At 62.8% G+C, this 110,010-nt stretch carries 111 protein-coding genes, 1 other RNA gene, 3 pseudogenes and 1 riboswitch (1 of these 116 running past the window's edge); of the genes and pseudogenes, 75 read left to right on the top strand and 40 right to left on the bottom strand.

The window, feature by feature from the left end:
• On the top strand, positions 1–57 hold the final stretch of the coding sequence (locus ACWUKX_RS11280; protein WP_065011195.1) for a GNAT family N-acetyltransferase. Its footprint begins 531 nt before the window's first position; only the last 57 of its 588 coding nucleotides appear in the window; its start codon lies off the left edge, out of view; it ends in the stop codon at positions 55–57.
• A gap of 10 nt (positions 58–67) precedes the next feature.
• Here ACWUKX_RS11280 and ACWUKX_RS11275 read toward each other — a convergent pair whose 3' ends face one another.
• A complete protein-coding gene (locus ACWUKX_RS11275; RefSeq protein ID WP_456006681.1) occupies positions 68–937 on the bottom strand; it encodes an endonuclease/exonuclease/phosphatase family protein in 870 nt (289 codons plus the stop codon).
• Positions 938–1,052: 115 nt separating this feature from the next.
• Between ACWUKX_RS11275 and obgE the strand changes: the two genes are divergently transcribed.
• From obgE to ACWUKX_RS11250, 5 genes are all read left to right on the top strand, one after another.
• A complete protein-coding gene (obgE, locus tag ACWUKX_RS11270) occupies positions 1,053–2,084 on the top strand; it encodes a GTPase ObgE (RefSeq protein WP_456006678.1) in 1,032 nt (343 codons plus the stop codon).
• Positions 2,085–2,086: 2 nt separating this feature from the next.
• Entirely contained in the window at positions 2,087–3,250 is a 1,164-nt protein-coding gene (proB, locus tag ACWUKX_RS11265) for a glutamate 5-kinase (protein WP_455850314.1), read from the top strand.
• Between the two features lie 3 nt (positions 3,251–3,253).
• Entirely contained in the window at positions 3,254–4,540 is a 1,287-nt protein-coding gene (locus tag ACWUKX_RS11260; protein ID WP_456006675.1) for a glutamate-5-semialdehyde dehydrogenase, read from the top strand.
• A gap of 163 nt (positions 4,541–4,703) precedes the next feature.
• Entirely contained in the window at positions 4,704–5,291 is a 588-nt protein-coding gene (locus ACWUKX_RS11255; RefSeq protein ID WP_456006672.1) for a nicotinate-nucleotide adenylyltransferase, read from the top strand.
• Between the two features lie 103 nt (positions 5,292–5,394).
• A complete protein-coding gene (locus ACWUKX_RS11250; RefSeq protein ID WP_456006670.1) occupies positions 5,395–6,690 on the top strand; it encodes an MFS transporter in 1,296 nt (431 codons plus the stop codon).
• A gap of 23 nt (positions 6,691–6,713) precedes the next feature.
• On the opposite strand, the gene ACWUKX_RS11245 is transcribed toward ACWUKX_RS11250, so the two are convergent.
• Complete coding sequence (locus ACWUKX_RS11245) at positions 6,714–7,568, bottom strand: mechanosensitive ion channel family protein (RefSeq protein WP_287113893.1); 855 nt, start codon at positions 7,566–7,568, stop codon at positions 6,714–6,716.
• Between the two features lie 240 nt (positions 7,569–7,808).
• Between ACWUKX_RS11245 and rsfS the strand changes: the two genes are divergently transcribed.
• The 8 genes from rsfS to ACWUKX_RS11205 all read left to right on the top strand — a co-directional run bounded on the left by rsfS (position 7,809) and on the right by ACWUKX_RS11205 (position 16,138).
• Positions 7,809–8,186 carry a ribosome silencing factor gene (rsfS, locus tag ACWUKX_RS11240; protein ID WP_023800052.1) on the top strand — a complete coding sequence of 126 codons (378 nt, stop codon included), beginning with the start codon at positions 7,809–7,811 and terminating at the stop codon, positions 8,184–8,186.
• Positions 8,187–8,267: 81 nt separating this feature from the next.
• On the top strand, positions 8,268–8,750 hold the full coding sequence (rlmH, locus tag ACWUKX_RS11235) for a 23S rRNA (pseudouridine(1915)-N(3))-methyltransferase RlmH (RefSeq protein ID WP_127210509.1): 483 nt from the start codon (positions 8,268–8,270) through the stop codon (positions 8,748–8,750).
• 164 nt (positions 8,751–8,914) lie between these two features.
• Entirely contained in the window at positions 8,915–10,276 is a 1,362-nt protein-coding gene (locus ACWUKX_RS11230) for a murein hydrolase activator EnvC family protein (protein WP_456006668.1), read from the top strand.
• A 1-nt stretch (position 10,277) separates the two neighbouring features.
• Positions 10,278–11,603: a S41 family peptidase gene (locus tag ACWUKX_RS11225; protein ID WP_029348996.1), complete on the top strand. Its 1,326-nt coding sequence runs from the start codon at positions 10,278–10,280 to the stop codon at positions 11,601–11,603.
• Between the two features lie 153 nt (positions 11,604–11,756).
• Positions 11,757–12,956 (top strand): divergent polysaccharide deacetylase family protein, encoded by a 1,200-nt coding sequence (locus tag ACWUKX_RS11220; RefSeq protein ID WP_456006665.1) that lies wholly within the window; start codon positions 11,757–11,759, stop codon positions 12,954–12,956.
• Between the two features lie 2 nt (positions 12,957–12,958).
• On the top strand, positions 12,959–13,480 hold the full coding sequence (locus ACWUKX_RS11215; RefSeq protein ID WP_456006663.1) for an RNA pyrophosphohydrolase: 522 nt from the start codon (positions 12,959–12,961) through the stop codon (positions 13,478–13,480).
• Positions 13,481–13,569: 89 nt separating this feature from the next.
• Entirely contained in the window at positions 13,570–14,721 is a 1,152-nt protein-coding gene (gene alr, locus ACWUKX_RS11210) for an alanine racemase (RefSeq protein ID WP_456006660.1), read from the top strand.
• A 160-nt stretch (positions 14,722–14,881) separates the two neighbouring features.
• The gene (locus tag ACWUKX_RS11205; RefSeq protein WP_135934320.1) at positions 14,882–16,138 is read left to right on the top strand and encodes a D-amino acid dehydrogenase; all 1,257 of its coding nucleotides are present in this window, start codon (positions 14,882–14,884) and stop codon (positions 16,136–16,138) included.
• 97 nt (positions 16,139–16,235) lie between these two features.
• Here ACWUKX_RS11205 and ACWUKX_RS11200 read toward each other — a convergent pair whose 3' ends face one another.
• Positions 16,236–17,117 (bottom strand): LysR family transcriptional regulator, encoded by an 882-nt coding sequence (locus tag ACWUKX_RS11200; RefSeq protein ID WP_456006658.1) that lies wholly within the window; start codon positions 17,115–17,117, stop codon positions 16,236–16,238.
• A gap of 375 nt (positions 17,118–17,492) precedes the next feature.
• Between ACWUKX_RS11200 and ACWUKX_RS11195 the strand changes: the two genes are divergently transcribed.
• The 3 genes from ACWUKX_RS11195 to ACWUKX_RS11185 all read left to right on the top strand — a co-directional run bounded on the left by ACWUKX_RS11195 (position 17,493) and on the right by ACWUKX_RS11185 (position 20,310).
• Positions 17,493–18,989, top strand: coding sequence for a CoA-acylating methylmalonate-semialdehyde dehydrogenase (locus tag ACWUKX_RS11195; RefSeq protein WP_456006656.1), 1,497 nt, complete (start codon positions 17,493–17,495; stop codon positions 18,987–18,989).
• Between the two features lie 422 nt (positions 18,990–19,411).
• Positions 19,412–19,711 carry a hypothetical protein gene (locus ACWUKX_RS11190; RefSeq protein WP_127212602.1) on the top strand — a complete coding sequence of 100 codons (300 nt, stop codon included), beginning with the start codon at positions 19,412–19,414 and terminating at the stop codon, positions 19,709–19,711.
• Between the two features lie 284 nt (positions 19,712–19,995).
• Positions 19,996–20,310 carry a hypothetical protein gene (locus ACWUKX_RS11185; RefSeq protein WP_135934325.1) on the top strand — a complete coding sequence of 105 codons (315 nt, stop codon included), beginning with the start codon at positions 19,996–19,998 and terminating at the stop codon, positions 20,308–20,310.
• 164 nt (positions 20,311–20,474) lie between these two features.
• Here ACWUKX_RS11185 and ACWUKX_RS11180 read toward each other — a convergent pair whose 3' ends face one another.
• Complete coding sequence (locus ACWUKX_RS11180) at positions 20,475–21,167, bottom strand: GntR family transcriptional regulator (RefSeq protein ID WP_456006654.1); 693 nt, start codon at positions 21,165–21,167, stop codon at positions 20,475–20,477.
• 69 nt (positions 21,168–21,236) lie between these two features.
• Here ACWUKX_RS11180 and ACWUKX_RS11175 point away from each other — a divergent pair, with 69 nt between their 5' ends.
• The 13 genes and pseudogenes from ACWUKX_RS11175 to ACWUKX_RS11115 all read left to right on the top strand — a co-directional run bounded on the left by ACWUKX_RS11175 (position 21,237) and on the right by ACWUKX_RS11115 (position 35,670).
• Positions 21,237–22,130, top strand: coding sequence for a dihydrodipicolinate synthase family protein (locus ACWUKX_RS11175; protein ID WP_456006652.1), 894 nt, complete (start codon positions 21,237–21,239; stop codon positions 22,128–22,130).
• A gap of 195 nt (positions 22,131–22,325) precedes the next feature.
• Positions 22,326–23,576, top strand: coding sequence for an NAD(P)/FAD-dependent oxidoreductase (locus ACWUKX_RS11170; RefSeq protein ID WP_456006650.1), 1,251 nt, complete (start codon positions 22,326–22,328; stop codon positions 23,574–23,576).
• A gap of 12 nt (positions 23,577–23,588) precedes the next feature.
• The gene (locus ACWUKX_RS11165; RefSeq protein WP_456006647.1) at positions 23,589–24,590 is read left to right on the top strand and encodes a 4-hydroxyproline epimerase; all 1,002 of its coding nucleotides are present in this window, start codon (positions 23,589–23,591) and stop codon (positions 24,588–24,590) included.
• A 336-nt stretch (positions 24,591–24,926) separates the two neighbouring features.
• Positions 24,927–25,829, top strand: a complete 903-nt coding sequence (locus tag ACWUKX_RS11160) for a branched-chain amino acid ABC transporter permease (RefSeq protein WP_065011217.1) — start codon at positions 24,927–24,929, stop codon at positions 25,827–25,829.
• 4 nt (positions 25,830–25,833) lie between these two features.
• Positions 25,834–26,112, top strand: a pseudogene (locus ACWUKX_RS11155) (DUF3382 domain-containing protein); the annotation flags it as partial.
• Between the two features lie 195 nt (positions 26,113–26,307).
• Positions 26,308–27,429: pseudogene (livM, locus tag ACWUKX_RS11150) on the top strand (high-affinity branched-chain amino acid ABC transporter permease LivM); the annotation flags it as partial.
• A complete protein-coding gene (locus tag ACWUKX_RS11145; protein WP_456006644.1) occupies positions 27,429–28,592 on the top strand; it encodes an ABC transporter ATP-binding protein in 1,164 nt (387 codons plus the stop codon). The pseudogene livM and the gene ACWUKX_RS11145, both read left to right, overlap by 1 nt.
• The gene (locus ACWUKX_RS11140; RefSeq protein WP_065011220.1) at positions 28,592–29,320 is read left to right on the top strand and encodes an ABC transporter ATP-binding protein; all 729 of its coding nucleotides are present in this window, start codon (positions 28,592–28,594) and stop codon (positions 29,318–29,320) included. The genes ACWUKX_RS11145 and ACWUKX_RS11140 overlap by 1 nt, the downstream gene beginning before the upstream one ends.
• A gap of 17 nt (positions 29,321–29,337) precedes the next feature.
• Positions 29,338–29,685 (top strand): DUF6867 family protein, encoded by a 348-nt coding sequence (locus tag ACWUKX_RS11135; RefSeq protein ID WP_065011221.1) that lies wholly within the window; start codon positions 29,338–29,340, stop codon positions 29,683–29,685.
• Between the two features lie 139 nt (positions 29,686–29,824).
• Complete coding sequence (locus ACWUKX_RS11130; RefSeq protein WP_029348955.1) at positions 29,825–30,955, top strand: branched-chain amino acid ABC transporter substrate-binding protein; 1,131 nt, start codon at positions 29,825–29,827, stop codon at positions 30,953–30,955.
• 242 nt (positions 30,956–31,197) lie between these two features.
• The gene (pyc, locus tag ACWUKX_RS11125; protein ID WP_456006641.1) at positions 31,198–34,656 is read left to right on the top strand and encodes a pyruvate carboxylase; all 3,459 of its coding nucleotides are present in this window, start codon (positions 31,198–31,200) and stop codon (positions 34,654–34,656) included.
• A gap of 246 nt (positions 34,657–34,902) precedes the next feature.
• Positions 34,903–35,163: a DUF2312 domain-containing protein gene (locus tag ACWUKX_RS11120; RefSeq protein WP_023800031.1), complete on the top strand. Its 261-nt coding sequence runs from the start codon at positions 34,903–34,905 to the stop codon at positions 35,161–35,163.
• 51 nt (positions 35,164–35,214) lie between these two features.
• Positions 35,215–35,670 (top strand): hypothetical protein, encoded by a 456-nt coding sequence (locus ACWUKX_RS11115; RefSeq protein ID WP_456006637.1) that lies wholly within the window; start codon positions 35,215–35,217, stop codon positions 35,668–35,670.
• A 129-nt stretch (positions 35,671–35,799) separates the two neighbouring features.
• On the opposite strand, the gene ACWUKX_RS11110 is transcribed toward ACWUKX_RS11115, so the two are convergent.
• Positions 35,800–36,309, bottom strand: coding sequence for an arsenate reductase ArsC (locus ACWUKX_RS11110; RefSeq protein WP_456006634.1), 510 nt, complete (start codon positions 36,307–36,309; stop codon positions 35,800–35,802).
• Positions 36,310–36,522: 213 nt separating this feature from the next.
• On the opposite strand from ACWUKX_RS11110, the gene ACWUKX_RS11105 reads away from it, so the two are divergent.
• On the top strand, positions 36,523–36,867 hold the full coding sequence (locus ACWUKX_RS11105; protein ID WP_456006632.1) for a hypothetical protein: 345 nt from the start codon (positions 36,523–36,525) through the stop codon (positions 36,865–36,867).
• 61 nt (positions 36,868–36,928) lie between these two features.
• Here ACWUKX_RS11105 and msrB read toward each other — a convergent pair whose 3' ends face one another.
• From msrB to ACWUKX_RS11080, 5 genes are all read right to left on the bottom strand, one after another.
• Positions 36,929–37,333 (bottom strand): peptide-methionine (R)-S-oxide reductase MsrB, encoded by a 405-nt coding sequence (msrB, locus tag ACWUKX_RS11100; RefSeq protein WP_027152870.1) that lies wholly within the window; start codon positions 37,331–37,333, stop codon positions 36,929–36,931.
• Positions 37,334–37,443: 110 nt separating this feature from the next.
• Positions 37,444–38,241 (bottom strand): MBL fold metallo-hydrolase, encoded by a 798-nt coding sequence (locus ACWUKX_RS11095; protein ID WP_456006629.1) that lies wholly within the window; start codon positions 38,239–38,241, stop codon positions 37,444–37,446.
• 32 nt (positions 38,242–38,273) lie between these two features.
• Entirely contained in the window at positions 38,274–39,464 is a 1,191-nt protein-coding gene (locus ACWUKX_RS11090; RefSeq protein WP_456006627.1) for a vWA domain-containing protein, read from the bottom strand.
• A gap of 8 nt (positions 39,465–39,472) precedes the next feature.
• On the bottom strand, positions 39,473–39,919 hold the full coding sequence (locus ACWUKX_RS11085; RefSeq protein ID WP_456006626.1) for an N-acetyltransferase family protein: 447 nt from the start codon (positions 39,917–39,919) through the stop codon (positions 39,473–39,475).
• A gap of 177 nt (positions 39,920–40,096) precedes the next feature.
• Positions 40,097–40,936 carry an AAA family ATPase gene (locus ACWUKX_RS11080; protein WP_127208552.1) on the bottom strand — a complete coding sequence of 280 codons (840 nt, stop codon included), beginning with the start codon at positions 40,934–40,936 and terminating at the stop codon, positions 40,097–40,099.
• 181 nt (positions 40,937–41,117) lie between these two features.
• Here ACWUKX_RS11080 and ssrS point away from each other — a divergent pair.
• The 4 genes from ssrS (at position 41,118) to ACWUKX_RS11060 (ending at position 43,795) form a co-directional block, all read left to right on the top strand.
• A non-coding RNA gene (gene ssrS / locus ACWUKX_RS11075) (6S RNA) lies at positions 41,118–41,273 on the top strand.
• A gap of 192 nt (positions 41,274–41,465) precedes the next feature.
• Entirely contained in the window at positions 41,466–42,053 is a 588-nt protein-coding gene (locus ACWUKX_RS11070) for a 5-formyltetrahydrofolate cyclo-ligase (RefSeq protein WP_456006625.1), read from the top strand.
• Between the two features lie 81 nt (positions 42,054–42,134).
• Positions 42,135–42,959: a TIGR00282 family metallophosphoesterase gene (locus ACWUKX_RS11065; protein ID WP_065011231.1), complete on the top strand. Its 825-nt coding sequence runs from the start codon at positions 42,135–42,137 to the stop codon at positions 42,957–42,959.
• 71 nt (positions 42,960–43,030) lie between these two features.
• Positions 43,031–43,795, top strand: coding sequence for a TerC family protein (locus tag ACWUKX_RS11060; protein ID WP_029348937.1), 765 nt, complete (start codon positions 43,031–43,033; stop codon positions 43,793–43,795).
• 34 nt (positions 43,796–43,829) lie between these two features.
• On the opposite strand, the gene ACWUKX_RS11055 is transcribed toward ACWUKX_RS11060, so the two are convergent.
• From ACWUKX_RS11055 to ACWUKX_RS11045, 3 genes are read right to left on the bottom strand one after another with little or no spacing between them, the layout of a single operon-like run.
• Positions 43,830–44,297 carry an SRPBCC family protein gene (locus ACWUKX_RS11055; RefSeq protein WP_065011232.1) on the bottom strand — a complete coding sequence of 156 codons (468 nt, stop codon included), beginning with the start codon at positions 44,295–44,297 and terminating at the stop codon, positions 43,830–43,832.
• Positions 44,298–44,346: 49 nt separating this feature from the next.
• Complete coding sequence (locus tag ACWUKX_RS11050) at positions 44,347–44,709, bottom strand: hypothetical protein (RefSeq protein ID WP_456006623.1); 363 nt, start codon at positions 44,707–44,709, stop codon at positions 44,347–44,349.
• 16 nt (positions 44,710–44,725) lie between these two features.
• Positions 44,726–45,208 (bottom strand): SRPBCC domain-containing protein, encoded by a 483-nt coding sequence (locus ACWUKX_RS11045; RefSeq protein WP_029348932.1) that lies wholly within the window; start codon positions 45,206–45,208, stop codon positions 44,726–44,728.
• 51 nt (positions 45,209–45,259) lie between these two features.
• Between ACWUKX_RS11045 and ACWUKX_RS11040 the strand changes: the two genes are divergently transcribed.
• The 3 genes from ACWUKX_RS11040 (at position 45,260) to ACWUKX_RS11030 (ending at position 47,005) form a co-directional block, all read left to right on the top strand.
• Positions 45,260–45,583, top strand: coding sequence for an ArsR/SmtB family transcription factor (locus tag ACWUKX_RS11040; RefSeq protein WP_456006621.1), 324 nt, complete (start codon positions 45,260–45,262; stop codon positions 45,581–45,583).
• 225 nt (positions 45,584–45,808) lie between these two features.
• Entirely contained in the window at positions 45,809–46,558 is a 750-nt protein-coding gene (locus ACWUKX_RS11035; RefSeq protein WP_456006618.1) for a YebC/PmpR family DNA-binding transcriptional regulator, read from the top strand.
• Positions 46,559–46,657: 99 nt separating this feature from the next.
• Positions 46,658–47,005, top strand: a complete 348-nt coding sequence (locus tag ACWUKX_RS11030; protein ID WP_456006615.1) for a SelT/SelW/SelH family protein — start codon at positions 46,658–46,660, stop codon at positions 47,003–47,005.
• 148 nt (positions 47,006–47,153) lie between these two features.
• On the opposite strand, the gene ACWUKX_RS11025 is transcribed toward ACWUKX_RS11030, so the two are convergent.
• From ACWUKX_RS11025 to ACWUKX_RS11015, 3 genes are all read right to left on the bottom strand, one after another.
• Entirely contained in the window at positions 47,154–47,939 is a 786-nt protein-coding gene (locus tag ACWUKX_RS11025; protein WP_456006612.1) for a hypothetical protein, read from the bottom strand.
• Positions 47,940–48,405: 466 nt separating this feature from the next.
• Complete coding sequence (locus ACWUKX_RS11020) at positions 48,406–48,885, bottom strand: anthrone oxygenase family protein (RefSeq protein ID WP_456006609.1); 480 nt, start codon at positions 48,883–48,885, stop codon at positions 48,406–48,408.
• Between the two features lies 1 nt (position 48,886).
• The gene (locus ACWUKX_RS11015; protein WP_456006606.1) at positions 48,887–49,720 is read right to left on the bottom strand and encodes an NmrA family transcriptional regulator; all 834 of its coding nucleotides are present in this window, start codon (positions 49,718–49,720) and stop codon (positions 48,887–48,889) included.
• A gap of 112 nt (positions 49,721–49,832) precedes the next feature.
• Here ACWUKX_RS11015 and ACWUKX_RS11010 point away from each other — a divergent pair, with 112 nt between their 5' ends.
• Positions 49,833–50,474 (top strand): TetR/AcrR family transcriptional regulator, encoded by a 642-nt coding sequence (locus tag ACWUKX_RS11010; RefSeq protein WP_456006604.1) that lies wholly within the window; start codon positions 49,833–49,835, stop codon positions 50,472–50,474.
• A gap of 9 nt (positions 50,475–50,483) precedes the next feature.
• On the opposite strand, the gene ACWUKX_RS11005 is transcribed toward ACWUKX_RS11010, so the two are convergent.
• Both ACWUKX_RS11005 and rpmE read right to left on the bottom strand, forming a co-directional pair.
• Positions 50,484–51,002, bottom strand: a complete 519-nt coding sequence (locus ACWUKX_RS11005) for a hypothetical protein (RefSeq protein ID WP_456006602.1) — start codon at positions 51,000–51,002, stop codon at positions 50,484–50,486.
• 86 nt (positions 51,003–51,088) lie between these two features.
• Entirely contained in the window at positions 51,089–51,310 is a 222-nt protein-coding gene (gene rpmE / locus ACWUKX_RS11000; RefSeq protein WP_006327661.1) for a 50S ribosomal protein L31, read from the bottom strand.
• On the opposite strand from rpmE, the gene ACWUKX_RS10995 reads away from it, so the two are divergent.
• Complete coding sequence (locus tag ACWUKX_RS10995) at positions 51,293–51,481, top strand: hypothetical protein (protein ID WP_456006600.1); 189 nt, start codon at positions 51,293–51,295, stop codon at positions 51,479–51,481. The two genes, rpmE and ACWUKX_RS10995, sit on opposite strands and share 18 nt — an antisense overlap.
• A 32-nt stretch (positions 51,482–51,513) precedes the next feature.
• Positions 51,514–53,316, top strand: coding sequence for an ABC transporter transmembrane domain-containing protein (locus ACWUKX_RS10990; protein WP_456006598.1), 1,803 nt, complete (start codon positions 51,514–51,516; stop codon positions 53,314–53,316).
• A 15-nt stretch (positions 53,317–53,331) separates the two neighbouring features.
• Here the strand turns inward: ACWUKX_RS10990 and ACWUKX_RS10985 are convergent, their stop codons facing one another.
• The 3 genes from ACWUKX_RS10985 to ACWUKX_RS10975 all read right to left on the bottom strand — a co-directional run bounded on the left by ACWUKX_RS10985 (position 53,332) and on the right by ACWUKX_RS10975 (position 56,986).
• Positions 53,332–54,729 (bottom strand): transglutaminase domain-containing protein, encoded by a 1,398-nt coding sequence (locus ACWUKX_RS10985; protein WP_456006596.1) that lies wholly within the window; start codon positions 54,727–54,729, stop codon positions 53,332–53,334.
• The gene (locus tag ACWUKX_RS10980; RefSeq protein ID WP_456006594.1) at positions 54,726–55,235 is read right to left on the bottom strand and encodes a DUF3857 domain-containing protein; all 510 of its coding nucleotides are present in this window, start codon (positions 55,233–55,235) and stop codon (positions 54,726–54,728) included. Before ACWUKX_RS10980 ends, ACWUKX_RS10985 begins: the two co-directional genes overlap by 4 nt.
• 266 nt (positions 55,236–55,501) lie before the next feature.
• Positions 55,502–56,986 (bottom strand): carboxypeptidase M32, encoded by a 1,485-nt coding sequence (locus ACWUKX_RS10975; protein ID WP_456006592.1) that lies wholly within the window; start codon positions 56,984–56,986, stop codon positions 55,502–55,504.
• 186 nt (positions 56,987–57,172) lie between these two features.
• Between ACWUKX_RS10975 and ACWUKX_RS10970 the strand changes: the two genes are divergently transcribed.
• A complete protein-coding gene (locus ACWUKX_RS10970; protein ID WP_456006589.1) occupies positions 57,173–57,526 on the top strand; it encodes a DUF1304 domain-containing protein in 354 nt (117 codons plus the stop codon).
• A 127-nt stretch (positions 57,527–57,653) separates the two neighbouring features.
• Here the strand turns inward: ACWUKX_RS10970 and ACWUKX_RS10965 are convergent, their stop codons facing one another.
• The 9 genes and pseudogenes from ACWUKX_RS10965 to ACWUKX_RS10925 all read right to left on the bottom strand — a co-directional run.
• On the bottom strand, positions 57,654–58,052 hold the full coding sequence (locus ACWUKX_RS10965; RefSeq protein ID WP_456006587.1) for a hypothetical protein: 399 nt from the start codon (positions 58,050–58,052) through the stop codon (positions 57,654–57,656).
• 231 nt (positions 58,053–58,283) lie between these two features.
• Positions 58,284–59,315: a peptidoglycan -binding protein gene (locus tag ACWUKX_RS10960; RefSeq protein WP_029348904.1), complete on the bottom strand. Its 1,032-nt coding sequence runs from the start codon at positions 59,313–59,315 to the stop codon at positions 58,284–58,286.
• Position 59,316: 1 nt separating this feature from the next.
• On the bottom strand, positions 59,317–60,342 hold the full coding sequence (locus ACWUKX_RS10955) for a MotA/TolQ/ExbB proton channel family protein (RefSeq protein WP_065011243.1): 1,026 nt from the start codon (positions 60,340–60,342) through the stop codon (positions 59,317–59,319).
• A 107-nt stretch (positions 60,343–60,449) separates the two neighbouring features.
• Positions 60,450–61,142 (bottom strand): PAQR family membrane homeostasis protein TrhA, encoded by a 693-nt coding sequence (gene trhA / locus ACWUKX_RS10950; protein WP_456006585.1) that lies wholly within the window; start codon positions 61,140–61,142, stop codon positions 60,450–60,452.
• 108 nt (positions 61,143–61,250) lie between these two features.
• Positions 61,251–62,051 carry an inositol monophosphatase family protein gene (locus ACWUKX_RS10945; protein WP_127314495.1) on the bottom strand — a complete coding sequence of 267 codons (801 nt, stop codon included), beginning with the start codon at positions 62,049–62,051 and terminating at the stop codon, positions 61,251–61,253.
• A 41-nt stretch (positions 62,052–62,092) separates the two neighbouring features.
• A complete protein-coding gene (efp, locus tag ACWUKX_RS10940) occupies positions 62,093–62,659 on the bottom strand; it encodes an elongation factor P (protein WP_456006582.1) in 567 nt (188 codons plus the stop codon).
• A 173-nt stretch (positions 62,660–62,832) separates the two neighbouring features.
• On the bottom strand, positions 62,833–63,864 hold the full coding sequence (locus tag ACWUKX_RS10935; RefSeq protein WP_245316132.1) for a tetratricopeptide repeat protein: 1,032 nt from the start codon (positions 63,862–63,864) through the stop codon (positions 62,833–62,835).
• 1 nt (position 63,865) lies between these two features.
• Complete coding sequence (locus ACWUKX_RS10930) at positions 63,866–64,513, bottom strand: thiamine phosphate synthase (protein WP_029348894.1); 648 nt, start codon at positions 64,511–64,513, stop codon at positions 63,866–63,868.
• Positions 64,514–64,647: 134 nt separating this feature from the next.
• Positions 64,648–64,977: pseudogene (locus tag ACWUKX_RS10925) on the bottom strand (EamA family transporter); the annotation flags it as partial.
• A gap of 12 nt (positions 64,978–64,989) precedes the next feature.
• On the opposite strand from ACWUKX_RS10925, the gene ACWUKX_RS10920 reads away from it, so the two are divergent.
• Both ACWUKX_RS10920 and ACWUKX_RS10915 read left to right on the top strand, forming a co-directional pair.
• Positions 64,990–65,448, top strand: coding sequence for an Lrp/AsnC family transcriptional regulator (locus ACWUKX_RS10920; RefSeq protein WP_135934361.1), 459 nt, complete (start codon positions 64,990–64,992; stop codon positions 65,446–65,448).
• Between the two features lie 112 nt (positions 65,449–65,560).
• Complete coding sequence (locus ACWUKX_RS10915; protein ID WP_456006580.1) at positions 65,561–66,331, top strand: sulfite exporter TauE/SafE family protein; 771 nt, start codon at positions 65,561–65,563, stop codon at positions 66,329–66,331.
• Positions 66,332–66,392: 61 nt separating this feature from the next.
• On the opposite strand, the gene ACWUKX_RS10910 is transcribed toward ACWUKX_RS10915, so the two are convergent.
• Positions 66,393–66,944, bottom strand: a complete 552-nt coding sequence (locus ACWUKX_RS10910; RefSeq protein WP_456006578.1) for a DUF2269 family protein — start codon at positions 66,942–66,944, stop codon at positions 66,393–66,395.
• Between the two features lie 344 nt (positions 66,945–67,288).
• On the opposite strand from ACWUKX_RS10910, the gene ACWUKX_RS10905 reads away from it, so the two are divergent.
• The 8 genes from ACWUKX_RS10905 (at position 67,289) to ACWUKX_RS10870 (ending at position 72,925) form a co-directional block, all read left to right on the top strand.
• Positions 67,289–67,693, top strand: coding sequence for a hypothetical protein (locus tag ACWUKX_RS10905; protein ID WP_456006576.1), 405 nt, complete (start codon positions 67,289–67,291; stop codon positions 67,691–67,693).
• A gap of 364 nt (positions 67,694–68,057) precedes the next feature.
• The gene (gene rcdA, locus ACWUKX_RS10900; RefSeq protein ID WP_456006574.1) at positions 68,058–68,588 is read left to right on the top strand and encodes a protease adaptor protein RcdA; all 531 of its coding nucleotides are present in this window, start codon (positions 68,058–68,060) and stop codon (positions 68,586–68,588) included.
• A 321-nt stretch (positions 68,589–68,909) separates the two neighbouring features.
• Entirely contained in the window at positions 68,910–69,419 is a 510-nt protein-coding gene (gene ruvC, locus ACWUKX_RS10895; protein WP_455838561.1) for a crossover junction endodeoxyribonuclease RuvC, read from the top strand.
• Between the two features lie 56 nt (positions 69,420–69,475).
• Positions 69,476–69,745, top strand: coding sequence for an AbrB/MazE/SpoVT family DNA-binding domain-containing protein (locus ACWUKX_RS10890; protein ID WP_095517992.1), 270 nt, complete (start codon positions 69,476–69,478; stop codon positions 69,743–69,745).
• Positions 69,723–70,142, top strand: coding sequence for a type II toxin-antitoxin system VapC family toxin (locus tag ACWUKX_RS10885; RefSeq protein WP_456006572.1), 420 nt, complete (start codon positions 69,723–69,725; stop codon positions 70,140–70,142). Before ACWUKX_RS10890 ends, ACWUKX_RS10885 begins: the two co-directional genes overlap by 23 nt.
• A 27-nt stretch (positions 70,143–70,169) precedes the next feature.
• A complete protein-coding gene (ruvA, locus tag ACWUKX_RS10880; RefSeq protein WP_456006570.1) occupies positions 70,170–70,790 on the top strand; it encodes a Holliday junction branch migration protein RuvA in 621 nt (206 codons plus the stop codon).
• A gap of 43 nt (positions 70,791–70,833) precedes the next feature.
• Complete coding sequence (gene ruvB, locus ACWUKX_RS10875) at positions 70,834–71,871, top strand: Holliday junction branch migration DNA helicase RuvB (protein ID WP_456006568.1); 1,038 nt, start codon at positions 70,834–70,836, stop codon at positions 71,869–71,871.
• A gap of 127 nt (positions 71,872–71,998) precedes the next feature.
• On the top strand, positions 71,999–72,925 hold the full coding sequence (locus ACWUKX_RS10870) for a metallophosphoesterase (RefSeq protein WP_456006566.1): 927 nt from the start codon (positions 71,999–72,001) through the stop codon (positions 72,923–72,925).
• Here the strand turns inward: ACWUKX_RS10870 and ACWUKX_RS10865 are convergent.
• The gene (locus tag ACWUKX_RS10865) at positions 72,914–74,164 is read right to left on the bottom strand and encodes a glycoside hydrolase family 5 protein (protein WP_456006564.1); all 1,251 of its coding nucleotides are present in this window, start codon (positions 74,162–74,164) and stop codon (positions 72,914–72,916) included. The two genes, ACWUKX_RS10870 and ACWUKX_RS10865, sit on opposite strands and share 12 nt — an antisense overlap.
• A 133-nt stretch (positions 74,165–74,297) precedes the next feature.
• Here ACWUKX_RS10865 and ybgC point away from each other — a divergent pair, with 133 nt between their 5' ends.
• From ybgC to ftsH, 9 genes are all read left to right on the top strand, one after another.
• A complete protein-coding gene (ybgC, locus tag ACWUKX_RS10860; protein WP_128344220.1) occupies positions 74,298–74,771 on the top strand; it encodes a tol-pal system-associated acyl-CoA thioesterase in 474 nt (157 codons plus the stop codon).
• Positions 74,772–75,063: 292 nt separating this feature from the next.
• Positions 75,064–75,774 carry a protein TolQ gene (tolQ, locus tag ACWUKX_RS10855; RefSeq protein ID WP_029348869.1) on the top strand — a complete coding sequence of 237 codons (711 nt, stop codon included), beginning with the start codon at positions 75,064–75,066 and terminating at the stop codon, positions 75,772–75,774.
• 9 nt (positions 75,775–75,783) lie between these two features.
• The gene (locus ACWUKX_RS10850) at positions 75,784–76,242 is read left to right on the top strand and encodes an ExbD/TolR family protein (protein WP_077375321.1); all 459 of its coding nucleotides are present in this window, start codon (positions 75,784–75,786) and stop codon (positions 76,240–76,242) included.
• An 8-nt stretch (positions 76,243–76,250) separates the two neighbouring features.
• Entirely contained in the window at positions 76,251–77,408 is a 1,158-nt protein-coding gene (locus ACWUKX_RS10845) for a TonB family protein (protein WP_456006562.1), read from the top strand.
• A gap of 67 nt (positions 77,409–77,475) precedes the next feature.
• Positions 77,476–78,759 carry a Tol-Pal system beta propeller repeat protein TolB gene (gene tolB / locus ACWUKX_RS10840; protein WP_240992820.1) on the top strand — a complete coding sequence of 428 codons (1,284 nt, stop codon included), beginning with the start codon at positions 77,476–77,478 and terminating at the stop codon, positions 78,757–78,759.
• Positions 78,760–79,021: 262 nt separating this feature from the next.
• Positions 79,022–79,528 carry a peptidoglycan-associated lipoprotein Pal gene (pal, locus tag ACWUKX_RS10835; protein ID WP_095517985.1) on the top strand — a complete coding sequence of 169 codons (507 nt, stop codon included), beginning with the start codon at positions 79,022–79,024 and terminating at the stop codon, positions 79,526–79,528.
• 202 nt (positions 79,529–79,730) lie between these two features.
• Complete coding sequence (gene ybgF, locus ACWUKX_RS10830) at positions 79,731–80,843, top strand: tol-pal system protein YbgF (RefSeq protein ID WP_456006559.1); 1,113 nt, start codon at positions 79,731–79,733, stop codon at positions 80,841–80,843.
• Positions 80,837–82,246, top strand: a complete 1,410-nt coding sequence (gene tilS / locus ACWUKX_RS10825; RefSeq protein WP_456006557.1) for a tRNA lysidine(34) synthetase TilS — start codon at positions 80,837–80,839, stop codon at positions 82,244–82,246. Before ybgF ends, tilS begins: the two co-directional genes overlap by 7 nt.
• A 123-nt stretch (positions 82,247–82,369) precedes the next feature.
• On the top strand, positions 82,370–84,298 hold the full coding sequence (ftsH, locus tag ACWUKX_RS10820; RefSeq protein WP_065011263.1) for an ATP-dependent zinc metalloprotease FtsH: 1,929 nt from the start codon (positions 82,370–82,372) through the stop codon (positions 84,296–84,298).
• Between the two features lie 329 nt (positions 84,299–84,627).
• Here ftsH and ACWUKX_RS10815 read toward each other — a convergent pair whose 3' ends face one another.
• A complete protein-coding gene (locus ACWUKX_RS10815) occupies positions 84,628–85,419 on the bottom strand; it encodes a hypothetical protein (protein WP_456006555.1) in 792 nt (263 codons plus the stop codon).
• A 523-nt stretch (positions 85,420–85,942) separates the two neighbouring features.
• On the opposite strand from ACWUKX_RS10815, the gene glmM reads away from it, so the two are divergent.
• From glmM to serA, 5 genes are all read left to right on the top strand, one after another.
• Positions 85,943–87,295 carry a phosphoglucosamine mutase gene (glmM, locus tag ACWUKX_RS10810; RefSeq protein ID WP_455850254.1) on the top strand — a complete coding sequence of 451 codons (1,353 nt, stop codon included), beginning with the start codon at positions 85,943–85,945 and terminating at the stop codon, positions 87,293–87,295.
• A 225-nt stretch (positions 87,296–87,520) separates the two neighbouring features.
• Positions 87,521–88,351 carry an outer membrane protein gene (locus tag ACWUKX_RS10805; protein WP_065011265.1) on the top strand — a complete coding sequence of 277 codons (831 nt, stop codon included), beginning with the start codon at positions 87,521–87,523 and terminating at the stop codon, positions 88,349–88,351.
• A 189-nt stretch (positions 88,352–88,540) separates the two neighbouring features.
• Entirely contained in the window at positions 88,541–89,290 is a 750-nt protein-coding gene (locus tag ACWUKX_RS10800) for an outer membrane protein (protein WP_456006553.1), read from the top strand.
• A gap of 200 nt (positions 89,291–89,490) precedes the next feature.
• The gene (locus ACWUKX_RS10795; protein ID WP_456006551.1) at positions 89,491–90,666 is read left to right on the top strand and encodes a phosphoserine transaminase; all 1,176 of its coding nucleotides are present in this window, start codon (positions 89,491–89,493) and stop codon (positions 90,664–90,666) included.
• Between the two features lie 68 nt (positions 90,667–90,734).
• Positions 90,735–92,333 (top strand): phosphoglycerate dehydrogenase, encoded by a 1,599-nt coding sequence (gene serA, locus ACWUKX_RS10790; protein WP_127209862.1) that lies wholly within the window; start codon positions 90,735–90,737, stop codon positions 92,331–92,333.
• A gap of 108 nt (positions 92,334–92,441) precedes the next feature.
• On the opposite strand, the gene ACWUKX_RS10785 is transcribed toward serA, so the two are convergent.
• Complete coding sequence (locus tag ACWUKX_RS10785) at positions 92,442–93,332, bottom strand: DMT family transporter (protein WP_065011268.1); 891 nt, start codon at positions 93,330–93,332, stop codon at positions 92,442–92,444.
• Between the two features lie 320 nt (positions 93,333–93,652).
• On the opposite strand from ACWUKX_RS10785, the gene ACWUKX_RS10780 reads away from it, so the two are divergent.
• The gene (locus ACWUKX_RS10780) at positions 93,653–94,951 is read left to right on the top strand and encodes an adenylosuccinate synthase (RefSeq protein ID WP_455850250.1); all 1,299 of its coding nucleotides are present in this window, start codon (positions 93,653–93,655) and stop codon (positions 94,949–94,951) included.
• Positions 94,952–95,025: 74 nt separating this feature from the next.
• Positions 95,026–96,681 carry a hypothetical protein gene (locus ACWUKX_RS10775; protein WP_456006548.1) on the top strand — a complete coding sequence of 552 codons (1,656 nt, stop codon included), beginning with the start codon at positions 95,026–95,028 and terminating at the stop codon, positions 96,679–96,681.
• A 161-nt stretch (positions 96,682–96,842) separates the two neighbouring features.
• Here ACWUKX_RS10775 and ACWUKX_RS10770 read toward each other — a convergent pair whose 3' ends face one another.
• From ACWUKX_RS10770 to ACWUKX_RS10755, 4 genes are read right to left on the bottom strand one after another with little or no spacing between them, the layout of a single operon-like run.
• Positions 96,843–97,013, bottom strand: coding sequence for a CcdB family protein (locus ACWUKX_RS10770; RefSeq protein ID WP_456006546.1), 171 nt, complete (start codon positions 97,011–97,013; stop codon positions 96,843–96,845).
• Positions 97,013–97,252: a type II toxin-antitoxin system CcdA family antitoxin gene (locus tag ACWUKX_RS10765; protein ID WP_456006544.1), complete on the bottom strand. Its 240-nt coding sequence runs from the start codon at positions 97,250–97,252 to the stop codon at positions 97,013–97,015. Before ACWUKX_RS10765 ends, ACWUKX_RS10770 begins: the two co-directional genes overlap by 1 nt.
• A gap of 56 nt (positions 97,253–97,308) precedes the next feature.
• Positions 97,309–99,132, bottom strand: coding sequence for an ABC-F family ATP-binding cassette domain-containing protein (locus ACWUKX_RS10760; RefSeq protein ID WP_456006542.1), 1,824 nt, complete (start codon positions 99,130–99,132; stop codon positions 97,309–97,311).
• Position 99,133: 1 nt separating this feature from the next.
• The gene (locus ACWUKX_RS10755) at positions 99,134–99,778 is read right to left on the bottom strand and encodes a thiamine diphosphokinase (RefSeq protein ID WP_456006540.1); all 645 of its coding nucleotides are present in this window, start codon (positions 99,776–99,778) and stop codon (positions 99,134–99,136) included.
• Between the two features lie 102 nt (positions 99,779–99,880).
• Positions 99,881–99,995: riboswitch (TPP riboswitch) on the top strand.
• A gap of 43 nt (positions 99,996–100,038) precedes the next feature.
• Between ACWUKX_RS10755 and thiB the strand changes: the two genes are divergently transcribed.
• The 4 genes from thiB to ACWUKX_RS10735 all read left to right on the top strand — a co-directional run bounded on the left by thiB (position 100,039) and on the right by ACWUKX_RS10735 (position 105,412).
• Positions 100,039–101,052, top strand: coding sequence for a thiamine ABC transporter substrate binding subunit (gene thiB, locus ACWUKX_RS10750; protein ID WP_455838578.1), 1,014 nt, complete (start codon positions 100,039–100,041; stop codon positions 101,050–101,052).
• Between the two features lie 247 nt (positions 101,053–101,299).
• On the top strand, positions 101,300–102,919 hold the full coding sequence (thiP, locus tag ACWUKX_RS10745; RefSeq protein ID WP_456006538.1) for a thiamine/thiamine pyrophosphate ABC transporter permease: 1,620 nt from the start codon (positions 101,300–101,302) through the stop codon (positions 102,917–102,919).
• The gene (thiQ, locus tag ACWUKX_RS10740) at positions 102,916–103,686 is read left to right on the top strand and encodes a thiamine ABC transporter ATP-binding protein (RefSeq protein ID WP_128340996.1); all 771 of its coding nucleotides are present in this window, start codon (positions 102,916–102,918) and stop codon (positions 103,684–103,686) included. The genes thiP and thiQ overlap by 4 nt, the downstream gene beginning before the upstream one ends.
• Before the next feature lie 298 nt (positions 103,687–103,984).
• Positions 103,985–105,412, top strand: coding sequence for a M48 family metalloprotease (locus ACWUKX_RS10735; protein ID WP_065011346.1), 1,428 nt, complete (start codon positions 103,985–103,987; stop codon positions 105,410–105,412).
• Positions 105,413–105,415: 3 nt separating this feature from the next.
• Here ACWUKX_RS10735 and ACWUKX_RS10730 read toward each other — a convergent pair whose 3' ends face one another.
• A complete protein-coding gene (locus ACWUKX_RS10730; RefSeq protein ID WP_065011276.1) occupies positions 105,416–106,279 on the bottom strand; it encodes an RNA polymerase factor sigma-32 in 864 nt (287 codons plus the stop codon).
• A 331-nt stretch (positions 106,280–106,610) separates the two neighbouring features.
• On the opposite strand from ACWUKX_RS10730, the gene ACWUKX_RS10725 reads away from it, so the two are divergent.
• The 3 genes from ACWUKX_RS10725 to ACWUKX_RS10715 all read left to right on the top strand — a co-directional run bounded on the left by ACWUKX_RS10725 (position 106,611) and on the right by ACWUKX_RS10715 (position 108,995).
• Complete coding sequence (locus ACWUKX_RS10725; RefSeq protein WP_029348818.1) at positions 106,611–107,384, top strand: amino acid ABC transporter substrate-binding protein; 774 nt, start codon at positions 106,611–106,613, stop codon at positions 107,382–107,384.
• 160 nt (positions 107,385–107,544) lie between these two features.
• Positions 107,545–108,225, top strand: coding sequence for an amino acid ABC transporter permease (locus ACWUKX_RS10720; RefSeq protein ID WP_456006535.1), 681 nt, complete (start codon positions 107,545–107,547; stop codon positions 108,223–108,225).
• Positions 108,222–108,995: an amino acid ABC transporter ATP-binding protein gene (locus ACWUKX_RS10715; RefSeq protein WP_095517969.1), complete on the top strand. Its 774-nt coding sequence runs from the start codon at positions 108,222–108,224 to the stop codon at positions 108,993–108,995. The genes ACWUKX_RS10720 and ACWUKX_RS10715 overlap by 4 nt, the downstream gene beginning before the upstream one ends.
• Before the next feature lie 103 nt (positions 108,996–109,098).
• Here the strand turns inward: ACWUKX_RS10715 and ACWUKX_RS10710 are convergent, their stop codons facing one another.
• Positions 109,099–109,680 carry a CarD family transcriptional regulator gene (locus tag ACWUKX_RS10710; RefSeq protein WP_027152934.1) on the bottom strand — a complete coding sequence of 194 codons (582 nt, stop codon included), beginning with the start codon at positions 109,678–109,680 and terminating at the stop codon, positions 109,099–109,101.
• Between the last annotated feature and the right edge of the window lie 330 nt (positions 109,681–110,010).

The following is a 110,010-nucleotide window of genomic DNA, read 5'->3' as shown; positions in this document are numbered from 1 at the left end:
CGCTACCGCCTCGATCGCAGGACCTGGACGAGCCTGCGAAACTGGGTGCATTTCTGATGGACGCCGGTCAGGCCATCTCGACCCAGACCGGCAGGTGGTCCGAGCCGACCGCTTGCCGGTCGACCCAAAGGCGCTTCAGCGATTTGGCGAGCGAGGCGCTGGTGAAGACATAGTCGATGCGCTTGTAGCGGCTGGCGTCGTCAGGTCGCTTGGGGTCGATCCAAGAGACGAGATCGGCGCCTGCGGCGGCAAGGCGCAGGGCCACATCGACGGCAAGGTCGGCGGTCATGGGTATGCCGAATTCGTGATCCAGGCGGCCGGCGAGTTCGACATATTCCGGCGATCCGGCCAGCATGTTGAAGTCGCCCATGACGACGAAGGCTTCGGGATAGGGCAGGTCCGGCAGGCCGACCTCGGCAAGCCCCGACAGCGCGCCCCCCTCGATCGCATAGTTCAACAGGCGCTGGCGCAGAAACCGGATCTGGCTGGCGCGTTCGACCGGGCTGCGATGGTCGAGATGGGTGGAATAGAAGCGGATGAAACCAAGCGGCGTCTCGATCAGCGCCTCCAGCGCGCCGCGCTGGAAATTCATCACTTCCAAACTGCGGCTGCGCGGCAAGAGGAGATTGCGCGACAGATGAACGGGCGTTTTCGACAGCACCATGTTGCCGAGCTGAAAGGTGGTGGTGATGGCACGGCCGTTTTCCAGGCGCGAGCCGACATTGGCCTCGAAATTGCTGCCATAGACGGCGAAGTATTCGGGCAGCGCCTCGCCGAGCTCGGCCACCATGTCGCGGCCGCCATTGTTGGGGTTATTGCGCGAGACCTCCTGCAGCGCGATCACGTCGGCGCCGCGCACGGCATCGGCGATGCGGCCGACATCGTAGCGGCCGTCGAGGCCGACGCCGTAGTGAATGTTGTAGGTTACGAGCTTCATTGCGACTCCGGCCAATGTTCATAAACAGCCTCGCCCTTCGCCCCGCCTTGGTTTAGAGCAGTGCCGAACGTTTAGAGCAATGCCGCAAGGCCACTAGCAGAAACTCAGCAATCCGATGAAATTTCTCGATCAAGCCAAGGTCTACATCCGCTCCGGCGACGGCGGCGCCGGCTCGGTGTCGTTCCGGCGCGAAAAATTCATCGAGTTCGGCGGTCCCGATGGCGGCGACGGCGGCCGCGGTGGCGATGTCTGGGTGGAGGCGGTCGATGGGCTGAACACGCTGATCGATTATCGCTATCAGCAGCATTTCAAGGCCAAGACCGGTACGCACGGGATGGGCCGTAACATGACCGGCGCCAAAGGTGCCGACGTCACGCTGAAAGTGCCGGCGGGAACGCAGATCTTTGCCGAGGACAACGAGACGCTGATTTGCGACCTGACCGTGGTCGGCCAACGCTTCCTGCTTGCCAAGGGCGGCAATGGCGGCTTCGGCAACCAGCATTTCAAGACCTCGACCAACCAGGCGCCGCGCCGCGCCAATCCCGGCCAGCCGGGCGAAGAGCTCAACATCTGGCTCAGGCTCAAGCTGATTGCCGACGCCGGCCTGGTTGGCCTTCCCAATGCCGGCAAGTCGACCTTCTTGGCCGCCGTCACCGCGGCTAAGCCGAAGATTGCCGATTATCCCTTCACTACGTTGCATCCTGGCCTCGGTGTGGCCCGCATCGATGGGCGCGAGTTCGTCATCGCCGACGTTCCCGGTCTGATCGAAGGTGCGCATGAGGGCGTCGGCATCGGCGACCGTTTCCTCGGACATGTCGAACGCACGCGCGTCCTTCTGCACCTCGTCTCCGCGCAGGAAGAAAATCCGGGGAAGGCCTACAACACCGTGCGCACCGAACTCGACGCCTATGGCCATGGGCTGGTCGAGAAGGTCGAGATTGTAGCACTTTGCCAGGTCGACACGCTCGATGCCGACGCACGCAAGAAGAAGGTTGCTTCGCTGAAACGCGCCGCCGGCCGTGCGCCGATGCTTTTGTCCGCGGTCACCGGCGAAGGCGTCGAAGCCGTTCTGCGCGCACTGATGGCGGTTGTGGCCGAGGCTCGCGAAGCTGTCGCGACGCCGGTCGAGACGCGCTGGAACAAATAGCGATGGCCGCGCAGTCGCTGAGAAAATACCGGCGTATTACCGTCAAGATCGGCTCGGCGCTGCTTGTCGACCGCACGACGGGCCTGAAGCGCGACTGGCTGGCCTCGCTTGCTGACGACATCGCCGTGCTGGCCAAAGGTGGCGCCGAGATCCTCGTCGTGTCGTCCGGCGCCATCGCGCTTGGCCGCACCATTTTAGGCCTCGGCAAGCGGGCACTGAAGCTCGAGGAGAGCCAGGCGGCGGCGGCCGTCGGGCAGATCGCGCTAGCCGGCGCCTGGTCGGATGCGCTCGGCAAGGGCGGCCTGAAATCGGGCCAGATCCTCCTGACGCTCGGCGACACTGAAGAGCGGCGCCGCTACCTCAACGCGCGGGCGACGATCTCGACGCTGCTGAAGATGAAGGCGGTGCCGGTCATCAACGAGAACGACACGGTGGCGACCTCCGAAATCCGCTATGGCGACAATGACCGGCTGGCGGCGCGCGTCGCCACCATGATGGGCGCCGATCTCTTGGTGCTGCTCTCCGACATTGACGGGCTCTACACCGCGCCGCCGGCGCGCGACCCGCAAGCCCGGTTCATTCCGGTCGTTGACCGCATCACCCCCGAGATCGAGGCAATGGCAGGTGCGGCCGCTTCTGAGCTTTCGCGCGGCGGCATGCGCACCAAGCTCGACGCCGGCAAGATTGCCACCGCCGCCGGCACCGCCATGATCATCACATCAGGTACGCGGTTGTCGTCGCTGCTGGCGATCGAGCGTGGCGAGCGGGCGACGTTCTTCCGGCCAAGCGCCAATCCGGTCAAAGGCTACAAGACGTGGATCGCCGGGCAGCTCGAACCGGCTGGCCGGCTGACCGTCGATGCCGGCGCCATCGGTGCGCTGCTGTCGGGCAAGTCGCTGTTGCCGGCCGGCGTCAAACTGGTCAGCGGCAATTTCTCGCGCGGCGACACGGTGGCGATCCTGTCGCCCGAAGGCCGCGAGATCGCGCGCGGACTGGTTGCCTACGATGCCGCCGATGCCGTAAGGATCGCAGGGTTGAAGACGGCCGAGATCGAAACGGTGCTCGGCTACGAGGCGCGATCGGCGATGATCCACCGCGACGATCTTGTGGTGAGCCATCCCGCAGACCAAGTATGGGCCGGTGACCAAGTAACCAGCGGAGGATGAGCCATGCTGAAGATGCATGAAAAATCCCGGGACGACACTGCCGCGCTGATGGGCGATATCGGCCGCCGCGCGCGGGCCGCCGCCCGACCGCTGGCCGTCGCCACAGCCGAGCGCAAGCACGCCGCTTTGATCGCCATGGCGCAGGCGATCCTTCTCCGCGAGCGCGACATTCTCGATGCCAATGCCATCGATATCAGGAATGGCGGGGAGTCCGGGCTGTCGGCGGCGTTGATGGACCGGCTGAAGCTCGATCCGGCTCGTATTCGCACCATGGCCGCCGGGATCCGCGAAATCGCCGAATTGCGCGATCCGGTCGGCGATGTCATTGCCGAATGGGACCGGCCGAACGGCCTGCATATCGAGCGCGTGCGCACGCCGCTCGGCGTGGTCGGCGTTATCTACGAGAGCCGGCCGAACGTGACGGCCGATGCCGGCGCGCTGTGCCTCAAGGCCGGCAATCCGGTGATCCTGCGCGGCGGCTCGGACTCGCTCAACTCCTCGGCCGCTATCCATGCCTGCCTGGTCGAAGGGCTGAAGGCGGCCAAGCTGCCGGAGGATGCCATCCAACTGGTGCCGACCGCTGACCGCGCCGCAGTCGGCGAGATGCTGAGGGGCCTTGGCGGTGCGCTCGACGTGATCATTCCGCGCGGCGGCCGCAGCCTGGTCGAGCGCGTGCAGAACGAGGCGCGGGTGCCGGTCTTTGCCCATCTCGAAGGCATCTGCCATCTCTATATCGACCGCTCGGCCAAGCTCGACATGGCGGTCAGGATCGCGGTCAACGCCAAGATGCGGCGCACCGGCGTCTGCGGCGCTGCCGAAACACTGCTGGTCGACCGCGCCGTCGCCTCCACCCATCTGGTGCCTATCCTCGACGCGTTGCGCGCGGCAGGGTGCGAAATCCATGCCGACGCCGAGGTGCTGAAAGTTTTTGCTGACGCCAAACCGGCGAGCGACGCCGACTGGGTGACCGAATATCTCGATGCTATCATCGCGGTAAAACTGGTCGACGGCGTTGTCGGCGCGATCGAGCATATCGAGACGTTCTCCTCGCATCATACCGAGGCGATCATCGCCGAGGATGCGAGCGCCGTCGAACGGTTCTTCAACGAGATCGATTCGGCGATCCTTCTACACAACGCCTCGACGCAATTCGCCGATGGCGGCGAATTCGGCATGGGCGCCGAGATCGGCATCGCCACCGGCAAGATGCACGCGCGCGGCCCGGTCGGTGTCGAGCAACTGACCTCGTTCAAATACCGCGTGCGCGGGACCGGACAGGTGAGGCCTTGAGCACTGATCTTACCCTCCCCGTTGTGGGGAGGGTGGCGAGCATTGCGAGCCGGGTGGGGGTACGACGCTGAACACTGCAACACCCCCACCCCGCTCCGCTTCGCGGATCGACCCTCCCCACACGGGGGAGGGTAAGGAGCTCGTTCCCTCCCACTATCTGAAGATGCCGCATGCCGAAAAGGGCCTGGCCGTCGGGCTGTTCGGCGGCTCGTTCAATCCTGCCCATGCCGGCCATGCACTGGTCGCCGAGATCGCGCTCAGACGTCTGGCGCTCGATCAGCTGTGGTGGATGGTGACGCCGGGCAATCCGCTCAAGAGCGCGCGGGAATTGGCGCCGCTGGCCGAGCGGCTGCGCCTGTCCGAGCAGATCGCCCGGAACCCGAAGGTCAAGGTCACCGCCTTCGAAGCGACCCATTATGTCCGCTTCACCGCCGACACGCTGGCCCTGGTCAAGGCGCGCAACCCGGGCGTCGACTTCGTCTGGATCATGGGCGCCGATTCGCTTCGCGATTTCCACCGCTGGCAGCGCTGGCGCCAGATCGTAATGACGTTTCCGATCGCGGTTGTCGACCGCCCTGGCGCGACGCTGTCGTTCCTGTCGTCGGTCATCGCCAAGACCTTCGATTACGCGCGTGTCGACGAGGGTGACGCGCCGCGGCTCGCCCGCATGAAGGCGCCGGCCTGGACCTTCATTCACGGCCCGCGCTCGTCGCTGTCGTCGACTGCGATCCGCAAAATGGGGCAGGACTGAGCCTGCACGCACTGCGTTCTCCCGCAAGAAGGAGAGAAGGCAAGTCCGGCCATGTCGCATTTGCGGCTGCTTTTCGCCGATCCGTAGGCGATCCTGCGCGGGCATGGCGATTCTCGAGCGAGACCAGACCAAACGCGACCCGGCGCAGGGCAGCCCCCCAGCCCCGGCGATCGCCATTGCCAGCGTCGTCCTGTCGATGGCGCTGGTTGCGGTCGGCAACGGACTGATGTTCGCCTATATTCCGGTCCGGCTCGGCGCCGAGGGCTTCGATCCGACCTGGGCCGGGCTGATCGTCACCGGCCTTTCGGCCGGCGGCCTGGCAGGCTGCATCTTGACCGGTCCGCTGGTGCGGCGCGTCGGCCATGCTCGCGCGTTCATGGTGCTGTCGGCGCTGATCGTGCTGTCGAACGCCGCCGTCGGGGCCGGGCCGCACCCGCTGTCGTGGATCGCGGCACGCGCGCTCTATGGCTTTGCCATATGCGGCCTGTTCATCGTCGCGCAAAGCTGGCTGAACGACGTCGTCGCCAACGCCATACGCGGCAGGGTCATGGCCTTCTTCTACGTCGCCTATGTCGCCGGGCTCGGCGTCGGCTATTCGACACTGGCGCTGATCGATATAAGGGCTGCGGACGCGCCCTTGATCGGCATCGCCTTCACCGCGCTGTCGATCCTCCCCGTTGGGCTGACGCGGCTCGCCCAGCCACCGCCGCCGCAGGCGGCGTCGGTCGCGCTTGGCCGGGCCTGGCGGATTTCGCCGGTGGGCGTCGCCGGCATGCTTGCCGTCGGCGGCCTGTCGATGACGATTTCGGGCTTCGCGCCGATCCATGCCACGGCCAAGGGCTACAGCCAGGCAGATGTGGCACTGCTTTTGTCGGCGATGCCTGTCGGCACATTGATCCTGCAGATCCCGCTCGGATGGGTTTCCGACCGCACCGACAGGCGATTTGTGCTGGTCGCCGCTTCGGCGCTTGCCATGGTGGCGGGCCTGTTCGCCCTCGGCTTCGATGGTGGTGCGCTGGCGGCGCTGGTCGTCATCTATGTCGTCTGGGCCGGCGCGTCGGAATCGATCTATTCGCTGGCCAGCGCACATGCCGCCGACCGCGCCGGCAAGGACGACCTGGTGGCGCTGTCCAGTTCGCTTCTTTTTGCGTGGTCGCTGTCCGGCTTCATCGTGCCCGGCATCGTGACCGGGCTTTCCGCCATCTATGGAACGCAGGCTTTCATCTATGTGGCCATCGTCATTGCCACTGGTTTTTGCTTGTTCGTGCTGTGGCGTGTGGTGGCGATGTCACCTGTCCCCGCCGCGGAAACCGGCAATTTCGCGCCGATGACGGCGCAGGCACCGCTGCCGGTAGACCTCGCTTTCCCATCCGAAGAACAGCGTCGCGCGGACAAGTAGACCTACGCCGGCAATTGATCATATCACTGTCTGGTGGTGGCTTCCTGCCGTGGCGCTTCCGGTGGTGGCGCGGGTATAGAAACGCCTTCGCTGTCGAAAGCCTGCTTGGCTCGTTTGGTGAGATCGATCTGGGTGGCGAAGAAATCCGCAGCCGAGGTCCAGTAACGCAAGGTGATGGCGACGTTGCTATCGCCGACGGTCGCTACAAAGGCAATCGGCGCCGGCTCCCGCCTGACGCGTCGGTCGGCGGCGGCGACGCCGAGCATGGTCTTTTGAGCGAAATCGATGTCGTTCCAGGAGCCGATGGTCAGCGTGATGTCGCCACGTCGGGCACCGTTGCGTGTATAGTTGCGGACAGGTTGGTTCCACAGCGTCGAATTGGGGGCGAGGATGTAGACGCCGTCGACCGTTCTCAACGTGGTGGCGAACAGGCCGATTTCCTCGATGGTCCCGGCGATGGCGCCGACCTCGACATATTCGCCGATGCGGAATGGCCGCAACGCCAGCAGCATTATGCCGGCGGCAATGTTCTGCAGCGTGCCCTGCAGCGCCAAGCCGATGGCCAAGCCGATGGCACCAATGGCGGCAATGATCGAGGTCGTCTGGACGCCGAACTGGCCGAGCACCATGACGACGACGAGGATCAGTATGGCGTAACGGACGATCCTCGAGAAGAAGTGGCGCAGCGTCGTGTCGAAGCCATGGATATGGCCGAGGCCGGCATAGATCGAGCGCTGGGCAAGACCGGCGACGGTATAGCCGAGGACCAGCAGGATGACGGCGCCGATGGCCGAGAAGGCGTACGAGACGATCAGCGCGCTGACCTGCGCAAGGCCGGACTGCACGGTGAGGAGAGCGTTCTGAGGGTCGATAGGCATGAGGGGGATCCGGTTGGTCAATGCGCCGATAACCCAGGCCAAGCGACAAGAGTTCCGTTTTTTCTTCAACTACGGAACCGGAAGAACGGTTCTTCGTTGGCTACAGCAGGGCTGCCGTCTTGAAACTGCAACGCAACTCTGCCTATCTAAGGGGTGTCACCTGCTTTGAAGGGTGATTTGGTTGTTCTTGCTGCGAAAGGAAATACACTGAGAACAGCACTGTGGAAGAAGGCCGACATCGTGCCTTCGCCGGCCGGGATCAGCGTAAACGACGCCGTGTCCCGCGCCATCAAGACAGTCCTTGCCAGTCTGGAAGACTCCAAGGCCGAAAACATCGTCTCAATCGACATTCAGGGAAAATCGAGCCTCGGTGACTATATGGTCATCGCGTCCGGCCGATCGCACCGTCATGTCTCGGCTGTCGCCGATCATCTCCTCAAGGCGCTCAAGGATGCCGGGCTCGGCACTGCGCGCGTCGAGGGACTGGCCGGCGCCGACTGGGTCCTGATCGATTCGGGCGACATCATCGTCCATGTCTTCCGTCCCGAAGTCCGCGACTTCTATAATCTCGAAAAGATGTGGCAAGCGCCGGACCTCGAGGAAGAGACCCTCCACTGAGCCGAATTTGATTGATGCATGTCGTTCCCAAAACCGGTGACCACTTTTGGTGACATGCATTAGCGGCTCTTCGAGGCAGGGATGAAAATCACCGTTCACGCCGTGGGCCGGATGAAAGCCGGCCCCGAGAAGCAGCTCGCCGACAGGTATTTCGAGCGCTTCGCCAAGAGCGGGCAGGCCGTGGGGCTCGAATTCTCAGGGGTTGTCGAGATTCCGGAGGGCCGCGCCCAGACCGCCAACGAGCGTCGCCGCGAAGAAGGCCAGAAGCTGCAGACGCAGCTGCAGCCCGGTACCGCGCTGATGCTGCTCGACGAGCGCGGCAAGAACTTTTCCTCCGAGGATTTCGCCGGGCGCATCGGCCTGTTGCGTGATGGCGGCCGCAAGGCACTCGTCATCGCCATCGGCGGTGCCGACGGTCACGACCAGTCGCTGCGCGATCAGGCCGATCTGATGGTGTCGTTCGGCGCGCTGACATGGCCGCACCAACTGGTCCGTGTCATGTTGGGCGAGCAGCTTTACCGGGCCGTCACTATTCTTTCGGGTCATCCCTATCATCGCTCGTGAGTCCTTGCCCGCAAATCCAGGGGCAGGTTGCAACCCAAAACCGGTGGATTGGCGTGAGCGCCCGGATTTTCGCCTCAATGCGTCACGAGGCTGTTTGTGGTCGGCAGGGCTCTCGAACATGGTTGATGGTTCGTTAACGAAGCCACGCATAGAGTCGGGCTTCAATGTCTGAAGATTGGAAATCGCGAACGGGCTTTTGGCGCGCACGCTGCGGCTTGGCAGCGGCGCTGCTTATGCTGTCGCTTTGTGCCGCGCGGGCTGAGAACAGGCTCGACGTGGCGCCTGATCCGGACCAGAGCCGTGCCGAATACGAACGGGTGTCGAAGGAGATCACGCTGTCGTCGGAGCGGTTGGCCAAGCTCGCTGCCGACATGGCGACGGTCAAGAAGGACCATGCCTCGATCACCGCGGCGCTGATCCAGTCGGCGATGACCGAGCAGAAGCTCGGCCAGGACATCGAGGACATCGGTGCCAAGCTGGAAGGGTTGAAGGGCGAGGAGCAGAAAATCCGCGCCTCGCTGGCCGCTAGACGCGACGTTCTGGCCGAGGTGCTGGCCGCGCTGCAGCGTATGGGGCTCAATCCGCCGCCGGCCATCCTGGTCAAGCCGGAGGACGCGCTGTCGTCGGTGCGCAGCGCCATCCTGCTCGGCGCCGTGGTGCCGGAACTGCGCCAGCAGACCGAGATATTGCTGGCGGACCTCAAGGAGCAGTCGCGGGTGACCGCCTCGATCGAGGCGGAGCGGGCGCGGCTGACGGCGGCAGTCGGCGAGCAGACGGCGGAAAAGAAGCGGCTCGGCATGCTGCTCGAAGCCAAGCAGAAGCTCGAGGCCGAGACGCAAACGGCACTGGCGGCGGAAAAGCAGCGATCCGCAGCACTGGCGGCCAAGGCCGGCAGCCTGAAGGAACTGATCGCCTCGCTCGAGGCCGACAAGGCCCGCAAGGCGGCGGACGCCGCGAAGGCAGCCGAGCAGAAGGCCGCGGACGCCGACAAGGCCCCGGCACAGACGGCTCCGGCACAGAAGGCCCCGGCACAGACGGAACTGGCGGCCCTGCCGGTCCCGGAAGCCAACCGGCTCACCGCCGCTGCACCGTTTTCGGCGCTTCAGGGGCAGATCGCGCTGCCCGTCACCGGGAAGATCAAGCGGCGGTTCGGGGCCAGCGACGGTAACGGCGCAGTGATGCTCGGTGACATGGTTGCGACACAATCGGGAGCCATCGTCACCGCGCCAGCGGACGGAAATGTGCTTTATGCGGGACCTTTTCGCTCCTATGGTCAACTCTTGATCCTGAACGCGGGTGACGGCTATCATGTCGTTCTCGCGGGGATGAGCAGAATCAGCGTCGCGTCTGGCCAGTCGGTGCTCGCAGGAGAGCCGGTCGGCGCGATGGGAGAGGCCCGGGTGGCGAGCACCTCGGCATCGAAGAATGGAAATGCCACGCCGGAGCTCTATGTTGAGTTCCGCAAGGATGGAAAACCCGTCGATCCGACCCCATGGTGGGCGGACCGTTTCTCTGGAAGGACGTGAGATGATGCGGAAACTTTCGCTTCTGTTTGCCGGTGCGCTGATGGGCGCATCCGCGATGAGCCTGGTCTATGGCGCCCCCGGCTCGACGGCGAACGCTGCGGGCTCCGAGACGTATAAGCAGCTGGCGATCTTCGGTGACATCTTCGAGCGGGTGCGGGCGCAGTACGTGACGCCGCCCGACGACAAGTCGCTGGTCGAAAACGCTATCAACGGCATGCTTACCTCGCTCGACCCGCACTCCTCGTATATGAACGCCGAAGAGGCGCAGGACATGCGCGTGCAGACCAAGGGCGAGTTCGGCGGCCTCGGCATCGAGGTCACCATGGAGAACGACCTGGTCAAGGTGATCACGCCGATCGATGATACGCCGGCCGCCAAAGCGGGCGTGCTTGCCGGCGACTATATTGCCAAGATCGACGGTGAGGAGGTTCGCGGCCTGAGCCTCAACGACGCGGTCGAGAAGATGCGCGGGCTGGTCAACACGCCGATCAAGCTCACTATCCTGCGCCAGGGCGCCGACAAGCCGATCGAGCTGACGGTGGTGCGCGACATCATCAAGGTCAAGGCGGTCAAGTTTCGGGTCGAGAACGACATCGGCTACATGAAGATCACCTCCTTCACCGAAAAGACCCATGACGACCTCGAGAACGCCATCGACACCATCAAGAAGCAGGTGCCGGACGAAAAGCTCAAGGGCTACGTGCTCGATCTGCGCCTCAATCCGGGCGGGTTGCTCGACCAGGCGGTGAGCGTGTCCGACGCCTTCCTCACCCGTGGCGAGATCGTCTCGACGCGCGGCCGCGATCCGAAGGATGTCACCCGCTTCGACGCGCGGCCGGGCGACGACATCGACGGCAAGCCGCTGGTCGTGCTCGTCAATGGCGGCTCGGCCAGTGCGTCCGAAATCGTCGCCGGTGCGCTGCAGGATCTGCGCCGCGCCACGGTGGTCGGCACGCAGTCCTTCGGCAAGGGTTCGGTGCAGACCATCGTCCCGCTCGGCGAGAACGGCGCGCTGCGCCTGACGACGGCGCTCTATTACACGCCGTCCGGCAAGTCGATCCAGGGCAAGGGCATCACGCCCGACATCAAGGTCGACCAGCCGTTGCCGCCGGACCTGCAGGGCAGGGATTTGACGCGCGGCGAGTCGGACCTCAAGGGCCACATCAAGGGCAGCGACGAGGGCGATACCGGTTCGGGCTCAGCAGCCTATGTGCCGCCGGAGCCGAAGGACGACCTGCAACTCATCTTTGCCGAGCAGTTGCTGCGCGGCGAGAAGACCGATCCGGCGTTCCCGCCGAATCCGGACAAGGCTGTGCTGAACCAGTAGGGGCCGTGCTGAACCAGTAGGGGGCCGTGCCGAACCAGTAAAGGTCGATCAGCCGGACAACAGGTCTGGCTGCCTGATCGAAGCGATGTAATGCTGCCGGGGCCGCAAGGCCTCGGCAGTTTGATTCGGGGGAACAGCGGCTGGGGATGCGGCTTGGCTGACATCGGCAACGACATCGAACGCCCACTCGGGCAGGCCGTCCGGCCGCCGCGCGCGCCCCGCAGGATCAGCGCGGGTGTGGTCGCGGCCACGCTCCTGGTGCTGGCCGTAATCGGCGTCTCCGGCGCGATTGCGCTGCGCGAAAGGCCGTTTCGAAAGCCGGAAGAAGTCGCCATTTCGACGCCGAAGACGACAGCAGTGGTCGAATCGGCAGCGCCGACCACTGAGCCGGCATTGACGGCGGAAGCAGCACCCAAGACGAGCGGATCCAAGATGGGCAGGCCCAAGACGGGCGGGCCGCAGATCATCCACATGCAGACCGAAGAGGGCAATGGTTCGACCAGGGCGGCCATTGTCATTCGCGACCCTTCGACGATCGGCCAAAACCTGAGGATCGCGCATATTCCCGACAGGACGCTGGTCGAGGCCGGCGAAACCGGGCCATTGCCGGTTCGTGCCGCCGACGGAAGGCGGCCGTTCGATGTCTATGCGCGGCCGTGGTCCGGTTCACGCGGTGCGCGCGTGGCGATTGTCATCGGCGGGCTTGCCGTGTCGCAGACCGGCACGCAGTCGGCCATCGCCAAGCTGCCGGCCGAAGTTACGCTGGGCTTTGCGCCACAGGGCAACAGCGTCGGCCGCTGGATGCAGGCGGCGCGGCAGAGCGGCCATGAGATCGTCATGCAGGTGCCGCTCGAACCGTTCGACTATCCGAACGTCAATCCCGGCCATAACACGCTGACGGTCGCTGCGACGGCGGACGAGAATTTGAAGAATTTGCGCTGGGCACTGTCGCGGACGACCAACTACACCGGCGTCATGAACTATATGGGCGCACGTTTTTCGGCCGATGCGGCGGCGATGGGGCCGCTGATGGCAGAGCTCGGCAGGCGCGGCCTGGCCTATTTCGACGACGGTTCGTCGGCGCGTAGCCTGGCACCCGACCTGGCGTTGAAAAACGGCGTGCCGTTCGTTGCCGGCGACACGTCGATCGACGCGGTGCGGGACCGCGGCGCCATTTTGAAGAAGCTGGACGAACTGGAAGCCACCGCGCGGGCGAAAGGGTTTGCCGTCGGCATCGGCTCGGCCTTCGACCTGACGGTCGACACCGTGTCGGCCTGGGTGGTCGAGGCCAAGAAGCGCGGCATCGAGATCGTTCCGATTTCGGCAGTGGCGGTGGATCCGGAAAAAGGTTGAGCATGGCGAAGAAAGAACTGGTCGATCCCGAGACGCTGCCTTATCGTCGCTGTGTCGGACTGATGATCCTCAACGGCGACGGGCTGGTCTGGGTCGGGCATCGCATTGCCGAGCCGGACAGCGAATTCGCCGGCACGACGCAGCTCTGGCAGATGCCGCAGGGCGGCATCGACAAGGGCGAAGAGCCGCTGCAGGCGGCACAGCGGGAACTCTACGAAGAAACCGGCATGCGCAGCGTTTCGTTGCTGGATGAGGCGCCGAACTGGATATATTACGACCTGCCGGCCCATCTGGTCGGCATCGCCTTCAAGGGGAAATATCGCGGCCAGACGCAAAAATGGTTCGCCTTCCGCTTTCACGGCGACGTGAGCGAGATTGAGATCAATCCGCCGCCGGGCGGCCACACCGCCGAGTTCGACAAATGGGATTGGTGGCCAATGGAGGAATTGCCCGACCTGATCGTGCCATTCAAGCGTCAGGTCTATGAGGATGTGGTTGCGGCGTTCCGGCATCTGGTTGCGTAGCTTGGCGCAAGCCGCGCTCGCCCCGACCACGGTTGCCGCGTCAGCGCGGTGGCCTTATTGATGGCCAATCCGCTGCAGACGGGGTTGGCATGAACGGCGCTTCCAAAAAATCTCTTTCTGAAAGGGTCGCCGTCAAAGCCGCGCCGATCAGCGAAGCGGCGGCCGGCGCCATATTGACCGTCGATCTCGGCGCCATCCGCGAAAATTATCGGCGGCTCAAGGCGCGTTTAGGCGATGTTGGCTGCGCGGGTGTCGTCAAGGCCGACGGCTACGGGCTCGGCGGGGCCCAGGTGGCGGCGGCGCTGGCGGCCGAGGGCTGCGCTACTTTTTTCGTCGCGCATCTGGCCGAAGGTGTCTTGCTGCGCCAGGCGCTCGGCGCACGGCCGGCGATCTATGTGCTGAACGGCATACAGCCGGGCGCTGAAAGCGAAGCCGTCGAAGCGGAGCTGGGCGTGGTCATCAACAGCGCCGGCCAACTCGCCGCCTGGCGCTCGGCGGCGCAGCGGGCCGGCCGCAAGCTCAAGGCTGGAATCCAGGTCGACAGCGGCATGTCGCGGCTCGGCATGGCGGCAGCCGAGGTGGAGGCCGTCACTGCCGATCCGCGGGCTTTCGACGGCATCAACGCCACCTTCGTCATGAGCCATCTCGCTCGCGCCGACGAGCCCGAGCATCCGGCCAACGAGCAGCAGCGGCTGGAATTCGAGCGGCTGCGCAGGATGCTGCCACCGGTGCCGGCCTCGCTGGCCAATTCCTCCGGCATCTTTCTTGGGCAGGCCTTTCACTACGACCTCGCCCGGCCCGGTGCGGCGCTCTACGGCATCAATCCGACGCCAGCCGAGGAAAATCCGATGCTGCCGGTGGTGCGGCTTCAGGCAAAGGTCATACAGACGCGCAGCCTCGATAGGGGAGCCGGCGTCGGCTATGGCCATATTTTTCACGTGACCGATTCGCTGGTCGCCGCAACGATCTCGCTTGGCTATGCCGATGGCTGGCATCGTCGCGCGGCTTCCGCCGCCTGGTTCGAAAATGTGCGTTTGCCGTTCCTGGGCCGTGTATCGATGGATTCGATCGTTCTCGACATTTCGGCCCTGCCGCCCGACAGGCTGAAGGCGGGTGACCTCGTCGATCTGATCGGACCGTCGCAGACGGCGGATCAGGCGGCCTGCCATGCCGGCACCATCGGCTATGAAATCCTGACCAGCCTCGGACACCGTTTTCACCGGCGCTATGTGAATGGATAGCGCGCGGGCTTTTTTACGCATCTCGTTGTCCCAAAACCGCTGCGTACTTTTGGGCGACATGCTTGGGCACTTGGCGGACGCCGTAAAATCCGGCAGACAGATGGCCACGATGCCCCGCCCCTAAAATTCCTGACAAGACGTCGTTCTGGAGAACTATGCGATGAAGATCTTCGTGCTGGGCGGCGGCGTCATCGGGGTCACCACCGCTTATTACCTGGCCGAGGCCGGCCATGAAGTGACGGTGATCGACCGCCAGAAGGGTCCGGCGCTGGAAACCAGCTTTGCCAATGCCGGCGAGATTTCGCCCGGCTACGCCTCTCCCTGGGCCGGTCCCGGCGTCCCGCTGAAGGCGATCAAATGGCTGTTGATGAAACATGGTCCGCTGGTGGTGCGGCCGACCCTCGATCCGCATATGTGGGTATGGCTGGTCAGGATGCTGCGCAACTGCACGGCTGAGCGCTATGCGGTGAACAAGGCGCGCATGGTTCCTTTGGCCGAATACAGCCGCGACACACTGAAAGCGCTGCGCGAGGCGACCGGCATCGCCTATGACGAGCGCGCCAAGGGAACGCTGCAGCTGTTTCGCACGCAACAGCAGCTCGACGGCACTGCCGGCGATGTCGAGGTGCTGAAGACATACGGCGTTCCCTACGAGATTCTCGATCCCGACGGCTGCATCGCGGCCGAGCCGGGGCTGGCAGGGGTGCGTGAAAAATTCGTCGGAGGCCTGCGACTGCCGGGCGACGAAACCGGTGACTGCAAGATGTTCACCGACCGTCTGGCCGAGCTCTGCGTGGCGCGTGGCGTCACCTTCGAATACGACACGGAGATACGGCGCGTCGTCAAGAAGCGCAACCGTATCGCCAACCTCAATACGAGCAATGGTTGGAAGGCTGCCGACGCCTATGTGATGGCGATGGGCAGCTATTCGGCCAAGTTCATGCGCACGCTGAAACGACCCGTCCCGGTCTATCCGGTCAAGGGCTATTCGATCACTGTGCCGATCAAGGATGCTGCCGCAGCACCGGTGTCGACGGTGATGGACGAGACCTACAAGGTGGCGATCACCAGGCTCGGCGACCGCATCCGGGTCGGTGGCACGGCGGAGATTTCCGGCTTCGACCTGACGCTGCATGAATCGCGGCGGCGCACGCTCGAGCATTCGCTTGGCGACCTTTTTCCGGGCAGCGGCGATATGAAGTCGGCGACCTTCTGGTGCGGGTTGCGGCCGATGACGCCGGACGGGCCGCCGCTGATCGGCCGCACCGAGTTCTCCAACCTCTATCTCAACACCGGCCATGGCACGCTCGGCTGGACTATGGCCTGCGGCTCGGCCAAGGTCCTGGCCGACATCATTTCAAGCCGGGTGCCGGACATCAATGTCCGCGACCTCGGGCCGGAGCGATACCAGCGGTAGGATCGGAAGTGTCCTTCACGCATTCGAGCGCGGTGAGCAACTTGCCCCGCGACTTGGATCAAGCTTCAACACACTTCGCCGCGTCAGATGAATATCATCAGACGAACAGGCTTCGCTCCCGTTCCACCGCCTTGGTGATGAAGCTCGCGACGACCTGGACGCGGCGCAGCGGCCTGACTGATTCGTGATAGACCAACCAGTAGGCGCGGCGAATGGGCGCGACAATGTCGACAGCCACCAGTTCCGGCATCGAACGGGCGACGAAGGTGTGCAGAATGCCGATGCCGGCGCCGGAGCGCACCGCTTCGGCCTGGCCGAGCGCCGAGGAGATGGCGAAGCTCGTGCGCCAGTCGGCGCTGAACTCGGCCGCATAGTCGAGCGAGGGGCTGACGATGAGGTCCGGCACATAGCCGATCAGCGTGTGCCGGCCGAGCTCGGCGGGCGTCTGGGGCAGGCCATGCGTTTCGGTATAGGCGCGGGACGCGAACAGGCCGAGCGTGTAGTCGACCAGCTTCCCCGCCACCAGCCTGCCTTCGGTCGGCCGCTCCACGGTGATGGCGATGTCGGCTTCGCGCCTGGACAGCGAGAAGGAACGCGGCACCGGCACCAGCTGGATGGTGAGTTCGCGGTGAAGCGCCGTCAGTGCGCCGAGGCGTTTGGCCAGGAAGGCGACGCCGAAACCATCAGGCGCGCCGATGCGCACCGTGCCCGAAACATCGTCGCCTTCGCCCGCCACGGTCGAGCGCGCGGCGATCATGTCGCCTTCCATGCGCTCGGCGATGTCGAGAAAGCGCTCGCCCGCCGGCGTCAGCTCGCTGCCGGTGGTCAGCCGACGAAAAAGTTTTGTGCGTAGCGCATCCTCGAGTGCGGCGACGCGGCGCGAGACGGTGGCGTGGTTGAGCTCCAGCCGCTTGGCCGCGCCGAGGATCTGGCCGGCACGCGCCACCGCAAGAAAGATGCGGACGTCATCCCAGTTCATAAGGATGATCCGTATGACGACGATTACGGCAGCGCTCCAAGGCGCCCCCCTCTGTCCTGCGGGACATCTCCCCTACTTGGGGAAGATCGGCCGGCCGCTCCGGCGGCGACTTCCTTGCAACGGGTTGGCGAAAGTCGGGATGACAGCCAATCTCCCCCCAAGAGGGGGAGATGTCCGGTAGGACAGAGGGGGGCGCGAAGGAACTCAATTTCTCAATCCTTGCCGCTAGGGGCCTGCATCCTTATCATTTGCGGCAATTGATGCACAGCCGCGCACCGCTATCTATTTACCGCACAACGGTTGCGTTTTCGCTCGCGTTGCCATCGGCCGCGCAAAGGCGGACAATGCTGCATCACAAATACAGGGAGAGAAACCATGATCGAATACGGTCATTTTATCGGCGGCAAGCGTGTCGCTGGGACCAGCGGCCGCAAGCAGGACGTCATGCAGCCGATGGACGGCACGGTGCGCGGCACGGTGGCGCTGGCTTCGCAGGCTGAACTGCGCGCGGCTGTGGAAAACGCCAAGGCGGCGCAGCCCGGCTGGGCGGCGACCAATCCGCAGCGGCGCGTGCGCGTCTTGATGAAGTTTCTCGAACTGGTCACCGGGGAGTATGATGCGCTGGCCGACATTCTGGCGCGCGAACACGGCAAGACCATCTCCGACGCCAAGGGCGACATCCAGCGCGGCCTGGAAGTGGTCGAGGTCTGCATCGGCGCGCCGCATATGATGAAGGGCGAGTTCACGGACGGCGCCGGCCCCGGCATCGACGTCTATTCGATGCGCCAGCCGCTCGGCGTCGTTGCCGGCATCACGCCGTTCAATTTTCCGGCGATGATCCCATTGTGGAAGATCGCGCCGGCTATCGCTTGCGGCAACGCCTTCATCCTGAAGCCTTCGGAGCGCGACCCCGGCGTGCCGATGCGCATCGCCGAGCTGTTCATCGAGGCCGGCCTGCCGGCGGGCATCCTCAACGTCGTCAACGGCGACAAGGACGTGGTCGACGCCATCCTCGACGATCCCGACATCAAGGCCATCGGCTTTGTCGGCTCGACGCCGATCGCCCAGTACATCTATTCGCGCGGCTGCGCGGCCGGCAAGCGCGTGCAGTGCTTCGGCGGTGCTAAGAACCACATGATCATCATGCCCGACGCCGACATGGACCAGACCGTCGACGCGCTGATCGGCGCCGGCTACGGCTCGGCCGGCGAGCGCTGCATGGCGATCTCGGTGGCTGTCCCGGTCGGCAACGATACCGCCAACCGGCTGATGGAAAAGCTGGTGCCGCGCGTCGAAAGCCTGAAGGTCGGCCCGTCGACGGATTCGTCCGCCGATTTCGGCCCGCTGGTGACGGCGCAGGCGCTGGAACGGGTCAAGGGCTATGTCGATACCGGCGTCAGGGAAGGCGCCAAGCTGGTTGTCGACGGCCGCGGCTTTTCCATGCAGGGCTACGAGAACGGCTACTATATGGGCGGCTGCCTGTTCGACAACGTGACCGCCGACATGCGCATCTACAAGGAAGAGATCTTTGGGCCGGTGCTCTCCGTAGTGCGCGCGCCGACTTACGAGAACGCGATCAAGCTCGCCAACGACCACGAAATGGGCAACGGCGTCGCCATCTTCACCCGCGACGGCGATGCCGCCCGCGACTTCGCCTCGCGAGTCCAGGTCGGCATGGTCGGTATCAACGTGCCGATCCCGGTGCCGATCGCGTATTATACGTTCGGCGGCTGGAAAGCGTCTTCCTTCGGCGACCTAAACCAGCACGGACCGGACGCATTCCGTTTCTACACCAAGACCAAGACGGTGACCTCGCGCTGGCCGTCCGGCGTCAAGGACGGCGCCGAATTCGTCATCCCGACAATGAACTAGCCGGACGATTGCTTGTTTGCGCGTCCTCGCCTTCGGCTGCGGGCGCGCGGGCAGGCATCAAGGACGGGCCGAATTCGTCATTCCGACAATGAACTAGCCGAACGGTTGCGTGTTTGCGCGTCCTCGCCTTCGGTTGCGGGCGCGCGGGCAGGCGTCAAGGACGGGGCCGAATTCGTCATTCCGACAATGAACTAGCCGGACGGTTCCGGGCCTAGATGTAAGATTGAACGAAAAGGCCTGGCCAGCGACCGGGCCTTTTTGTTGACCGGTCGCGGCCCGCATCTGCGTGAACGCTAATGTGATGGAACCAGGCGGGCGGCAGAAACCTTAATCTGCAATCCTGCCGCGAAGAAGGCGCGGCAGGTCAACCAACCGCGCTGACGGCAGCTGCGGGGGCATCGGCCGGCGCAAGGAGGTGTCAGATGACGCGTCTTATGGTGTCGATACTTTGCGCGGCGGCTGCCGCGTTTTCCGCCGTCTCGGCAACAGCGGCCGAACAATGCGCGCCACGAGCCGACATGATCAAGGCGCTCGGCGAGAAGTTCCGGGAAAATCCGACTGCGCTCGGCGTCGTCAATCCGAATGTGATTGTTGAAGTCTTCGTTTCCGATAAAGGCACCTGGACCATCCTCGCCAGCGACACACGCGGTCAAAGCTGCGTGGTTTCGGTGGGTGAAGGCTGGGAGAGCGCGGTGACGACAGCCGCACTGCCAGGCACCTGAGCCGCTTAGCGCGTGACAGCCGCCTCGGCATGGCCCCGCTGCCGCGATTCTCGGCGACGATCTTGAACGGATCCACAGGCGCCCCAGCGGGCGCCTGCTTGCGCTTTTTCGGTGCCGGTACCATATATCGAACATAGTGGGAACATCTGGAATCGTCCCCGCTGATGACAGACCGGAACACGGAAAGGAACGACGCAATGGTGATGACGTCGGAACCGGCCTGGATCGTTCCGGCAAAATGAGGCGTCTCCCTTTGCCGGACGTGATGGCAAAGGAGGTGCCCTATGGCACGCAAATCGCTGTTGGGTTGGGTGAAAGCCCTGGTTCTTGCTGGCGCATTGGCGGTCGGTACGAACGCCGCAAGCGCCCAGTATCAGTACTGCGTTGAACATGGCGATCTCGTCGCCCACCTGAGCGAGCAGTTCCAGGAAAGACAGTTTGCTTTCGGGCTGATCGGTCAAATGGCGATTATGGAGGTCTATGTCGCCGAGACCGGAAGCTGGACGATCATCGTCACCGATGTCGCCGGCAGAAGCTGCATCGTCGCGGCCGGCGAACATTGGGAAAACGTGGTGATCCCGCCCGACCAGGACGCATGACGGATTGGGCGATGCTCAACGCCTGGCCGGCGCTAGGCGCTTTGAGGACTTTTGCTCTCTCTTTTCGGCATCAGACCGTCGGTGCCGCCGTTGATGACGTATTCGGCGCCGTGGATTGCAGAAGCACGATTTGAAACAAGGAAGGCGGCTGGCTTTGCGATCTCTTAGCGCGTGGCAGCCGCCTCGGCATGGCCGCGCAGCAGCGCCATCAGGCGCTTGGCATCCTTGGCGGCGGCGTCTTCGTCGCCGTCGAGGATCGAGCGGATCAGCGCGACGTGGTGCTCAGCCGATTCGGCGAGCCCGGTATCGGCCTTGTAGCGGAACCAGAAGCGGCGGCTGTGGGTCTGCAAGGGAGCAGCCAGCCGCGCGGCGAACGGGTTGTCGGCCGCCAGTGCCAGCGCCTCGTCGAGCGCCTTGTCGGCCTGAATGAAGGCTAGCACATTGCCTGATATCACCGCCTTCTGCATGGCAAGCGCGGCATCGTGAAACAGGTCGGCGGCCTCACGGGTGACGAAGCGGGCGGCCGAACGGGCAAGAACCACCTCGACGCCACGCCGTGCATCGAGAACGCGCAACCAGTCGCCGGGATGGAGCGGGGCAATGGCGATGCCGGCACGGGGCCGGACATCCAGCAGTCCCTCCCACGCCAGTCGCTGGATCGCCTCGCGCACCGGCGTGCGGCCAAGTCCCAGCCTGTCGATCACGGCGCCCTCGGTGATGAAGCTAGAAGGCGCAAGTTCGAGCGTTACGATCATGTGCTCGAGCACCCGGTAGGCTTTCGCCGCCACTGGCTCGAACGCCGGGCTTGTTTCATTGAATATCAAAGGCGCACTCCTGATATATTTTTGATATATCATAGCGAAATCCGTGTTGACAGTCCGTTTCTTGATAAATATACGACTGATATATCAGATGGAGCGACCGCCATGTGGACTGGAGTTTTCCCCGCCGTCACGACCAAATTCACCGAGGACGACCGCCTCGACCACGCCGAGATGGAGCGCTGCTTTGCGCTGCAGATGGAGGCCGGCTGCGACGGCATCATCGTCTGCGGTTCGCTCGGCGAGGGGCCGATGCTCTCGCATGACGAGAAGATCGACGTGCTGAAGACCGCGCAGAAGATCGCTGGCAACAAGCCGGTTCTGCTGACGGTCAACGAGCCCGGCACGCGCGAGGCGGCCGCGATCGCGCGCCGGGCCGCCAAGGAGGGCGCCAGCGGGCTGATGGTGGTGCCGAGCCCGATCTACCACACCAATGCGGAGGAGACGGTCGCCGCGCTGCGCGCCGTTGCCGAGGCCGGCGACCTGCCGGTGATGATCTATTCCAACCGGCTTGCCTACCGCGTCGACGTCACCGTCGATCAGATGGAGGAACTGGCGAAGGACAAGCGTTTCGTCGCCATCAAGGAATCCTCCGACGACATCCGCCGCTCGACCGAAATCATCAACCGCTTCGGCGACCGTTACGACCTGTTCACCGGCGTCGACAATCTTGCGTTCGAGGCGCTGTCGGTCGGTGCCATCGGCTGGGTGGCGGGACTGGTCACCGCGTTCCCCCGCGAGACGGTCGCGATTTATCAGTTGATGAAGCAGGGCCGCCGCGAGGAGGCGCTAAAAATCTACCGCTGGTTCCGGCCGCTGCTCGACCTCGACGTGTCGACCTATCTGGTGCAGAACATCAAGCTCGCCGAAGTCCTGGCGATCAACACCAACGACCGCGTGCGCATGCCGCGCCAGCCGCTGTCGGGCGAGCGCCGAAAGACCGTCGAAAAGATCGTCAGGGATGCGCTGGCGGTGCGGCCCGTGCTCCCACAATTCTAGGGGTGGCGATGTCGCGGACCCCCTCATCCGGCCGCTTCGCGGCCACCTTCTCCCCGAGGGGAGAAGAGGTCGCAAACGCTGGCCTCAGCCTCTTCTCCCCGACGGGGAGAAGGCGGGCCGAAGGGCCGGATGAGGAGGCTGGCTCCAAGGTGCGGAGCGAGGCGGAGGCCGAGCCATGCAGCGCGGCGCGCAGCCATGAATAGCGATGCGACGCTCGACATCGCCATTATCGGCGGCGGCATCATCGGCATCTGTGTCGCCGCCTATCTGGCCGAGGCGGGGCGAAACGTCACGATCTTCGATCGAACGGGCATCTGCGAGGAAACGAGTTCCGGCAATGCTGCTGCCTTGGCCTTTTCCGATGTGTTGCCGCTGGCCCACAAGGGCATGATCAGGCATCTGCCGAAATGGCTTGCCGACCCGCTCGGCCCGCTCAGCATCCCGCCCGCCTACCTGCCGAAGCTGCTGCCCTGGCTTATCCGCTTCTGGCGCGCCGGACGAAACGACCGCTACGAGGCCAGCCTCCGTGCGCAGGCCGGGATGATGCGGCTCGCCGAGGCCGAATGGGCAGGGCTGATGGCGCGCTCGGGCACCGGAAACATGCTGCGCGAGGACGGCTCGCTCGAACTTTACGAGAGCGAGGCCGAGTTCAAGGCGACGCTGCCCGGCTGGGCGGCGAGGCAACGCTTCGGCATCGGCTTCAGCCATGTCGAGGGCGATGCTCTCGTCGCCTTGCAGCCCGGCCTGTCGCCGCGCTTCGTCAAAGGCACTTTCGTACCGGGATGGAAGACCGTTACGGATCCGAAATTATTGGGCAAGGCGATCTGGACCTTTGCTGAGAAGAACGGCGCGCGTTTCGAAAAGGCTCGGATCGACCATGTCGGAGCGGGGCAGGATGGCGCAACGTTGACGCTGGCCGACGGTAGGGTGCGGCAAGCAAAATGCCTCGTCATCGCCGCCGGCGCCTGGTCGCATCTCCTGGCGAAACATATCGGCGACCGCATCCCGCTCGAAACCGAGCGCGGCTACAACACGACCCTGCCGAAAACCGCCTTCGACGTGAAGCGGCAACTGATCTTCTCCGGCCACGGCTTCGTCATCACCCCGCTCGAAACCGGTGTGCGCGTCGGCGGCGCGGTCGAGTTCGGCGGGATCGAGCGGCCGCCCAACTACGCCCGCTCGAAAGCGCTGCTCGACAAGGCACAAAAATTCCTGCCGGGGCTTGACCCAGCCGGCGGCCGCGAATGGATGGGGTTTCGGCCGTCGCTGCCGGATTCGCTGCCGGTGGTCGGTGGCGCCAGGCATGCCGGCACGATAGTCTATGCCTTCGGCCACGGCCATCTCGGCCTGACCCAGGCAGCTGCCACCGGGCGCCTGGTCCGCGATCTCATTCTCGGCCAAAATCCGGTGTTTGATCTTTCTCCGTTTTCCCCGAACCGCTTCTGACGGGATCTAGACATGGCGCGCCACTCCTTCTTCTGCATCGACGGTCACACCTGCGGCAATCCGGTGCGGCTGGTCGCCGGCGGCGGACCACTGCTCCAGGGCGCGACGATGATGGAGCGGCGCGCGCATTTCCTGGCCGAATATGACTGGATCCGCACCGGGCTGATGTTCGAGCCGCGGGGCCATGACGTGATGTCCGGCTCGATCCTCTATGCGCCGACGCGGCCCGATTGTGACATCGCCATCCTGTTCATCGAAACTTCGGGGTGTCTGCCAATGTGCGGTCATGGCACCATCGGCACGGTGACGATGGCCATCGAGCACGGGCTGATCAAGCCGAAGACGCCGGGTTTGCTCAGGCTGGACACACCGGCCGGCCTGGTCACCGCCGAATACAAACAGGTCGGCGAATATGTCGAGGAGGTGCGAATCACCAACGTGCCGTCCTTCCTCCATGCCGAGGGACTGACGGTGGAATGTCCGCAGCTCGGCGAGATCATCGTCGACGTCGCCTATGGCGGCAATTTCTACGCCATCGTCGAGCCGCAGAAGAACTATCGCGACATGGCCGACCATTCCGCCGGCGACCTCATCGCCTGGAGCCCGGTGGTGCGGCAGCGGCTCAACGAGAAGTACGCCTTCGTGCATCCCGAGAATCCTGGCATCGACCGGCTTTCGCATATGCTGTGGACGGGTGCGCCGACCGACAGCCAGGCGGATGCGCGCAACGCCGTCTTCTACGGCGACAAGGCGATCGACCGCTCGCCTTGCGGCACCGGCACCTCGGCCCGGATGGCGCAGCTTCACGCCAAGGGCAAGCTTAGGACTGGCGACGATTTCGTCCACGAATCGATCATCGGCTCGCTGTTCAAAGGCAGGGTCGAGAAGGAAGTCACGGTGGCGGACAAGCCGGCGATCATTCCCTCGATCGGCGGCTGGGCGCGCATGACCGGATTGAACACGATCTTCATCGACGACCGCGATCCGTTCGCGCACGGATTCGTCGTCAAATAGAGAGCATCCTGACGCAGGGGAAATGAAAGGGAACGCAAAGATCGATTGCTCACGCGGCGCAACGATCCCGCTCATCAACTTATTTTGACGGCGATTCCTTCGAAACGGCGTGCATTTTGACGACGAATCGCCAAAGACATTGTGTTATGCCAATGATAGGGTCCGCGATAGTCCAGAGGCCGGGAAGGGAACAACGGGCAATCCGATTGCGTGCTTCAAAATCACGCATGCCGATTAAAAAATGACGTTGCAATCCGGGCTCGAAACTTTACGACTAGGGGAAATACGAAAAGGAATGCGTCTGCATGGGCGACATTCCAGGGGAGCCACGACAGCATGCAGTATTTTGTCCAGCAGCTTATCAATGGGCTGACGCTGGGATCGATCTATGGACTGATAGCGATCGGCTATACGATGGTGTACGGCATCATCGGCATGATCAATTTCGCCCATGGCGACATCTTCATGATCGGCGCTTTCGCCGCCCTCATCGTTTTCCTTATCCTCGGCGCGTTGTTCTATTCGGTACCGGTGGTGATCGCGCTCCTGGTCATGATGATCGTCGCAATGCTGTTGACCAGCATGTACAATTGGACGATCGAGAAGGTGGCCTACCGGCCTTTGCGCGGTTCGTTCCGGCTGGCGCCGCTGATCACCGCGATCGGCATGTCGATCGCGCTGTCCAATTTCGTCCAGGTGACGCAAGGGCCGCGCAACAAGCCGGTCCCGCCGATGGTGTCCAAGGTCTACAACATCGAAGGCATCAGCGTGTCGCTGAAGCAGATCATCATCGTCCTGGTCACCATAGTCCTGCTGGCGCTGTTCTGGTACCTGGTCAACAAGACCTCGCTGGGTCGAGCCCAAAGGGCGTGCGAGCAGGACCGCAAGATGGCCGCACTGCTCGGCATCGACGTCGATCGCACCATCTCGATCACCTTCATCATGGGCGCCGCCCTTGCCGCCGTCGCCGGCACGTTGTTCCTGATGTATTACGGTGTGGTGGTGTTTTCCGATGGCTTTACGCCCGGTGTGAAGGCATTTACTGCCGCGGTGCTCGGCGGCATCGGCTCGTTGCCCGGCGCCGTGCTCGGCGGGCTGATGATCGGCTTCATCGAAAGCATGTGGTCGGCTTATTTCTCGATCGATTACAAGGACGTCGCTGCCTTCTCCATCCTGGCGATCGTGCTGATCTTCCTGCCTTCCGGCATTCTCGGCCGGCCAGAAGTCGAAAAGGTCTGAGACAATGGCGGTCACCGCATCTCCGGAGCGCGACATCGTCGCCACCCCCATGCAGCGCGCCACCCGCGAAGCGCTCTATGCCGGCGCCATCGCGCTCGGCCTGTTCGTGCTGTTCATCGGCCTGAGGACCGATCAGAACATCTCCAACGAACTGATCCTTGTGCAGCGCTGGTTGCTTCTTGCCGTCGTGGTTGTGCTGACCATGGCCGGGCGTTTTCTCTACGTCGCCTACGGACAGCCCTTCCTGGCAAATCAGCAGATCGTCGACGTCGCCACCGGCCTGCTGCCGGAGAGCATGGCGACGCGGTTCTTCCGCCTGCCCTATTTCATCGCTGCCATCGCCACAGTGGCCGTGCTGGTTTTCCTTGCCGGCTCCCTTGACGGATTGCTGGGACCCGGTCTGGCCGGTTATGCACGGTTCCTGAGGGCGCTGGCGATCATCTACGCCCTCGCCTCTGTGCTGTTTTATTTCCGAACCTTCATCCATGCCCATTTTTCGGCGCTGGGCATAACGGCACTGGCGCTCTACCCGGTCATTGTCGTGCTGGTGCTTGCTTTGTACGGAGGATCGGTGGCCGCCGGGTTCCAGGGTTCTCTGAAATGGGTCGACAATTTCGGCATCCAGATCCTGATCTACGTGATGCTGGCCTGGGGGTTGAACATCGTCGTTGGCCTCGCCGGCCTGCTCGATCTTGGTTATGTCGCCTTCTACGCCGTCGGTGCCTATGCCTATGCGCTGCTCGGCACGCAATACGGCCTGTCGTTCTGGATCCTGCTGCCTGCCGCCGGCGCCATGGCTGCCTTCTGGGGCGTGCTGCTGGGTTTTCCGGTGCTACGCCTGCGTGGCGACTATCTGGCGATCGTGACGCTGGCCTTCGGCGAGATCATTCGTCTCGTGCTGATCAATTGGCGTGAGGTTACCAACGGCTCGGCCGGTATCTCCGGCATCCCCAAGGTCACCTTTTTCGGCCTGATGACGTTCAATGTCTCGGATCCGAACTATATCGCCAAGGTTTTCGACATCGCCACGTCGAGCGCCTACTACAAGATCTTCCTCTACTACCTGATCCTGGGACTCTGCCTGCTCACCGCCTTCGTCACCATAAGGCTTAGGCGCATGCCCGTCGGTCGCGCCTGGGAAGCGCTGCGCGAGGACGAGATCGCCTGCCGCTCGCTCGGGATCAACACCACCACCACCAAGCTCACCGCCTTTGCCACCGGCGCCATGTTCGGCGGCTTCGCCGGCTCGTTCTTCGCCGCGCGGCAAGGTTTCGTCAGCCCCGAATCCTTCATCTTCCTGGAATCGGCCATCATCCTCGCCATCGTCGTGCTCGGCGGCATGGGTTCGCTGGTCGGCATTGCCGTCGCTGCCATGGTGATGATCGGCGGCACCGAGGTGCTGCGCGAGCTCGATTTCCTGAAGCAGGTTTTCGGTCCCGACTTCACGCCGGAGCTTTATCGCATGCTGTTGTTCGGCATGGCCATGGTCATCGTCATGCTGTGGAAGCCGCGCGGCTTCGTCGGCAGTCGTGAACCGACAGCCTTTCTCAAAGAGAGCAGGGCCGTATCCGGCTCCTTCACCAAGGAGGGCCACGGCTGATGAGCGATGCGAGCCCATCCATGAACGATGCCATCCTGCAGGTCGAGCATCTGTCGATGAAGTTTGGCGGTCTGGTCGCCATCGGCGACCTGTCCTTCCAGGCCAGGCGCGGCGAGATCACCGCGCTGATCGGGCCGAACGGTGCCGGCAAGACCACGGTGTTCAACTGCATCACCGGCTTCTATAAGCCGTCGGAAGGCATGATCACGCTCAGCCGGCGCGACGGCTCGAGCTTCTTGCTCGAACGCCTGCCGAACCACGAGATTCCGGCGCGCGCCAAGGTGGCGCGCACCTTCCAGAACATTCGTCTGTTCTCGGGCATGACGCTGCTCGAGAACCTGCTGGTGGCGCAGCACAACAAGCTGATGAAGGCTTCCGGCTACACCGTCCTCGGCCTGTTCGGCTTCAGCGGCTACCGGACGGCGTCGGCCGAGTCGATCGACCTCGCCGGGCACTGGCTGGAAAAGGCCGACCTCGTCGATCGAGCCGACGATCCGGCCGGCGACCTGCCCTACGGCGCGCAACGGCGCCTGGAGATCGCGCGGGCGATGTGCACGGGTCCGGAGCTGCTCTGCCTCGACGAACCGGCGGCCGGACTCAATCCGAAGGAATCGATGGCGCTCAACGCGCTTCTGATGGATATCAAGGACAACACCGGCACCTCGATCCTGCTGATCGAGCACGACATGGCGGTGGTCATGCAGATTTCCGACCATGTCGTGGTGCTCGAATACGGGCGCAAGATCTCGGATGGCAGTCCGCATGCGGTACGCACCGACCCGCGTGTCATTGCCGCCTATCTCGGGGTCGAAGACGAGGACGTCGAGACGGTGCTGACCGAGGTCGGCGACGAAGACGTCATCGAGCAACTGGATACGGGCCCGGATTCGGCGCACGGCCCGGGCACATCATCTTCGTTTCTCGCCGGACCGGTGACTGACACTGTCGGCCACAGCGAGGGCGAACGGGTCACGGTGTCGAAGGGCGCCTCGAAAGCCGGGCAGGTCGACGCAAAGTCGAGCGCCACGGCAAGCAAGGCAGCCTCCACGGCGGCAGCCAAGCAACCCTCTGCGGCCAAATCCTCAGCGGCAAAGCCGGCCACCAAGGCTCAGGTAAAGCCGAATACACCAGGCGTCTCCAAACGGCGCGGAGGGCGTAAATAATGGCCGGCACGACGCTGCTCGATATCAAGGGCGTCCAGACCTACTACGGCAACATCAGGGCGCTGAACGGCGTCGATGTCACCGTCAAGCAGGGCGAGATCGTGGCGCTGATCGGCGCTAACGGCGCCGGCAAGTCGACGCTGATGATGACCATTTTTGGTGCTCCACGGGCGCGGGCGGGCACCATCACCTTCGCCGGCATCGACATCACCCAATTGCCGACCCATGAGATCGCGCGCATGCGAATCGCCCAGTCGCCGGAGGGACGGCGCATCTTCCCGCGCATGACGGTGATGGAAAACCTGCAGATGGGCGCCAGCCTCGACAACCTCCAGCATTACGACGAGGATGTCGAGAAGGTGTTCACGCTGTTTCCGCGCCTGAAGGAACGCATTGCCCAACGCGGCGGCACGCTGTCGGGCGGCGAGCAGCAGATGCTGTCGATCGGACGTGCGCTGATGGCGCGGCCGAAGCTGCTCCTGCTCGACGAGCCGTCGCTGGGCCTGGCGCCGCTGGTCGTCAAGCAGATATTCGACGCCATCCGCGAGTTGAACCGCACGCAGGGGCTGACCGTGTTCCTGGTCGAGCAGAACGCCTTCGGCGCGCTGAAACTCGCCACGCGCGGCTATGTCATGGTCAACGGCAATGTGACGATGAGCGGCACCGGCAAGGAGTTGCTCGCCGATCCGGACGTGCGCGCCGCCTATCTCGAAGGCGGCCATCACTGAGTTCAGGAGTCTTCATCATGCAGGGCATTCTCTATGAGGAACCCTCGGTCTGGCAGTTCTTCTTTGTCACCTGCCTGCTTGGCGGCTGGGCGGCATGGATGACAGGCAAGGCCTGCGCCCAAACATGGCGCAGCTTCGTCCAATTGTTCGCTTACATGCTCGGCCTCGGCATCGCCGTAAGGTTCATCCATCACGCACTGTTCGACGGCACGATGTTCTCGCTGCAGTACTACATCGTCGACACCATTGTCCTGATGATATTGGGCTTCATCGGCTATCAATACACGCGTACCAACCAGATGGTGACACAGTATAACTGGCTCTACGAAAGAGCATCGCTTTTGAGCTGGAAACCAAAAGGTTGACGTTCACCATTAACGCCGTTCCGGGGATGAATCGGCGTGACAAGTGCCTGAAAATCGGCAAAGTACGTTTTCTGCGAGTAAAAGTGGGCATCGCATGAAAGCATCATCCACGCCCACTCTGTAAATGGGAGCGTTTTACATGAGAAAATCACTTTTGTCCGCCGTCGCCCTGACCGCGCTTGTCGCGTTCAGCGGAAGCGCGTGGGCTGACATCCTGGTCGGCGTTGCCGGTCCGATCACCGGTCCCAACGCCGCCTTCGGCGCGCAGCTGCAAAAGGGCGCCGAACAGGCTGTCGCCGACATCAATGCGGCCGGCGGCATCAACGGCGAGCAGGTCAAGCTCACGGTCGGCGACGACGTCTCCGATCCGAAGCAGGGCATCTCGGTCGCCAACAAGTTCGTCGCCGACGGCGTCAAGTACGTGGTCGGCCACTTCAACTCGGGCGTTTCGATCCCGGCATCGGAAGTCTATGCCGAGAACGGTATCCTCGAGATCACCCCGGCTGCGACCAATCCGAAGTTCACCGAACGCGGCATGTGGAACACCTTCCGCACCTGCGGACGCGACGATCAGCAGGGCAAGGTTGCTGGAGACTATCTCGCCGCGAACTTCAAGGATGCCAAGATCGCTGTCATCCATGACAAGACGCCTTATGGCCAAGGCCTCGCCGACGAAACCAAGAAGGCGCTTGCAGCCAATGGCGTGACCGAGGCCATGTATGAAGGCATCAATGTCGGCGACAAGGATTTCTCGGCCCTCATCGCCAAGATGAAGGACGCGGGCGTCTCCGTCGTCTACTATGGCGGCCTGCACACCGAAGCCGGCCTGATCATACGCCAGCTCGCCGACCAGGGCCTCAAGGCAACCTTCATGTCCGGCGACGGCATCGTGTCAAACGAATTGGCCTCCATCGCCGGCGACGCCGTCGACGGCACGCTGATGACGTTCGCTCCGGATCCGCGCAAGAATCCGAACGCCAAGGAGCTCGTCGAGAAGTTCCGCGCGGCCGGCTTCGAGCCTGAGGCCTATACCCTCTACTCCTACGCGGCGATGGAAATCATCGCGGCCGCCATCGCCAAGACCGGTTCAGCCGATGACGCTCAGAAGGTAGCTGAGACCATCAAGTCGGCCGGCCCTTGGAAGACCACGATCGGCGAGATCGGCTATGATGCGAAAGGCGACATCACCCGTCCGGATTACGTCATGTACACCTGGAAAAAGGGTGACGACGGCAAGTACACCTATGTCGAGAACGCACCCGGCAAATAACCGGACGTTGCTACATGAAGTGCCCGGCGCCTCGCGCCGGGCATTTTTCATGGGAGTTTCATGGAGTTTCCCGAAAGCTTGATCGGGACTTCGGGGCGTTGTCGGGACCGACACGCAATGTGTTAATGCGATAGATCAAACTAAATCGGTTTAATCGCCTCCTTCGATTTTGTTTGCACTGCAGCATTTTCGCGTTAATCATGACGCCAGTTCCCTTCCCGTCAGCGTCCGGAGCCTTGTCCTTGGCCATCACGAAGATCCTTGTCGCCAACCGGTCCGAAATCGCCATCCGAGTCTTCCGCGCGGCCAACGAACTCGGCCTCAAAACCGTGGCGATCTGGGCCGAGGAAGACAAATACTCGCTGCACCGCTTCAAGGCCGACGAAAGCTACCAGGTCGGGCGCGGGCCGCATCTGACCAAGGATATGGGGCCGATCGAAAGCTATCTGTCGATCGAGGAAGTGATCCGCGTCGCCAGGCTTTCGGGCGCCGATGCCATCCATCCGGGCTATGGGCTGCTGTCGGAAAGCCCTGAATTCGCCGAAGCCTGCGCCAAGGCCGGCATCATCTTCATCGGACCCAAGCCGGATACGATGCGCAGGCTCGGCAACAAGGTCGCCGCACGCAACCTGGCGATCGAAGTTGGCGTGCCCGTAATTCCCGCCACCGACCCCTTGCCCGAGGACATCGAGGCGGTGAAGGCACTCGCCAAGACGATCGGCTATCCGGTGATGCTGAAGGCATCGTGGGGCGGCGGCGGCCGCGGCATGCGCGCCATCCGCTCGGAAGCCGATCTCGCCCGCGAGGTGACGGAGGGCAAGCGCGAAGCGAAAGCCGCCTTCGGCAAGGACGAGGTCTATCTCGAAAAGCTGATCGAGCGCGCCCGCCATGTCGAGGTGCAGGTGCTGGGTGACACACACGGCAATGCCGTGCACCTGTTCGAGCGCGATTGCTCGATCCAGCGCCGCAACCAGAAGGTGGTAGAGCGCGCGCCGGCGCCGTATCTCGAAATGTCACGGCGCGAGGAGCTCTGCGATTATGCTCTGAAGATCGCTCGCGAGACGAGCTATATCGGCGCCGGCACGGTCGAGTTCCTGCAGGATGCCGACACCGGCAAATTCTATTTCATCGAGGTCAACCCGCGCATCCAGGTCGAGCACACCGTCACCGAGCAGGTGACCGGCATCGACATCGTCAAGGCGCAGATCCACATTCTCGACGGTTTCGCCATCGGTACGCCGGAATCGGGTGTGCCGGCGCAGAAGGATATCAGGCTCAACGGCCACGCACTGCAGTGCCGCATTACTACGGAAGATCCCGAGCACAATTTCATTCCCGACTATGGCCGCATCACCGCCTACCGCGGCGCCACCGGTTTCGGCATCCGCCTCGATGGCGGCACCGCCTATTCCGGCGCGGTCATCACCCGTTTTTACGACCCGCTGCTGGAGAAGGTGACGGCCTGGGCACCGACGCCGGCCGAAACCATCGCCCGCATGAACCGCGCGCTGCGCGAGTTCCGTATTCGCGGCGTGGCGACCAACCTCACCTTCCTCGAGGCGATCATCAATCATCCGAGTTTCGCCGATAATTCCTATACGACCAAGTTCATCGACACGACGCCGGAACTGTTCGCGAGCGTGAAGCGACAGGATCGCGCGACGAAGCTGCTCAACTACCTGGCCGATGTCAGCGTCAACGGCCATCCCGAGACGCGCGGCCGGCCGCAGCCGAAGGCGGATGCGGCGGCACCCATGGTGCCCTATCTCAACGGCAATGTGCCCGACGGCAGCAAGCAGAAGCTCGACGCACTTGGGCCGGAGAAATTCGCGGCCTGGATGCGCGCGCAAAAGCAAGTGCTCGTCACCGACACGACGATGCGCGACGGACACCAATCCCTGCTCGCGACGCGCGTGCGCACATATGACATCGCCGGCATTGCCGGCACCTATGCGCGCGCGCTGCCGCAGCTTTTATCGCTCGAATGCTGGGGCGGGGCGACCTTCGACGTCGCCATGCGCTTCCTCACCGAAGACCCTTGGGAGCGCCTGTCGCTGGTCCGCGAGGCGGCGCCCAACTTGTTGCTGCAGATGCTGTTGCGCGGCGCCAACGGCGTTGGCTACACCAACTATCCCGACAATGTCGTCGAGCATTTCGTCAAACAGGCCGCCGCCGGCGGCATCGACCTGTTCCGCGTCTTCGACTGTTTGAACTGGGTCGACAACATGCGCGTCGCCATGGACGCGGTCGGCGCCGAGGGCAAGCTGATCGAAGCGGCGATCTGCTATACCGGCGACATACTCGATCCGGCCCGAGCCAAATACGACCTCAAATACTATGTCACGCTGGCCAAGGAGTTGCAGGCGGCAGGCGCCCATATCATCGCGGTCAAGGACATGGCCGGCCTCCTGAAGCCCGCGGCGGCACGAGTGCTGTTCAAAGCGCTGCGCGAGGCAACCGATCTGCCGATCCATTTCCACACGCACGACACGTCAGGCCTGTCGGCGGCGACGGTGCTGGCGGCGGTGGACAGCGGCGTCGACGCCATCGACGCGGCGATGGATTCCTTGTCCGGCAACACCTCGCAGCCTTGCCTGGGCTCGATCATCGAAGCGCTGAAGGGCACCGAGCGGGATCCGGGTCTCGATCCGCAATGGATCAGGAACATCTCGTTCTACTGGGAGGCGGTGCGCAACCAGTATGCCGCCTTCGAGAGCGACCTGAAGGGGCCGGCTTCGGAAGTCTACCTGCACGAAATGCCAGGCGGGCAGTTCACCAATCTCAAGGAACAGGCGCGCTCGCTCGGTCTGGAGACACGCTGGCACGAAGTGGCACAGACCTATCACGACGTCAATCTGATGTTCGGTGACATCGTCAAGGTGACACCGTCGTCCAAGGTTGTCGGCGACATGGCGCTGATGATGGTAAGCCAGGACCTGACGGTTGCCGATGTCGAAAATCCGGCCAGGGATATCGCCTTCCCGGATTCAGTCGTGTCGATGCTGCGCGGCGATCTCGGCCAGTCTCCCGGCGGTTGGCCGGAGGCACTGCAGAAGAAGGTGCTTAAGGGCGACAGGCCAATCACGGCCCGGCCAGGCTCCCTGCTGAAGCCGGCCAATCTCAAGGCCAGCCGCAAGGAGATCGAAGACAAGCTCGAGCGCAAGCTCAGCGAATTCGAATTCGCCTCATGGCTGATGTACCCGAAGGTTTTCTCCGACTTCACCGCAGCCCAGGAAACCTACGGGCCGGTCAGTGTGCTGCCGACGCCGACCTATTTCTACGGCATGAAGCCGGAAGACGAGATCTTTGTCGACATCGAGAAGGGCAAGACGCTGGTGGTGCGCTGCCTGGCCATCGGCGATGTCGACGAGAAGGGCATGGTCACTGTGTTCTTCGAGCTCAACGGCCAGCCGCGCCGGGTCAAAGTGCCGGATCGTGCGCATGGCGCTTCCGCCGCCAAGGCGCGGCGCAAGGCCGAGCCGGGCAACGAGGCGCATGTCGGCGCGCCGATGCCGGGCGTCGTCTCGGCGCTCGCCGTTGCCGCCGGCCAGACGGTCAAGGCCGGTGACGTGCTGCTGTCTATCGAGGCGATGAAGATGGAAACGGCGCTGCATGCCGAGCGCGACGGCACAATCGCCGAAGTGCTGGTCAAGGCTGGCGATCAGATCGACGCGAAGGACCTGCTGATCGCATTCGGGTAAGCTGCGTTGGCCTGCAAACGCCGGCTGCCTGCGCTTCCGGTGCTCACGTACTTAAGTACGCTCCGGTTCTCGGCAGCCACCGTTTTCGACTCGGCCTGATCTGAATCTCAACACCTTGGGGTGTGCCTAACCCTTCATGCCGCATCGATAACAGCTTGACCGGTCGCCCCCGGTCGGGCATCGAACCGCTGCAAATTCGCCGCGACAGTTCCTGAGTCGCGGCATGGGAAACGACGCGGAGAAAAAATGGCCGACGACATCACCGAAACCAGCCAGACTGTTGCCGCCGGCCAGCTGCGAGCCTTCATCGAGCGCATCGAGCGGCTCGAGGAAGAGAAGAAGACGATCGCCGACGACATCAAGGAAGTGTTCGCCGAGGCCAAAGGCACCGGCTTCGACACCAAGGCGATGCGGTCGATCATCCGGCTGCGCAAGAAGGATCAGGCCGAACGGCAAGAGGAGGAAACCATCCTCGACCTCTACAAAGCCGCTCTCGGCATGGTGTAAGGCTGGTAACAGCCCTGGGCGCCGGTTGCGGCGCCCTCAACGGGTCGAACCATGAGCGAATTCGACTTTGGCGTCCGCCGCGCCTCTGAATTCCGCCAACGCGGCTTCTGGACGCTGTTTTCGGAACGGCATCCGGAAGAAAGGGCTCTGATGGCGCGGCGCGGACCCTGGTTCTGGCAGCGCGGGCTGCCCGACTTCGCATTGGTCCTTTCCATGTATGTCGCGCCGGCGCAGAACCATGTCGGCGTCTTCTTCGGCCGCAATGAGAAGTTCGGTGCCACGGAAGCCTGGTCGCGGTTGAAGCCGTTCCAGCCGGCGATCGAAGACAGGTTGAAGCTCAGGCCGGAACAGAGTTGCGAGGGCCTCGGCATCAATTCGCTGTGGCGGGTGAACTGCTTTGCCGAGGACAATTGGCCGGCCATGGCTGACTGGCTGGTGACGGAAGCATCGCGCTTCGAGCGCTCCGTTGCCGAGGTTCTCGGCGAGTGTGGCGAAGCCGGTTCGTGAATTCGCCTGCCTGTCGGCGGTTTGGGCTTAAAGCGCGTCGCGTCTGAAGCGATTCGTGCGACGCGCTTTAGTTTTGTTTTTATGCATGTCGTTACCCCAAAACCGCTGCGCACTTTTGGGCGACATGCATTAGTTCGGCTTCGCCGTATCCCGGCCGATCGCATCGAGATGCTGTTGCAGCGCCAGATGGTCGAGTGCATCCACCCGCAGATTGGTGAACAGCGAAATGCGGTTGTTGAGCATGCGATAGGCATCGGCAAAGGCAAGGTGCAGTTCGGCTTCGGTGCCGTCCGCCTTGGCTGGGTCCGGTATAGACCAGAGCGCGGTCATCGGATGACCCGGCCAGATCGGACAAGATTCGTTTGCGGTGCTGTCGCAAAGCGTGAAGATGAAGTTCATTTCCGGCGCGTCGGGCTCGGCAAACTCGTCCCAGCCTTTCGAACGGGCGAAGCTCGTATCGTAATTGAGGCTTTCGAGCAGCTGCAGTGCCAAGGGATTGACCTCGCCCTTCGGCTGCGAACCGGCGGAAAAGGCCTTGAACCTGCCGGCACCGATCCGATTGAGGATGGCTTCCGCCATGATGGATCGCGCCGAATTGGCGTTGCAAAGAAACAGCACGTTGTAGACATTATCGCTCATCTCAAGACCTCCCTGTCAGGCGACTGGATGATGGAGGCGGCAAATTCCGGTAAGATACCCTTGCCGAGATGCCGACAAGGGCGACGTAGAAAGGTTTCACGACCGTTTGATGACAATCTGTCAGATCATACGCTTGCGTGCCGATGATCGAGTTGCGTTGACAGGCTTGCTGCTTTGGACATCTCTGCTATCGAATGAGAGAAAGCCGCATCGATGAGTGCGCCAGAGACCTTCGAAGGCGAAGACGGCGAGGCAGGCCGTGCGGCGGGTTTCTTCCGCTCGCGCTGGCAAGGCACGGCCCCGCTCGATCGGCTGTTCTGGCGCGATCTTGTCCTTGTCGGCACGGCGATCAACACCGCAGTGTCGGTGCTGGCGCTCATCCTCCTCGGGCTGAAGCTGCCGCTCGCTCTCGTTCTGGCGGTGCATTTCGCGCCGGTGCCGTACAATTTTTTTCTGACTTTTGCGGTGTGGCGGACCGCCGAAAAATCCGGTGGCGTCAAGGCTTCGCTGATGACGCTGGGGGCTGTGCTGTGGCTGATCCTGGTGGTGGTGATCTGACAGGAAAGTGCTGCCCGGCAAAGGGCGGCCGCAGCCGTCCTTTCCCACCGTCGAATTCCTATCAGGCGGCCGGCTCGAATTTCAGCGCGACGCCATTGATACAATAGCGCAGGCCGGTCGGCGGCGGGCCGTCCTCGAAGACATGGCCAAGATGGCTGCCGCAGCGGGCGCAATGGCATTCGGTGCGAACCATGCCATAGCTGCGGTCGACGGTCGTCTCGACCGAACCGGGCACCGGATCGTTGAAGCTCGGCCACCCGGTGCCGCTCTCGAACTTCAGCTTGGATTCGAACAAAGGCTGGTCGCAGCCGACACAGGAAAAGGTGCCGGCGCGCTTCTCGTGAAGCAGGGCGCAGCTGCCCGGCCGCTCGGTGCCGTGGTTGCGCATCACCGCATATTGCTCCGGCGTCAGCCGGGCGCGCCATTCGGCATCGGTGCGGGTTACGGGGTAGGTGTGACTATCCATTTTTGCCTCTTAGCTCATGCCGCTATTGGGGTTGTCTTCCCCCAGTTCGCCTAAAATAGGCATTTGTTACGGCGTTTGCCGGTATTTCCGATCCTGCCGCGAAGAATTCCTCAGGCGATCGCCGCGAGATACCGCGCAACCGACGCTGCAAATGCCGTCTTTGCATCTCCGATGACGTTCTGGTTCCACCATGCGCCGTAGATATGGTCGAACGCGAAAGGCTCCAGCGCAGCCTCGATGCCGAGCACTTTCGCTGCATTGAGCGGGATGTAGTTGGGGTAGCTGTACATAAAGCTGACATGGCGGCGAGTCGGCGTCACCTGCAAGATGTCGCCGGCCAGGATGGCGTCGCCGCCCTCGCGTTTCCAGTGCAGCACCTGGCCACCGGCAAAGTGACCGCCGCAACGGATAAGTGTCAGCGCGGGGTTTAGGACGCGGGTCTCACCCTCCCAACTGACAACAGCCGGATGCGGCCGCATGATCCACTTGCGATCATCGGCGTGCAGGTAGATCGGCACGCCGCCAAACGCCTCGCTCCACTCGACCATTGCCGAATAATAATGGCAGTGCGAAATGGCGATCGCGGCCAGGCCGCCCCGTCGGTTGATTTCGGCCACCGCCTCGTCGCTGACCATCGAGATGCAGTCCCACAGGACATTGCCATACGCCGTTTGCGCCAGCAGCGCCCGCTGACCGATGGCGAAGCGCGGCTCGACGCCGAAGCCTAGCAGACCGGCGTCGTCCTTGATCACGATCCGATGCCCGGCGGCGAGCTCTTCCGGCGTGATCCAGGCCTGGCCCTCCCATCGCACATATTGCCGCTCGTCCTCGCAGATCGGGCAATGGTTCGGCGGCGCGGCTGCCGCCGTGAACTGGACGCCACATTGCAGGCAGAGGAAACAGGTCATCGGCCTTCCTGTCTTGCTTGCCGGAAATCCATTCAGTGCTTCCTTGAAAGTTGCTTCGTCGCGGCTTCGAGCCCGGCGAGCGTCAGCGGAAACATGCGGCCGCCAAAGATATCGCGGATCATGGCGATCGAATGGGTGAAACCCCAGTTCTTCTGGTTTTCCGGGTTGAGCCATACCGCGTTCGGCCATTGCTGCAGCAGACGGCCGAGCCAGACGACGGCGGCCTCCGGATTCCAGTGCTCGACCGAGCCGCCGGGATGCGCGATCTCGTAAGGGCTCATCGAAGCATCGCCGACGACGATCACCTTGTAGTCCGGGCCGTATTTGTGGAGGAGGTCGAAGGTCGGGATCACCTCCGCATGGCGGCGGCGATTGTCCTTCCAAACGCCTTCGTAAAGGCAGTTGTGGAAGTAAAAGTATTCGAGCTGGCGGAATTCGGCACGGGCAGCCGAAAACAGCTCCTCGACGCTTTTGATGTGGTCGTCCATCGAACCGCCGACGTCGAAGAACATCAGCAGCTTCACGGCATTGCGTCGCTCAGGTCGCGTCTGCACGTCGAGATAGCCATGTTCGGCCGTGGCGTGGATGGTGCCGGGCAGGTCGAACTCCTCCTCGGCGCCTTCGCGCACCCAGCGGCGCAGGCGCTTCAGCGCGATCTTGATGTTGCGGGTGCCGAGCTCGACGGCATCGTCGAAATTCCTGAACTCGCGCTTGTCCCAGACCTTTATCGCGCGGCGGTTGCGGCTATCGTGCTGGCCGATGCGCACGCCTTCGGGGTTGTAGCCGTAGGCGCCGAAGGGCGAGGTGCCGCCGGTGCCGATCCATTTCGAGCCACCCTGGTGGCGGCCCTTCTGTTCCTCCAGCCGCTTCTTCAGCGTTTCCATCAGCTTTTCGAAACCGCCGAGCGCTTCGACCAGCTTTTTCTCCTCATCGGTCAGGTGCTTTTCGGCAAGCCGGCGCAGCCATTCCTCCGGAATGTTTTCGACATCGACCGCGTTTTCGCCAGCCAGCGCTTCGACGCCCTTGAAAACGTGCGAAAAGACCTGGTCGAAACGGTCGATGTGGCGCTCGTCCTTCACCAGTGCTGAGCGGGCGAGATAGTAAAATCCCTCGACGTCATAGTCGACCAGCCCCGCCTCCAACCCCTCAAGCAGCCACAGATATTCTCGGAGCGAGACCGGAACCCGCGCAGCCTTCAGTTCGAGGAAGAAGGGGATGAACATCGCACTGCCTATAGCAGATCATACTCGATGAAGCCGGTCCGCCGCGCCACGTAGTCGTAGAGCTTGCGCGCTGTGGTGTTGGTTTCGTGGGTCATCCAGTAGACGTTCTTGACGCCGACCTTGCCGGCTTCCTGCTTGACCGCTTCGATCAGGGCGGCGCCGACGCCCTTGCCGCGCACATCCGGGTCGGCGAACAGGTCCTGCAGATAGCAATTGTTCATCTGCGACCAGCAGGAGCGATGATAGAGATAGTGCGTCAGGCCGACCGCCTTGCCGTCGAGGGTGGCGATGAACCCCTTCGGTTCGAACTCACCCGCCGTGAACAGGCGCTTCCAGGTGACGGCGTAGACCTCCTCCGGCAGTCTGGTTTCGTAGAAGGTGAGGTAGGCAGTCCACAGACGCTGCCAGTCGGCGTGGTCGGATTGTGCCAGTGGGCGGACGGTGATCCCGGTCATTTCATTCCTTTCCGAAGCTTCATGCCCAGGCTGCCTCGGTGCCCGGCCGGCGGCAACGGTCCAGCAACGGGAAAGCGCTGTCCGACGCGTATGCCCGGCCCTCCGCTATGGCTCCGGGCGTTCGTCGCTCCAAAAGCCAAATCGTTGGCTTTTCGTCGGCCTTTGGCCGACCGCTCCTCACCCCTGCCTTCTCGCCATAAATGCCAGGCGCTCGAACAAATGCACGTCCTGTTCGTTCTTCAAAAGCGCACCATGCAATTTCGGCAGCGCATTCTTCGGATCGGCGCGCAGATCCTCGGGCGCGATGTCATCGGCGACCAAGAGTCTGATCCAATCGAGCGCCTCGGAGGTCGACGGCTTCTTCTTCAGGCCAGGCACGTCGCGGATCTCGTAGAACTGGGTCAATGCGGCGCGCACCAGGTTTTGCTTTATGCCGGGATAGTGCACGTCGACAATCCTGTGCAACGTCTCGACATCGGGGAAGCGGATATAGTGGAAGAAGCAGCGGCGCAGGAAGGCGTCCGGCAGTTCCTTCTCGTTGTTGGAGGTGATGATGACGATCGGGCGCACTGCGGCGCGGATCGTTTCGCCGGTCTCGTAGACGAAGAACTCCATCCTATCGAGTTCCTGCAACAGGTCGTTGGGGAACTCGATATCTGCCTTGTCGATCTCGTCGATCAGAAGCACGACCTTCTTGCCTGCGGCGAACGCGTCCCACAGCTTGCCGCGGTTGATATAGTTCCTGATGTCGTTGAAGCGCTCGTCGCCGAGCTGGCTGTCGCGCAGCCGCGAGACGGCGTCATACTCGTAGAGGCCCTGCTGCGCCCTTGTCGTCGACTTGACGTGCCATTCGATCAGCTCGAGGCCGAGCGCCGCCGCCACTTGCCTGGCCAGTTCGGTCTTGCCGGTGCCGGGCTCGCCCTTGACCAGCAATGGCCGCTCCAGCGCGATCGCCGCATTGACCGCCACCATCAGATCCTTGTCGGCGACATAGGCCGCCGTGCCTTCGAAACGCATTCTTGCTCCTCGGTTTTGATGGGCAACCGTAAGGAGACAGTCCAGGCTGTGCAAGGCACCGCGGCGAGGCGCGGTGAAACCTCGTGTCGCGCATGTCCCAGGCAGGGCTTTGTGACGAATTAAGCCGGCGAACATGGCCATCTCTCTGGCGCTTGGTCGATCGTCAGCCTATATTGCTCGTGACGGTCTGCGCTTCCCGGCAGGAGAACATTTTCCCCGGGGCCTTAATGATCCCTAGGGAGCTGTCCCTGGGAAGACCCGTGGGTTTTCTCATACGGCGCCCACCTACTTTGTAGGTTCCCGGGATCGCTCTCTCCACCGGTTGTGTGGATCGTCACCCATCAAAAAGGCCATCTTTGGCGGATTTTGTCGCACCGCTTTGTGCGGTGCTCACGAACGAAAAGTTCGCTCCGCTGATCTCATTTCGCATGATCTTTTCACCGAACCGCTGACACTTCGGTGGATCATGCGGTAGAAAACGTCGCTCCTAAAACGCCCTCCAAATCTGATCTTTTCTACACGTCCGCGCATGACAACCTCGAAAGACCGAAAAAGACATTTGCGACGCGAAGCACTCGGGCGCCGCGACGCGCTCGATCCATTCTGGCGGGTGGAGGCAGCGCTCGAAATGGCCGAGACGGCGCGGGACAGCATTGCGATAGAGCCTGGCCAGATCGTCTCCGGCTTCTGGCCGATGCGCTCGGAAGTCGATATCCGGCCGCTGATGTTCGCCTTGCGCGAAAAGGGAGCAAGGCTTTGCCTGCCGGCGATTCTCGACAAGACCACCATCGTCTTTCGCGAACTGGTGCGTGGCGCACCGATGGTCGACATGGGGTTCGGCACCGTCGGACCACATGAGGAGGCGGAGGTGCTCGATCCCCAGGTGATGCTCGTGCCGCTCGCGGCTTTCGACGCGCGCGGCCACCGGATTGGCTACGGCGCCGGTTATTACGACCGCGCGATCGCGCGGCTGGTCGACAAGGGGCAACCGCCGCGGCTGATCGGCATTGCTTTCGACTGCCAGGAGGTGGCGCTGGTGCCGGACGAGCCGCATGACGTGATCATCTCGGAAATACTCACCGAGAACGGGTTGCGCCGGTTCGTGCCGAAATTGTAGATAAGTTCCTGGACGCATGGTCTTTTCCGAAAGTCATGCAGCTTTTTGCTTCGCTGACCTTCGGTTCGGGATCATGCTTATATGAGACTTCTCTTCCTCGGCGATATGGTCGGCAAGACGGGACGCACGGCGGTGTGGGAACAACTGCCCGGCCTGATCTCGGATTTCAAACTCGACTTCGTCATCGTCAATGGTGAGAACGCCGCCGGCGGCTTCGGCATCACCGAAGAGATCTTTCGCGAGACGATCTCGGCGGGTGCCGATGTCGTCACCACCGGGAACCATGTCTGGGACCAGCGCGACGCGCTGGTTTTCGCCCCGCGCGAGGAGCGGTTCCTGCGCCCGTCCAATTTCCCCAAGGGCACGCCGGGGCGCGGCTCCGGCGTCTACATTGCCAGGAATGGCGCGCGCGTTCTGGTCGCCAACATCATGGGCCGGGTGTTCATGCATCCCGAACTCGACGATCCGTTCCAGGCCGGTGAGCGCGAGCTTGCCGCCTGCCCGCTCGGCGAGCAGGCCGATGCGGTGGTCATCGATTTCCATGCCGAGGCGACCTCCGAAAAAATGTGCTTTGCGCATTTCGTCGACGGCCGCGCCAGTCTCGTCGTCGGCACCCACACGCACCAGCCGACCGGCGACCACCACATCCTCAATGGCGGCACCGGCTATATCTCCGACGCCGGCATGTGCGGCGACTATGATTCCTCGCTCGGCATGGACAAGGAGGAGCCGCTCAACCGGTTTCTGTCGAAGGTGCCGAAAGGACGCTTCGAGGCGGCGACCGGCCCGGCGACATTGTGCGGCGTCGGGGTCGACATTTCGGATCGCAGCGGCCTGACCGAGCGGATTGCGCCGTTTCGCCGCGGACCGCGGCTCGAGGAAACCGCGCCATCCTTCTGGTCGTGACATTGATATCAACGCCTGCGATACCTAACTGCCGGCGACACTGCTCTAGATCGTAAGAGGGGACGACCTCCATGCAGCTCATCGAATTCCTGGCGCCGCATTTCGCCTTTGTCTCCGATCCGACCGCGTGGGTCGCGTTGCTGACGCTGATCGTGCTGGAGGTCGTGCTCGGCATCGACAATCTGATCTTCATCTCGATCCTGACCAACAAATTGCCGGAGGCACAAAGGGCCCGCGCCCGGCGGCTCGGCATTTCCGCCGCGCTGATCATGCGGCTGGTGCTGCTTGCCACCATCTCGATCATCGTTCAGTTGACGGCGCCGGTATTCACCGCCTTTGGCCATGGCTTTTCCTGGCGCGATCTGATCCTGATCGCCGGCGGCCTATTCCTCGTCTGGAAAGCGACCAAGGAGATACACCACACGGTCGATCTCGAGGATCACCAGGACACGATGATGGGCGAGACGCTGCAGCTTTCGATGGCCGGCGCCATCTTCCAGATCCTGCTGCTCGACCTCGTCTTCTCGATCGATTCGATCATCACTGCGGTCGGCATGACCGACGAGATCGCCATCATGTACATCGCCGTTATCGTGGCAGTCACCGTGATGATGCTGGCGGCCGGGCCGCTCGCCAACTTCATCGCCAAGAACCCGAGCATCGTCATGCTGGCGCTGAGTTTCCTGCTGATGATCGGCATGACGCTGATCGCCGACGGCATGGGCTTCCATGTGCCGAAGGGCTACATCTACGCCGCCATGGGTTTTTCCGCCCTTGTCGAGGGCCTCAACATGCTGGCGCGACGTCGCAGAAAGGCAAAGGCCGGCGGGCACTAAGGTTGGCGCGCCGGTCTTGGGAAGCCGGTGCGTTCTAAGTCGCCGGAACACCCTTCGGATGACGGTCGCCGATCAGGCCAAGCGTCAGCCCTTGCTCCAGCCACGCCTTGGCGCCGGCGAGCACGAGCGCGAAGCCATCGGTCGAGCCGATCGCCTGCTTGACCTGTTCATCGGGGCTGCCGGCAAAACCGAAATTGCGAACCTCGACAAAGGTCGTGCCGCCCGGCATCTTGGTAAAAGTCCAGACCACCGTGGTCGGCGGATCGCTCCATTGTATGACGATCTTTTCGTTCCTGACGATCTCGCTGACCGTGACCGGCGCCGAGACGTCATACATGCGCCATTCCCAGCGAACCTCCTTGCCGCTGTCGAGTCTGTCGCTGCCATGAGTGAACCAGAATTTCCGGGTGATCGCCGGATCGACGATGGCTTCGAACACTTCTGCGACCGGCCGCCGGATCAGCATGCCGGCTTCGGCGGTAGGTGTCTCGCGGATTTCCATGTCGTCCTCCTTCTCAAGTCGGTGCCGCCCCTGTCGCCAGGCGTCGGGGTCACCAGGCGTCGGGTTCGCGCACCAGGTGGATAATATTGGCCGGATTGGTGATCCAGCCGCCGCGGAAATCTTCGCCGAGCGCCTCGATGGCGTCGCAGCGCACGACGCCGGCCTTGGCGAGATGATCGGCGGCGGCCGGAAAATCGTCGGTGAACAGCTCCAGCCAGACCTCGGCCTGGCTCAGCATCGGCGCTTCGTCGATCCACAGGCGATTGGGGCCGAGTTCGAAACCAACGGCCGGCGCCTTGGCCGTGAACGGTTTTAGGCCGACAACATCGCGGTAGAAGGCGATCGTGTCCTGATATTGGTGGGGCGGCACTTTCATGGCGATGTTGATGCCGCCGGTGATCTTCGCAGCCATTCTTTCCTCCGTCTTCTCAGATATTGTCTTCACTGGCCGGTTCGCCCTTCATCTCGCTGCGGTAATAGCCGTCGCGCAAATTGATCCCGTATTCGACATAGGCCTTCATGCAGGCCAGCATCTGCGACCAGCCCTCGCAATTGAGGTAGGACTTCTTCAGGCCGACCGCGTCCTCGTGCCAGCCGGCCTCGGCGATGGTGACGAAGGTGCCGCCGTCGTCCAGCGGCTCGAAATTCATCTCGATGCGCGTCTTGTAAGCCGGCTTGCCGTCGGCGTCGGTGGCATCCCAGCGCAGCACGATGCGGTTGTTTTTCTCCACCTCGTCGACCTCGACCGGGACCTTGCCCCACCAGACGACCTTGGCGCCGGCCACCAGCGGGGCGCTGGCGCCGCCGATGGTGGTGAAATAGCCGCTGAGCTTCTTCGGATTGACGACCGCATCGAAGACTTCGGCGACCGGTTTGCCGATGCGGCCCGAAACCCTGAATCCAAGAGACATATCCACAGCTCCTTCCTTGATCAGATCGGTATTATGTTATAAAAATATAACATGTCAAGCAAAGCGCAGGATGACAATGTTTTTAAGGCGCTGGCGCATCCGCGCCGGCGTGCGCTGCTGGACGAGCTGAAGGACGCGCCGCGCACCACCGGCATGCTGTGCGATGCCTTTCCCGACATGGACCGCTGCACCGTCATGCTGCATCTGAAAGTGCTGGAGGAAGCCGACCTGGTCGTCGCGCGGCGCGAGGGGCGCGAACGCTGGAATCATCTCAATGCGCTGCCGATCAAGCAGATCCACGACCGCTGGATCAGCCAGTACGCCACGCATGCGATCAGCATTCTCGACCGGCTGAGATCCGATCTGGAGGGGTGAAATGGCTGCAAGAAAGCAGCTGGCGGTTACGTTGCCGCACCGCCTTACGGCGCGGCTGGACGAATTGAGCCGATTTATCTATAAGCCGGCCATTCCGAGATAGAGCGCCGTACGTCCATCCGGACGCAGCAGGGACGCTCTGAAATTTTTAATTCGAGCATTTGGCAAAAGACGAGGTGACTACCTCGTTGCAGGATGCTCTGCCAAGAAGACGACAGGGGTGCCATGGCTGGCCATTCACAGTTCAAGAACATCATGCACCGCAAGGGCCGCCAGGACGCGGTGCGGTCGAAAATGTTTTCCAAGCTGGCGCGCGAAATAACCGTCGCCGCCAAGAGCGGCACGCCGGATCCGTCGATGAACCCGCGCCTGCGTCTTGCCGTGCAGAACGCCAAGGCGGTGTCGATGCCGAAGGACAACATCCAGCGCGCCATCAACAAGGCGTCGATGGGCGACGCCGAGACTTACGAAGCCGTGCGCTACGAAGGCTACGGGCCGGGCGGCGTCGCGCTGATCGTCGAGGCGCTGACCGACAACCGCAACCGCTCGGCGTCGAATGTGCGCGCCGCCTTCACCAAGGCCGGTGGGGCGATGGGCGAAACCGGCTCGGTGTCGTTCATGTGGGACCGTGTCGGCGAGATCTTCTATCCAGCATCGGTCGGGAGCGCCGAGAAGGTGATGGACGCGGCGATCGAGGCCGGGGCCGACGACGTCCAGTCGGACGAGGAAGGCCACACGATCTATTGCGCTTTCGAGAATCTCGGCGAAGTGTCGAAGGCGCTGGAAGGCGCGCTCGGCGAGGCAGAATCGGTGAAGCCGATCTGGAAGCCGCAGACCAACATTGCGGTCGACGAGGAGCGGGCACAGTCGCTGATGAAGCTGGTTGCGACGCTCGATGACGATGACGACGTGCAGAGCGTCTACGCCAATTTCGAAGTCGACGACGAAACCATGGCGAAGCTTAGCGCGGCATGAGCAAGGCTCAGCCCGGCATGAGCAAGGAGCCCGGCATGAGCGAGCTCAGCCCGGCATGAGCGAGCTCAGCCCGAGACATGAGGGAGCTCAGTCCGAGATATGAGCGGAGCTCAATCCGACGTGACCGAAAAGGCGCTGCCGACCATCCGCATCACCTATTGCACGCAGTGCCTGTGGCTGCTGCGGGCCGGCTGGATGGCGCAGGAGCTGCTGTCGACCTTCGCAACGGATCTGGGCGAGGTGACGCTGGTGCCCGGCACCGGCGGCATCTTCACCATTTCCTGCAACGACACGCTGGTCTGGGACCGCAAGCGCGACGGCGGCTTTCCCGATGCCGCAAAGCTCAAGCAGCTGGTTCGCGATGTGATCGATCCGGACCGCGATCTCGGCCATGCCGACCGCAAGGGCCATAAGTCCAACGATCCCACTTCAAAAGATACTGCCTGACGCGCCAGCCCCTAACCGAAGTGTGGAAACCGAAGATGCTGTTGTTGGCAGGACAGCAGCGAGTGGCTTGTTCCAACCCCGAGTAAGCACGAGTCTAAAAGCATAGCCAGATTACTAGAATGTGGACTCGCACTAGATGGATCACGCGCTATTGCTCGTAGGGCGCGTCCAGATCGGCACAATAGTCGAAGTCCAGATCAGGGATAGGTACATCCATGATCGACGCAAGCACACGGCACATGCGCCGCGGTGGGAGTTCGACCATGCCGAACGGCGGAGCCCAGCTTTCGACCTTGCGGCTCATCAAGTCCCGCAGAGGTGCTACGTGCTGCTTGGCTCGTGGGCCGCCAAAAGCCAAGGCATAACCCATCTCATATAGTCGGTTGCGGATGTCCCGTGGAACGACGCGATCTCTTGGGAGTGTCGCCAGTTTGTCTGCCATCGCTTTCTCGACGACGTGCAATGCCATCGGGTGCTCTCCGGCAACAGCGATCTGTGCAGCTCCGGTGCCCATGGAGTTTTCGATAGAAATCTGTTCGTAGGCTCGGGCCGCATACGGTCGCGAATGCAGTCCGAGACCAGCAAGGGTCGCGCGCGCAAACGGGCGGATGTCGCGGGAACGGAATGTCTCCGATTGTTGAACCGTGTCGTTAAAGGCGCTTTCGGCAACCACTCTGGCCAAATCCTCGCTCGGGTTCGGCAGCCTAGCTATCAGCTGCAGTTCGTACTCAACGATACGCCCCCGTCGAAAATGGTCAGAACTGTTAATGAGTTGCGCGGCTCTTTGGTACTCATCGAGGTCGTCGCAAACTCGCGTGCTCTCCCGATCCTCTCTCCGGTAGAGACCATGAGACAAAAATCTATGCGCGCCAATGGCAAGGAAGCCGGCTTCGGCAACAGAGAATTCAAGCACGTCGACAGCGACTTTGACCAAGGCTTGCTCTCGCTCATTCGGCTCGAGGCAGGTCCCAAACCCGTGAGGTGAAAGTCCGGGAGGAGGAATCGCCTCCGTTAGTTCAAACTCCGTAGTCTTCGGCTTGCGGAAATAGCCAGCCGCTCCAACTGCATAAGCGACCACAGCGAGGATCGCTGAAAGGAAGATGATTCCGAGAACCCTTAAGAATGTCCTCAAATGACCTCACCCCTTGCTGAAATGTGAGAAGTCGCTGAGGCAGCTATTTTGCGCGCGCTGGCCCATCATGCTCACTCTTGCCCAGCTCCGAAAAGACCCATTGAAGGGCGGGAAAGGCGAGGGATTCTCGCATGCTTCAGATTTTTGTAGCAAGAGAGAATCCCATAAGCCTATGCGACTTATGGGATTCTCGGGAACTTCAACTTGAAGTCAACATTCCGGTTAAGGGCTGGGACTGACGCGGGGTTTTTCCATTTCTGCCCTGCATTCACCGCCACGCCACGATGAAGCAGCCCAACGCGGCGATGGCGGTAATGGTGCGGACATGGTTCCACATCACCCAGTCCCTGAGATAAGTGGTCCACACCGCGGCGCCGTTGGCGCTTGCCGGATCGACGGCGGCCAGCGCGTTGTTGAGCGGCACGTTGAAGATCATGGTCACGATCAGGTTGCCGACGACATAGATTAGGGCGCCGGCGAGAAGCCAGAACGAACCCGGCTGGCTCCAGCCGAGAATGGCGCCGACAACGAGGACGAGGCAGACCAGTCCGGTGCCGAAAAGCGCGGTCATGAACATCGGCGTCACCGCAGTGACGTTGATCGAATTCATGGCGGCGATGCCGACCGCGGCAGGCATGCGGGCGAGGCCCGGCATGACGAAGCTGGAAAAGGCGAAGAAGACACCAGCGACGACGCCCGAGCCGAGCGCGGCTACGAAGGTTAGGATAGGGAGCAGTTTCATGATCATGTCAGTTGCTCCAGATGCCCGTAGCGGCGGTTTCGGTTGCGTAGGCGGAGAAGTCCCTTGGCGCTCGGCCGAGCACGCGCTCGACGCCGTCGGCCAGCGCCTCGTTGCGGCCGTCGAGCACTTCTGTGAACAGTTCGTTGAGCAGCCAGGCAAACTCGGCCGGCAGCTCGTGCGCGGCGATTGCGGCGGCGAACTCGGCATGGGAAATCTGCTTGAAGCCGATGTTGCGGCCAGCCGCCTTGCCGATCTCGGCGATCGCGTCGGCGAAACTCAGCAGCCTTGGTCCAGTCAGCTCGTACAGCTGGCCGATATGGCCTTGCCGGGTAAGCACTGTCACGGCGGCGTCGGCGATGTCGTCGGCATCGACGAACGGTTCTCTGACATTGCCGACCGGCAAAGCCACCTCACCGGCGAGCAGCGGATCGAGAAAAAAACTCTCGCTGAAGTTCTGGGAAAACCAGGCGCAGCGCAGGATCGTCCAGTCGGCGCCTGAGGCCTTCAGCATCTCTTCGGCGCGTTGCGCTTCGGTTTCGCCACGCCCCGACAGCAGCACCAGCCGGCGCACACCGCGCTCCACGGCAAGTTTGGCGAAGGCGCCGACCGCTTCGGCGGCACCCGGCACCGCAAGATCGGGATAGTAGCTGATGTAGACGGCCCCGACACCATCAAGCGCGGGTTCCCAGGTCGTGTTGTTTTCCCAGTCGAAGGGCGGCGTGCCCGAGCGCGAGCCGATCCGCACTGGCAGGCCCTGCGCCGTCAGCCGGTCTGCGAGACGACGGCCGGTCTTGCCGGTGCCGCCGAGGATTAAAGTCGGTTTCCGTACTGTGTCGATCATGGGTGATTTCCTTTGTTCACAAACATGAGTAATCCTCACATTTGCAAAACGTGATAAACCCTCGTATTTTGCGAGTCAAGCCAATTTGTTGATCATTCGCTAGGAGACAGTGATGGAAGGCTCGACCGTATCGGGTTCACAGGATGGCCAGATCGCATCGCCGCGCCGGGCGCCAAGCCAGCAACGCAGCCGCGAACGGGTCGAACGGATGCTTGCCGCCGCTTCCGCGCTGATCGCCGAGCAAGGCAGCGATGCCATGCGCATGGGCGAAGTGGCGGAACGGGCCGGCGTGTCGATCGGTTCGCTCTACCAGTTCTTCCCGGACAAGCGGGCGATCGTCTGGGCGCTGGCCGAGCGCTACACCGCTGAAAGCCAGGCCTGCATCGCGGCAGCACTTGCCGAGGTTAGCGACGCGGAAGGGCTGCGGCGGGCGTTTTCCGAGCTGGTGGATATCTATTACGGGCTGTTCCTGGCGGAGCCGGTGATGCGCGACATCTGGTCGGGCACACAGGCCGACAAGGCGCTGCGCGAACTCGAGCTCACCGACAGCCGGGCCAACGCCGAATTCCTCACCGCCGTGCTGAAGCGGCTGCGCCCCACCGCCGATCCGGCGGCGCTGGAAACGACGGCGTTTCTCATCTGGCAGATGGGCGAGGCAACCATGCGGCTGGCGATCTCGGTCGGGCGGCAAGAGGGCGACGACTTGGTCGCCGCCTACAAGCGCATGGCGCTGCGCGAATTGGTCGGCGAATAGAGCCGGAGACTACCGGCCGAAATAATCCCGTAGCATTTCCGTGCGCTCATCTTCCGCGCACATCGCCATACGGCCGAGGCTGAACCGGCCTCTATGAAGGGCGACAACGGCCAATGCGCAGTTTACGGTCGGGTCGTCCGCCGAAACTGCCAGATCCCGCAAGGCCAATTCGAAGAGGATCTGCCACGCAGTTTTGTAGTGTGGTTCGATCCAATCCGGAATCGGCGGGTTCCGGTCGTAGGCCAATCGCGCTTCTTCGATCGTCGCGGCCAGACCGTAAGCTCCCCAATATACTGGAGTTTGGCCTTCGGAGATGCGAGCCAGTTCCACAACCGCGGCGAAAGATGCGTCTCCAACATCGCCCTGATGATGCAGTTCGTTCCAGAGCTCGTCCCAGACTGACTTGTCATCGTAGTGAACGGCCAGTCTTCGCAAGGCCGGTCGTGGATCATAAACGACCTTGTATCCGCCCGTGAGGCCGGACCATCGTTCATCGTTGAATGCCATCATGTCGCCGTCCTTCGCCAACCAGTCGACCCTCCTGTGCCGGGTGGCTCCAGTCAACAAAAAACCCGCCACGAGGGCGGGTTCTTGATCTGCGAAAAGTCTGCGGCTTAGAGGCCGAAACCTTCGAAACGCTTCTTGAACTTCGACAGGCGGCCGCCGCGGTCGAGCAGGGTCTGCTGGCCGCCGGTCCAGGCCGGATGGGTGGTCGGGTCGATGTCGAGGTTCATCGTGTCGCCCTCCTTGCCCCAGGTCGAACGGGTCATGTATTCGGTGCCGTCGGTCATGACGACCTTGATGGTGTGGTAGTCGGGATGGATGTCGGTCTTCATTGTGCTATTCCTGGTTCGCTGGCGCTGCTGACGGGCGTAAAGCCTGCGTCGATGCGCCCCTTTTTAAAACTCGAAGCCGCAGCTATTGAGGAGCCACGGCTTTTAAAAACGGTCGGCGAGCCTATACATCAGCCGGAATTGAATCACAAGGCCGCGGTAAGCGCATATTGAGGCGCATACAAAAAGAGCCAGAGGAAACGGTCATGGCGCACACCAGCGGCGATGCAGTCGAGCGTAGGCGCTCGCTCAAGCCGCTGCGGCGCCTGTTCCCCTATATCACCCGCTACCGGAAGATGGTCATTGGCGCGGTCGTCTCGCTGACCGTAGCGGCGGCGACGACGCTGGCGCTGCCGCTGGCCGTGCGGCGCATGATCGACCACGGCTTTTCAGCTTCCGATTCCAGTTTCATCGCCGAGTATTTCGCCATGCTGGTGGTGATGGCTGCCTTGCTCGCCGCGGCGTCGGCCAGCCGCTACTATTTCGTCATCACGCTGGGCGAGCGCGTCGTCGCCGACATCCGCAACGACGTGTTCCGCCATGTCACGACGCTGTCGCCATCTTTCTTTGACACGGCCCAGTCGGGCGAGATTGTGTCGCGGCTCGCCGCCGACACAACGCAGATAAAATCTGCGGTCGGTGCCACCGCTTCGGTGGCGCTGCGCAATGTCATCCTGGGGCTCGGCGCCGTGGCGATGATGGTCTTCACCAGCCCGAAACTGTCGGGCCTCGTCATTGCCGCTATCCCGGTGATCGTGCTGCCGCTGGTCGCCTTCGGCCGCTCGGTGCGGCGCAAATCGCGGCTGGCGCAGGACACGCTGGCCGACGCGACGGCCTATGCCAGCGAGCAGATCGGCGCGGTGCGCACGCTGCAGGCCTTCACCAACGAGAAACTGGTCACCGGGAATTTTTCATCTGCCGTGGAAGCCGCGTTCGAGGCGGCGCGATCTTCGATCTTTGCCCGATCTTTCCTCACCTTCTTCGCCATCTTCATGATCTTTTCCTCGGTGGTGGCGGTGCTGTGGTTCGGATCGCGCGACGTGCTTGGCGGCACGCTGTCGCCGGGCACGCTCGGCCAATTCCTGCTCTATTCGGTGTTCGCCGCCGGCGCCCTCGGTGCGCTGTCGGAAGTGTGGGGCGAGCTTGCCCAGGCGGCGGGTGCTGCCGAACGGCTGACCGAGATCCTGGCCGAGAAGCCCGCGATCCAAGCCCCCGCGCATCCGAAACTGCTGCCGGCGACGGCCAGAGGCGCAATAAGTTTCGACGACGTATCCTTCTCCTATCCGGCTGGGCCCGACCGCGCCGCCGTCCACGGTCTGAGTTTCCAGGTCAAGCCCGGCGAGACGGTGGCGATCGTCGGCCCGTCGGGCGCCGGCAAGAGCACCGTCTTTTCGCTGCTTCTGCGCTTCTATGACCCCGAGATCGGCAAGATCATGATCGACGGCGTTAATGTGCGCGAGGCCGATCCCGTCGCCATACGAGAGCGCATCGCCATCGTGCCGCAGGATGTCACCATCTTCGCGGCCAGCGCGCGTGACAATATCGGCTTCGGCCGTCCGGACGCCAGCCAGGCCGAGATCGAGGCGGCGGCCAAGGATGCGCTTGCCGACGAGTTCATCCTGAAGCTCGAGAAAGGCTATGACAGCGAGGTCGGCGAGCGCGGCGTGACCCTGTCGGGCGGCCAGCGCCAGCGCGTGGCGATTGCCCGCGCGATTCTGCGGGATGCGCCGATCCTTCTGCTCGACGAGGCGACCTCGGCTCTCGACGCCGAAAGCGAGACGCTGGTGCAGACGGCGCTGGAGCGGCTGATGCAGGGCCGCACCACCATCGTTATCGCCCACCGGCTGGCGACGGTTCTGAAGGCCGACCGGATCCTCGTCATGGATGGCGGCTGCATCGTCGAGGAAGGCACCCATCAAAGCCTCGTTGCCAAGGGCGGTATTTATGCGCGGCTGGCCAAGCTGCAGTTCGAAACCGGGTCGAATGCTTTCAGAGGTGCCGCGGAGTAGATCCTTCCACTGGCGTCAGTTCGCTTCGGCGTCCGAATAGGCGAAATTGTAGTTCCAAGCCGAGTTGTCGTTGATCTTCTTGAGGGATTTCAAATAAGGGCCGATACTCTTGGCGGGAATCTGGTCATTGAGAGTCTTGAGAAACCAGTCGACCTGAAATTCGGTGGAGGTGCTCGTCCAACGAGCCTTGAATGCAACGTAGGGCGTAATCACGTCGTCATTGTCCTCGGGGCCTACGAAGTGGGCCTTCAAATTTCTGACGGTGCACCGGTGTCGTCGAAAGATCGGGCTGCCAAGCCAGATGGGCGCGCTCCTTTCGAGGAGGTCGGGCTCCGGCAAATATCTGATGCCGACATCCGATTTCAGAGCAAAGTCCTTGGAGAGGTTATCGGCATCGAGATCGCCTGCCGACAGATCGTAGGATTCGGTTACCGAAACCAGATTCTTGTCGCGGCTGTCGTTCGTCACCAGCGGCCCCAGGCTTTTCATTCCGGGATACTGGCGATTGTAATATTTGAGATAGTCGTCCGCGATCCTTGCCGCCGATTGCGAGACAAGCTTATAGCGCATGCTATCGGCATCTGCGCCCCAATAGGTCGTGGTGACGGTCAGTTTGAGCGGCTCGCCTTTGCGTTTGGGGAAATCGAATACCTCATTCACAAAGGTGGTCGGCTGGTAGAGCTCCTTTCGTTCTATCTTTTCCATTTCCGCCTTGTCGGCGACAATGGGCAGAGCAAAGCCGTAGTCGGGCGGTATAAGATTATCTGCCCTGCCTCCCTGCAGATAGTTGGTCGCGTCTATCCAGTAGGTCTGGCTGTCGATGGCGACCTTCACGATAACATGGTCAAACGCGCGTATCGTCGGGAGTATCGTGGCGAGAGCAAGCCCTTCGTCAAGATCGGTGAGAGCCACGTCCGCGTGGATTCCCAGTCGCCGCAGGCTGGAGGCGAGAAGCAGCGCCTTGTCCTTGCAATCTCCGAAGCCGCTTGCCACCACGGTCGTCGGGCTGCGCGGGATATAGGAACCACGGCCCATGGACAGGCTGACATAGCGGATGTTGTCCTGGACCAAGCGCATCGCCTCGATCATCCTGTCTTCTGGCGCATCGTATTTCGCGGCAATGGCATCGAGCTTCGCTGCGAAATCTGCCGGCAGTTCCTGGTCGAGGCGATAATACGGAAGAACCGTGTCGACGATATCTTGCCATTTAGAGGTCGAAGAGATTTCGATGGATGGGTATGTGAGAAAGTCCGGCGGCAGATATTCCTGCGATTTCACCGGCGTCGGGTTGGCGCTTTGCCAAAGATAGGTCGTCGTTTCTCCGGTAGACTGGACATCCGGGCGTATGTCCGTCCTGACCTGTCGGACGTTCAGGGGCTGCACCGTTGGCCACGTCACTCTTTTGCGGATCAAAGCGATTGGTTCGTCCCAGGCCACGGCAAAGGAATGGAAAAGAAGATCCGTGCCGATGATCGGAGTTCTGCCGTGGTCTTGCCATAATCGACGATGTCTCCGACCCGGACATCGTTGAGGTTCAGGTAAGCGGTAAGCCAACCATCGAAGAGGCCCTTCTCCGCATCCCTCTCGCGCCGAAACACGTCGAAATCAGCATCGGAAAGGTGCTTGATCACCACGCCGTCACGAATGATGTCGATCCAGTTCACGGTGACCTCGGACGTCGCAGGATCGAATTCAAAACTTATGCTGGCGCCGCGTTCCAGGCCGGTGCGGTCGACGATCTTGTAGGCATAGCGGTCGAAGACCTCCAACCCGCCCGGGCGCTTCCGGATCTGATAATCCGACAGCAAGTTGGATATGCCGTTCTTGATCTGGCTGTCGAATTGCGGATCGGCCTTGGGAAGCGCGACTGGCTCGATCCAGTCGCCAACGCTGCCCTTGTGCACGGTTGTACCGGCCATGGCCGGCCAGCAGACCGTGCAAATGACAAGCAATACGGTGAGTCTTGCCAATATAGTAAGTCTTGCGGCCACTGTTGTCGCCGCCTGAAAGTGCCTTGCCCGCCCCATGCCCTGCACGTCCCCAGATACAGTCGAATGCCACTAGTGATAGAAAAGTAAATTGCGTCCTGCAAGGCAGGGTGGCTCGGCTAGGACCGAGAATGGTGAATCATCTTCGAGAACCCCAATGATCGGTCAGGTGGGATGGATGGTAGGAGGGTGCCGTCCTATGCGCCGTAGCGCTTCTTCAGGTGATCGGTGAAATGCGCGGCGTTGAGTTTCTCGCTGGTGGCGCGTTCCAGCAGGTCGGGCGTCGACCAGCGCGAACCTTGCGACCAGATCTTTTCACGGCGCCAGTCGTTGATCGCCGCGAAATTTCCCGTGGCGAGGTCTTCGTCGGCCGAAGGATGGTCTCTGGTCAGCGCCGCCCATTGCTGCGCCGCCATCATGGCGCCCAGCGTATAGGACGGGAAATAGCCGAAGGCGGCACCCGGCCAGTGCACGTCCTGCATCGGCCCGTCGGCCGGGTTGTCGATGGTCGACAGGCCGAGATAGTCGCGCATCTTGGCGTCCCAAGCCTCGGGCAGGTCGGCGGCCTCCAGCCGCCCCGAGACAAGCTCCTGCTCCAGCTCGTAGCGCAGGATGACGTGCAGCGGATATGTGACCTCGTCGGCGTCGACGCGGATCAGCCCGCGCTCGACCCTATGAACATGCGGCAGGATGTCGTCGATCGACCAGGTCTCGCCCAGGTGCCGTTCGACCACCGGCAGCGCCCAGCGCCAGAATTCCGGGTTGCGGCCGATCTGCTTTTCGACGAACAGGCTCTGGCTTTCATGCACGGCCATGCCGCGCGCTTTGCCAAGCGGCCAGTGCGCCCATGCCTTCGGCAGGTTCTGTTCGTAAAGCGCATGGCCGGTCTCGTGCAGCACTCCCATCAGTGCCGACAGGAAGTCGGAGGTCTTGTAGCGTGTGGTGATGCGCACGTCGCTCGGCACGCCGCCACAGAACGGATGATGCGAAACCGAAAGCGAGCCGTGGGTGAGGTCGAAGCCGACCGCCGCCATCATGGCGAGGCCAAGCTCGCGCTGCTTTTCGATCGCGTAGCTGCCCGAAAGCGGCTTCAGAGGGTTTTTCGCCAGCCGCTCTTCCTGCACGGTCAGTGCCTCCGGTACGAAATCCCTAAGGAAGGTCTTCAGCTCGGCGAAGACCGGCGTGATGTCGGCGGCGCGGTTGCCGGGATCGTACTGCTCCATCAGCGCGTCGTAGGGATCGAGGCCGAGCACGTCGGCGCGAAGTTCTGCTTCCTCGCGCACTAGCGCCACGACGCCTTCGAGCGCCGGCAAAAATCCTGCCCAGTCGTTTTTCGCCCGCAGGTCGCGCCAGAGCTGCTCGGAGCGCATGCGCGCGGTCGTTTGGCGCTCGACGAATTCAACCGGCAGGCAGGTCAGGTTGGTATACTGCCGCCGGAACTCCTTGACCGCTGCCTGCTGTTCTTCGTTCAGCGTTTCCTGCTCGGCCGCAGCGATCCAGTCGGCGATCTCCGGCGCGGTCGCTCTGGCGTGATGCATGCCGGCCAGCGCCGACATCGCCTCGGCGCGCTTTTCGCCGCCGCCCACGGCCATATGGGTCGCCTCGTCGGCGCCGAGAATGGCGAGCGCATGCTCCAGCGCTTCGAGCTTGTGACCGAGGTCGTCGAGTTTTTGAAAGGACATGGTGGGTTCCGCCTAATTTGAACGGCGGGAAAAGATACCAATGCGCGGGCATTGGCAACCCTGAAGGCCGTCGGCGAAGGGCGCATTGGTTGCTAGCTCGATGCACGCCGCAATGCGTCTTGCGGGAGCGGTGGCGTGCGTGATCAATATCGCAAGGCGGCGCCGTGCCGCGACGGGAGATGAAGCATGATCGCCAACGTGCTGGTCGGGTTGGTGGCGCTGATCCACCTCTACATCGTCTATCTGGAGCTGGTGCTGTGGAATACGCCGCGCGGCCACAAGGCGTTCAGGCTGACGCCGGAATTCGCCAGCGTATCGAAAGTGCTTGCGGCCAACCAGGGGCTTTACAACGGCTTTCTCGCAGCCGGGCTGATCTGGGGGCTTTACCTCGGCGAGGCCGGTTTCCAGATCAAGGTGTTTTTCCTGCTCTGCGTCGCCATCGCCGGCCTCTACGGCGCGGCGACGGTCGATAGGAAAATCCTCTACATCCAGACTCTACCGGCAGTGCTGGCGCTGATCGTACTTTGGCTGGGCGCATGACCCCGAAAAATCGGAATCAATTTTCGGAGCACGGACCTGCTGCGCGGGCCTTCGGTGCGGAACGGATCTTGCGCAAGAATCAAAGGATCATGCGCAAGATCGAACTGCGACGCTGTAATGGAGGGTTTCAGCCGTTTGGATATTTTGGGCCGTAGCCGTTCGGGTAATATCCGCCATCGCCGCCGCTGCCGATGAGGAAGGCGCTGCCGGTGGCAGCCCGCAGCTTCTGACTCACATGATCGAGCTGCGCCAGCAACTGCTGATATTGCGTGGTCGGCATCGTCCCATCTCGCGCGGCCCTCTGGGCGGCCCGATCAAGGTGAGCGACCTGCGTGCGCAAGTCACGCGCCTCGTCCGGCTTGATCCTGTTGGCCTGCATCGCGGCCCGTATACCGGTATCCACGCTCTCTATCTGGTTTATCAAAGCTGTCTCACGCGGGCCGGCGTAGGCGCCAGCAAACGGAACGGTGACGAGAAGTGCGGCGAGCGTTGCAGTCCTGAGGGTTTTGGGAGTGAAAGAGCGCATGGTTGCGTCTCCTTTAACCGGGGAAGGCGGCGGTTAGGACGCCGCCTTCCGGCCTTGGGCCGTCCGGTTCCGTCGCGTCGCGGTGGACGGTTCCACCGCCGGCGGTTCTCAGCCCCGTGACACAACCTAGGAGCGGTTCTCGGCAAAGTGTAATTAAAAAAAGATAATCTTTTCAGGCCTTGCTAGCCCGCACTGGCGCCCTAAATGCGGCCGCAGCTGGAGCCGGGGCGATCAGCGCTCGGTCAGTTTCAGCTCGATGCGGCGGTTCTTGTTACGCGCGTCTTCGGTGTCGGCGGGGTCGAGCGGCTGGAATTCGCCGAAGCCAGCCGCAACCAGCCGGTTGGCCGGCACGCCGTTTTCGATCAGGAACTTCACCACCGAAGTCGAGCGCGCCGTCGACAATTCCCAATTGTCGCGGTAGCGGCCGGTGCCCGATAGCGGCTTGTCATCGGTGTGGCCGTCGACGCGCAGCACCCAGTTGATCTCCGGCGGGATCTCCTTCTGCAGGTCGATAATGGCGTCGGCGAGCTTCTTCATCTCGTCCTTGCCGGCATCGTTGATCACTTCGGAGCCTGTCGGGAAAAGCACTTCCGACTGGAAGACGAAGCGGTCGCCGACGATGCGGATGTTCTCGCGATCGGCGAGGATCTCGCGCAAGCGCCCGAAGAAGTCGGACCGATAGCGGTTCAGTTCCTGCACCCGTTGCGCCAGCGCGACGTTCAGGCGGCGGCCGAGATCGGCGATCTTGGTGTTGGACTCGCGGTCGCGCGTTTCGGATACGTTGAGCGCTTCTTCGAGCGCTCCGATCTGCCTGCGCAGCGCCGCGATCTGCTGGTTGAGGATTTCGACCTGGCTCAGCGCCTGCTGGCTGATCTGGCGCTGGTTGTCGAGTTCACCAGAAAGCGCCGTGGCGCGCTGGTTGGCCGCGTCGCCGGCACCGGCGCCTTGCGCCAGCAATTGCTCGAGCCGGCTCTTTTCCGCCTCCGACGCCGACAGCGACGCCTGCAAATTGGCGAGCGAATCTTCCTTGTCCTGCGTCGTCGAGCGCTCCAGCGCCAGAAGCTGGGTCAGTTCGTTTATCTGCAAGTTGAGACGGTTGAGTACTGTGTCCTTGCCGGAGATTTCGCGGCCGAGCAGGAACTGCGCCAGCACGAAGACCGTGAGCAGGAACATGATCGCCAGCAGCAACGTCGACAGGGCGTCGACGAAGCCTGGCCAGTAATCGATACGGCGATCGGTACGCCGGCTCCTGGCGAGAGCCATGCTAATGGACTCCGGTTTTCTTCAGGGCGTCGGCGATCTTCTCCAGCGTATTGCGCATAGCCTTCTGCTCGTCCGACTGGGCCTCGACCCAGTCGCGCATGATCTGCTGCTCCGAGCGCATGTTCTTGACCAGGCCCGAAATGCCGTCGGCAAGGTTGGCCATGGCGGTGGCGACACGCGGATTGGCGCCGCCGCCGCTTTCCTGCATGCTGCGCAGTCTTTCCGACAGGACGCGGATCTCGTCGGAGGACTCGGCCTTTGGCGGTTCGGCGACGACGATATCGGACGACAGGTCGGTGACCGAGGACAGCCAGTTTTCGAGCTCGGTGTAGAAGCGTGTCTGGGCGCGGCCAGCCTGCAGGTCGAGGAAGCCGAGCACCAGGGAACCGGACAGGCCAAACAGCGACGACGAGAAGGCGGTGCCCATGCCGGCGAGCGGCGCGGAAAGCCCCTGCTTCAGCGATTCGAGCACGGCGGCGGCATCGCCGGAGCCGGGATCGAGCGAGTCAATAGTTTCGCGGATCGAGCCGATCGTGTTGAGCAGGCCCCAGAAGGTGCCGAGCAGGCCAAGGAACACCAGCAGCCCGACAAGATAGCGCGAGGTGTCGCGGCTTTCGTCGAGGCGGGTGGCGATCGAATCGAGCATGGTGCGCATCGAGCTGGTCGAGAAGGCGATCGTCGACGAGCGGCCGATCATCGCCTTCATCGGCGCCAGCAGCACCGGTTCGGTGGTTTCGGAGCCGGCCCGAAATGAGTTGACCCAGCGCACTTCGCGAAACAGCCGGCCGACCTGCACGAAGGCCAGCAGGATGCCGACCGCAAGCACGCCGATGATCAGGCCGTTGAGACCGGGATTGGTGGCAAAGGCGTTCGAGATCTGACGGGTCAGGATGGCGGCGATGAAGGCGACGATCATCAGGAAGATGACCATGGTCAGCAGAAAAACCTGCGGGCTCGACAATTTGTGCGGGTCGTACATCAGGACGTCGGAGCGTCTGCCCACGCCGAAGGATTTGAGAAAAGCCATCCGTGCCCCGTTTCCGATGCCGTCAATTCACGTTTGACGGCGACTCTAAACGCAATTGTGACCAAATTGAATGGCGCTTGGCAATATTGCCGGCCGGACCATCGGCGTCAGAGTCGGTTGATGACCAGGCAGTCGACCATGGCGGCAAGATGCAGGCCGGCGCCGGTGACGACAAAGCCGTGCCACAGCGCATTGTGGAAGCGCAGGCCCTTCCAGGCGAAGAAGATGACGCCGCAGGAATAGACGATGCCGCCGGCAACAATCAGCGCGATCGATGTCGTCGGCAATGTCTGGACCAGCGGCTCGACAAGAACGATGCCGCTCCAGCCGATCGCGAGATAGAAGACGATCGCCAGCCGGTCGAAGCGGCCGGGAAGAAGCACTTTGATGGCGATGCCGATCGCTGCCGCGAGCCAGACCAGGACGATCATCGAGATGGCCAGCGGCGAGCCGTCGAGCTGGGCGAGGAAAGGCGTGTAGGTCGCGGCGATCAGCAGATAGATCGCGGCATGATCGAAGCGCCGCAATATCCACTTGGCCGGCGACGACACCGGCCACAGGTTATAGGCCAGCGACACCGACAGCACGGTGAGCAGCGAAACCACGTAGAAAGCGGCGGCGATATATTCGCCCGGACCGGCATGGAAGGAGGCCAGCGCCAGCAGCGCCGAGCCGGCGGCAATGGCGAGCACGATGCCCACCGCATGGACGATGCCGTCGGCGATCATTTCGGCGCGCGAATAATGCCAGCGTCCCATGAAGGGGATTTCGATCCGGGATTCGGTGCCGATATGCGTCATGAATGATCCTGCATCCCCTTATCTGGGCGGATCCCGGACAGTATTTCAAGCTTTGGTTGCGATTTTGCGACTGCGGCGGTTCAGCGCGCCAAGTCTGCTAGCTAGAGCTTAGCGCGGCGTCACCGGCTTCCTGACGGTTTTCAGCAGCGCGCGCTGGATGATCTCGTTGCCGGCGACGATCGAGCCGCCATCCAGCATGTTCTGCCCGCCGGCGAAGTCGGAGATGAAGCCGCCCGCCTCGCGGATCAGCAGGATGCCGGCGGCGACGTCCCAGGCCGACAGGCCGGTTTCCCAGAACCCGTCCATGCGGCCGGCAGCGACGTAGGCGAGATCGAGCGAGGCAGAGCCGAGGCGGCGCACGCCCGAGACTTCGGCCATCACGTTGCGCAGCTCGACCAGGAAATTGCCATGCTGGCCGCGCCCGAGATGCGGCACGCCGCAGCCGATCACCGTGTCGATCAGCTTGGTGCGGCCGGCGACCCGCAACCGGCGGTCGTTCATAAAGGCGCCGCCGCCGCGCTCGGCAGTGTAGAGTTCGTCCATCGCCGGATTATAGACGACGCCGGCGACGATCTGGCCCTGACGCTCCAGCGCGATCGAGATGGCGAAGAGCGGAATGCCGTGCAGGAAATTGGTGGTGCCGTCGAGCGGATCGACGATCCAGCGGTGCTGGCCGTCGTCGCCTTCGATCAGGCCGCGCTCCTCCATCAGGAAGGCGTAGCCCGGCCGCGCCTTCGACAGCTCGGTGAAAAGGATGTCTTCGGCCTTGCGGTCGGCCTGGCTGACATAGTCGCCCGGCCCCTTCATCGAGACCTGCAGGTTCTGGACTTCGCCGAAATCGCGCGACAGCGAGCGGCCGGCCTTCATCGCAGCCTGGACCATTACATTGAGGATCGCGGAACGCGCCATTGTACTTTTTCCTGCTGCGCTTCTTCCTGCTGCCGGGCGCTTTAGTCGGCGCGGCGCACGTAAGTGATTTCGTTGGTGTCGACGATGATACGTTCGCCCGACCCGATGAACGGCGGCACCAGCACGCGGATGCCGTTCTCCAGCATCGCCGGCTTATAGGATGAGGCGGCCGTCTGACCCTTCACCACCGGATCGGCCTCGGTGATGGTCAGCGTCACCTGGTCGGGCAGTGAAATGCCGATCGGCCTTTCATCATAGAGCTGGACCGTCACCATCATGCCGTCCTGCAGGAAGGCGGCGCGATCGCCGACGAAATCCTTTTGCAGTTCAAGCTGCTCGAAGCTTTCGGTGTCCATGAACACCAGCGCTTCGCCCTGCTCATAGAGGTAGGAGAAATCCTTCATCTCCAGCCGGATCTGTTCGACGGTTTCGGCGGAGCGGAAACGCTCATTAAGCTTGGTGCCGTTTATCAGGTTCTTCAGCTCGACTTGGTTATAGGCGCCGCCCTTGCCGGGCTTGACAGTGTTGGTCCTGACCGCCACCCATAGGCCGCCATCATGTTCGATGACGTTGCCGGGACGGATTTCGTTGCCATTGATCTTGGCCATGATGATGTGATCCGGAATGAGATATTCGCGATGAAAGCGATTTGGCGCCTCCAAGACCACAAATCGCCAGGAGAGGCAAGGGAGTGGACAAGGGAGCGGGCAGGAGGGGGAGTAAGGGCGGAGCCATCCCCTCGTCAGCATTCGCTGCCAGATAATTCACCGTCCGCGACGCTCTACGGCAGGCGGTTGGCCATCTGCAGCGCCTGCTTCGTCTGGTCGTCGGTCAGGCCCCGCAGAAAATCGTCCATCTGCGGATCGATGAGCCCGGCGCGACGGGCGACGACGTACCAGGCGCCGGCAAGGATCGGATCCGGATCGGTGCCGATGCCGCCCATGTAAAGCTTGGCGAGGCGGTTCTGGGCGGCGACATTCCCGCCCTCGGCGGCCTGTTTCATCCAGCCGAAGCCGGACTTCAGGTCGCGGGCGCCACCACGTCCCTCGATCATCCAGGCGGCGAGATCGATCTGCGCCGTATCGTAGTTCTGCCGTGCTGCCTGCGCCAGCAGCCCTCGCGCCTGGACCTCGTCGCGCGGCTTGCCGCCGACGCCATTGGCATAGACCTGCGCCATCGCATATTGCGCGTCGGCAAGGCCGGTCGCGGCGGCGCGCTGATAATAGGACACCGCCTTTGCGATGCCGGCATCGCCGGGGTCCTGCTGGACCAGCAGCTGCGCGAAATTGAACTGCGCCAGACGGTTGCCGGCCTCGGCGGCGGCCTGCATCAGCGCGTAGGCCCCTTTCTCGTCCTTTTTGACGTAGCGGCCGTCGAGCAGCATCAGCGCATACTGGAACTGCGATTCTGGTATGCCCTGCTCGGCGGCAAGCGCGTACCACTTTGCCGCCTCCGCAGCGTTGACCGGCACGCCAAGACCGCGCGACAATATCTCCGCGATCAATGTCTGCGCCGCCGGGTCGCCGTTCTGGGCGCGAACCAAAGCGAGGTTGTAGGCCGTCTTGTAAAGGCCGCGCTGGAAGGCGCCATAGGCAGAATCCGACGGCTTTGCGCCGAAGCGGTCGGGATTGATGGCGTCGGCCGACGGCAGCGGGGCGGTGGTGGCAGGCTGCGGCAGCGGCGTGGCGATCGGCTTGTCCGTGCTTGCACCGATGTCGGGCTTGGGTTGCGGCAACGGGGCGGTTTCCGCCACGGCGGCCTGCACTGTGAGCGCCGCAAGCAAAGCACCGAAAAGGATTGTCCACGCCGGCACGTCAGTCCTCGAAACGCGGCGCGGTTTCGTCGAGCAGCGCATTGGCGCTGGCGACTGCCATCTTCGGGTCGACGCCGTCGGCAAAGACGGCGCTGGACAGCGCCACGAATTCGGCGCCGGTGGTAGCTACCGCTTCGACCGAGGCGAGGTCGGACCCGGCCATGACGATGCAAGGGATCTGGATCACATCCGCCCACCATTGCCCCAGCGACAGGTTGCGCGGGTGCGGCTCCGGCTTGTTGTCGTAGCCGAAGCGGCCGAAGAAGATGTAGTCGGGCCTGAGCTCGCCGAGTTCCAGCGCATCGTCGCGTGTCTTGGCGCCGCCGGTGCCGACCATCATTTTTGCCTGAAAACGGTCGATCGTCTCGGCGAGTTCGGCCTTGCCGACCTCGACATGGATGCCATCTGCCTGGACGCGGCCGGCGATGCGGGTGTCGCCGGCAATGACGACGGCAACGCCTGCCGCTTGCGCCGCCGGCACGATCTGTTCGGCGAAAGCCTGGAAGGAGGCCTCGTCCATGCCGTTCTCGGGCAGGATCAGCGAGGCGACGTCGCCGCCCTCGAACGCCGCGCCGATGCGCTCAGCCGGCACGCCGGGCGGCGCGATCAGCACGATGCGGCAGCGATTTGGAGGCGTTGCGTCGTTCATTGGTTTTCGATCCCGGTTTTCGCCTATGCCGGGCGAAGATGGTTGCATTGCGGCATAGAGGAAAGTGCCGGCCTTGAACAGGCGGGCGGGGCAGGATCATTGGCGCATGATTGTCGTCCAGCGACGTTCTTCGCTCACTTGATCGCCTGGGTGCTCTCGGATGGGATCTCCGATTTCCACAGTGTCCAGCCAAGATTCATGCCGGCGGCAGCGACCAGGATGGCGGCGGCGCCGACGATCTGGGCCGGATGCAGCCGGTGGCCGAAGGCGAGGACATCGACCAGGATCGCGACCACAGGGTAGATAAAGGACAGCGACCCCTGCAGATGCGTCGGCAGTTTCTGAATGGCGCCGTACATTAGGATGTACATCAGACCGGTATGGACGACGCCAAGCGTCGTCAGCATGCTCCAGCTCCACGCATCGGCGGGAAGGTGGGAAAGGTTGGCGAAGGGCGCCAGCATTGGGAATGTCAAATGCTGGACGATCTGGACCGACGCCTTCTCGAAATCCTGATCAAGGATTCGCGAACCTCGTTGAAGGAACTGGCCCAGCAGGTAGGACTGTCGTCGCCGAGCGTGGCGGAACGGCTGCGTCGGCTGGAGGATCGTGGCGTTATCAGGGCTTTCACCGTCGAGATCGACCCGCAAGCGCTCGGCTACTCGCTGCAGGCGATTGTTCGCATCCGGCCCTTGCCGGGCAAGCTGCATATCGTCCAGAAGCTGATCGAGGAGATCCCGGAGTTTGGCGAATGCGACAAGGTGACGGGCGACGACTGCTTTGTTGCCCGGCTGTTCGTGCGCTCGATAGGCGATCTCGACAAGCTTCTCGACCGTATCGCCGACAAAGCCGAAACGAGCACAGCCATCATCAAGGCGCAGCCGATCCGGAGGCGCCCACCGCCGCTTGCCGCGACCGCCATCTCAAAACCGTAACAGGCCTCAGCACTCACGACGCATCGCATTGTGTGCACATTTGCGGTCGCGGCGCGAAAGTTTATCGGCTATTCCAGCGTCTATACGCTTTCCCTCCAACTGCTCCCCGCCGATGTCAGGTCTTCTGCTCGATCCGTGGTTCTATGCCGCCGCCATTCCAGCCGTCATCCTGGTCGGTCTGTCCAAGGGCGGCTTTGGCGGTGCGGTCGGCTTCGTCGGCGTGCCGCTGATGGCGCTGGCCATGCCGCCGGTGCAGGCGGCTGCCATCCTGCTGCCTATACTGTGCCTGATGGACATCGTCTCGGTGTGGACATGGCGGGGTGTCTACGACCGCAAGATGCTTACAGACATGATGCCGGGGGCGGTGATCGGCATCGGTCTCGGCTGGCTGACCGCGGCGCTGGTGACAGCGGAAATGGTGCGGCTGATCGTCGGCGCGGTGGCCATTATCTTCGTGCTCCGCTGGGTCTATCTACAGATGCGGCACGGTGCAAGCCACTCAGCCGAGCCCAATCGCGCGGCTGCCGCCTTCTGGGGGACGGTCGCCGGCTTCACAAGCTTCGTCGCCCATGTCGGCGGCCCGCCCTTTCAGGTCTATGCGCTACCGATCCGGCTCGATCCGAAAGTGCTGTCTGGCACCGCGGCAATCTTCTTTGCCGCCACCAACGCGTTGAAGCTCATCCCCTACTTTGCGCTGGGACAGTTCGACACCACCAACCTGACCGCATCGGCGGTCCTGGTACCACTGGCGCCGCTCTCGACCATCGCCGGCGCCTGGCTGGTGCGGCGGATGCGGCCGGAACTGTTCTATCCCTTCACCTACGCGACCGTGGCGGTGGTCGCGGTCAAGCTTCTGTGGGACGGGATTTCAGGCCTTCTGTAGATCGCGGCAGCTCTGTCAAAGCTGACAGCGGCTAAGCCGCAGTCAGCTTTGACGTCAGATTTCAGGCGGCGCTCGGCATCAACCTGCGCGTTCCGCCGAGGGCAAGAGCAATTCCGGTGGTCAGGACCAGCGCCATGCAGCCCAGGATGGTGACATCGTTCAGTGTCGGCTTCAGCACCATGTCGGCGATGATCACCAGCATCACCGAATAGTCGAAGCGCGCTGCGCTGAGAATGTGCTGGCCCTGGGCGAGGGCCGCCGGTGTCACGCCGTCCTTAGCGATCATTCCCGCCATGCCGTCGGCGGTCGGCTTGAAGATGAACATGCCGATGCAGAAGGTCGTCGCATACCCGGCAAGGCCGATCAGTATCCACAGGTCGGAGAAGCCGACCCAGAACCAGCACATGATCAGCCCGAAGGCGAGCGTCAGCATCGACATCGGCGCGAAGAACCTGTTGCCCAGTTCGCCGGTGGCGCGCATCGCCTGCAGCATGCCTTCGATGTTCCCGGCGCGGTCGGCGCGTACGGCAAGCACCATCAGCGTGAAGCCGCCGCCGACCCAGAGGATCGCCGAGACGACGTGCAGGAATTTGACGATCGAGTACCAATCCATGGTTCCCTCCTTGGATGTTATTGATGATTTTGAGCGGCGCACATTTGCTCCGTCTCGCCGCGAGGAGGGGGCGTTTAGCGCGGCGCCTGTTTCGGAACGATGTCGCGTGGGAGGCGACTTTGTTTCGGCGTCCTATGAAACAAGCCGGAAGGGAACCGTTCACGATTTGCGCAAGCGCATCGCGCCGTTTCCTGCTATTCTGACGGCGCTGGGAAAGGTCGGGCCATGCGGCATCGTCCCGAAACATGCCGATGCTAATGCGCCGATGCCGGGGACCCGGCGGCGGGTCAACCGCCTGAACTCAACCCATTCCCATGACGGGAAAAGGCACTTCGGGGGATACTATGCAAAAGGTAGCACGAAATTTCTTCACGCTAGCCGTCATCTACGCACTGCTCGGAATGGCGCTCGGCCTTCAGATGGCGATCAGCAAAGACCATGCGCAGATGCCGACTCACGCCCACATCATGGTGGCCGGATGGCTGATGTCGGCGGTGTTTGCCTTCTTCTACCATCTGTTTCCGGCAGTCGCGGAAAAGAGGCTTGCCACCGTCCATTTCTGGTTGACGGCAATCAGTGGCACCGGCCTGTTGATCGGCCTTTACATCATGCTTGGCGGCAACCCGGCGATCGAGCCGCTGGTGGCAACGTCCTCGATGGGCTTTTATGCGGGCTTGCTGCTGTTCGCCTACATCGCGCTGCCCGTGGTGTGGAAAGTCGAGCGGCTTCCTGAAGCCCAAAAGGCCTGAGTATTGTGCTGTTACGGCACAGGCGGGCGGCGCTCGATCAAAAAATATCCGTGCCGTTAAGGCTTCATTAAGCTTTACAGGCGTTTACTATGTACATCCAGTGATCTGGATTCTTACCGAGTGGTTGGAGCCACTTTGTTTGACGCCTCCCTGTTAAACTCCTGAGAGCCGCCTTACCCGCGGCTCTTTTTTTGCCCGCGATCCTGATTGCCCGGGGGGCTGCGCCGCCGTTAACCGTTTGTTAAACATGTGCTTGCCTTCACCCGCCCCGAAGCGCATTTTCAAGTCTCGGTCATATAGGGTGCAGGACGTGACGGCGATGACGCCGAATCGACCGGCTGTAAGGCAAGTGCAGGGCGTATCGATGAACGACTCTTCGAAGGGAAGCGCGAAAACCATCAAGCTGGCGGAGCGCCGGGTTTTCTCCCAATCCTTCAAGCCGCTCTATCAGGAAGGCATGGGCCTGGTCGAGCAGGCGGCCGAATATCTGGACGGCAAGGGCCGGGCCGAGGCGAAGAAACTGTCCAGGCTGGCGGCGACGCTCTATGCGGCCGAATCGATGCGGCTGACCACGAGGCTGATGCAGGTCGCCTCCTGGCTGCTTTTGCAGCGTGCGGCGAATTCCGGCGAGATGACCCGCGATCAGGTTGCTTCCGAAAAATCCAAGGTGCGTCTCGACACCGCTTCCGCCAACAACGATGCCGCAGGCTGGGTCGAACTGCCCAAGGATTTTCTTGACCTCGTCAACCGCTCGCTGCGCCTGCAGGCGCTGGTGCGTCGCATGGACGAGGAAATCTACGGCGGCGCCGTGGCCGAGGTGTCGCCATCCGGCCATCGCGTCAATCCGGTTTCCGACCAGATCACGCTGCTGAACACGGCTTTCGCCCGCGGCTGACAGGCTGCTTGATAATTCTACTCCGACGGACACCCGGCGCCGTTTTCTGCGCTTACCTACAGCGCCGCGCGTCCTCTTGGACGCGCGGCGCTGTAGCACTTTGATTTTTGCGCATGATCCTTTCCGAAAATCGGTTCCGATTTTCGGGGTCATGCGCGGGCTCACGGACCCAAATGTCCGCTCCGATTCGGTTCTCGAAAACCACGCCATCTGCCTCGTCAGAGCAAATTCTCAAACAGCCTATGGGACGCTGTGGGAGCCCTGTTTCTGGTTTGTTCACATTTCGCTGGCATCGCTGTCCACCAAGGGTAGACTTGGCGAATGGGGGAAGCGATTCGCATCATCGGCATCGATCCGGGGCTGAGGCGTACCGGCTGGGGCATCGTCGAGAGCCTCGGCAATTCGCTGCGCTTCGTCGCCTCCGGCACCGTGCGTTCCGACGACAAGGCGGCGCTGGCGAGGCGCCTTTGCCAGTTGCATGATGGGCTCGCCGAAATCCTGCATGCCGCCATGCCGCACGAGGCGGCGGTCGAGCAGACTTTCGTCAACAAGGATGCGGCAGCGACGCTGAAGCTTGGCCAGGCGCGCGGCATCGCCATGCTGGTGCCGGCGCTGGCCGGCCTGGTCGTTGCCGAATATGCGCCAAACGCCGTCAAGAAGGCGGTGATCGGCGTCGGTCACGGCGACAAGAAGCAGATCCACATGATGGTCAAGGTGCTGATGCCGAAGGCGACTTTCGACACCGACGATGCCGCCGACGCCCTGGCCATTGCCATCTGCCACGCGCATCACCGGCAGAGCGTTGCCTACAGGATGGCGCTGGCCGGATAAGTTTGTTCTTGACCTGTTCTCGGTTCGGCAATAAGTAATACCAACGAGGTATTACCATGCGCGTGACAAGCAAAGGCCAAGTGACGATCCCGAAGGAGATACGGGATCATTTGGGGATTGGGCCGGGCTCCGAGGTGGAGTTCGTGCCCACAGACGACGGCGCTCGTGTTGTTGCGGTCAACGAAAACATTTCCGAAGAAGAGGCCTCTCGCAAATTCAGCCAGCTGCTCGATCATATGGCCGGCACGTTGGACTTGGGAGGCATGACAACCGACGAGTATATGGAGTGGCTGAGGGGTCCACGTGAAGATCTCGACATTGATTGACACAAATGTCCTGATCGATGTTTGGGGTCCTGCCGGACAGGAGACGAAGTGGTCGGCGTCAGCGATCACAGCATGCCGGCGCGACGGTACACTCGTCATCAATACAATCGTCTGGTCCGAACTCGCGCCGCTGATAGCGAGCGAGCCGGCACTCCGTAAAGCAGCCGAAACGCTTAAGATGGATCGCGAACTCTTGCCATGGGAAGCGGCATTCCTCGCCGGTGTAACGCATTCCCGCTATCGCCGCGCAGGCGGGGTCCGCGAACGAACCCTGCCGGATTTCTTTATCGGAGCCCATGCGGTTGTCGCTGGGCATCGTCTGCTGACGCGCGATGCCGCGCGCTACCGCAGCTACTTCCCGGACCTCGACATCATATCTCCCGAAACCTATCCATGAGGGCCTTGTATACATGAGAGCCTTGACATGATCGGCAAGCTCAAAGGCACGCTGGACGAGATCGACGAGGATTTCTGCATCATCGACGTGCACGGCGTCGGCTATCTCGCCCACTGCTCGGCGCGCACGCTTGCCGCTTTGCCGGCACCCGGCGAGGCGGTGGTGCTGTTCATCGAGACCTATGTACGCGAGGATATGCTGCGGCTCTACGGATTCCAGTCGGTGCTGGAGCGCGAATGGTTCCGGCTGTTGATGAGCAATGTACAGGGCGTCGGTGCCAAGGTGGCGCTGGCTATTCTGTCGACGCTGGCGCCGGCCGATCTCGCCAATGCTATCGCGCTGCGTGATATTGCCATGGTCAGCCGCGCGCCGGGCGTCGGCAAGAAGGTGGCCGAGCGGATCGTCACCGAACTGAAGAACAAGGCGCCAGCCTATGCGGGCACTGCCTCCGGCACCATCGGCCTGAAGCAGGAACTCGGCGAAGGCGTCGCACCGGCGCCGATCACCGACGCCGTCTCGGCGCTGGTCAATCTCGGCTATTCGCGCGACATCGCCGCCAATGCGGTGGCGGCTGCGCTGAAAAGCGCCGGCGAGGATGCGGATGCATCGAAGCTGATCCGCTTCGGGCTGAAGGAACTGGCACGGTGAGACTGTGCTTGTCCCGGTCCCTACCCTGTGCAAGGAAAGCGGCATGAGCCTTTCGCCACGCCTCATCGCTCCCGATAAGCGCGGCGAAGATGCCGAGCAAACCTTGCGGCCGCAGACGCTCGGCGATTTTGTCGGCCAGGCGGCGGTGCGGGCCAATCTCAAAGTGTTCATCGAGGCCGCCAAGGGCCGCAACGAGGCGCTCGACCATGTGCTGTTCGTCGGGCCGCCCGGCCTCGGCAAGACAACGCTGGCGCAGATCATGGCGCGCGAGCTCGGCGTCAATTTCCGCTCGACCTCCGGCCCGGTCATCGCCAAGGCCGGCGATCTCGCAGCACTGCTCACCAATCTCGAAGACCGCGACGTGCTGTTCATCGACGAGATCCACCGGCTCAACCCCGCGGTCGAGGAAATTCTCTATCCGGCGATGGAGGATTTCCAGCTCGACCTGATCATCGGCGAAGGGCCGGCGGCGCGCTCGGTCAAGATCGACCTAGCCCGTTTCACCCTCGTCGCCGCCACCACCCGGCTCGGTCTTCTGACCAATCCGCTGCGCGACCGCTTCGGCATCCCGGTCCGTCTCAATTTCTACTCCGTCGAGGAACTGGAGCAGATCGTGCGGCGCGGCGCCCGCATTCTTGGCATGCCGCTCGGCGACGACGGCGCGCTGGAGATCGCGCGACGCGCGCGTGGCACGCCGCGCATCGCCGGACGGCTGTTACGCCGCGTGCGCGATTTTGCCTCCGTCGCCGGCGACGGTCATGTCGACCGGCAGATCGCCGACGAAGCGCTGACGCGGCTGGAGGTCGATGCGCTCGGCCTCGACGCGCTCGACCGCCGCTACCTCTCGATGACCGCGCGGAATTTTGGCGGCGGGCCGGTGGGCATCGAGACGATCGCGGCAGGGCTTTCCGAGCCGCGCGACGCCATCGAGGACATCATCGAGCCCTATCTGATCCAGCAGGGATTCATCCAGCGCACGCCGCGCGGCCGCGTGCTGACCGCCAATGCCTGGCGGCATCTCGGCCTCGATGCGCCGAAGGACTTGGCGCAGCAGCAGATCAGCCTGTTCCAGGAAGAGTAGCGTCCGCGCGGCGTTGCGGCTTCATTCCTGCGCAAAATCTCCTAATCCTGGTCAGCTTGCCGGCGCATTTGCGGGCTCTAACGCTTCGCTGTGGGACCGTCCGTCCCACGAACGACGGAGCTGAGCGATGATCACCAGACGTGGCTTCCTGCGCCTCATCGGCGGCTCGTTCTTATCGGCCGTGTCGCTCAGCGCTTATGCGGTTGGCCTTGAGCCGATGTTGTTGACGCATGTAAAGCGCTATTCATTGACGCCGCCAAACTGGCCTGCGGGATTGCGGCTTCGCGTCGTCGCTCTCGCCGATATCCATGCTTGCCGGCCATGGATGACGCCGGAGCGGATTAGGTCGCTTTCCGAACGGGCGAACAGCCTGCAGCCGGATCTGATTGTCCTGCTTGGCGACTATGCAGCCGGCACACGCCTGGTTTCGGACTGGGTGGGTTCCTCCGAATGGGCGCCGGCCTTGTCAGGACTGAAGGCGCCGCTCGGCGTGTGGTCAATCCTTGGCAATCACGACTGGTGGGAGGACTTTTCTGCGCAGAAAGCCGGGTTCGGCCCGACGGTGGCGCGCAGGGCGCTCGAAAGTGCCGGCATCCCGGTCCTGGAAAACGATGCGGTGCGCCTGGAAAAAGACGGGCATGGCTTCTGGGTCGCCGGACTTGCGGACCAACTTGCGCTGCGGCCGGGCAAGGCCTGGGGCCGCAGCAGATTCAAAGGACTGGACGACCTGCATGGCACGCTGGCAAAGGTGCGCGACAAGGCTCCTGTTATCCTGCTGGCGCATGAGCCGGACATATTCCCGAAGGTCCCGTCACGGGTATCGTTGACGCTTTCCGGTCATACCCATGGCGGACAGGTGCGGTTGCTCGGCTATTCTCCAGTCGTGCCATCCCGCTTCGGCAACCGTTTTGCCTATGGCCATGTCGTGGAGGAGAACCGTAACCTGATCGTCTCCGGAGGGCTCGGTTTCAGCATCCTGCCGGTGCGTTTTGGGATGCGCCCAGAGATTCTTTCGATCGAACTGGATTCAGCCTGGACCGCTTCAATGAAGTGACTTGATCGCGTCCATCACATCCGGCTCGGCCTTGTCGCCATCAAACGCCTCGACGATGCCGAAGGCGCCGCCATAGCTCCAGACCGACCACGAGAAGCCATGGGCTTCTGCGCGCGCGATCATATCCCTTATATAAGCGGCGCGGTATTCGGCCGGCATCACTTGGGCATTGCCGTATTCCTGGCGGATCATGCCGAATTCGCCCAGCGTGATGTTCTCCGGTCTGATGCCGTTGGCCTTTGCCCAGGCCTCGACCCTGGTGAACGGTGCATTCATCGTCTCGAGCAGCTTCTCATCTGTGTCCATGCTGGCGACCTGCTCGTCGAGATAGGCAAGCAAGCCGCTCTGCCGCGCCCATGGCGCCTCGGCCTTGATCCTTGCGCGGATCGTATCGAGCGCTGCCTCCAGCTGGGCGCGCGGGACGGCGCTGAGCGGATAGGGCAGGCCAGTCACATAGGGGATGAAATCGCCGGCCCAGGTCGCGCCCTGATGGGTCAGCAGGAACGGGTCGTAGGTGTGAAAGGTCCAGATGATATTGTCGTCCGGGATCGCCTTCGGATCGATCTTTGCCAGCGATGCCGCATTGGAATAGCAGGCGCCGGTCAGGATCAGGGTGAGCTTCGTGGCCGACGAACGCGCCGCCGCGAACAGTCTCTGCTGGCGCTCCGGCCAGAGGCCGGTGCCGTCGGCGTCGCAGTCGACGACCGGCTCGTTCATCGGCTCGAAGGCGACTTGGCGCGGATCCTCATCGGCCAGCGTGCGCGCCATCCTGCGTACCATTTCGACATAGGATTCGAAGGTTTTCGGGTCGCCCATCACCTCGCCCATGCCGATCTTGCGGCTGCTGCCGCTGGGGATCAGATGCATGTCGACGATCACTTTCAGTCCGGCGCGATTGACCATGCGCACCGAGTCCAGCACGCTGGCATAGAGCCCGTCGCGCAGCGCTAACGTCTCGCCGGACAGAAATGGCGACGGATCGACCGGCATGCGCAGGAAATCGAAGCCAGCGCTCTTCAGCGCCTTGAGGTCATCGTCATTGAGGAACTTGCGCCATTCCGGATAGGGCATTATCGCCTGCCGGTCGCTCCATTTTTCCTCGCCCGGCCAGGTCGTCCATTGGTCGAGATTGAGGCCGCGCTTCATCGAAAAGCTCGCCGCCTGGCCCGGCAGCACCAGCGCGGCCAGAACAAACAGCGCCGCCATCAAGGTCTTGATCATCGCCGTCAACAGTGCCATCGGGTTCTTGCGCCAAGCTAATGCGTGTCGCCCAAAACTGTGTAGCGGTTTTGGGACAACGACGCGCACGGAAACAACCACCTAAAGCGCGTCGCGCTTTAGGTGCCCGGTCAGGCCCGAAAAGGAAAGCGCAATGGATGATCATGGTGAATCGGCGGCGCTCTGCGGCGGGCTTTCCGGCGCGCTGACGGAATTCGGCCACCGGCTGATGGCACGGGTCTATTATGCCGACACCGATTTCTCCGGCGTGGTCTATCACGCGCGCTATCTCGAATTCTTCGAGCGTGGTCGTTCCGACTATCTCAGGCTTGCCGGAGTCCATCACACCGAGCTCGCCGAGGGCAAGCACGGCGAAAAAACAATCTGGGTGGTACGGCGCATGGAGATCGACTTCCGCGGATCTGCCCGCATGGACGACATCCTGACCATCGAGACGCGCACGGAGGACATTTCGGGCGCCCGCATCTTCATGGCGCAGCAGCTGAAGCGCGGCGGCGAGGTACTGGTCGAGGCGCGGGTCGAGGCGGCGATCATCGGCGAGAGCGGCCGGCCAAGACGTTTTCCGAAGGAATGGATCGCAACCTTCATGCCCAAGACAAATCGGTAGCTCAAATCGGTAGGTTACTTACGCCGGTGATCCGCTGACGATGCCTCGCGGCTCGCTCAAGGCGCGGCAATGCGCCGCGCTGTACGTCCTAACCCATCCTTAACCATAACGGTTCATGAAGAGAGTGGTGAAGATTGGAGGAATCCAGCGCCTTCCTTTCACCAACATTTGCCCCGAAAAGGCCGTCAACGGTGCATTTTGGGGTTATTCCGCAAGCGTTGCGCGAACCGACCACAAGGGATGCCCATGGGCCAGCCGCCAGCCGTGCCCGGAAAATCTTAAGGACGTAACCATGGAAAATATCGCACTCGCCGAACCGGGCGCGCATTTGTCGATTTGGGCGCTGTTCATGCAGGCCGGCTGGGTGGTCAAGCTGGTCATGATCGGGCTGCTCTGCGCCTCGATCTGGACCTGGGCGATCATCGTCGACAAGCTCGTCGCCTATGGCCGCATGCGGCTCGCGCTCAATCGCTTCGAACAGGTGTTCTGGTCCGGGCAGTCGCTGGAGGAGCTCTACCGCACGCTCGCCGACCGCAAAACGACCGGCATGGGCGCCATCTTCGTCGCCGCCATGCGCGAATGGAAGAAGAGCTTCGAGAAGGGCGCGAAATCGCCGCTTGGCCTGCAGACCCGCATCGACAAGGCGATGGACCTGGCGCTGACCCGCGAAATGGAAAAACTGGAAGGACGGCTTGGCTTTCTCGCCACCACCGGCTCGGCGGCGCCCTTCATCGGCCTGTTCGGCACCGTGATCGGTATCATGACCTCGTTCCAGGCGATCGCCGCATCCAAGAATACCAGCCTGTCGGTGGTCGCACCCGGCATTGCCGAAGCGCTGCTGGCCACGGCAATAGGCCTGCTCGCGGCTATCCCGGCCGTCATCGCCTACAACAAGCTGTCGTCGGACGCGAGCAAGATCGCCGTGCGCATGGAGGGGTTCGCGGACGAGTTCTCCGCCATACTCTCGCGCCAAATCGATGAAAAAGTCGCGCAGAAGACCTGAGGAACAATCATGGGAATGTCCGTAGGCGCGGGTGGCGGGGGACGCGGTGGTCGCGGCCACAGGCGGCGCGGCCGCCATCACGCGATGATATCTGAAATCAACGTCACGCCGATGGTCGACGTGATGCTGGTGCTGTTGATCATCTTCATGGTCGCGGCGCCACTGCTGACGGTCGGCGTTCCGGTCGACCTGCCGGAAACACAGGCCAAGGCGATTGCGGCTGACACGCAACCGATCGAGGTATCCATCAACTCCGCCGGCCAGATTTACATCCAGAAGACCGAGATCCCGATCGAGGAACTGGTGGCAAAGCTGCAGGCGATCTCGAAGACCGGCTATGACGAGCGCATCTTCTTTCGCGCCGACAAGGCAACCAATTATGGAGCGGCTCTGCAGGTCATGGCCCGTGTCCAAGCCGCTGGCTACAAGAATATGAGTCTCATCTCGCTGCAGGAACAGGACCAGTAGACAAGAACATGCGGACCGGCCTCACCACATCGGTGATCTTGCATGCGACGGCGATCGCCTTCGGGCTGTTCACGCTGTCGGCGCCGGCTGCGCTTCCGTCGTCCGAAGTCGAGTCGGTCGCAGTCGAGATCGTGCCGATGGAAGCGATCGCGCAGATACAGAGAGGCGACAAGAAAGCTGCGGTGAGCGAAAAGCCGGCTCCATTGCCGACCCAGCGTCCGGACATCGTGGCCGACGCGCAGACGGTCGGCGAAAACAGCGTCGATACCGACAAGCCGCCGACGCCGGAACCCAAGCCCCAGCCAGTCGATAAGGCTGAGGCGCCGCCGCCCGCGCCGACGCCGAAAGAAAAGCCGAAGCCCGAGGACGTGCCGAAGCCGAAGGAAGAGCCAAAGCCCATACCGGCGACCGAGGTCGCTCCGGTGCCGCAGCCGAAGGAAGAGGTCAAGCCCGAACCGGTCAAGCAGGCGGAGCCTAAGCCAACACCGGCCAAGGAGCCGGCGCCGACGCCGCCGCAGGACAAGACCGCCGCCATCGACCCGCAGCCTGAGGTCAAGCCGGACGCCGTCGCCGAAGCAATAACGAAAGAGCAGCCCACCGAGACGACGCAGCTTCCGGACTCTGCGCCTGCGCCGCAGGCGCGGCCGAAGCCGCAGCCGGCCCAGGCCGAAAGCGCCAAGGCGCCGGAGCGCAAGGACGCCGACAAGCCGGTCAAGGAGGCCTCGTCCAAGCCGAAGTCGGAAGACAAGCAGTTCAACGCCGACGAGATTTCCGCGTTGCTCGACAAGCGGAAGCCGTCCGGCGGCGGCGCCAAGCGTTCAACCCAGCAGGCATCGCTCGGCGGGGACAAGAATCAGGGCCAGAAGCTTTCAAGGTCGGAGCAGGGGGCGTTGGAGGCTCAGCTTGGTGGTTGCTGGACCCTGCCGGTAGGGCTCGAGGGTTCCGAGAATTTCATCGTCGTAGTCCGGTTCAACCTCGACGCCTCCGGCAAGCTGGACGGACGGCCATCTGTCGAAAAGTCGAGCGGAAGCCGCCCGTTCGACGAAAGTGCCGTTCGCGCGGTTCAGAAATGCGATGTGGCCGGCCTGCAGGTTCCCGCAGGCAAACAAGACATCTGGGCCGACGTGCGGGTCACGTTCGATCCGAGGGAGATGCTGGGCCTATAGGTCTGGCGCCCGTAGAATCATTGAAGAGAAGCGAGAAGACATGAAATCCATCCTCAAGCCGCTCCTGATGATCGTAGCGATGGCGCTGGGCATGACTGCCGCCGCCACCTTGCCGGCGCGGGCGCTCGTTGAGCTCAACGTCAACAAAGGCAATGTCGAGCCGCTGCCGATTGCCATCACCGATTTCCAGGGCGGCGATGCGTTGGGCGCGGAGATTTCCGGCATCGTCAGCGCAGACCTGAAACGCTCCGGCCTGTTCGCGCCGATCGACAAGAGCGCCTTCATCGAAAAGATCTCCAATCCGGATGCCACGCCCCGCTTCGAGGACTGGAAGGTGATCAACGCTCAGGCGCTGGTCACCGGCAGCGTCAGCAAGGAGGCCGATGGCCGCGTCCGCGCCCAGTACAGGCTGTGGGACACCTTTGCCGGCCAGCAGATGTCGGGCGAGCAGTTCTTCGCCAACGACGCCAATACGAGGCGCGTCGCTCATATCATCGCCGATGCGATCTATGAGCGGCTGACCGGCGAGAAGGGCTATTTCGACACGCGCGTCGTCTTCATCGATGAATCGGGCGCAAAGAACGCGCGCAAGAAGCGCCTCGCCATCATGGACCAGGACGGCGCCAACGTCCGCTATCTGTCGGATGGCAGGTCGATCGTGCTGACCCCGCGCTTCTCGCCAAACCGGCAGGAAATCACTTACATGTCCTATGAAAGCGGCCAGCCGAAGGTCTATCTGCTGCAGATCGAGACCGGGCAGCGCGAACTGGTCGGCGACTTTCCCGGCATGACCTTTGCGCCGCGCTTTTCGCCCGACGGCCAGAAGGTGATCATGAGCCTGCTGCGCGACGACGGCAATTCCAACATCTTCGCCATGGACCTGAGAAGCCGCTCGACGACCAGGCTTACCAATTCGACGGCCATCGACACCTCGCCGTCCTATTCGCCGGATGGCAGCAAGGTGGTGTTCACCTCCGACCGCGGCGGCCGCGCGCAGATCTATGTGATGGGCGCCGACGGTTCGGGCCAGACCCGCATCTCCTTCGGCGACGGCGTCTATTCGACGCCGGTATGGTCGCCGCGCGGCGATCTCATCGCCTTCACCAAGCAGACTGCCGGCGAATTCCAGATCGGCGTCATGCGCGTCGACGGTTCGGGCGAGCGCATCCTTTCAACCGGCTTCCAGCAGGAGGGGCCGACCTGGGCGCCCAACGGGCGGGTGCTGATGTTCTTCCGCGATTCAGCCGGCGGGCCGAAACTCGTTTCGGTCGATCTCACTGGGCGCAACGAGCAGTCGATCCCGACCGCGAATTTCGCGTCGGACCCGGCCTGGTCGCCGCTGCTCGAGTAAGCGAGGAAATGTAGAATTGAAGAGATGGAGACGACGGGATTCCTCAATTCTTCAATTCGCTCCTTTCCACGGCTTGGTCGCGTTTTAGCCGCATTTCCGCCTAGGGTCCGCGCACATTGTTGCCCCCTCTGGTGGCCTCTGGCAAAACGGCTGCGGACGGCAGCCGAAACCAAATTTTAACCGTGTTTCTTGAACGCCGGTTAACCCAAACGTGGTTACTGGACGATCAACGAAATCACTCGAATTGCGAAGGAGAGGCGGCATGGGCCGTATCGCAGCACTTACTAGAAACCCGGTGATGATCGCGCTGGTGGCGTCGCTCGCCATTGCCGGTTGCGCCTCGAAGAAGACCCCGAACAGCGCCGCCGATCTCGGTCTCAGCGGCGCCGGGGCGGCAACGCCCGGATCGGCCCAGGACTTCACCGTCAACATCGGCGACCGGATCTTCTTCGATACGGATTCGTCCTCGATCCGCGCCGACGCGCAGACGACGCTTTCGCGCCAGGCGCAGTGGCTGAACCAGTATAGGCAGTATGCCATCGTTATCGAAGGCCATGCCGACGAGCGCGGCACGCGCGAATACAATCTGGCGCTCGGCGCCCGCCGTGCCGCCGCCACCCGCGACTTTCTCGTCGCCAGGGGTGTTTCCGCCCAGCGCCTGAAGACCATTTCTTACGGCAAGGAGCGTCCGGTCGCGGTTTGCGACGACATCTCCTGCTGGTCGCAGAACCGCCGCGCCGTCACCACGCTCGGCGGCGCCGGTTCTTGATCGGCAATTTCTGATCGGCAGAAATGCAACACATATGTGCGAAAGGCGGCCGCGGCCGCCTTTTTCATGTCCGGCGCCCGTATATGGGACTTGAAACAAAATTTGGCCGAAGTCCTGCGTCCTGCTAAGAGCCGAGGCGCCTGACGGTCCCACTCCGATCGGAAGGCATGCAACAGGCAAACAATTTCACGGCGAGAGGCACATGCATTTCAGATCGGTCTTGAGCGGCACGCTTGCGCTGCTGCTCGTATCAAGCGTCGCCGCACTTGGTGGCGGTACGGGGGCAAGCGGCAACGAGCAACAACCGCCGAAAGGCGGCTTTTCCTTCCATTTGCCGAAGATCAACTTGCCCGGCGTTTTCGGCGAAAGAAAGAAACCGGATCAGGTTCAATTCGCCCAGGATGGCACCGGCACTACGGCGCTGGAGGAACAGCTGCGCCAGATGAACGGCAAGATTGAGGAGCTCAACTTCCAGGTGCTGCAGATGCAGGAGCAGATCCGCAAGCAGCAGGAAGACAACGAGTTCCGCTTCCAGCAGTTGGAAGGCGGTTCGCAAGGCGCGCAGCAACCAGCGGAGCAGAAAAAGTCGGACGCCACCACCAACACCGACAGCAGCGTCGCCGAGGCTCCGGCGACGCACGCGCCCACCGATGCGGGCACACCGCCCGCCGGCGGACAGAGCGGGGAGGTCATCGTCGAATCGCCTACAGGCGAACCCGGCACGGTGATCCCGGGCACGCCGCCGAAGACGTTCGGCACCATCACCGTCGACAAGAACGGCAACGTGGTCGAGGCCGACGGCAACACGCAGGCACATGCACCGGCGCAGAACACTGCCCCTGCCACCAGCGACCAAGCCCCCGGTGACAAAGGTGCTGACACGCAGGCCGGCAAGTCCGACGACACGGTGGTCGCGGCGCTGCCCGCCACCGACGACCCCGAGGAGCTTTACCGCAACGCCTACCAATTCATCCTGTCGGGCGACTACAGCACTGCCGAACAGGGTTTTCGCGACCACATCGCCCGCTTCCCCAAGAACGCCAAGGCGGCGGACGCGCATTACTGGCTGGGTGAGTCGCTGCTCGGCCAGCAGAAATACCGCGACGCGGCCGAGACTTTCCTCGCCGCCAGCAAGGACTATCCGAAGGCCAAGAAGGCTCCCGACATGCTGCTGAAGCTCGGTGTCTCGCTGGTCGGATTGAATCAGCGCGACGTGGCCTGCGCCACTTTCGGCGAGATCGGTAAGCGCTATCCCAACGTTTCCGACACGCTCAAGGAACGCGTCAAGCAGGAAAGGGCGCTCGCGGCGTGCTGACGCTAGAAACCGAGCCTGACCCTTCGGTTTTTTCGCAGATCGACTTTACCAACGGCGCTGTTGCGGCCGTGTCCGGCGGCAGCGACTCGACCGCCCTTCTCCTTCTCCTCAAAGATCACCTCGACCGTACCGCGCCCGCAACGAAATTGCTGGCTGTGACGATCGATCACGGCCTGCGGCCGGGCTCGGCAGCGGAAGCGCAAGCCGTGGCCAGGCTTTGCGTCGGGCGCGGCATTGCCCACCGCACCCTGGTCTGGTCCAGGCGCAAGCCGTCGACCGGCCTGCCGGCTGCCGCGCGAGAGGCACGCTACCGGCTGCTGGCCGAGGCAGCGCAGGCGGAAGGTATCGGCCTGATCCTGACCGGCCACACTGCTGACGACCAGGCCGAGACCGTGCTGATGCGGAAAGCACGCGAGGATGGGGCACGCCAAGATGGGCGAGGTCTCGCCGGCATGGCGCCCGCGACTCTTTACGACTGGCGGATCTGGATCGCACGGCCGCTTCTCGGCACACGGCGGGCGGCGCTGCGCGAAGTCCTGCAGCGCGCGAATGTCGGCTGGGTCGAAGACCCGACCAATGAAGACGAGGCTTTCGAGAGGCCGCGTATCCGCGCGGCACTTGCCGACCGCAATGGTACCCAACGCGTGGAAGACGCGGCGGCGCTGGCCGCGCGGGCTGCGGTGGAGCGCGAACAGCTTGGCCATCGCGCGGCCGCGCTGATCCGCGGCTTTGCCAGCAGGCCCACCGCCGGCCTTATCCGTCTCGATCCGGGCTTTGCGACGGCCGGCGACGAGGCGGCGGCCGTCTATGCGCTGCGCATCCTGCTGGCGACTGTCGGCGGCGTTGCCTTTCTGCCCGACCAGGTTCGCAGCAAGGCGCTGCTCGATCGGCTGAGGGCCGGACCATCTGGCACAACCCCATTTTTCGCGACCCCGTTTTGCGCCACATTGTCGCGGACGGTGGTCGATGCACGGCGTGCCGGCATCTTCCTGCGTCGCGAAACCCGCAACCTGCCGCCCGCTGCTCCTGCCGTGGACAATGCCCTCTGGGACGGCCGCTGGAGGATCACATTGGACGACGAACCAGGTGCACTTTTGATCGCGCCGCTCGGTGCGGCTCGTGCCGCAAAACGGCCAATTGCCGACGACGGCACGCCGCCAAGCCTTGTCCGCGCGGCCCTAGCGGCCGAGCCGGTGCTGTGGCGCGCAAGTGAACTTCTTGGCGAATGCCTCGGTTCGGCGCAGGACAGCCCGGTCTTGCCGGGAATGGCGGTATGCCCGGTGGTCGCGCCCTTTGCCCGCTTCCTGCCGTCCTTCGACCTGGCGCCGGCCGGAACGGTCGCCGCGCTGATCGGCGCGCCGCTTCTTCCTGCCGCGCCTTTTAGCGGCCACACTGCCGGTTGATCGTGGGCGAAAGCTTAACCGCGACATGCTGTTCTGCTTGGCAAGGGAAGGCGCCATCCCTATGTTAGACCCAAGTTTCCTCTCACGACGCGTGTCCGCCAGCGGACACCAACGGGACAATTGATGAATCCGAATTATCGCAATCTCGCGCTCTGGGCGATCATAGCGGTCCTGCTCATCGCTCTCTTCAATCTGTTCCAGACGCCGCAGACGCGCGGAGCAGCGAGCGATGTCCCCTATTCGCAGTTCCTGCAGGATGTCGCGGCCGGCCGGGTCAAGACGGTGACCATAGCGGGTGCCCGCATCTCGGGCACGTATACCGACACCTCTACCGGCTTCCAGACCTATTCGCCGGGGGATCCGTCGCTGGTTTCGAGACTCCAGGACAAGAACGTCACCATCAACGCGCGCCCCGAATCCGACGGTTCCAATTCGCTGTTCGGCTATCTCATCTCCTGGCTGCCGATGATCCTCATCCTTGGCGTCTGGATATTCTTCATGCGCCAGATGCAATCCGGCTCCGGCCGCGCCATGGGTTTCGGCAAGTCGAAGGCCAAGCTTTTGACCGAAGCGCATGGCCGCGTCACCTTCCAGGACGTCGCCGGCGTCGACGAAGCCAAGCAAGATCTTGAAGAGATCGTCGAATTCCTGCGTGATCCGCAGAAGTTCCAGCGGCTTGGCGGCAAGATCCCGCGCGGCGTGCTGCTCGTCGGCCCTCCCGGGACCGGCAAGACGCTGCTTGCCCGTTCGGTCGCCGGTGAGGCCAACGTGCCGTTCTTCACCATTTCCGGCTCGGATTTTGTCGAGATGTTCGTCGGCGTTGGCGCCAGCCGCGTCCGCGACATGTTCGACCAGGCTAAGAAGAATGCGCCCTGCATCATCTTCATCGACGAAATCGACGCGGTCGGCCGCCATCGCGGCGCCGGCCTCGGCGGCGGCAACGACGAGCGCGAGCAGACGCTGAACCAGTTGCTGGTCGAAATGGACGGCTTCGAATCCAATGAAAGCATCATCCTGATCGCCGCCACCAACCGCCCGGACGTGCTCGATCCGGCGCTGCTCAGGCCCGGCCGTTTCGACCGACAGGTGGTGGTGCCGAATCCGGACATCGTCGGCCGCGAGAAGATCCTGAAGGTGCATGTGCGCAACGTGCCGCTGGCGCCCAATGTCGACCTCAAGGTGATCGCACGCGGCACGCCGGGCTTTTCCGGCGCCGACCTGATGAACCTCGTCAACGAATCCGCCCTGATGGCGGCGCGGCGTAACAAGCGCCTTGTCACCATGGCCGAGTTCGAGGACGCCAAGGACAAGATCATGATGGGCGCCGAACGCCGCTCGTCGGCGATGACCCAGGCCGAGAAGGAACTCACCGCCTATCACGAGGCCGGCCACGCCATCCTGGCGCTGAACGTGCCGTCGGCCGATCCGCTGCACAAGGCGACAATCATCCCGCGCGGCCGGGCGCTTGGCATGGTCATGCAGCTGCCGGAAGGCGACCGTTATTCGATGAGCTACAAATACATGATCTCGCGCCTCGCCATCATGATGGGTGGCCGCGTCGCCGAGGAGTTCAAGTTCGGCAAGGAGAACATCACCTCGGGCGCCTCCTCGGACATCGAGCAGGCAACCAAGCTGGCGCGCGCCATGGTCACGCGCTGGGGCTTCTCCGACAAGCTCGGCCATGTCGCCTATGGCGATAACCAGGAAGAGGTCTTCCTCGGCCATTCGGTGGCGCGCACGCAGAACGTCTCGGAAGAGACGGCGCAGATCATCGACGCCGAAGTGCGCCGGCTGATCGACGAGGCCTATTCGACGGCGAAATCCATCCTGACCAAGAAGAAGAAGGAATGGATCGCGCTGGCGCAGGGTCTGTTGGAATATGAGACGCTGTCCGGCGAGGAGATCAAGCAGCTGATCGCCGGCCACAAGCCCGCCCGCGATCTCGGCGACGACACGCCACCGAGCCGTGGCTCGGCCGTGCCGAAGTCCGGCAGCCGCCGCAAGAAGGGCCCGGAGCCCGAAGGCGGCATGGAGCCTCAGCCGTCAAGCTAGGGTCCGGCCCAGGAGATTGATTTCGAAAATCGCCGCGGTGTTGATCGCGGCGTTTTCATTGGAGGGCTGCCAACAGTCGGTCGCGGCCTGAGAACTCCATCGCTTCACCCGGTGCCGGGGACTTCTCCACATGGGAGGTAGACGCTGAAGGTTTGCGGAGGCCGTGATGAGGGCCGGTCTCCCCCGCACGGGCCCCGCAAGGGGGAGACCGGCCGTCACCTCCGCTTTTACGAACCTTCAGCACTGCCGGCACAATTTATCGCCGGCAACAGGAAGGCCCGCGAACCTTGCGGTTGGCGGGCCTTCCTGTCTTCAGGTGTTACTGCCGATCAGCTCTTCAGCGCGGCATTGCAAAGGCTGTAGAAGCCGCCACCCTTCTGGATCCACTTGAGGCCACCCAGCGTATCGGCCTCCTTGTTGGCGTGGTACTGGTCGCGGCAGGTGTGCATGCGGCCCTTCGCCGGGGTTTCGCTGCTATACTTGGTGGAGATCGCCTTCGGAAACGTCACACCCTGGGGAGCGGTGACGGTCGGCGTTTCCGGGTGGCTGGTGAGGCTTGCCTGATCGGCTGCCGGCATGGTGTCGTCGTCGGAACCCCCGGCACCGCACTGGCTCATGCGGAAGTCGTTCCACTTCATGCCGTTCAGCGTGTTGCCGGTCTTGGCCGCCTGATACTTGGCGCTGCAATCCGCCCTGCTGAGGCCGTTGCCCGCGTTGGCAGTCGCCGCTGCCTTGGTCGTCGCTGCGGCGGGTTCCACCGTCGCGCTGGCGCCGGCGGCGCATTCGCTCTTGCGGAAGTCACTCAACTTCGTGCCGTTCAGCGTGCCGGCGGCCTTTGCAGCCTGGTATTTGGTGCTGCATTCTTCCGCCGTCAGGCCCGGTGCCGCGTCGGTAATTGCAGCGCTGGTGCTGTCCGCTGCGGCTGGCGTGGCGTCGGCGGCGTCGGTACCGCATTCTGCCTTGCGGAACTGGTTCCAGTTCTGCCCGCCAAGTGTTCCGGCGTCCTTTGCCGCGTTATACTTGGTGCTGCATTCAGTCATGGTCAGCGCATTGGCGGGCGCCGTCAGGAATAAAGTCACGACGGCGAGACCCGTCAAAGTGGCAAGTCGATGGATGAGCATGCGTCTTCTCCCTCCGATGTTCACGATATGTACCAAGCAAGCAGTAGCACTCAACGGCTGGTTGCGCCAGAGGCTAAACGGCGTAAAAGCTGTCGGAAAGTGCATTATTTCGATAAAGTCGTAGCCAGCTCCTGTCCGCCAGGTAGATTTTCCCGAGCGCTTTTGCACGGAAAGCGCGCATAGAGCGGCCCACAGTGAGGGACTGCCTGACATGGCGGGTTCGATCGAGTGTCGCCGCTGCGGCGCAACTGAATGCCCGATCCAGGGCCACTCGACCCGCGGATTGCGAATTCAGTGCCTACTGACTGAGACAACAAAGAATCCAGATGCAGTCTGAAGTTCCTGAACGCTGCTGCCGCAACCAGGCAGGAAACCTGAAAATCCACGCACGAGCGTGACACAAAACACACAAAACAACAATTTTCTAAGGATTGGTGACCTATAATCATGCATTGTGATGATAGGGCTCGGGCCAATTTATGGCATGACGTGCCGGAAAAGAACCATCGGGAAGCTGGCTAGCATGGCAGGAAGTTATTTCGGTACGGACGGCATTCGCGGGCGCGCCAACAGGTTTCCAATGACGGCGGAGGTCGCCATGAGGGTCGGCATGGCCGCCGGCCTTTCGTTCCAGCGCGGCAACCATCGCCACCGCGTCGTGCTCGGCAAGGACACCAGGCTTTCCGGTTACATGATCGAGAATGCGATGGTGTCGGGTCTGTGCGCCGCCGGCATGGACGTGTTCCTGCTCGGCCCGATTCCGACGCCCGCGGTCGCCATGCTGGTGCGCTCATTGCGCGCCGACATCGGCGTGATGATCTCGGCCTCGCACAATCCCTACTACGACAACGGTATCAAGCTGTTCGGCCCAGATGGCTACAAGCTCTCCGATGAGATCGAGGAGCGAATTGAGGGGATGCTCGACAAGGATATCGACCTGGCGCTCGCCGATTCGGACGGGCTCGGCCGCGCCAAGCGCGTCGACGGCGTCCACGACCGCTACATCGAATTCGCCAAGCGCACGCTGCCGCGCTCGATGTCGCTTTCGGGCCTCCGCATTGTCGTCGATTGCGCCAACGGCGCCGCATACAAGGTGGCGCCCGAGGCGCTGTGGGAACTCGGCGCCGAGGTCGTCGCTATCAATGTCGAGCCCAATGGCTTCAACATCAACAAGGAGTGCGGCTCGACCCATCCGGCCGGCCTGCAGAAGAAGGTCCACGAAGTGCGCGCCGATATCGGCATCGCGCTCGACGGCGATGCCGACCGCGTCGTCATCGTCGACGAGAACGGCGCGATCGTCGATGGCGATCAGATCATGGCGCTGATCGCCGAGTCCTGGCATCAGAGCGGACGGCTGGCCGGAGGTGGCATCGTCTCGACGGTGATGTCCAATCTCGGCCTCGAACGCTTCCTCGGCGACATGAACCTGCAGTTGCACCGCACCAAGGTCGGCGACCGCTATGTCGTCGAGCACATGCGTGCGCACGGCCTGAATGTCGGCGGCGAACAGTCGGGCCACATCGTGCTGTCCGATTTTTCCACCACCGGCGACGGCCTCGTCTCGGCGCTCCAGGTGCTCGCCTGCATCAAGCGGCAGAACCGGCCGGTCAGCGAACTGTCGAAGAAGTTTGCGCCGGTGCCGCAGCTGCTGAAGAACGTCCACATTTCCGGCGGCAAGCCGCTCGAGGAAGCCCTGGTCAAGGCGGCGATCGAAGATGGACGGCACCGCCTGGGCAAGGCCGGGCGCCTGGTCATCCGGCCATCCGGCACGGAACCGCTCATCCGCGTCATGGCGGAAGGCGACGATCAGCAACTGGTCGAGGCCGTCGTCAACGATATCGTCGAGGTCATTTCGGAAACGCGCAGCGCCGCCTGATCCTGCAGCTTTTGCCAGTTTGAAAGCCCGCCTCCGGCGGGCTTTTTTCGTTGGCTTGCACGCAAATTCTCCGCAGAAATGACGCGAAAACTCTGAAAGATTTAGAGGTACATGGTTAAGCGATACGGTTAAACGCGTTTTAACTTTTCCAATTCATTATCCACGACTGAAGCCAATCAGATTCGGACGCGTTCGCTGTGCCGAGGGTTCTCAGGGGTGACAAGCATGTTCAATACAGCAAGAATGGCCCTCTTTGCCGCGCTGCTCGCGGGCGTGGCCGGACCAGTGTTCGCCGCCGACTTCGTCGAGCCGCCCGTGGTCGAGCCGGCCCCGCCGCCGCCCGTCTACGAGCAGCCGGTCGAATATGGCGGCTGGTACATTCGCGGCGACATCGACTACCACTGGTCGAAGTTCCGCGGCGGCGACTACATCACCTACGGGCCGGATCCAGGCACCGGCCGCTTTGACAGCGGCAAGCTGGAGGGCGCCTTCTCGGCCGGCGCCGGCGTCGGTTATCAGATCAACCAGCATTTTCGCACCGACCTGACCGCGGACTGGATGAGCAAATCCGATTTCCGCGGCTCGACCAGCGGCATCTGCCTCGATGGAGATCCCTGCACTTCGACCGACACCTCGTCCTATACGGCGCTGCTGCTTCTCGCCAACGCCTATGTCGATATCGGCACCTGGCATGGCATCACGCCGTATGTCGGCGCCGGCATCGGCGGTGCCTGGGTCAAGTGGGATACGCTGCATAACGTCACTGAGGACGGTTCGTTTGAGCATAGCGGCGGCAAAGGCTGGCGTTTTGCCTATGCCGCCATGGCGGGCGCATCCTACTGCCTGACCGATCGTGTCAAGCTCGATGTCGGCTACCGCTACAGCCATATCGAAGGCGGTAAGATGTTCGACTTCGCCAGTGGCGTCGGTCCGGGCCATGACAAAGGCATCAATGTGCACGAAGTGCGCGGCGGCCTGCGCTACCAGTTCGGCAACTCGGGCTGCGCCCAGCCGGAGCCGATCGCCTACGAACCCGAACCGGTCTACACCAAGTAATCGCTTCGAGAGCAGGGTTGCGGACCGCCCGGCGAAAGCCGGGCGGTTTTCGTTTGAGTCAGGAAAGCGCATCAAAATCAAATCGCTAACGTGCTGTTATCCTTAACCGCCACTTAACCACTATGGTTAACAATGCTCTGAAACGGCGCTCGCGATCGCGAATGGCGCCACCTTCGGGAGCCAGGGATCATGACATTCAAATCGCGCATAGCGCTGGCGCTTGCAGCAATCGCCCTGATGCCGCTGTCTCAAGCGCTTGGCGCCGACTACGATCCGCCGATCTATGTCGACCAGGCGCCGGACTATGTGCCGGTCGAAGTCGGTTCGGGATGGTATCTGCGGGGCGATGTCGCTTATTTGCCGGAAAAGAGTTTCGAAGATGAGGACTTCGCCTTCACACCGGCGAGCTTCAGCGACAATGAGGATCCGATCTTTGCCAGCATCGGCTTCGGCTATCATTTCAACGACTATCTGCGGGCCGATCTCAATTTCGGCTATCTGCCCGGCAACAAGATCGGCGTCGGCTATGATGACGGAACGACCGTGGCAGCAGCGTCCCTGAAGAACTACGCCTTCTCGGGCATGCTCAATGGCTATGTCGATCTTGGCACATATGTCGGGATCACGCCCTATCTCGGCGCGGGTATCGGAATCGTCCAGAGCAATCGCAAGCTTTCGGCGAGCTATTTCACCGACAACAATGACCCTACCGACGATTTTGTTCTGCAGGACGACAAGACCCAGTATTCCTTTGCCTATACGCTTAATGCGGGCCTTGCCTATCAAGTGTCCAAGAATGTTTCCGTCGATCTGGGCTATCAGTATTTTTCCGCGCCCGACGCCGAATATGCGACTGCCGAGAGTCTAAATTCCTATCCGATCGACAAAGGGATCAGCAATCATCAGGTTAAGCTCGGGTTGCGCTACGACCTCTGGTAGGAGCTGCGCGGGCGACAATCAAGACGGCGGATCTTCGGGTCCGCCCTCGTTTTCGAGGCCCACGACATTCTCTTCACAGGTGATCAGTATCCTGCCAGCGACAAAAACTTTCCCCTTGACGCCTGACGCCTGAACGCATATCGCCATCCGTGGGCCACCCCTCCCCAACGAGGGGCCACTATCTGGAAGGATAGACCACGATGACGACGCGTACGAAGCCCGGACTCCGTCCGGCAAATCCCAATTTTTCCTCAGGTCCCTGTGCAAAACGTCCCGGCTGGTCGGTCGATGCGCTGACCAATGCCGCGCTCGGACGCTCGCACCGCGCCAAGATCGGCAAGACCAAGCTCGAACAGGCGATCGAGCTGACGCGAGAGGTCCTCCAGGTTCCGGCAGACTATCGCATCGGCATTGTGCCGGCGTCGGATACCGGCGCGGTCGAGATGGCGCTGTGGTCGCTGCTCGGCGAGCGCGGCGTCGACATGGTCGCCTGGGAGAGTTTCGGTTCCGGCTGGGTCACCGACGTGGTCAAGCAGCTGAAGCTTGCCGACGTTCGCAGGATCGAAGCCGGTTACGGCGCGCTGCCGGATCTGACAAAAATCGACTTTGACCGCGATGTGGTCTTCACCTGGAACGGCACGACATCAGGCGTGCGTGTGCCGAACGGCGAGTTCATTCCGGCCAGCCGCAAGGGCCTGACCATCTGCGACGCGACGTCGGCGGCCTTTGCGCAAAAGCTCGATTTCCAGAAGCTCGATGTCGTCACCTTCTCCTGGCAAAAGGTGCTGGGCGGCGAAGGTGCGCACGGCATGCTGATCCTCAGCCCGCGCGCCGTCGAGCGGCTGGAAAGCTACAAGCCCGCCTGGCCGCTGCCGAAAATCTTTCGCCTCACCTCGGGCGGCAAGCTCATCGAAGGCATCTTCAAGGGCGAGACCATCAACACGCCATCGATGCTGTGCGTCGAGGACTATCTCGACGCGCTGCGTTGGGCGAAGTCGATCGGAGGCCTCGACGCATTGATTGCCCGCGCCGACGCCAATGCCGCCGTTATCGACGGTTTCGTCGACAGATCCGCATGGCTCGGCCATCTGGCCACCGACCCGGCGACGCGGTCGAACACGTCCGTCTGTCTTTCCTTCACCGACCCGGATGTCGCCGCGCTTGATGCCGACGGACAAGCGGCGTTCGCCAAGGGGATCGTCTCGACGCTCGACAAGGAAGGCGTCGCCTACGATATCGGCGCCTATCGCGATGCGCCGCCCGGCCTGCGCATCTGGTGCGGCGCGACGGTCGAGACCTCCGACCTCGAAGCGCTGCTGCCGTGGCTCGACTGGGCCTTTGCCGCACAAAAGGCGTCGCTCAAGGCGGCTGCCTGAGTTTCCCGTGGCGGCCCTCGGGGCCGCCCATTCCCAAACGGATCAAATCTCATTTGAAGGAGGCCGCCATGGCGCCCCGCGTTCTCGTCTCAGACAAACTCTCCACCACCGCCGTTCAGATCTTTAGGGATCGCGGCATCGACGTCGACTACCTGCCCGACCTCGGCAAGGACAAGGAAAAGCTGCTCGAAGTGATCGGCCAGTATGACGGCCTCGCCATCCGTTCGGCGACCAAAGTCACCGAAAAGCTGATCAACGCGGCCACCAGGCTCAAGGTGGTCGGCCGCGCCGGCATTGGCGTCGACAATGTCGACATCCCGGCGGCGAGCCGCAAGGGCATCATCGTCATGAACACGCCGTTCGGCAATTCGATCACCACCGCCGAGCATGCCGTCGCCATGATCTTCGCGCTGGCCCGCCAGATACCGGAAGCCAATGCCTCGACCCATGCCGGCAAATGGGAAAAGAACCGCTTCATGGGCATCGAGATCACCGGCAAGACGCTGGGCATTATCGGCTGCGGCAATATCGGCTCGATCGTGGCCACACGCGGCGTCGGCCTGAAGATGCATGTCATCGCCTTCGACCCGTTCCTGTCGGACAGCCGCGCCGAGGAGCTCGGCGTCGAGAAGGTCGAACTGGACGAGCTGTTCACCCGCGCCGATTTCATCACTCTGCACACGCCATTGACCGACAAGACGCGCAACATCATCGACGCCGCGGCGATCGCCAAAATGAAGACCGGCGTGCGCATCATCAACTGCGCCCGTGGCGGGCTGATCGTCGAGGCCGACCTGATCGCGGCGTTGAAAAGCGGCAAGGTGGCGGGCGCTGGCATCGATGTGTTCGAGGTAGAGCCGGCGGAGAAAAGTGAGCTGTTCGGCATGGAGCACGTGGTGGCGACGCCGCATCTCGGTGCGTCGACGATGGAGGCGCAGGAGAATGTCGCCCTGCAGGTCGCCGAGCAGATGGCCGACTATCTGATCAAGGGCGCTGTTTCCAACGCCATCAACATGCCGTCGATCACCGCTGAAGAAGCGCCGCGCCTGAAGCCTTTCGTTAAGCTTGCCGAAGTGCTCGGCGCCTTTGTCGGCCAGGTCACCGAGGATCCGATCAAGGAGGTCGAGATACTGTTCGACGGCTCGACCGCGACGATGAACACGCGCGCGCTGATCAGCGCCACTCTTGCCGGGCTGATCCGGCCGCAGGTCTCCGACGTTAACATGGTGTCGGCGCCGATCATGGTGAAGGAGCGCGGCATCATCGTCGCCGAGGTCAAGCGCGACAAATCCGGCGTGTTCGACGGCTACATCAAGCTGACGGTCAAGACCGAGCATAGGACGCGTTCGATCGCCGGCACCTGCTTCTCGGACGGCAAGCCGCGCTTCATCCAGATCAAGGGCATCAACCTCGACGCCGAGGTCGGCCAGCACATGCTCTACACGACGAATGCCGATGCGCCCGGCATCATCGGCCTGCTCGGCACGGTCTGCGGCGAGAACGGCGTCAACATCGCCAACTTCCAGCTCGGCCGCAACCGGCCTGGCGGCGATGCCATTGCACTGCTTTATCTCGATGCGCCGTTCCCGGAAAACGTGCTGGAACAGGTGCGGGCGCACAAGTCGATCGACTCCGCCAAGCGGCTGCATTTCGATGTGGGCGCCTGAATAATGCCCGCGCGCCCCGCGTGCTCTACAAGCACGCGGGGCGCTTCGACAATGTGGCTGACAGGCTCTGGATTGCACCGTCCCCATGCGGCGTCGAATATTTGCCGGCTAAATCGCCATCTTCCTTCCGCTGTATTCGGCAAGGCTGATACCGCCAAGCACCAGCACCAGGGCCAGTCCCTGATAGAGCTGGAATGTCTCACCGACGATCAACACCGACAGGAGCGTGCCGAAGATCGGCACCAGGTTGATGAACAGGCCAGCCCGGTTGGCGCCGATCAGTTCGTTGCCCCTGATGTAAAAGATCTGCGAGACGACTGAGGCACCGATCGCGGTGTAGAACGCTATCGCCCAGCCGCGCGCATCGGGCACGATGACCTTGCCGGCGGCCACTTCCCACAGGAAGAAAGGCAGCGAGGTGACAAGTGCGGCAATCGACAGCGCCAGCATCAGGCTTTGCCAGCGTATAGCCGGCTTCAGCCGCAGCCCGACCGAGTAGAAGCTGTAGCAAAGCACCGCGATCAGCATTATGGCGTCGCCGAAGTTGAGATCCAGCTTGAGAAGCTGGCGCAGATCGCCATGGCTGGCTGTCAGGGCGACACCGACAATCGTCAGCACGACGCCGGCGATCTGCACCCGGTTCACACGCAGGCGAAACAGCACGAAATTGGCGAGGATGATCACGATCGGTATCGCCGCCTGCTCGATCGAGACGTTGATCGCCGTCGTGTAGTTGAGCGCCGTGTAGAAGATCGCGTTGAAGAAGGTGAAGCCGCAAGCGCCGAGCCCGCCAAGCAGCAACCAATGCTTGCGCACCACCGGCCAGTCCTCGCGCAGCGTTCGCCAGCCGAGCGGCAGCATGATCAGAACGGCCAGAACCCAGCGCAGGAAGACCAGCGTCATCGGCGAGATGTGGTCGACCGCCAGCTTGCCGGCCACGGAGTTGCCGCCCCACAGCAAGGTGGTGAACAGCAGGAACAGATAGGCGGTTCGATGCATAGCTAAAATTTCCGGCCGGGAGGGCAGGCGAAGGGTCTTTTGCCGACCTATTGTGGTGGTTCGCCCAAGTAAATGATGTCAAAGGCGAAAATTGTTGTGCCTGAGGGCGCTTTCGGCGGTAAAGAATGGTCGCGCTCGCCCGGTCTTGACGTTATAGAGCGACGTGCGTCCACTGGACGGACAAAGTACGCGTCTCAAGGCTTGAATGTTCGCATCGTGCTTTCCGAAAATCGATTCCGATTTTCGGGCCTATGCGATAGAAGCCTGTCGTTTCGAACTATTTCAAGCCGCTCCGAGCGGCGCCTCAAGGGAAAAGAAACATGGCCAATGTGGTGGTCGTCGGCTCGCAATGGGGCGACGAGGGCAAAGGCAAGATCGTGGACTGGCTGTCGGAACGCGCCGACGTCGTCGTACGCTTCCAGGGCGGCCACAATGCCGGCCATACGCTGGTCGTCGACGGCAAGGTCTACAAGCTGTCGCTGCTGCCGTCCGGGGTGGTGCGGCAAGGCAAGCTGTCCATCATCGGCAATGGCGTCGTCTTCGATCCGCACGCCTTCGTCGCGGAAGTGGCGAAATTGAAGGCGCAAGGCGTCGAGGTGACGCCGGAGCGCCTGAAAATAGCCGAAAACACCGCGCTTATCCTGTCCTTGCACCGGGAGCTGGACGGATTCCGCGAAGACGCCGCCACCAATTCCGGGACGAAGATCGGCACGACCCGTCGTGGCATCGGCCCCGCCTACGAGGATAAGGTGGGCCGGCGCGCGGTCAGGGTAATGGATTTGGCGGATTTGGAAACGCTGCCCTTGAAGGTCGACAGGCTGCTGACGCACCACAATGCGCTGCGCCGTGGGCTCGGCCACGCCGAAGTCACGCATGACGCAATCATGAGTGAGCTGATTTCGGTCGCCGACGAGATCCTGCCCTATATGGACCGTGTCTGGAAGATTCTCGACGACAAGCGCCGCGCCGGCGAACGCATCCTGTTCGAGGGCGCGCAAGGCACGCTGCTCGACATCGACCACGGCACTTATCCGTTCGTCACCTCGTCCAACACGGTAGCTGGTCAAGCCGCCGCCGGATCCGGCGTCGGCCCGGGTGCCATCGGCTATGTACTCGGCATCACCAAGGCCTATACGACGCGTGTCGGCGAAGGTCCGTTTCCGACCGAACAGAAGAACGAGATCGGCGAGTTCCTGGGCACGCGTGGCCATGAGTTCGGCGTCGTCACCGGCCGCAAGCGCCGCTGCGGCTGGTTCGATGCCGTGCTGGTTCGTCAGGCCGTGGCCGTCAACGGCATCAAGGGCATTGCGCTGACCAAGCTCGACGTGCTCGACGGGCTGGACGAGATTAAGGTCTGCACCGGCTACCGTCTCGATGGCGAGGCGATCGATTATCTACCGGCCAGCCAGGGTGCGCAGGGGCGCGTCGAACCAGTCTACGAGACGCTGGAGGGCTGGAAAGGCACCACCGCCGGCGCCAGAAGCTGGAACGATCTGCCGGCCCAGGCAGTCAAATATGTTCGTCACATCGAGGAGCTGATCGGCGCGCCGGTCGCACTCCTTTCCACCAGCCCTGAACGGGACGACACAATACTTGTGACCGATCCGTTTCAAGACTAGATTCTCAGCCGTTCCGGGCATCGCGGCCGATTTGCGGGGGCCGGCCCAGAAACGAAATGCAGGTCAACTGAAGCATGGCAGATTTTGTTGGTGCTCTGAAAAAGACGCTCGATAAACTCGACAACCCGACGCCGGAGATACGCGCGAGGGTCTATGACAAGGCCCGTTCGACGATCGCGGACAAGCTGGCCAAGAACATACCGCCGCTGGCGCCTTCGGTTGTTGCCCAGCATAAGCGCACCCTGGAGGACGCCATCGCCAGCGTCGAGCGGGAGTACGCCAAGCCTGCGCCGGCATCCGATCCGCTGTCGGAGCTGGAGGATATCTTCTCCTCCATCGACCGCAACAAGAACCAACCCAGCCATGTCCGGCAGCCGGCAAAGGCCGAGCCGGCATGGCAACCGGCAAAGACCGAGCCGACATGGCAGCCGGCGCCTGCCGCCAAAGCCGCGCCGAATTGGCAAAAACCGCCATCCGTTGCTTCTCCGCCAGAGCGCACCGATGCGGTGCCTTCGGACGCGGATTTTCCGGCGGCGGACGAGAAGAGCGATACGTTTCGAGACGATGTCTTTCCCAACGACGAGGAGCCGGCGCCGGACACCTTTCAGCGTCTGCGTCCTGCCGAGCGCAAGCGCAGCTATGGCGGGCTGATCGCCGCTGTCGTCGCTTTGCTCGTCGTCGCCGGCGGCGGCTACGGCGTGTGGCTGAACAAGGACGCGTTCAGCAACATGATGGGTCTCAACAGCACGACTGTTGCAACCATAGAACCGTTGGTGAAGCCGACCCCGGCCGAGCCGGCTAACGAGGCAGCGGCAAGGCCCCCGGCCGCAGCGGCTCCAACGGATGCCGAGGGCACAAAGTTCACCCAGCGGCTGACACCGGAGGGCGGTGAGGTCGATCCCGGCCCCGCTTCAGGACAAAGCGGTATCGGAGAGGGCGAATCCGTCGCAGCACTGACCACACCGCCGCCGGCCGCACCTGCGCCTACAGCGCCGGCCGGCGATACGCCAGCCACGAGTGCGCCCGCCACGCCGGGCGCTGCCCCCACAACACCGCCTGCCGATGAAGCAACGCCGGCGCCGGCGGCGCCGACCGATAGCGCAGCCGCCCCGGCAGCGCCGGCCCCGGGTGCTGCGCCGGCCGCGCCGACAGCCGCGCCTGCGGAAACCGCGCTGGCGGTCGGCCAAAAGGCAATCTTCTACGAGGAGCGTACCAGCACCGCCCAAGGCTCGGCCGAGCCCGGCAGCATCGTCTGGTCGCTGGTGCAGGAATCGCCCGGCGGCAATCTGCCGCCCGAGCCGGCAATCCGCGCCGAAGCGAGCATTCCGGGCAAGGACGTGCAGCTGCGCATGACCATCCGCCGCAACACCGACCAGACGCTGCCGGCCAGCCACATTATCGAGATGATCTTCCTGACGCCCGATGGTTTCGACGGCGGCGGCGTCGACAATATCCTGCGCGTCGCCATGAAGGGCTCTGAACAGGATGCCGGGAGCCCGCTGATCGGCATCCCGGCCAAGATCGCCGACGGCTTCTTCCTGGTCGCTCTCAACGACACCAAGGCGGACGAAGACGCCAATCTGACCTTGCTCCGGGGGCAGAACTGGATCGACGTGCCGGTCGTCTACAAGACCGGACGGCGGGCGCTGCTCACCATGGAAAAGGGCATTCCCGGCGAGAAGGTGTTCGACGAGGCGCTGAAGGCCTGGCAAACAAAGACGGCGGGCTGAGGCCGGCTCACCAGCCTCAACGCTCCCTTTGGCTCAAAAACCTTGGAACAGCATGTCGAGTGCGGCCACGATGTCGTCGTGACGACTGGAAAGATTTCCTTCGGCAGCAGGCAATTCAGAAGCCCATCAAGGCTGATATGAATTGAGTGACCATGACATGGTCACTGCCGTTGATCGTGAAGGTCGGGTTTAGCCGGCGGCCCGGCACCGGGGCCTGTGGGCGGCATCAACGGGATGACAACCCTTGTGTTTAGACTTTTAAGAAGATCAGCCTGAACGTCGAGCAGATACCCGTCGCCTTCAGCTCTCCGGTAGAAATCGTAACGCGCCATCAAAACGGCCGGTACTTGGCCAGTGGCAGTCCGTTGCGCCTGACATAGTCGTTAGAGCTCTCGATCGTCTCCCTGTTTTCCTGCCACCGGCGCGTTTTTTCGGCTGAAATCGCCTTGGCGATACCCTCCTCGGCGGCGCGAGATATGTTAATACCGAGCGCCTTGGCGTCTTCGATCAATCTGGAATCGATGGAGGTATTGACCGATTTTCGTTGGCCTTTTGGAGTCGATTGAAACATGGAGCAGCTCCCGTTCATGCGCATAAGATAGGCGCACAAGAACACGCATGAAATCCCTACCCCTCCATCTCCTCGCGCAGCATCTCCAGCTCCAGCCATTCCTCCTCGAGCGCTGCCAGCGTGGCGCGCTCCTTACCGAGCGCGGCGATGGTCTTCTGGAATGAGGCCGGGTCGCGCTCATAATAGGCCGGGTCGGCGATGTTGTTCTCCAGCCGTGAGATCGAGGCGTTCACCGCCTCGATCTTCTTCGGCAGTGATTCCAGCGCGAATTTCTGCTTGAACGACAGTTTCTTTGCTGGACCCTTCGGCGCAGCTGCTTCGGTCGTGCCTGCCGCCGCCACTTCGCTGGTCTCCGCCTTTGGCGGCCGTGCCTTGCGGTTGTCCAGCCTGGTGCCGCCGCGCTGCGCCAGCATGTCGGAATAGCCGCCGGCATATTCGATCCAGCGGCCGCCGCCGTTCGGCGCGATCAGGCTGGTCACCGTGCGATCGAGGAAATCGCGGTCGTGGCTGACCAGGATGACGGTACCGGCAAAACCGGCGACCAGCTCCTGAAGCAGTTCCAATGTCTCCATGTCGAGATCGTTGGTCGGCTCGTCGAGCACCAGCAGGTTTGCCGGCCGCGCCAGCACACGGGCGAGCAGCAGCCGCGCCCGCTCGCCGCCCGAAAGCTCGCGGACCGGCGTGCGCGCCTGTTCCGGCTTGAACAGGAAATCCTTCATATAGGAGACGACGTGGCGCTGCTCGCCATTAATGACAAGGTTCTCGCCGCGCCCGTCGGTGAGGTATTGCGCCAGCGTTTCGGCCGGGTCGACCGCCTCGCGCTTCTGGTCGAGCGTGGCGATCTCCAGATTGGTGCCGAGCCGCACCGAGCCTGAGTCCGGCTTCAATTCGCCGGTCAGCATCTTCAGCAGCGTCGTCTTGCCGGCACCGTTCGGGCCGACGAGGCCGACACGATCGCCGCGCTGGATGCGGGTCGAGAAGCCCTTGACCACGGTAAGATCGCCAAAGCTCTTCTCGATGTTCTTGGCCTCGATCACCAGCTTGCCGGATTCGGCGGCGTCGCTGGCCACCATGGTCGCCGCACCCTCGGCGCCGCGATGGCCACGAAAACGCTGGCGCAGGGTCTGCAGTTCGCCGAGCCGGCGCATGTTGCGCTTGCGCCTTGCCGTCACGCCGTAGCGCAACCAGTGCTCCTCGCGCACGATCTGGCGGCCAAGCTTGTGCTGCTCGCGCTCTTCTTCTTCCAGCACGTTGTCACGCCATTCCTCGAAATGGCCAAAGCCCTTGTCGAGCCTGCGGGTCTGGCCGCGATCGAGCCAGACAGTGGCGCGTGACACGCGCTCGAGGAAACGGCGGTCGTGCGAGATGACGATCAGCGCCGAAGAGGTGCGGCCAAGCTCCTCCTCCAGCCACTCGATGACCGACAGGTCGAGATGGTTGGTCGGCTCATCAAGGAGGAGAATGTCGGGCTCCGGCGCCATGACGCGGGCAAGGGCAGCACGGCGCGCCTCGCCGCCGGAGAGATCGTTCGGCGGTTCCTCGCCGGACAGGCCGAGATGCTCTATCAGATAGGTGGCGCGGTAGGGATCGTCGGCGGGTCCGAGCCCCGCCTCGACGTAGGCGCGGACGCTGGCGAAACCATCCATGTCGGGCATTTGCGGCAGGTAGCGCACTGTCGCCGAAGGCTGGCGGAACACCTCGCCGTCCTGCGGCTCGATCAATCCCGCAGCGATCTTGAGCAACGTCGACTTGCCCGAGCCGTTGCGGCCGACCAAAGCGATCTTGTCGCCTGCCGACGCCGTCAGTTCCGCTCCGTCGAGCAGCGGCGTGCCACCGAAAGTCAGTTTTATCCCGTCGAGATTGAGAAGTGGCGGCGCCATGTCAGCTTTCGGTAAGCGGGAGTGGGTGGGCGAGCAACAGCGCGCGGCCGCTGCCCAACGCGATTTCGAGCCGGCCCTTGACCTCATTGGAAATGGTCAGCGACGAGCCGAACGCCATCTCGATATGGTTAAGCGGCCATTTGGCGCCGGTCACGGTCAGGCCGGAAAGGTCGGAAAAGCCGAGAATCGAAAACAGCGTGCTATCGGCGTAGTCGAAGCCGACCTTTCCGCGAAGCAAGGGAATGCCTTCCTGTGCGCCGCTGGTCAAAAGCACCTCCGTCCCTGCCTCGGCCAGTCGGACGCTGAGCGCCAGGTGCAAGAAGGCGTGGTCGGCCCGCTTGCCACCGAACGCGCCGGCAAGCACGAGGCTGGTCGCGCCGCGTTCGAGCGCGGCGGCGATAGCCAGTTCGCCGTCGGTCTTGTCCTTTTCTGCCGGAAACACCTGGCGGGGCACGGCGGCCAGCTCGTCCGGCAGATCCGCCGGCACCGAATCGAAGTCGCCGACCCAGAGTTCCGGCGTCAGGCTCAGCGTCCGGGCATGGCTCATGCCGGCGTCGGCGGCGATGACACGCGTGCCAGCGACCTGGCGGTCGAGCAGCGGCGTGCGGATAAGATCGCCGCCAAGCAGGATGGTGAATTTGCTCATATGCGTGGCCCTTACCAGCCCTGCTTGCGAAACGGAAGGCCGCGTTCCGGATGCCCGGCAAACTTCCGCTTGCGCCACACCTGGGCCGGGCCTATGTGTCGAAACGCTCTAACGGGGTGCTGGACGCGATCTTCGCGGACCAGCTGAGAGGCAACCATGCCAACCCGCTGAACCTGATCCGGTTTGTACCGGCGGAGGGATTAGACGTTTCGGACAGCCCGACGCCTCAATTCCTTTCAACGTGAACGAAGGAGGCGCCGATGCGCACGTTTTTATACACTCTTGTTTCGGCAATGCTGCTTGCGGCGGCCGTTCTCGCCGGCATCGGGCCGGCATCCGCGCAGGAAAAACTCACCGTCTATACCTATGAGAGCTTCACCGCCGACTGGGGTCCAGGCCCGGCGGTGAAGAAGGCCTTCGAGGCCGAATGCGGCTGTACTCTCGAATTCGTCGCGGTCGCCGACGGCGTCGCCCTGCTCAACCGCGTCAAGCTGGAAGGCGCCGCAACCAAGGCCGACATCGTGCTTGGCCTGGACACCAATCTGACGGCCGAAGCCAAGGCCACCGGCCTGTTTTCGCCGCATGGCGTCGTCATCGACGTCAATGTGCCGGGTGGCTGGAGCGACAATATTTTCGTGCCGTTCGACTATGGCTATTTCGCCGTCGTCTACGACACCGAAAAGCTAAAGACCCCGCCGAAGAGCCTGAAGGAATTGGTCGAGGGCAATGCCGATGAGAAGATCGTTATCCAGGATCCGCGCACCTCGACGCCCGGTCTCGGCCTGCTGTTGTGGGTGAGGTCGGTCTATGGCGACAAGGCGCCGGAAGCCTGGGCCAAGCTTAAGGCAAAGGTGCTCACCGTGACGCCGGGCTGGAGCGAGGCCTATGGCCTGTTCACCAAGGGTGAGGCGCCGATGGTGCTGTCCTATACCACGTCGCCGGCCTATCACATGGTCGCCGAAAACACCGAACGCTATCAGGCGGCGTCCTTCGAGGAGGGCGAGTATCTGCAGATCGAGGTTGCCGGCATAACCACCACGGGTGCGAAGAACCCGTTGGCGAAACAGTTCTTGACTTTTATGACCGGGCCGAAATTTCAGGATGTCATCCCCGAGACCAACTGGATGTTTCCTGCCGGCAAAACTGACAAGCCGCTCAATCCGGCCTTCGACAAGCTCGTCAAGCCGACCAAGACTTTGCTGTTCAGCCCCGAAGAGGTCGCCGCCAACCGCAAGGCCTGGGTCGACGAGTGGCTGTCGGTGATGAGCAAGTAGCTGTGATTGAAAGATGATCACTCTACGGCGCCCCCCTCTGTCCTGCCGGACATCTCCCCCTCAAGGGGGGAGATCGGATGTCACTTCCGCTTTCGCCAATCGCAACAGTCGAAAGATTGAGGCGAGGGTAAAGCTGCCAATCTCCCCCCTTGAGGGGGAGATGTCCGGCAGGACAGAGGGGGGTGGGCGGGAACTCGGCCTCAGCCATATTTTCTGCTTCGACGATCGTTGAACCAGGCAGGGCGGGATGCATATCGGATATCCTGCCGATCCCCGCGTCACCGCCGGCACCATCGCGCTTGCCGCTGTTGCGCTGCTGATCGGCGCTGCGTTCGCCGGGCTCATCCTTGAAGCTACACGCAACCCGACCGGCGCCGCGTCGACTTTCGATTCCTACCTCTTCCGTGTCGCCCGTTTCACGCTGTGGCAGGCTTTGCTGTCGACACTGCTTTCCGTCGTGCCGGCGCTGTTCGTTGCGCGGGCGCTGTCGCGGCATCCGCGCTTCTTTGGTCGTGCCTTGATCCTGCAGCTTTTCGCCGTGCCGCTTGCGCTGCCGGCCATCGTCGCCGCACTCGGCATTCTGGCTCTCTATGGCCGTGCCGGCTATTTCGCCGGCGTGCTCACCGCGATTGGCGGTCAGGGCTGGCCGGGCATATACGGCCTGTCCGGCATCCTCGTAGCCCATGTCTTCTTCAATCTGCCGCTGGCGACGCGGCTGTTCCTCGAGGCGCTGGCGACGGTGCCGGCCGACCAGTGGCGGCTGGCGAGCCAGCTCGGCATGGGCGCCAGGCCCGCATTCCGGTTGATCGAATGGCCGACGCTGCGTGCGGCACTGCCAGGCGTCGCCGGGCTTGTCTTCATGCTCTGCATCACATCCTTTACCATCGTGCTCACGCTGGGCGGCGGGCCGGGCGCGACGACACTGGAGGTCGCCATCTATCAGGCGCTGCGTTTCGATTTCGATCCTGCCCGCGCGGTGACGCTGACACTGCTGCAGATCGCGCTGACCTTCATCGTGGTGCTTGCATTGATGCGGCTTGGCGCCAACACCGTGGGCGACGCCAACCTGCCGGTGGCACCGCGCCGGTATCTTTCGGCTGGTACGGCCGAGACCGTGCTGAACGCAGCATTGATCGTTCTGGCATTGCTGTTCGTCGCCGGGCCGATGGCGGCCACGGTGACGTCAGGCCTTGGCGCCGATCTCGGCCGGCTGGCGGCCGAGCGCGCGGTGCGGCAGGCAACGCTGACCAGCGCCGTGCTCGCCTTGCTGGCGGCGCTGCTTTCAGTGGCGCTGTCGCTGTCGCTCGTCATGGCACGACGGGCGCTGGCCTTGAGGCGTCGCGTCGACGCCAAGACGTTGCTCGAATACGCCACCGATACCGGCGCCGGCTTCGTCCTCGTTGTGCCGCCCATCGTAATCGGCGCCGGCTGGTTCCTTCTCCTGCGTATTTTCAGCGATGTCTTTGCCATCGCCCCTGTCATGGTCGTCGCCGTCAACGCGGTGATGGCGATGCCGTTTGCCATCCGCGCCATTCGCCCCGGCTATGATGCGGCGAGCGAACGCCACGAACGGCTCTGTTTACTGCTTGGCATTTCGGGCTGGGACCGGTTCCGGCTGGTCGACTGGCCGTCGCTGCGGCGGCCTCTCGCCACCGGTTTCGCGTTCGCGATGGCTTTGTCGCTCGGCGATCTCGGCGTCATTGCCCTGTTCGGCAGCGACTCCCTGCAGACGCTGCCTTATCTCTTGCTGTCGCGCATGGGCAGCTACCGCACTATGGACGCGGCAGGCCTGGCATTGCTGCTCGGCCTGGTCTGTCTGGCGCTTGTCCTGGCCGCGGACTGGCTGGGACGGGGAGAAAAATCATGACGCTCAACAGCGAAAGCGGTACGGCTGTGCGGCTGGAAAAGGTCTCGTTCAGCTATGGCGAAGCGCCGTTTTTGTTCGATGTCGAGTTCGCCGCCTCGAAGATCACCGCCATCATGGGGCCGAGCGGTTCGGGAAAATCGACACTGCTCAATCTGGTGGCCGGCTTCGAGACGCCGCGATCGGGCCGCGTGCTGATCGGCGGCGCCGATTTCGGCGCCAAACCGCCTTCGGCGCGGCCGGTGTCGATGGTGTTCCAGGAAAACAATCTCTTTGCCCATCTTTCGGTCGAACGAAATGTCGGCCTTGGCCGCTCGCCGTCGCTCAGGCTGACCGAGGCCGACCACGCTGCGGTCGCCGCGGCGCTCAAGCGCGTCGGCCTTGCCGGCAAGCAACAGCGCCTGCCGCGCGAACTCTCCGGTGGCGAGCGGCAACGCGTCGCGCTCGCCCGCGTCCTGGTGCGCGACCGGCCGGTGCTCTTGCTCGACGAACCGTTCGCCTCGCTCGGACCGGCCTTGCGCGACGACATGCTCGATCTGGTAGCCGACGTTCATGCAGAGCGGCGCATGACGGTGCTGTTCGTCACGCATCAGCCGGAGGACGCCCACCGTATCGGCCAGGACATGGTGTTCCTGGACAATGCCACGGTTGCCGCAACCGGGACTGTCGCCGATTTTTTTACCAAAGCTGGACCGGAAGCCTTCCGGCACTATATCGGTGCAGGTCCGTTTGGCGCGGGATCACGAGATGTTGCCCGGAAGCGGACATAATTTACGGCCAAACCGGCTTCAGGCGATGTGGTGCTTGCTTGCCATGGTCAAAGTAGTGTGGCTAGGTCCTCCGATACTGGTCCGGCATAGGTTGTGATTTGCCACTTCGGTGTCATGCGTGCTCGTGGGCGCGAAGGACGCTGTGGCAGTTTGATTGTGCGTATGATCCTTTCTGAAAATCGATGCCCGATTTTCGGGGCCATGTGCTGAGACCTGAAAGGAAGCTGTTCTGCCGACCGGCACCGACAGAGTGAGAAGGAAACCGCTGGCGCGCTTCCTCGCGCTGGCCGGCTTTGCCATGGCGCTGGCAAGCTGCCAGATGTTCACGCCTCCGGACGTTCAGGAATCCGGCTTCCAGCCTTCCAACAAACCGATCACGGTCGACAATGTCGCCGCCAACAGCAAGCTCGCCGAAATGGCGAAGGCGCAGCACCCGCGCATCCTCGCCACCTATGGCGGCGAGTATTCCGATCCCAAGCTCGAACGCATGGTCGCCAAGGTCGTCGGCAGCCTGACCGTGGTGTCCGCCAACCCGACCCAGACCTACCGCATCACCATCCTCAATTCGCCCAACGTCAATGCTTTCGCGCTGCCGGGCGGCTATCTCTACATCACGCGCGGCCTGTTGGCGCTGGCCAACGATTCGGCCGAGCTCGCCGCGGTCATCGCGCATGAGATGGGCCACGTCACTGCAAACCACGGCTTGCAGCGCCAGCAGCTCGAGGCTGAGGAGGGGTTTGCAACCAAGGTCGTCTCGGATGTGCTCGGCGACAGCCCGACCGCCAAGGCGGCACTGATCCGCGGCAAGCTGCGGCTTGCCCAGTTCTCGCGCAATCAGGAGCTTGAGGCCGACGGCATCGGCATCAAGTCGATCGGCGAGGCGGGCTTCGATCCCTTTGCCGCCGGCCGCTTCCTGCAGTCCATGTCGGCCTACACCGATTTCCGCTCTATCAGCGGCGCCACCGACGCCAGCCTCGACTTCCTGGCGACGCATCCCAACACGCCGCAACGCATCGATCTGGCGCAGCGTCATGCCCGCCAGTTCGGTGCGCCCGGCGTCGGCACGCGCGACCGCGACGCCTTCCTCGCCGGCATAGACGGCCTGCTCTACGGCGACACACCGGAGGAAGGCTATGTGCGTGGCGAAACCTTCCTGCATCCAGGGCTCGGCGTGTCGTTCTCGGTGCCCGACGGCTTCATCATCGACAACTCGGCCGCGGCGGTGACGGCAACCGGGCCAGGCGACATAGCGATCCGCTTCGACGGCGTTTCGATCGACAAGAGCCGCTCGCTGACCGACTACATCCGCAGTGGCTGGGTGGCCGGTCTCGACGAAAGCAGCGTGCGCCAGGAAACGATCAATGGCAACGAGGCGGCGACGGCGCATGCCAGCGCCGAGGGCTGGCAGTTCGACATCGCGGTGATCCGCGCCGGCGGTCAGGTCTACCGGCTGTTGACCGCGGCACCTTCCGCCAGCACCTCGCTGGATGCCGTGGCGCGCTCGGTCAGCGGCTCCTTCCGTATCTTGAGCGCAACCGAGAAAGCGGCGCTGAAGCCGCTGCATATCCGCGTTGTCACGGTGCGGCCCGGACAGACCATGGGGTCGCTCGCCGCGCAGATGGTCGGCGTCGATCGCAAGCTGGACCTGTTCAGGGTGCTCAACGCGATGTCGCCCGGTGCAGCAGTGTCCGCCGGCGACAAGGTCAAGATCATCACCGACAAATAAGATTCAGGCGGCTGTCGCCAGAAACTCGGGGTTTTGCTTCACCAGCGCTATCTTGAGCTTTTCCATGGCGCGTGCCTCGATCTGGCGGACGCGCTCCTTGGAGATGCCGAGCGCCTCGCCGAGGGCTTCGAGCGTCGCGCCCTCGTCGCTCAGCCGGCGCTCCTCGATGATCCTGAGCTCGCGGGCATTGAGCGCGCCGAGCGCCGTTTTCAGCCAGACAGAGCGGCGTTCGACATCGATCGTGTCGCCTACGACCTCGTCCGGCAAAGGATCGTCAGAAACCAGGAAATCCATTCGCTCGGTGGCGCCCGCATCGTCGGCGAGCGGCTGGTTGAGCGAGCTATCCGGTGCCGAAAGGCGGGAGTCCATCATCGCCACGTCGGCCTCCGAGACGCCGAGCGCCACCGACACCTCGCGGTAGAGCGAGGTATTCGAGATTGGCTCGGCGCCGTTCGCCAAGCGGGCGCGCAGGCGCCGCAAATTGAAGAACAGCGCCTTTTGCGCCGAACTGGTGCCGCCACGCACGATCGACCAGTTGCGCAGGATATAGTCCTGCATCGAGGCGCGGATCCACCACGTCGCATAGGTCGAAAACCGCACCTCGCGCTCCGGTTCGAAACGGGCCGCTGCCTCCAGCAGGCCGACATGGCCTTCCTGGACCAGATCGCCGAGCGGCAGACCGTAGTGGCGGAATTTCGAGGCCATGGAAATGACCAGCCGCATATGCGCCATGGCGATTTGGTGCAGCGCCTGCTGGTCGTTGTCTTGCTTCCAGCGCAGCGCGAGAAGATGCTCCTCGTCGCGCTCGAGATAGGGGGCTTTCATCGCCGCGCGGACCATGGTTCGCCCTGCCATATCTTCCATCATGCCACGCTCCCTGTTCCGGGTGTTGCGGTGCGATCGCTCGACCCTGAGCTGGCATCGTGGTTGAATTGGCGACGCCGCGCCCTACAACAGCCAAGAACGTGCCACGCGGGTGAATGGTTCCGCCGCTGATGTCGCGTGGATTGCACTGGCGAAAGCTCGTTGCGGCGGTCGCTACGCGGTCGGTTGGCGTGACTCGATGTCGTTTTGAGAATTGGATTTCAAAAGCGTCTTATTTTTGAAATCCGGTTCCTTATTTCGCCAGCCTGCATCTGTCAGTTTCCGGCGCTCAACAAATACGCCGGACGTCGGCCAAGGACGGGATCACAGAAAAATGAAATGGCTCAAATCGCTTATCGTCGCCGGAACACTGCAGGTTTTGGCCGTCACATCAGGCCATGCCGGCGCAAATCTCGATCAGATCAAGCAGGTCGGCGTCCTTAAGGTCGGCACCGAAGGCACCTATGCCCCCTTCACCTATCATGATGCCTCGGGTGCATTGGTCGGCTTCGACGTCGAGATAGCCCAGGCGATTGCCGAGCGCCTCGGCGTCAAGGCCGAATTCCTCGAAGGCAAATGGGACGGGCTGATCGCCGGCCTCGACGCCAAGCGTTATGACGCCGTCATCAATCAGGTCGGCATCACCGAGGCGCGCAAGGCCAAGTATGATTTCTCCGATCCCTACATCGCTTCCAAGGCGGTGCTGATCGTGCGCGGCGACAATACCGATATCAAGAGCTTTGCCGACCTCAAGGGCAAGAAGGCGGCGCAGTCGCTGACTTCGAATTTCGGCAAACTCGCCGAAACGAACGGCGCCGAGCTCGTCGGCACCGATGGTTTCGACCAATCGATCCAGCTGCTTCTTACCGGCCGCGCCGACGCCACCATCAACGACAGCCTGTCCTTCCTCGATTTCAAGAAGCAAAAGCCCGACGCCAATGTGAAGATCGCCGCGCAGGAAGAAAACGCCGACTATTCCGGCGTCATCGTGCGCAAGGGCGATCCGGAACTGGTCGCCGCCATCAATCAGGCACTGGCCGACATCAAGGCCGACGGCACCTACCAGAAGATCGCCGACACCTATTTCGGCCAGGACGTTTCGAAGTAAGCGCATCGCACGGAGCGGGCCGGTTGCCGGCCCGCATGGCAAGCATCGCGGCGAGCCGTCTTTGACGGCCGCCGCTTTTCGCGTGATATGACGATCGTATGGTCGCGCCTCGATGCTGCCGGGCCGGTTTTTGGGCGGCAATCTCGCAAGGAGGGTTTTCGTGCCGCACTGGCTGCAATTGATGCTGGACTCATTGCCGACGCTGATATGGGCCGCGCTGATCTTCACCGTGCCGCTAACGCTCCTGTCGTTCGCATTCGGTCTCTTCGTAGGGCTGGTTGTGGCGCTTGTCCGGCTGTTCGGCCCGAAGCCGCTGGTCGCCGTGGTCCGCTTCTACGTCTGGATCTTCCGTGGCACGCCACTTCTGGTGCAGCTCTTCCTGATCTTCTACGGCCTGCCCTCGGTCGGCATCCTGCTCGACGCTTTTTCAGCCGCGTTGATCGGCTTCACGCTCAACATCGGCGCCTATACGTCGGAAATCATCCGCGCCGTCATAGGCTCAGTGCCCAAGGGGCAGTGGGAGGCGGCCTACTCGATCGGCATGACCTGGAGCCAGGCGATGCGGCGCACCATACTGCCGCAGGCCGGCCGCGTCGCGGTGCCGCCGCTGTCCAACACCTTCATCTCGCTGGTCAAGGATACATCGCTGGCCGCCGCCATCACCGTGCCGGAAATGTTCCAGGCGGCGCAGCGGATCGTCGCCACCACCTATGAGCCGCTGATCCTCTATATCGAGGCGGCGGCCCTGTATCTGGCGCTGAGCTCGGTGCTGTCGGCATTGCAGACGCGCTTGGAAAAGCGGCTTAACCGCTATGGCGGCTTCCTGGAGGCGCGTTCATGATCGGCCTCACCGACATCGAGAAGCGCTTCGGCGACAACCTCGTGCTGAAGGGCGTGACCGTCACCATCGAGGAAGGCAGCGTCACAGCCCTTGTCGGTCCCTCGGGCGGCGGGAAAAGCACGCTTTTGCGCTGCATCAACCTGCTTGAGATCCCGACTTCGGGCACGGTGCGCATCGGCGACGACGCGCTCGAATTCCACCCTGGCGGCAAGGTTTCCGCAACGGCCATCCGGCGCCTGCGGCTGCAGACGGGCATGGTGTTCCAGAATTTCCAGCTGTTCCCGCACCGCACCGCGATCGAGAATGTCATGGAGGGGCTGGTGACGGTGCTGAAATGGCCGACGGCGAGGGCGCGCGAGCGGGGGCTCGCTCTGCTCGAAAAGGTCGGGATGGCGCATAAGACCGATGCCTGGCCGGCGACGCTGTCAGGCGGCCAGCAGCAACGCGTTGCGATCGCCCGGGCGCTGGCGCCATCGCCGAAAGTGCTGTTGTGCGACGAGCCGACCTCGGCGCTCGATCCGGAACTGGCGCAGGAGGTGGTCGACGTGCTCAGCCAGCTCGCCCGCGAGGGGACCACCATGGTGATCGCGACGCACGACCTGCGCCTCGCATCGAAGATCGCGCAGGAGGTGGTGTTTCTCGACGCCGGCAGCGTCGTCGAGAAAGGCCCCGCCGCTGTCCTGTTCAGCAATCCGGAGCGCCAGCGAACCAGGCGGTTCATCGCGACGCTGAAGCAGGAGGCAGAGAAGGAAGGAGGCGGCGAAGGTTAATGCATGTCGCCCAAAAGTTCGTAGCGGTTTTGGGATAACGACATGCATACAAAGAAAAACCCGGCGCGAGGCCGGGTTTTTCCAATTCGAAGGCGAGAAGCGCTCAGGCAGCTTCTTCCTGCTCGGCTTCTTCGTTGTCGGCCTTGGCGCCGCGCTTCGGACCCTTGTTGAGGTTCACCTCGATGAGGCGCACCGCTTCGGTTTCCGACATGCGGTTGACGGCCGCGATCTCGCGCGCCATGCGGTCGAGTGCCGCCTCATAAAGCTGGCGCTCGGAATAGGACTGCTCCGGCTGGTTGTCGGCGCGGTAGAGGTCGCGCACCACTTCCGAGATCGAGATCAGGTCGCCGGAATTGATCTTCGCATCATATTCCTGAGCCCGGCGCGACCACATGGTGCGCTTGACGCGGGCGCGGCCCTGCACGACCTTCAGCGCGCGATCGACATAATCCTCTTCCGACAGCTTGCGCATGCCGATGGAGGTCGCCTTGGCAACCGGAACCTTCAGACGCATCTTGTCCTTCTGGAAGTCGATGACGAACAGTTCCAGCTTGTGGCCCGCAACTTCCTGCTCGTCGATCGAGACGATCTGGCCGACGCCATGCGCCGGATAGACGATGTACTCGCCGGTCTTAAAACCGTGACGCGCTGCGCTGGACTTCTTCTGCGGGGTGATTGTTGCCATTACGCCATGAACTCCTTGGTGTGGTACCGGCATTCTGCCGGCCGAACTCGCGCGATCGGGTAACCGATCGTTAGCCGCACAACTACGAAACCACCGGAATAGCCGAGGTCAGCAAGCCGCATAATTGCGACTGCCTGCCCCAGATCACTCTGGTCCGGATTGAGAAATTCACCTTTCAGTGATTTGGGGCGTTTGCGCCATAAATCGACGTTGTGTCACCGGCATGTTTGGCTCATATAGCACAAAAAGTCGGAAGAATCAAGGCTTTGCTGCACGCGCGAAGGTCAAGCGCGATCTCCGCCTATCAGGGCAGTTAATGTGCAGTGCCTA

Source organism: Mesorhizobium sp. f-mel (genome assembly GCF_053850215.1).
Note: the sequence above shows the minus strand (reverse complement) of the source record. Positions and strands in the feature narration are given on the sequence as shown.

What these genes read in the sequence shown, in the direction of transcription:
- ACWUKX_RS11275 (WP_456006681.1), bottom strand. Translation starts at nt 937, where the DNA reads ATGAAGCTCGTAACCTACAACATTCACTACGGCGTCGGCCTCGACGGC.
- obgE (WP_456006678.1), top strand. Translation starts at nt 1,053, where the DNA reads ATGAAATTTCTCGATCAAGCCAAGGTCTACATCCGCTCCGGCGACGGC.
- proB (WP_455850314.1), top strand. Translation starts at nt 2,087, where the DNA reads ATGGCCGCGCAGTCGCTGAGAAAATACCGGCGTATTACCGTCAAGATC.
- ACWUKX_RS11260 (WP_456006675.1), top strand. Translation starts at nt 3,254, where the DNA reads ATGCTGAAGATGCATGAAAAATCCCGGGACGACACTGCCGCGCTGATG.
- ACWUKX_RS11255 (WP_456006672.1), top strand. Translation starts at nt 4,704, where the DNA reads ATGCCGCATGCCGAAAAGGGCCTGGCCGTCGGGCTGTTCGGCGGCTCG.
- ACWUKX_RS11250 (WP_456006670.1), top strand. Translation starts at nt 5,395, where the DNA reads ATGGCGATTCTCGAGCGAGACCAGACCAAACGCGACCCGGCGCAGGGC.
- ACWUKX_RS11245 (WP_287113893.1), bottom strand. Translation starts at nt 7,568, where the DNA reads ATGCCTATCGACCCTCAGAACGCTCTCCTCACCGTGCAGTCCGGCCTT.
- rlmH (WP_127210509.1), top strand. Translation starts at nt 8,268, where the DNA reads ATGAAAATCACCGTTCACGCCGTGGGCCGGATGAAAGCCGGCCCCGAG.
- ACWUKX_RS11230 (WP_456006668.1), top strand. Translation starts at nt 8,915, where the DNA reads ATGTCTGAAGATTGGAAATCGCGAACGGGCTTTTGGCGCGCACGCTGC.
- ACWUKX_RS11225 (WP_029348996.1), top strand. Translation starts at nt 10,278, where the DNA reads ATGATGCGGAAACTTTCGCTTCTGTTTGCCGGTGCGCTGATGGGCGCA.
- ACWUKX_RS11215 (WP_456006663.1), top strand. Translation starts at nt 12,959, where the DNA reads ATGGCGAAGAAAGAACTGGTCGATCCCGAGACGCTGCCTTATCGTCGC.
- alr (WP_456006660.1), top strand. Translation starts at nt 13,570, where the DNA reads ATGAACGGCGCTTCCAAAAAATCTCTTTCTGAAAGGGTCGCCGTCAAA.
- ACWUKX_RS11205 (WP_135934320.1), top strand. Translation starts at nt 14,882, where the DNA reads ATGAAGATCTTCGTGCTGGGCGGCGGCGTCATCGGGGTCACCACCGCT.
- ACWUKX_RS11200 (WP_456006658.1), bottom strand. Translation starts at nt 17,117, where the DNA reads ATGAACTGGGATGACGTCCGCATCTTTCTTGCGGTGGCGCGTGCCGGC.
- ACWUKX_RS11195 (WP_456006656.1), top strand. Translation starts at nt 17,493, where the DNA reads ATGATCGAATACGGTCATTTTATCGGCGGCAAGCGTGTCGCTGGGACC.
- ACWUKX_RS11190 (WP_127212602.1), top strand. Translation starts at nt 19,412, where the DNA reads ATGACGCGTCTTATGGTGTCGATACTTTGCGCGGCGGCTGCCGCGTTT.
- ACWUKX_RS11185 (WP_135934325.1), top strand. Translation starts at nt 19,996, where the DNA reads ATGGCACGCAAATCGCTGTTGGGTTGGGTGAAAGCCCTGGTTCTTGCT.
- ACWUKX_RS11180 (WP_456006654.1), bottom strand. Translation starts at nt 21,167, where the DNA reads ATGATATATCAAAAATATATCAGGAGTGCGCCTTTGATATTCAATGAA.
- ACWUKX_RS11175 (WP_456006652.1), top strand. Translation starts at nt 21,237, where the DNA reads ATGTGGACTGGAGTTTTCCCCGCCGTCACGACCAAATTCACCGAGGAC.
- ACWUKX_RS11170 (WP_456006650.1), top strand. Translation starts at nt 22,326, where the DNA reads ATGAATAGCGATGCGACGCTCGACATCGCCATTATCGGCGGCGGCATC.
- ACWUKX_RS11165 (WP_456006647.1), top strand. Translation starts at nt 23,589, where the DNA reads ATGGCGCGCCACTCCTTCTTCTGCATCGACGGTCACACCTGCGGCAAT.
- ACWUKX_RS11160 (WP_065011217.1), top strand. Translation starts at nt 24,927, where the DNA reads ATGCAGTATTTTGTCCAGCAGCTTATCAATGGGCTGACGCTGGGATCG.
- ACWUKX_RS11145 (WP_456006644.1), top strand. Translation starts at nt 27,429, where the DNA reads ATGAGCGATGCGAGCCCATCCATGAACGATGCCATCCTGCAGGTCGAG.
- ACWUKX_RS11140 (WP_065011220.1), top strand. Translation starts at nt 28,592, where the DNA reads ATGGCCGGCACGACGCTGCTCGATATCAAGGGCGTCCAGACCTACTAC.
- ACWUKX_RS11135 (WP_065011221.1), top strand. Translation starts at nt 29,338, where the DNA reads ATGCAGGGCATTCTCTATGAGGAACCCTCGGTCTGGCAGTTCTTCTTT.
- ACWUKX_RS11130 (WP_029348955.1), top strand. Translation starts at nt 29,825, where the DNA reads ATGAGAAAATCACTTTTGTCCGCCGTCGCCCTGACCGCGCTTGTCGCG.
- ACWUKX_RS11120 (WP_023800031.1), top strand. Translation starts at nt 34,903, where the DNA reads ATGGCCGACGACATCACCGAAACCAGCCAGACTGTTGCCGCCGGCCAG.
- ACWUKX_RS11115 (WP_456006637.1), top strand. Translation starts at nt 35,215, where the DNA reads ATGAGCGAATTCGACTTTGGCGTCCGCCGCGCCTCTGAATTCCGCCAA.
- ACWUKX_RS11110 (WP_456006634.1), bottom strand. Translation starts at nt 36,309, where the DNA reads ATGAGCGATAATGTCTACAACGTGCTGTTTCTTTGCAACGCCAATTCG.
- ACWUKX_RS11105 (WP_456006632.1), top strand. Translation starts at nt 36,523, where the DNA reads ATGAGTGCGCCAGAGACCTTCGAAGGCGAAGACGGCGAGGCAGGCCGT.
- msrB (WP_027152870.1), bottom strand. Translation starts at nt 37,333, where the DNA reads ATGGATAGTCACACCTACCCCGTAACCCGCACCGATGCCGAATGGCGC.
- ACWUKX_RS11095 (WP_456006629.1), bottom strand. Translation starts at nt 38,241, where the DNA reads ATGACCTGTTTCCTCTGCCTGCAATGTGGCGTCCAGTTCACGGCGGCA.
- ACWUKX_RS11090 (WP_456006627.1), bottom strand. Translation starts at nt 39,464, where the DNA reads ATGTTCATCCCCTTCTTCCTCGAACTGAAGGCTGCGCGGGTTCCGGTC.
- ACWUKX_RS11085 (WP_456006626.1), bottom strand. Translation starts at nt 39,919, where the DNA reads ATGACCGGGATCACCGTCCGCCCACTGGCACAATCCGACCACGCCGAC.
- ACWUKX_RS11080 (WP_127208552.1), bottom strand. Translation starts at nt 40,936, where the DNA reads ATGCGTTTCGAAGGCACGGCGGCCTATGTCGCCGACAAGGATCTGATG.
- ACWUKX_RS11070 (WP_456006625.1), top strand. Translation starts at nt 41,466, where the DNA reads ATGACAACCTCGAAAGACCGAAAAAGACATTTGCGACGCGAAGCACTC.
- ACWUKX_RS11065 (WP_065011231.1), top strand. Translation starts at nt 42,135, where the DNA reads ATGAGACTTCTCTTCCTCGGCGATATGGTCGGCAAGACGGGACGCACG.
- ACWUKX_RS11060 (WP_029348937.1), top strand. Translation starts at nt 43,031, where the DNA reads ATGCAGCTCATCGAATTCCTGGCGCCGCATTTCGCCTTTGTCTCCGAT.
- ACWUKX_RS11055 (WP_065011232.1), bottom strand. Translation starts at nt 44,297, where the DNA reads ATGGAAATCCGCGAGACACCTACCGCCGAAGCCGGCATGCTGATCCGG.
- ACWUKX_RS11050 (WP_456006623.1), bottom strand. Translation starts at nt 44,709, where the DNA reads ATGGCTGCGAAGATCACCGGCGGCATCAACATCGCCATGAAAGTGCCG.
- ACWUKX_RS11045 (WP_029348932.1), bottom strand. Translation starts at nt 45,208, where the DNA reads ATGTCTCTTGGATTCAGGGTTTCGGGCCGCATCGGCAAACCGGTCGCC.
- ACWUKX_RS11040 (WP_456006621.1), top strand. Translation starts at nt 45,260, where the DNA reads ATGTCAAGCAAAGCGCAGGATGACAATGTTTTTAAGGCGCTGGCGCAT.
- ACWUKX_RS11035 (WP_456006618.1), top strand. Translation starts at nt 45,809, where the DNA reads ATGGCTGGCCATTCACAGTTCAAGAACATCATGCACCGCAAGGGCCGC.
- ACWUKX_RS11030 (WP_456006615.1), top strand. Translation starts at nt 46,658, where the DNA reads ATGAGCGGAGCTCAATCCGACGTGACCGAAAAGGCGCTGCCGACCATC.
- ACWUKX_RS11020 (WP_456006609.1), bottom strand. Translation starts at nt 48,885, where the DNA reads ATGATCATGAAACTGCTCCCTATCCTAACCTTCGTAGCCGCGCTCGGC.
- ACWUKX_RS11015 (WP_456006606.1), bottom strand. Translation starts at nt 49,720, where the DNA reads ATGATCGACACAGTACGGAAACCGACTTTAATCCTCGGCGGCACCGGC.
- ACWUKX_RS11010 (WP_456006604.1), top strand. Translation starts at nt 49,833, where the DNA reads ATGGAAGGCTCGACCGTATCGGGTTCACAGGATGGCCAGATCGCATCG.
- ACWUKX_RS10995 (WP_456006600.1), top strand. Translation starts at nt 51,293, where the DNA reads ATGGATGTCGGTCTTCATTGTGCTATTCCTGGTTCGCTGGCGCTGCTG.
- rpmE (WP_006327661.1), bottom strand. Translation starts at nt 51,310, where the DNA reads ATGAAGACCGACATCCATCCCGACTACCACACCATCAAGGTCGTCATG.
- ACWUKX_RS10990 (WP_456006598.1), top strand. Translation starts at nt 51,514, where the DNA reads ATGGCGCACACCAGCGGCGATGCAGTCGAGCGTAGGCGCTCGCTCAAG.
- ACWUKX_RS10980 (WP_456006594.1), bottom strand. Translation starts at nt 55,235, where the DNA reads ATGGCCGGTACAACCGTGCACAAGGGCAGCGTTGGCGACTGGATCGAG.
- ACWUKX_RS10975 (WP_456006592.1), bottom strand. Translation starts at nt 56,986, where the DNA reads ATGTCCTTTCAAAAACTCGACGACCTCGGTCACAAGCTCGAAGCGCTG.
- ACWUKX_RS10970 (WP_456006589.1), top strand. Translation starts at nt 57,173, where the DNA reads ATGATCGCCAACGTGCTGGTCGGGTTGGTGGCGCTGATCCACCTCTAC.
- ACWUKX_RS10965 (WP_456006587.1), bottom strand. Translation starts at nt 58,052, where the DNA reads ATGCGCTCTTTCACTCCCAAAACCCTCAGGACTGCAACGCTCGCCGCA.
- ACWUKX_RS10960 (WP_029348904.1), bottom strand. Translation starts at nt 59,315, where the DNA reads ATGGCTCTCGCCAGGAGCCGGCGTACCGATCGCCGTATCGATTACTGG.
- ACWUKX_RS10955 (WP_065011243.1), bottom strand. Translation starts at nt 60,342, where the DNA reads ATGGCTTTTCTCAAATCCTTCGGCGTGGGCAGACGCTCCGACGTCCTG.
- trhA (WP_456006585.1), bottom strand. Translation starts at nt 61,142, where the DNA reads ATGACGCATATCGGCACCGAATCCCGGATCGAAATCCCCTTCATGGGA.
- ACWUKX_RS10945 (WP_127314495.1), bottom strand. Translation starts at nt 62,051, where the DNA reads ATGGCGCGTTCCGCGATCCTCAATGTAATGGTCCAGGCTGCGATGAAG.
- efp (WP_456006582.1), bottom strand. Translation starts at nt 62,659, where the DNA reads ATGGCCAAGATCAATGGCAACGAAATCCGTCCCGGCAACGTCATCGAA.
- ACWUKX_RS10930 (WP_029348894.1), bottom strand. Translation starts at nt 64,513, where the DNA reads ATGAACGACGCAACGCCTCCAAATCGCTGCCGCATCGTGCTGATCGCG.
- ACWUKX_RS10920 (WP_135934361.1), top strand. Translation starts at nt 64,990, where the DNA reads ATGCTGGACGATCTGGACCGACGCCTTCTCGAAATCCTGATCAAGGAT.
- ACWUKX_RS10915 (WP_456006580.1), top strand. Translation starts at nt 65,561, where the DNA reads ATGTCAGGTCTTCTGCTCGATCCGTGGTTCTATGCCGCCGCCATTCCA.
- ACWUKX_RS10910 (WP_456006578.1), bottom strand. Translation starts at nt 66,944, where the DNA reads ATGGATTGGTACTCGATCGTCAAATTCCTGCACGTCGTCTCGGCGATC.
- ACWUKX_RS10905 (WP_456006576.1), top strand. Translation starts at nt 67,289, where the DNA reads ATGCAAAAGGTAGCACGAAATTTCTTCACGCTAGCCGTCATCTACGCA.
- rcdA (WP_456006574.1), top strand. Translation starts at nt 68,058, where the DNA reads ATGAACGACTCTTCGAAGGGAAGCGCGAAAACCATCAAGCTGGCGGAG.
- ruvC (WP_455838561.1), top strand. Translation starts at nt 68,910, where the DNA reads ATGGGGGAAGCGATTCGCATCATCGGCATCGATCCGGGGCTGAGGCGT.
- ACWUKX_RS10890 (WP_095517992.1), top strand. Translation starts at nt 69,476, where the DNA reads ATGCGCGTGACAAGCAAAGGCCAAGTGACGATCCCGAAGGAGATACGG.
- ruvA (WP_456006570.1), top strand. Translation starts at nt 70,170, where the DNA reads ATGATCGGCAAGCTCAAAGGCACGCTGGACGAGATCGACGAGGATTTC.
- ruvB (WP_456006568.1), top strand. Translation starts at nt 70,834, where the DNA reads ATGAGCCTTTCGCCACGCCTCATCGCTCCCGATAAGCGCGGCGAAGAT.
- ACWUKX_RS10870 (WP_456006566.1), top strand. Translation starts at nt 71,999, where the DNA reads ATGATCACCAGACGTGGCTTCCTGCGCCTCATCGGCGGCTCGTTCTTA.
- ACWUKX_RS10865 (WP_456006564.1), bottom strand. Translation starts at nt 74,164, where the DNA reads ATGGCACTGTTGACGGCGATGATCAAGACCTTGATGGCGGCGCTGTTT.
- ybgC (WP_128344220.1), top strand. Translation starts at nt 74,298, where the DNA reads ATGGATGATCATGGTGAATCGGCGGCGCTCTGCGGCGGGCTTTCCGGC.
- tolQ (WP_029348869.1), top strand. Translation starts at nt 75,064, where the DNA reads ATGGAAAATATCGCACTCGCCGAACCGGGCGCGCATTTGTCGATTTGG.
- ACWUKX_RS10850 (WP_077375321.1), top strand. Translation starts at nt 75,784, where the DNA reads ATGGGAATGTCCGTAGGCGCGGGTGGCGGGGGACGCGGTGGTCGCGGC.
- ACWUKX_RS10845 (WP_456006562.1), top strand. Translation starts at nt 76,251, where the DNA reads ATGCGGACCGGCCTCACCACATCGGTGATCTTGCATGCGACGGCGATC.
- tolB (WP_240992820.1), top strand. Translation starts at nt 77,476, where the DNA reads ATGATCGTAGCGATGGCGCTGGGCATGACTGCCGCCGCCACCTTGCCG.
- pal (WP_095517985.1), top strand. Translation starts at nt 79,022, where the DNA reads ATGGGCCGTATCGCAGCACTTACTAGAAACCCGGTGATGATCGCGCTG.
- ybgF (WP_456006559.1), top strand. Translation starts at nt 79,731, where the DNA reads ATGCATTTCAGATCGGTCTTGAGCGGCACGCTTGCGCTGCTGCTCGTA.
- ftsH (WP_065011263.1), top strand. Translation starts at nt 82,370, where the DNA reads ATGAATCCGAATTATCGCAATCTCGCGCTCTGGGCGATCATAGCGGTC.
- ACWUKX_RS10815 (WP_456006555.1), bottom strand. Translation starts at nt 85,419, where the DNA reads ATGCTCATCCATCGACTTGCCACTTTGACGGGTCTCGCCGTCGTGACT.
- glmM (WP_455850254.1), top strand. Translation starts at nt 85,943, where the DNA reads ATGGCAGGAAGTTATTTCGGTACGGACGGCATTCGCGGGCGCGCCAAC.
- ACWUKX_RS10805 (WP_065011265.1), top strand. Translation starts at nt 87,521, where the DNA reads ATGTTCAATACAGCAAGAATGGCCCTCTTTGCCGCGCTGCTCGCGGGC.
- ACWUKX_RS10800 (WP_456006553.1), top strand. Translation starts at nt 88,541, where the DNA reads ATGACATTCAAATCGCGCATAGCGCTGGCGCTTGCAGCAATCGCCCTG.
- ACWUKX_RS10795 (WP_456006551.1), top strand. Translation starts at nt 89,491, where the DNA reads ATGACGACGCGTACGAAGCCCGGACTCCGTCCGGCAAATCCCAATTTT.
- serA (WP_127209862.1), top strand. Translation starts at nt 90,735, where the DNA reads ATGGCGCCCCGCGTTCTCGTCTCAGACAAACTCTCCACCACCGCCGTT.
- ACWUKX_RS10785 (WP_065011268.1), bottom strand. Translation starts at nt 93,332, where the DNA reads ATGCATCGAACCGCCTATCTGTTCCTGCTGTTCACCACCTTGCTGTGG.
- ACWUKX_RS10780 (WP_455850250.1), top strand. Translation starts at nt 93,653, where the DNA reads ATGGCCAATGTGGTGGTCGTCGGCTCGCAATGGGGCGACGAGGGCAAA.
- ACWUKX_RS10775 (WP_456006548.1), top strand. Translation starts at nt 95,026, where the DNA reads ATGGCAGATTTTGTTGGTGCTCTGAAAAAGACGCTCGATAAACTCGAC.
- ACWUKX_RS10770 (WP_456006546.1), bottom strand. Translation starts at nt 97,013, where the DNA reads ATGGCGCGTTACGATTTCTACCGGAGAGCTGAAGGCGACGGGTATCTG.
- ACWUKX_RS10765 (WP_456006544.1), bottom strand. Translation starts at nt 97,252, where the DNA reads ATGTTTCAATCGACTCCAAAAGGCCAACGAAAATCGGTCAATACCTCC.
- ACWUKX_RS10760 (WP_456006542.1), bottom strand. Translation starts at nt 99,132, where the DNA reads ATGGCGCCGCCACTTCTCAATCTCGACGGGATAAAACTGACTTTCGGT.
- ACWUKX_RS10755 (WP_456006540.1), bottom strand. Translation starts at nt 99,778, where the DNA reads ATGAGCAAATTCACCATCCTGCTTGGCGGCGATCTTATCCGCACGCCG.
- thiB (WP_455838578.1), top strand. Translation starts at nt 100,039, where the DNA reads ATGCGCACGTTTTTATACACTCTTGTTTCGGCAATGCTGCTTGCGGCG.
- thiP (WP_456006538.1), top strand. Translation starts at nt 101,300, where the DNA reads ATGCATATCGGATATCCTGCCGATCCCCGCGTCACCGCCGGCACCATC.
- thiQ (WP_128340996.1), top strand. Translation starts at nt 102,916, where the DNA reads ATGACGCTCAACAGCGAAAGCGGTACGGCTGTGCGGCTGGAAAAGGTC.
- ACWUKX_RS10735 (WP_065011346.1), top strand. Translation starts at nt 103,985, where the DNA reads ATGGCGCTGGCAAGCTGCCAGATGTTCACGCCTCCGGACGTTCAGGAA.
- ACWUKX_RS10730 (WP_065011276.1), bottom strand. Translation starts at nt 106,279, where the DNA reads ATGATGGAAGATATGGCAGGGCGAACCATGGTCCGCGCGGCGATGAAA.
- ACWUKX_RS10725 (WP_029348818.1), top strand. Translation starts at nt 106,611, where the DNA reads ATGAAATGGCTCAAATCGCTTATCGTCGCCGGAACACTGCAGGTTTTG.
- ACWUKX_RS10715 (WP_095517969.1), top strand. Translation starts at nt 108,222, where the DNA reads ATGATCGGCCTCACCGACATCGAGAAGCGCTTCGGCGACAACCTCGTG.
- ACWUKX_RS10710 (WP_027152934.1), bottom strand. Translation starts at nt 109,680, where the DNA reads ATGGCAACAATCACCCCGCAGAAGAAGTCCAGCGCAGCGCGTCACGGT.